106 protein-coding genes and 1 riboswitch (2 of these 107 cut by a window edge) are annotated in these 112,024 nt (G+C 67.3%); of the genes, 54 read left to right on the plus strand and 52 right to left on the minus strand.

Annotated elements, in window-relative coordinates; translation table 11 throughout:
• A protein-coding gene (gene ytfE, locus OP497_RS04840; RefSeq protein ID WP_280546909.1) for an iron-sulfur cluster repair protein YtfE crosses the window boundary here: on the minus strand, nucleotides 1-511 show its 5' portion. It extends 146 nt beyond the left edge of the window; only the first 511 of its 657 coding nucleotides appear in the window; its start codon is at nucleotides 509-511; its stop codon lies beyond the left edge, outside the window.
• A gap of 153 nt (nucleotides 512-664) precedes the next feature.
• Here ytfE and norR point away from each other — a divergent pair, with 153 nt between their 5' ends.
• Complete coding sequence (norR, locus tag OP497_RS04845; RefSeq protein WP_280546910.1) at nucleotides 665-2,191, plus strand: nitric oxide reductase transcriptional regulator NorR; 1,527 nt, start codon at nucleotides 665-667, stop codon at nucleotides 2,189-2,191.
• Between the two features lie 306 nt (nucleotides 2,192-2,497).
• Here norR and OP497_RS04850 read toward each other — a convergent pair whose 3' ends face one another.
• From OP497_RS04850 to OP497_RS04880, 7 genes are all read right to left on the minus strand, one after another.
• Complete coding sequence (locus tag OP497_RS04850) at nucleotides 2,498-2,653, minus strand: hypothetical protein (protein ID WP_280546912.1); 156 nt, start codon at nucleotides 2,651-2,653, stop codon at nucleotides 2,498-2,500.
• A 534-nt stretch (nucleotides 2,654-3,187) separates the two neighbouring features.
• Nucleotides 3,188-3,823, minus strand: coding sequence for a metallophosphoesterase (locus OP497_RS04855; RefSeq protein ID WP_280546914.1), 636 nt, complete (start codon nucleotides 3,821-3,823; stop codon nucleotides 3,188-3,190).
• 238 nt (nucleotides 3,824-4,061) lie between these two features.
• A complete protein-coding gene (locus tag OP497_RS04860) occupies nucleotides 4,062-4,385 on the minus strand; it encodes a carboxymuconolactone decarboxylase family protein (protein WP_280546915.1) in 324 nt (107 codons plus the stop codon).
• 277 nt (nucleotides 4,386-4,662) lie between these two features.
• Entirely contained in the window at nucleotides 4,663-6,888 is a 2,226-nt protein-coding gene (locus OP497_RS04865; protein WP_280546916.1) for a cation-translocating P-type ATPase, read from the minus strand.
• A gap of 8 nt (nucleotides 6,889-6,896) precedes the next feature.
• A complete protein-coding gene (locus tag OP497_RS04870) occupies nucleotides 6,897-7,481 on the minus strand; it encodes a cytochrome c (RefSeq protein ID WP_280546918.1) in 585 nt (194 codons plus the stop codon).
• 2 nt (nucleotides 7,482-7,483) lie between these two features.
• Nucleotides 7,484-8,101 (minus strand): cbb3-type cytochrome c oxidase subunit II, encoded by a 618-nt coding sequence (locus OP497_RS04875; RefSeq protein ID WP_280546920.1) that lies wholly within the window; start codon nucleotides 8,099-8,101, stop codon nucleotides 7,484-7,486.
• Nucleotides 8,098-9,726, minus strand: a complete 1,629-nt coding sequence (locus OP497_RS04880) for a cbb3-type cytochrome c oxidase subunit I (protein WP_280546921.1) — start codon at nucleotides 9,724-9,726, stop codon at nucleotides 8,098-8,100. The genes OP497_RS04875 and OP497_RS04880 overlap by 4 nt, the downstream gene beginning before the upstream one ends.
• 177 nt (nucleotides 9,727-9,903) lie before the next feature.
• On the opposite strand from OP497_RS04880, the gene OP497_RS04885 reads away from it, so the two are divergent.
• A complete protein-coding gene (locus OP497_RS04885; RefSeq protein ID WP_280546923.1) occupies nucleotides 9,904-10,743 on the plus strand; it encodes a LysR family transcriptional regulator in 840 nt (279 codons plus the stop codon).
• A 138-nt stretch (nucleotides 10,744-10,881) separates the two neighbouring features.
• On the opposite strand, the gene cysI is transcribed toward OP497_RS04885, so the two are convergent.
• Nucleotides 10,882-12,588, minus strand: coding sequence for an assimilatory sulfite reductase (NADPH) hemoprotein subunit (cysI, locus tag OP497_RS04890; protein ID WP_280546924.1), 1,707 nt, complete (start codon nucleotides 12,586-12,588; stop codon nucleotides 10,882-10,884).
• On the minus strand, nucleotides 12,588-14,387 hold the full coding sequence (locus tag OP497_RS04895) for an assimilatory sulfite reductase (NADPH) flavoprotein subunit (protein WP_280546925.1): 1,800 nt from the start codon (nucleotides 14,385-14,387) through the stop codon (nucleotides 12,588-12,590). The genes cysI and OP497_RS04895 overlap by 1 nt, the downstream gene beginning before the upstream one ends.
• Before the next feature lie 346 nt (nucleotides 14,388-14,733).
• Here OP497_RS04895 and OP497_RS04900 point away from each other — a divergent pair, with 346 nt between their 5' ends.
• Nucleotides 14,734-15,981, plus strand: a complete 1,248-nt coding sequence (locus tag OP497_RS04900) for an FAD/NAD(P)-binding oxidoreductase (protein WP_280546926.1) — start codon at nucleotides 14,734-14,736, stop codon at nucleotides 15,979-15,981.
• Between the two features lie 82 nt (nucleotides 15,982-16,063).
• Here the strand turns inward: OP497_RS04900 and OP497_RS04905 are convergent, their stop codons facing one another.
• Both OP497_RS04905 and OP497_RS04910 read right to left on the minus strand, forming a co-directional pair.
• A complete protein-coding gene (locus tag OP497_RS04905; RefSeq protein WP_280546927.1) occupies nucleotides 16,064-17,119 on the minus strand; it encodes a tellurite resistance/C4-dicarboxylate transporter family protein in 1,056 nt (351 codons plus the stop codon).
• Nucleotides 17,113-18,315 (minus strand): PLP-dependent aspartate aminotransferase family protein, encoded by a 1,203-nt coding sequence (locus OP497_RS04910; RefSeq protein ID WP_280546928.1) that lies wholly within the window; start codon nucleotides 18,313-18,315, stop codon nucleotides 17,113-17,115. The genes OP497_RS04905 and OP497_RS04910 overlap by 7 nt, the downstream gene beginning before the upstream one ends.
• Before the next feature lie 219 nt (nucleotides 18,316-18,534).
• Here OP497_RS04910 and OP497_RS04915 point away from each other — a divergent pair, with 219 nt between their 5' ends.
• From OP497_RS04915 to OP497_RS04930, 4 genes are all read left to right on the plus strand, one after another.
• Nucleotides 18,535-19,152, plus strand: coding sequence for a TetR family transcriptional regulator (locus OP497_RS04915; protein WP_280546929.1), 618 nt, complete (start codon nucleotides 18,535-18,537; stop codon nucleotides 19,150-19,152).
• Nucleotides 19,149-20,531 carry an efflux RND transporter periplasmic adaptor subunit gene (locus tag OP497_RS04920; protein ID WP_280546930.1) on the plus strand — a complete coding sequence of 461 codons (1,383 nt, stop codon included), beginning with the start codon at nucleotides 19,149-19,151 and terminating at the stop codon, nucleotides 20,529-20,531. The genes OP497_RS04915 and OP497_RS04920 overlap by 4 nt, the downstream gene beginning before the upstream one ends.
• On the plus strand, nucleotides 20,528-23,659 hold the full coding sequence (locus OP497_RS04925) for an efflux RND transporter permease subunit (RefSeq protein ID WP_280546931.1): 3,132 nt from the start codon (nucleotides 20,528-20,530) through the stop codon (nucleotides 23,657-23,659). The genes OP497_RS04920 and OP497_RS04925 overlap by 4 nt, the downstream gene beginning before the upstream one ends.
• Nucleotides 23,660-23,754: 95 nt before the next feature.
• Nucleotides 23,755-24,459: a succinate dehydrogenase iron-sulfur subunit gene (locus OP497_RS04930; RefSeq protein ID WP_280547039.1), complete on the plus strand. Its 705-nt coding sequence runs from the start codon at nucleotides 23,755-23,757 to the stop codon at nucleotides 24,457-24,459.
• An 82-nt stretch (nucleotides 24,460-24,541) separates the two neighbouring features.
• On the opposite strand, the gene OP497_RS04935 is transcribed toward OP497_RS04930, so the two are convergent.
• Together OP497_RS04935 and OP497_RS04940 are read right to left on the minus strand one after the other, a co-directional pair.
• The gene (locus OP497_RS04935; RefSeq protein ID WP_280546932.1) at nucleotides 24,542-24,826 is read right to left on the minus strand and encodes a hypothetical protein; all 285 of its coding nucleotides are present in this window, start codon (nucleotides 24,824-24,826) and stop codon (nucleotides 24,542-24,544) included.
• A gap of 63 nt (nucleotides 24,827-24,889) precedes the next feature.
• The gene (locus OP497_RS04940) at nucleotides 24,890-25,012 is read right to left on the minus strand and encodes a hypothetical protein (protein ID WP_280546933.1); all 123 of its coding nucleotides are present in this window, start codon (nucleotides 25,010-25,012) and stop codon (nucleotides 24,890-24,892) included.
• Nucleotides 25,013-25,150: 138 nt separating this feature from the next.
• Here OP497_RS04940 and OP497_RS04945 point away from each other — a divergent pair, with 138 nt between their 5' ends.
• Complete coding sequence (locus tag OP497_RS04945) at nucleotides 25,151-26,308, plus strand: cytochrome P450 (RefSeq protein ID WP_280546934.1); 1,158 nt, start codon at nucleotides 25,151-25,153, stop codon at nucleotides 26,306-26,308.
• A gap of 16 nt (nucleotides 26,309-26,324) precedes the next feature.
• Here the strand turns inward: OP497_RS04945 and OP497_RS04950 are convergent, their stop codons facing one another.
• A complete protein-coding gene (locus tag OP497_RS04950; protein WP_280546936.1) occupies nucleotides 26,325-27,533 on the minus strand; it encodes a cytochrome D1 domain-containing protein in 1,209 nt (402 codons plus the stop codon).
• A gap of 30 nt (nucleotides 27,534-27,563) precedes the next feature.
• Nucleotides 27,564-27,899: a cytochrome c gene (locus tag OP497_RS04955; protein WP_280546937.1), complete on the minus strand. Its 336-nt coding sequence runs from the start codon at nucleotides 27,897-27,899 to the stop codon at nucleotides 27,564-27,566.
• Between the two features lie 362 nt (nucleotides 27,900-28,261).
• Here OP497_RS04955 and OP497_RS04960 point away from each other — a divergent pair, with 362 nt between their 5' ends.
• The 20 genes from OP497_RS04960 to OP497_RS05055 all read left to right on the plus strand — a co-directional run bounded on the left by OP497_RS04960 (nucleotide 28,262) and on the right by OP497_RS05055 (nucleotide 47,411).
• Nucleotides 28,262-29,992: a nitrite reductase gene (locus OP497_RS04960; RefSeq protein ID WP_280546938.1), complete on the plus strand. Its 1,731-nt coding sequence runs from the start codon at nucleotides 28,262-28,264 to the stop codon at nucleotides 29,990-29,992.
• Between the two features lie 57 nt (nucleotides 29,993-30,049).
• Nucleotides 30,050-30,565 (plus strand): Lrp/AsnC family transcriptional regulator, encoded by a 516-nt coding sequence (locus OP497_RS04965; protein ID WP_280546939.1) that lies wholly within the window; start codon nucleotides 30,050-30,052, stop codon nucleotides 30,563-30,565.
• The gene (locus OP497_RS04970) at nucleotides 30,562-31,095 is read left to right on the plus strand and encodes an AsnC family protein (protein ID WP_280546940.1); all 534 of its coding nucleotides are present in this window, start codon (nucleotides 30,562-30,564) and stop codon (nucleotides 31,093-31,095) included. The genes OP497_RS04965 and OP497_RS04970 overlap by 4 nt, the downstream gene beginning before the upstream one ends.
• On the plus strand, nucleotides 31,092-31,550 hold the full coding sequence (locus OP497_RS04975) for an AsnC family transcriptional regulator (protein WP_280546941.1): 459 nt from the start codon (nucleotides 31,092-31,094) through the stop codon (nucleotides 31,548-31,550). Before OP497_RS04970 ends, OP497_RS04975 begins: the two co-directional genes overlap by 4 nt.
• On the plus strand, nucleotides 31,525-32,097 hold the full coding sequence (locus tag OP497_RS04980) for an Lrp/AsnC family transcriptional regulator (protein WP_280546942.1): 573 nt from the start codon (nucleotides 31,525-31,527) through the stop codon (nucleotides 32,095-32,097). Before OP497_RS04975 ends, OP497_RS04980 begins: the two co-directional genes overlap by 26 nt.
• A gap of 18 nt (nucleotides 32,098-32,115) precedes the next feature.
• Nucleotides 32,116-33,333: a heme d1 biosynthesis radical SAM protein NirJ gene (nirJ, locus tag OP497_RS04985; RefSeq protein ID WP_280546943.1), complete on the plus strand. Its 1,218-nt coding sequence runs from the start codon at nucleotides 32,116-32,118 to the stop codon at nucleotides 33,331-33,333.
• 19 nt (nucleotides 33,334-33,352) lie between these two features.
• Nucleotides 33,353-34,201, plus strand: a complete 849-nt coding sequence (cobA, locus tag OP497_RS04990; RefSeq protein WP_280546944.1) for a uroporphyrinogen-III C-methyltransferase — start codon at nucleotides 33,353-33,355, stop codon at nucleotides 34,199-34,201.
• Complete coding sequence (locus OP497_RS04995) at nucleotides 34,198-35,781, plus strand: nitrite reductase (protein WP_280546945.1); 1,584 nt, start codon at nucleotides 34,198-34,200, stop codon at nucleotides 35,779-35,781. Before cobA ends, OP497_RS04995 begins: the two co-directional genes overlap by 4 nt.
• 96 nt (nucleotides 35,782-35,877) lie before the next feature.
• Nucleotides 35,878-37,092, plus strand: coding sequence for an NnrS family protein (locus OP497_RS05000; RefSeq protein ID WP_280546946.1), 1,215 nt, complete (start codon nucleotides 35,878-35,880; stop codon nucleotides 37,090-37,092).
• A gap of 87 nt (nucleotides 37,093-37,179) precedes the next feature.
• Nucleotides 37,180-37,566 carry a SirB2 family protein gene (locus tag OP497_RS05005; protein ID WP_280547040.1) on the plus strand — a complete coding sequence of 129 codons (387 nt, stop codon included), beginning with the start codon at nucleotides 37,180-37,182 and terminating at the stop codon, nucleotides 37,564-37,566.
• A gap of 73 nt (nucleotides 37,567-37,639) precedes the next feature.
• Nucleotides 37,640-37,957, plus strand: a complete 318-nt coding sequence (locus OP497_RS05010) for a carboxymuconolactone decarboxylase family protein (protein WP_133481633.1) — start codon at nucleotides 37,640-37,642, stop codon at nucleotides 37,955-37,957.
• A gap of 128 nt (nucleotides 37,958-38,085) precedes the next feature.
• Nucleotides 38,086-39,114, plus strand: coding sequence for an amino acid ABC transporter substrate-binding protein (locus OP497_RS05015; protein WP_133481635.1), 1,029 nt, complete (start codon nucleotides 38,086-38,088; stop codon nucleotides 39,112-39,114).
• Between the two features lie 81 nt (nucleotides 39,115-39,195).
• Nucleotides 39,196-40,374 (plus strand): amino acid ABC transporter permease, encoded by a 1,179-nt coding sequence (locus tag OP497_RS05020; protein WP_280546948.1) that lies wholly within the window; start codon nucleotides 39,196-39,198, stop codon nucleotides 40,372-40,374.
• A gap of 28 nt (nucleotides 40,375-40,402) precedes the next feature.
• Complete coding sequence (locus OP497_RS05025) at nucleotides 40,403-41,485, plus strand: amino acid ABC transporter permease (RefSeq protein WP_133481942.1); 1,083 nt, start codon at nucleotides 40,403-40,405, stop codon at nucleotides 41,483-41,485.
• Between the two features lie 22 nt (nucleotides 41,486-41,507).
• On the plus strand, nucleotides 41,508-42,272 hold the full coding sequence (locus OP497_RS05030) for an amino acid ABC transporter ATP-binding protein (protein ID WP_280546949.1): 765 nt from the start codon (nucleotides 41,508-41,510) through the stop codon (nucleotides 42,270-42,272).
• A gap of 188 nt (nucleotides 42,273-42,460) precedes the next feature.
• The gene (locus OP497_RS05035) at nucleotides 42,461-42,913 is read left to right on the plus strand and encodes a cytochrome c (protein ID WP_280546950.1); all 453 of its coding nucleotides are present in this window, start codon (nucleotides 42,461-42,463) and stop codon (nucleotides 42,911-42,913) included.
• A gap of 38 nt (nucleotides 42,914-42,951) precedes the next feature.
• Complete coding sequence (locus OP497_RS05040) at nucleotides 42,952-44,307, plus strand: cbb3-type cytochrome c oxidase subunit I (protein ID WP_280546951.1); 1,356 nt, start codon at nucleotides 42,952-42,954, stop codon at nucleotides 44,305-44,307.
• A gap of 72 nt (nucleotides 44,308-44,379) precedes the next feature.
• Nucleotides 44,380-45,192, plus strand: coding sequence for a CbbQ/NirQ/NorQ/GpvN family protein (locus OP497_RS05045; protein WP_280546952.1), 813 nt, complete (start codon nucleotides 44,380-44,382; stop codon nucleotides 45,190-45,192).
• Nucleotides 45,193-45,201: 9 nt separating this feature from the next.
• Nucleotides 45,202-47,148 (plus strand): VWA domain-containing protein, encoded by a 1,947-nt coding sequence (locus OP497_RS05050; RefSeq protein ID WP_280546953.1) that lies wholly within the window; start codon nucleotides 45,202-45,204, stop codon nucleotides 47,146-47,148.
• Nucleotides 47,149-47,189: 41 nt separating this feature from the next.
• A complete protein-coding gene (locus OP497_RS05055; protein WP_280546954.1) occupies nucleotides 47,190-47,411 on the plus strand; it encodes a hypothetical protein in 222 nt (73 codons plus the stop codon).
• Between the two features lie 13 nt (nucleotides 47,412-47,424).
• Here the strand turns inward: OP497_RS05055 and iadA are convergent, their stop codons facing one another.
• The 10 genes from iadA to OP497_RS05105 form a co-directional block, all read right to left on the minus strand.
• Entirely contained in the window at nucleotides 47,425-48,600 is a 1,176-nt protein-coding gene (gene iadA, locus OP497_RS05060) for a beta-aspartyl-peptidase (RefSeq protein ID WP_280546955.1), read from the minus strand.
• A complete protein-coding gene (gene cphA / locus OP497_RS05065; protein ID WP_280546956.1) occupies nucleotides 48,597-51,233 on the minus strand; it encodes a cyanophycin synthetase in 2,637 nt (878 codons plus the stop codon). The genes iadA and cphA overlap by 4 nt, the downstream gene beginning before the upstream one ends.
• A complete protein-coding gene (locus tag OP497_RS05070; protein ID WP_280546957.1) occupies nucleotides 51,230-52,078 on the minus strand; it encodes a cyanophycinase in 849 nt (282 codons plus the stop codon). Before OP497_RS05070 ends, cphA begins: the two co-directional genes overlap by 4 nt.
• 249 nt (nucleotides 52,079-52,327) lie before the next feature.
• Nucleotides 52,328-52,621: a cytochrome C oxidase subunit IV family protein gene (locus OP497_RS05075; protein ID WP_280546958.1), complete on the minus strand. Its 294-nt coding sequence runs from the start codon at nucleotides 52,619-52,621 to the stop codon at nucleotides 52,328-52,330.
• 116 nt (nucleotides 52,622-52,737) lie between these two features.
• Nucleotides 52,738-53,319, minus strand: coding sequence for a cytochrome c oxidase subunit 3 family protein (locus OP497_RS05080; protein WP_280546959.1), 582 nt, complete (start codon nucleotides 53,317-53,319; stop codon nucleotides 52,738-52,740).
• Entirely contained in the window at nucleotides 53,316-53,756 is a 441-nt protein-coding gene (locus OP497_RS05085; RefSeq protein ID WP_280546960.1) for a hypothetical protein, read from the minus strand. The genes OP497_RS05080 and OP497_RS05085 overlap by 4 nt, the downstream gene beginning before the upstream one ends.
• 178 nt (nucleotides 53,757-53,934) lie before the next feature.
• Nucleotides 53,935-55,287 (minus strand): nitrate/nitrite transporter, encoded by a 1,353-nt coding sequence (locus OP497_RS05090; RefSeq protein WP_280546961.1) that lies wholly within the window; start codon nucleotides 55,285-55,287, stop codon nucleotides 53,935-53,937.
• Nucleotides 55,288-55,467: 180 nt separating this feature from the next.
• Entirely contained in the window at nucleotides 55,468-57,060 is a 1,593-nt protein-coding gene (locus tag OP497_RS05095; protein WP_280546963.1) for an antiporter, read from the minus strand.
• Between the two features lie 268 nt (nucleotides 57,061-57,328).
• Nucleotides 57,329-57,994, minus strand: coding sequence for a two-component system response regulator NarL (gene narL, locus OP497_RS05100; protein ID WP_280546965.1), 666 nt, complete (start codon nucleotides 57,992-57,994; stop codon nucleotides 57,329-57,331).
• A gap of 5 nt (nucleotides 57,995-57,999) precedes the next feature.
• Entirely contained in the window at nucleotides 58,000-59,904 is a 1,905-nt protein-coding gene (locus OP497_RS05105; RefSeq protein WP_280546966.1) for a type IV pili methyl-accepting chemotaxis transducer N-terminal domain-containing protein, read from the minus strand.
• A gap of 162 nt (nucleotides 59,905-60,066) precedes the next feature.
• Here OP497_RS05105 and OP497_RS05110 point away from each other — a divergent pair, with 162 nt between their 5' ends.
• From OP497_RS05110 to OP497_RS05175, 14 genes are all read left to right on the plus strand, one after another.
• Entirely contained in the window at nucleotides 60,067-61,392 is a 1,326-nt protein-coding gene (locus tag OP497_RS05110) for an MFS transporter (RefSeq protein WP_280546967.1), read from the plus strand.
• Nucleotides 61,393-61,590: 198 nt separating this feature from the next.
• Entirely contained in the window at nucleotides 61,591-65,367 is a 3,777-nt protein-coding gene (locus OP497_RS05115; RefSeq protein WP_280546968.1) for a nitrate reductase subunit alpha, read from the plus strand.
• Nucleotides 65,364-66,932 (plus strand): nitrate reductase subunit beta, encoded by a 1,569-nt coding sequence (narH, locus tag OP497_RS05120; RefSeq protein WP_280546969.1) that lies wholly within the window; start codon nucleotides 65,364-65,366, stop codon nucleotides 66,930-66,932. The genes OP497_RS05115 and narH overlap by 4 nt, the downstream gene beginning before the upstream one ends.
• Nucleotides 66,925-67,713 carry a nitrate reductase molybdenum cofactor assembly chaperone gene (narJ, locus tag OP497_RS05125; RefSeq protein ID WP_280546970.1) on the plus strand — a complete coding sequence of 263 codons (789 nt, stop codon included), beginning with the start codon at nucleotides 66,925-66,927 and terminating at the stop codon, nucleotides 67,711-67,713. The genes narH and narJ overlap by 8 nt, the downstream gene beginning before the upstream one ends.
• A complete protein-coding gene (gene narI, locus OP497_RS05130; RefSeq protein ID WP_280546971.1) occupies nucleotides 67,710-68,387 on the plus strand; it encodes a respiratory nitrate reductase subunit gamma in 678 nt (225 codons plus the stop codon). The genes narJ and narI overlap by 4 nt, the downstream gene beginning before the upstream one ends.
• 180 nt (nucleotides 68,388-68,567) lie before the next feature.
• The gene (locus OP497_RS05135) at nucleotides 68,568-69,377 is read left to right on the plus strand and encodes a peptidylprolyl isomerase (protein WP_280546972.1); all 810 of its coding nucleotides are present in this window, start codon (nucleotides 68,568-68,570) and stop codon (nucleotides 69,375-69,377) included.
• Nucleotides 69,378-69,465: 88 nt separating this feature from the next.
• Nucleotides 69,466-70,050 carry a molybdenum cofactor biosynthesis protein B gene (gene moaB / locus OP497_RS05140; protein WP_280546973.1) on the plus strand — a complete coding sequence of 195 codons (585 nt, stop codon included), beginning with the start codon at nucleotides 69,466-69,468 and terminating at the stop codon, nucleotides 70,048-70,050.
• Nucleotides 70,047-71,303, plus strand: a complete 1,257-nt coding sequence (gene glp, locus OP497_RS05145; protein ID WP_280546974.1) for a gephyrin-like molybdotransferase Glp — start codon at nucleotides 70,047-70,049, stop codon at nucleotides 71,301-71,303. The genes moaB and glp overlap by 4 nt, the downstream gene beginning before the upstream one ends.
• A complete protein-coding gene (locus OP497_RS05150) occupies nucleotides 71,263-72,006 on the plus strand; it encodes a Crp/Fnr family transcriptional regulator (RefSeq protein WP_280546976.1) in 744 nt (247 codons plus the stop codon). The genes glp and OP497_RS05150 overlap by 41 nt, the downstream gene beginning before the upstream one ends.
• A gap of 139 nt (nucleotides 72,007-72,145) precedes the next feature.
• Entirely contained in the window at nucleotides 72,146-72,907 is a 762-nt protein-coding gene (locus tag OP497_RS05155) for a sulfite exporter TauE/SafE family protein (RefSeq protein ID WP_280546978.1), read from the plus strand.
• A gap of 118 nt (nucleotides 72,908-73,025) precedes the next feature.
• A complete protein-coding gene (locus OP497_RS05160; RefSeq protein WP_280546979.1) occupies nucleotides 73,026-74,471 on the plus strand; it encodes a D-alanyl-D-alanine carboxypeptidase in 1,446 nt (481 codons plus the stop codon).
• Between the two features lie 108 nt (nucleotides 74,472-74,579).
• Complete coding sequence (locus OP497_RS05165) at nucleotides 74,580-75,455, plus strand: DMT family transporter (protein ID WP_280546980.1); 876 nt, start codon at nucleotides 74,580-74,582, stop codon at nucleotides 75,453-75,455.
• Nucleotides 75,456-75,630: 175 nt separating this feature from the next.
• Nucleotides 75,631-75,906, plus strand: coding sequence for a PepSY domain-containing protein (locus tag OP497_RS05170; protein WP_280546981.1), 276 nt, complete (start codon nucleotides 75,631-75,633; stop codon nucleotides 75,904-75,906).
• A 14-nt stretch (nucleotides 75,907-75,920) separates the two neighbouring features.
• On the plus strand, nucleotides 75,921-76,496 hold the full coding sequence (locus OP497_RS05175; RefSeq protein ID WP_280546982.1) for a cytochrome b/b6 domain-containing protein: 576 nt from the start codon (nucleotides 75,921-75,923) through the stop codon (nucleotides 76,494-76,496).
• 61 nt (nucleotides 76,497-76,557) lie between these two features.
• Here the strand turns inward: OP497_RS05175 and thiE are convergent, their stop codons facing one another.
• Together thiE and thiM are read right to left on the minus strand one after the other, a co-directional pair.
• A complete protein-coding gene (thiE, locus tag OP497_RS05180; RefSeq protein WP_280546984.1) occupies nucleotides 76,558-77,181 on the minus strand; it encodes a thiamine phosphate synthase in 624 nt (207 codons plus the stop codon).
• Complete coding sequence (gene thiM, locus OP497_RS05185; protein ID WP_280546985.1) at nucleotides 77,171-77,977, minus strand: hydroxyethylthiazole kinase; 807 nt, start codon at nucleotides 77,975-77,977, stop codon at nucleotides 77,171-77,173. The genes thiE and thiM overlap by 11 nt, the downstream gene beginning before the upstream one ends.
• Nucleotides 77,978-78,015: 38 nt before the next feature.
• A riboswitch (TPP riboswitch) is annotated at nucleotides 78,016-78,116 on the minus strand.
• Between the two features lie 530 nt (nucleotides 78,117-78,646).
• Here thiM and OP497_RS05190 point away from each other — a divergent pair.
• From OP497_RS05190 to OP497_RS05225, 8 genes are all read left to right on the plus strand, one after another.
• On the plus strand, nucleotides 78,647-80,179 hold the full coding sequence (locus tag OP497_RS05190; RefSeq protein ID WP_280546986.1) for an ATP-binding protein: 1,533 nt from the start codon (nucleotides 78,647-78,649) through the stop codon (nucleotides 80,177-80,179).
• The gene (locus tag OP497_RS05195; protein WP_280546987.1) at nucleotides 80,176-80,853 is read left to right on the plus strand and encodes a response regulator; all 678 of its coding nucleotides are present in this window, start codon (nucleotides 80,176-80,178) and stop codon (nucleotides 80,851-80,853) included. The genes OP497_RS05190 and OP497_RS05195 overlap by 4 nt, the downstream gene beginning before the upstream one ends.
• A gap of 132 nt (nucleotides 80,854-80,985) precedes the next feature.
• A complete protein-coding gene (locus tag OP497_RS05200; protein ID WP_280546988.1) occupies nucleotides 80,986-81,477 on the plus strand; it encodes a hypothetical protein in 492 nt (163 codons plus the stop codon).
• A gap of 45 nt (nucleotides 81,478-81,522) precedes the next feature.
• On the plus strand, nucleotides 81,523-81,993 hold the full coding sequence (locus OP497_RS05205) for a DUF2271 domain-containing protein (protein WP_280546989.1): 471 nt from the start codon (nucleotides 81,523-81,525) through the stop codon (nucleotides 81,991-81,993).
• Between the two features lie 180 nt (nucleotides 81,994-82,173).
• Nucleotides 82,174-82,878, plus strand: coding sequence for an FAD-binding oxidoreductase (locus OP497_RS05210; protein ID WP_280546990.1), 705 nt, complete (start codon nucleotides 82,174-82,176; stop codon nucleotides 82,876-82,878).
• Nucleotides 82,859-83,857 (plus strand): FAD:protein FMN transferase, encoded by a 999-nt coding sequence (locus tag OP497_RS05215; protein ID WP_280546991.1) that lies wholly within the window; start codon nucleotides 82,859-82,861, stop codon nucleotides 83,855-83,857. The genes OP497_RS05210 and OP497_RS05215 overlap by 20 nt, the downstream gene beginning before the upstream one ends.
• Before the next feature lie 129 nt (nucleotides 83,858-83,986).
• A complete protein-coding gene (locus tag OP497_RS05220; RefSeq protein WP_280546992.1) occupies nucleotides 83,987-84,466 on the plus strand; it encodes an EF-hand domain-containing protein in 480 nt (159 codons plus the stop codon).
• 80 nt (nucleotides 84,467-84,546) lie between these two features.
• Nucleotides 84,547-85,209, plus strand: a complete 663-nt coding sequence (locus OP497_RS05225; protein ID WP_280546993.1) for a cytochrome b/b6 domain-containing protein — start codon at nucleotides 84,547-84,549, stop codon at nucleotides 85,207-85,209.
• 76 nt (nucleotides 85,210-85,285) lie between these two features.
• On the opposite strand, the gene OP497_RS05230 is transcribed toward OP497_RS05225, so the two are convergent.
• Nucleotides 85,286-85,486 (minus strand): SMR family transporter, encoded by a 201-nt coding sequence (locus OP497_RS05230; RefSeq protein WP_280546994.1) that lies wholly within the window; start codon nucleotides 85,484-85,486, stop codon nucleotides 85,286-85,288.
• 959 nt (nucleotides 85,487-86,445) lie between these two features.
• Between OP497_RS05230 and OP497_RS05235 the strand changes: the two genes are divergently transcribed.
• Nucleotides 86,446-87,438, plus strand: a complete 993-nt coding sequence (locus tag OP497_RS05235; protein WP_280547042.1) for a proton-conducting transporter membrane subunit — start codon at nucleotides 86,446-86,448, stop codon at nucleotides 87,436-87,438.
• A 124-nt stretch (nucleotides 87,439-87,562) separates the two neighbouring features.
• Nucleotides 87,563-87,793, plus strand: coding sequence for a hydroxyethylthiazole kinase (locus OP497_RS05240; protein WP_280546995.1), 231 nt, complete (start codon nucleotides 87,563-87,565; stop codon nucleotides 87,791-87,793).
• A gap of 33 nt (nucleotides 87,794-87,826) precedes the next feature.
• On the opposite strand, the gene dauA is transcribed toward OP497_RS05240, so the two are convergent.
• Nucleotides 87,827-89,602 carry a C4-dicarboxylic acid transporter DauA gene (gene dauA / locus OP497_RS05245; RefSeq protein ID WP_280546996.1) on the minus strand — a complete coding sequence of 592 codons (1,776 nt, stop codon included), beginning with the start codon at nucleotides 89,600-89,602 and terminating at the stop codon, nucleotides 87,827-87,829.
• Between the two features lie 190 nt (nucleotides 89,603-89,792).
• Between dauA and OP497_RS05250 the strand changes: the two genes are divergently transcribed.
• On the plus strand, nucleotides 89,793-89,990 hold the full coding sequence (locus OP497_RS05250) for a CopG family transcriptional regulator (protein ID WP_280546997.1): 198 nt from the start codon (nucleotides 89,793-89,795) through the stop codon (nucleotides 89,988-89,990).
• A gap of 24 nt (nucleotides 89,991-90,014) precedes the next feature.
• Here the strand turns inward: OP497_RS05250 and OP497_RS05255 are convergent, their stop codons facing one another.
• The 13 genes from OP497_RS05255 to OP497_RS05315 form a co-directional block, all read right to left on the minus strand.
• Complete coding sequence (locus OP497_RS05255) at nucleotides 90,015-91,685, minus strand: phosphoethanolamine--lipid A transferase (protein WP_280546998.1); 1,671 nt, start codon at nucleotides 91,683-91,685, stop codon at nucleotides 90,015-90,017.
• A complete protein-coding gene (locus tag OP497_RS05260) occupies nucleotides 91,678-92,460 on the minus strand; it encodes a phosphatase PAP2 family protein (protein WP_280546999.1) in 783 nt (260 codons plus the stop codon). The genes OP497_RS05255 and OP497_RS05260 overlap by 8 nt, the downstream gene beginning before the upstream one ends.
• A 75-nt stretch (nucleotides 92,461-92,535) precedes the next feature.
• Entirely contained in the window at nucleotides 92,536-93,921 is a 1,386-nt protein-coding gene (locus OP497_RS05265; protein ID WP_348533110.1) for an ATP-binding protein, read from the minus strand.
• Nucleotides 93,921-94,601, minus strand: coding sequence for a response regulator transcription factor (locus OP497_RS05270; protein WP_280547000.1), 681 nt, complete (start codon nucleotides 94,599-94,601; stop codon nucleotides 93,921-93,923). The genes OP497_RS05265 and OP497_RS05270 overlap by 1 nt, the downstream gene beginning before the upstream one ends.
• A 118-nt stretch (nucleotides 94,602-94,719) precedes the next feature.
• Complete coding sequence (locus tag OP497_RS05275; RefSeq protein ID WP_280547001.1) at nucleotides 94,720-95,592, minus strand: SDR family oxidoreductase; 873 nt, start codon at nucleotides 95,590-95,592, stop codon at nucleotides 94,720-94,722.
• On the minus strand, nucleotides 95,579-96,271 hold the full coding sequence (locus OP497_RS05280; RefSeq protein WP_280547003.1) for an iron-containing redox enzyme family protein: 693 nt from the start codon (nucleotides 96,269-96,271) through the stop codon (nucleotides 95,579-95,581). The genes OP497_RS05275 and OP497_RS05280 overlap by 14 nt, the downstream gene beginning before the upstream one ends.
• A gap of 3 nt (nucleotides 96,272-96,274) precedes the next feature.
• Nucleotides 96,275-97,744, minus strand: a complete 1,470-nt coding sequence (locus OP497_RS05285) for an AMP-binding protein (RefSeq protein ID WP_280547004.1) — start codon at nucleotides 97,742-97,744, stop codon at nucleotides 96,275-96,277.
• Nucleotides 97,728-98,417 (minus strand): thermostable hemolysin, encoded by a 690-nt coding sequence (locus OP497_RS05290; protein ID WP_280547005.1) that lies wholly within the window; start codon nucleotides 98,415-98,417, stop codon nucleotides 97,728-97,730. The genes OP497_RS05285 and OP497_RS05290 overlap by 17 nt, the downstream gene beginning before the upstream one ends.
• A gap of 89 nt (nucleotides 98,418-98,506) precedes the next feature.
• Complete coding sequence (locus OP497_RS05295) at nucleotides 98,507-98,677, minus strand: hypothetical protein (protein ID WP_280547007.1); 171 nt, start codon at nucleotides 98,675-98,677, stop codon at nucleotides 98,507-98,509.
• 179 nt (nucleotides 98,678-98,856) lie between these two features.
• On the minus strand, nucleotides 98,857-99,627 hold the full coding sequence (locus OP497_RS05300; RefSeq protein ID WP_280547008.1) for an ABC transporter ATP-binding protein: 771 nt from the start codon (nucleotides 99,625-99,627) through the stop codon (nucleotides 98,857-98,859).
• Nucleotides 99,624-100,388, minus strand: a complete 765-nt coding sequence (locus OP497_RS05305) for an ABC transporter permease subunit (protein ID WP_280547010.1) — start codon at nucleotides 100,386-100,388, stop codon at nucleotides 99,624-99,626. Before OP497_RS05305 ends, OP497_RS05300 begins: the two co-directional genes overlap by 4 nt.
• The gene (locus tag OP497_RS05310; protein ID WP_280547011.1) at nucleotides 100,385-101,416 is read right to left on the minus strand and encodes an ABC transporter substrate-binding protein; all 1,032 of its coding nucleotides are present in this window, start codon (nucleotides 101,414-101,416) and stop codon (nucleotides 100,385-100,387) included. Before OP497_RS05310 ends, OP497_RS05305 begins: the two co-directional genes overlap by 4 nt.
• A gap of 160 nt (nucleotides 101,417-101,576) precedes the next feature.
• A complete protein-coding gene (locus tag OP497_RS05315) occupies nucleotides 101,577-101,921 on the minus strand; it encodes a hypothetical protein (protein WP_280547013.1) in 345 nt (114 codons plus the stop codon).
• Between the two features lie 242 nt (nucleotides 101,922-102,163).
• Between OP497_RS05315 and OP497_RS05320 the strand changes: the two genes are divergently transcribed.
• The gene (locus OP497_RS05320; protein ID WP_280547014.1) at nucleotides 102,164-103,132 is read left to right on the plus strand and encodes an ABC transporter substrate-binding protein; all 969 of its coding nucleotides are present in this window, start codon (nucleotides 102,164-102,166) and stop codon (nucleotides 103,130-103,132) included.
• Between the two features lie 88 nt (nucleotides 103,133-103,220).
• Here the strand turns inward: OP497_RS05320 and OP497_RS05325 are convergent, their stop codons facing one another.
• The 9 genes from OP497_RS05325 to OP497_RS05365 all read right to left on the minus strand — a co-directional run.
• Complete coding sequence (locus OP497_RS05325; RefSeq protein ID WP_280547015.1) at nucleotides 103,221-103,958, minus strand: class III extradiol ring-cleavage dioxygenase; 738 nt, start codon at nucleotides 103,956-103,958, stop codon at nucleotides 103,221-103,223.
• 25 nt (nucleotides 103,959-103,983) lie between these two features.
• The gene (locus tag OP497_RS05330) at nucleotides 103,984-105,147 is read right to left on the minus strand and encodes a lipocalin-like domain-containing protein (RefSeq protein WP_280547017.1); all 1,164 of its coding nucleotides are present in this window, start codon (nucleotides 105,145-105,147) and stop codon (nucleotides 103,984-103,986) included.
• Nucleotides 105,144-107,675: an ABC transporter permease gene (locus tag OP497_RS05335; RefSeq protein ID WP_280547018.1), complete on the minus strand. Its 2,532-nt coding sequence runs from the start codon at nucleotides 107,673-107,675 to the stop codon at nucleotides 105,144-105,146. The genes OP497_RS05330 and OP497_RS05335 overlap by 4 nt, the downstream gene beginning before the upstream one ends.
• Nucleotides 107,676-107,789: 114 nt before the next feature.
• Nucleotides 107,790-108,494: a TVP38/TMEM64 family protein gene (locus tag OP497_RS05340; protein ID WP_280547019.1), complete on the minus strand. Its 705-nt coding sequence runs from the start codon at nucleotides 108,492-108,494 to the stop codon at nucleotides 107,790-107,792.
• The gene (locus tag OP497_RS05345) at nucleotides 108,491-109,174 is read right to left on the minus strand and encodes an ABC transporter ATP-binding protein (protein ID WP_280547020.1); all 684 of its coding nucleotides are present in this window, start codon (nucleotides 109,172-109,174) and stop codon (nucleotides 108,491-108,493) included. Before OP497_RS05345 ends, OP497_RS05340 begins: the two co-directional genes overlap by 4 nt.
• Before the next feature lie 51 nt (nucleotides 109,175-109,225).
• A complete protein-coding gene (locus OP497_RS05350) occupies nucleotides 109,226-109,753 on the minus strand; it encodes a hypothetical protein (RefSeq protein ID WP_280547021.1) in 528 nt (175 codons plus the stop codon).
• Nucleotides 109,750-110,058: a nucleotidyltransferase domain-containing protein gene (locus tag OP497_RS05355; protein ID WP_280547022.1), complete on the minus strand. Its 309-nt coding sequence runs from the start codon at nucleotides 110,056-110,058 to the stop codon at nucleotides 109,750-109,752. Before OP497_RS05355 ends, OP497_RS05350 begins: the two co-directional genes overlap by 4 nt.
• 142 nt (nucleotides 110,059-110,200) lie before the next feature.
• Nucleotides 110,201-111,169, minus strand: coding sequence for a zinc ABC transporter substrate-binding protein (locus tag OP497_RS05360; RefSeq protein ID WP_280547023.1), 969 nt, complete (start codon nucleotides 111,167-111,169; stop codon nucleotides 110,201-110,203).
• A gap of 37 nt (nucleotides 111,170-111,206) precedes the next feature.
• Nucleotides 111,207-112,024, minus strand: partial view of a metal ABC transporter permease gene (locus OP497_RS05365; protein WP_280547024.1) — the 3' portion only. Its footprint extends 73 nt past the window's final position; the window shows 818 of its 891 coding nt (coding positions 74-891); its start codon lies off the right edge, out of view; the stop codon is at nucleotides 111,207-111,209.

Raw genomic sequence — 112,024 nt, forward strand, 5'->3', positions numbered from 1 at the left:
GCTGCTCGAGGTGTTCGCCGTGGTCGTCGTGCTCGTGGCGCATCACCGCGATGGGCCCCTGGGCCTGGGCGCCCATGCCCCGGCGAAGCATCGGGAAGAGGATCTGCTCCTCCTTCTGCATGTGGCTCTCCATCTCCTGATAGAGCGCGGTGAGCAGGTCGGCCAGTCCGTTGGGGCAGGTGTCACGCTCGCCGTGGACCTGCTCGACGCGACGCGCCATGCGCACCAGTTCGGGCAGCTGCTGGCGATGGACGTCGTGGTAGCGGGTCAGGATATGGTCGATCAGCTCGTCGTTGCTGGCCGACGGCCAGTCGCGCTGGTCGCTTTCACCGGCCGGCAGCGCCTCGAGCGCGTTCACCAGCGTCTCTGGCGCCAGGCCGATGCGCTCGGCGGCCTCGCGCAGGCTGATGCGGCCGCCGCAGCAGAAGTCGATATTGTGGTCGCGGAACACCCGGGTGGCGCCGGGCAGGGTCAGGGCGGTGCGGCCGACGGGCTGTTCGATCAGGCTCATGGCAGGAGCTCCTTGGTCAGGTAGGTGACGGCCTACATGAAGCAAGCGGCGTGCCAGTTTTCAACGGCCTGTTTTATAGGGCGCCGAGACCAGAGTGGTGAAAAGTACCCGGCTCGATTAGGGTAGATAGAACCCTTCAAGGTTAATATCACCATGCTTGACGAGACCCTGTTGGCGGACCTGGTCGCCGACCTGCCCAGCGCGGTGCGCCTGCAGCGCCTGGTGCGGACCCTGCGCGAGGGCTTTCGCTGCGGCGCCGTCTGCCTGCTGCGTCTGGAGGAGGGCACCCTGGTGCCGCTGGCCGTGGACGGCCTGGTCCGTGAAGCGCTGGGACGGCGCTTCGAGGTGGCCCAGCATCCACGCCTCGCCACCATTCTCGCCAGTCGGCGCACTACCCTGTTTCCGCCCGATGCCAGCCTGCCCGACCCCTATGATGGCCTGGTGGAGCAGCAGCCCGGTCAGCCGCTGCATGTCCACGACTGCATGGGCATCAGCCTGCATGTGGAGGGCGAGCCCTGGGGGGCGCTCACCCTGGATGCCCTGGAGGCGGGGACCTTCGATGCCGAAGACCGGGCTGCCCTGGAGCGCTATGCGCTGCTGGTCGAGGCGTCAGTTCGGGTCAGCCGCCTTGAGCGCGACCTGCGCGCCCTGCGCATGGCCCAGCAGGAGAGCGGCCTGCCGCTGGCGGCGCCCGAGGTGCGCGATATCCTCGGTCACAGCGCGGAACTGCAGCGGCTGCTGCGCGAGCTCGATGTGGTGGCGGGGGTAGACCTGCCGGTGCTGCTCAGCGGCGAGACCGGGGTGGGCAAGGAGCTCTTCGCCCGCCGCCTCCACCGTCGCTCTGCTCGCCACGCTGCGCCGCTGGTGCAGGTCAACTGCGCTGCCCTGCCCGAGTCGTTGGCCGAGAGCGAGCTGTTCGGCCATGTGAAGGGGGCCTTCTCCGGCGCCACCGCCGAGCGGGCCGGGCGCTTCGAGGCCGCCGACGGCGGCACCCTGCTGCTCGATGAGGTGGGTGAGCTGTCGCTGCCGGTCCAGGCCAAGCTGCTGCGCGCCCTGCAGGAGGGCGAGGTACAGCGCCTGGGCGAGGATCTTCCGCGGCGCGTCGACGTGCGCATCATCGCCGCCACCAACCGACAGCTGGCCGAGGCGGTGCGCGAGGGCAGCTTTCGCGCCGACCTCTACCACCGCCTGTCGGTCTATCCGGTGGCGATACCGCCGCTGCGCGAGCGGGGCAGCGACGTGCTGGTGCTGGCCGGCCACTTCCTGGAGATCAACCGCACCCGACTCGGGGTGCGCAGTCTGCGCCTCTCGCCGGATGCCGAGGAGATGCTGCTGGCCTATGCCTGGCCGGGCAACGTGCGCGAGCTGGAGCATGTGATCAGCCGTGCGGCGATCAAGGCCCTGAGCCGCGGCGCGCGGCGCGACGAGATCATCACCCTGGAACCGGCCTGGCTCGACCTGCCTGTTCCCGAGGGGGGAGCCGCCAGCGTGCTGGAAACATCAGAAAGCGCCAGCCAGATCGGCGTATCCAGCCTGCGCGAGCGTGTGGAGCGGGCCCAGCGGCAGGCGATCCGCGAGGCTCTGGCCGCCTGCGACGGCCGCTGGGCGGCGGCGGCTCGACGCCTGGAGCTGGACCCCAGCAACCTGCACAAGCTGGCCAGGCGGCTGGGACTGAAGTAAGTCTCACTCTGAGTCAGTTTGAAAAGCCCAGAGTAATGACTTTCAGCATGTATTATTAAAACGACTATTAATCAAGTTTGCCAAGGCTACCGATAGGTTGGACTGGACCCATGTACACGATACGGCGGCCGGCATCGTCAAGTTGGAGTTATTCCCTGAATCCGTGATCCCGAAGCCCAAGTCTTCCCTATCTCGCCTCCCGAGCAATTTTTGATCACCGGCATCCCCTTTCTCGGTCCTGGTGATGACTGACCAGGGCGATATCGGCCTCCTTGCCCCCTGTTGACGGCCTGTTTCACCACCCTTTCACCGCCATTTGCGACAGCCAGGCACTCCTTGCGAGGTGGGGAAGCGAGCGTCGAGGCTGTCGATACCGGCCATCTCGACGCACTGGCCGATGATCGAGAGGCCGGCATGGCTGGTGAGGGTACGACCACTGGCGCGGAACTGGATGTTGGGCATGGTACGCTACGGGTGAAGGGCTGATTCGACTATATTATCATGCAGGTCAGCGGGTTAGGAGCGTTTTGGGTGCCGGGTTCACGGATTCAGGGTATTGGCCAAGCGCCACGCCATCAACCGAGCAGCGCGCGAGGCCAACCCCGCCCGTTGGAGCGGCAAGACCCGCAACTGGGCGCCCATCGGCAGCGTCTCCCTGAACCCGGAGCGGGAGCTCCAAGTCACCGTCGCCGAACCGGAAAACGGACGGCCTAAATGACCTTAGAGACGACAGATTCCTTGACAACTACCGTAGCCATGGATCACTTGCGCTTCCGTCACGGGCCCGGTGACAACGGTCTGTTCGAGCAGCCGACGAAAGACGAGGCCACGGCTGGCCGAGGGGTAGCGGTTGAACCGGGAAAGTGAATTCCTCCAGGTATGCCTGTAAGTCCGATCGGCGCGGTGTCATCGAATGAAGAATCGACCACTACATATTGTAGGAGGAGGAGCAAACCGACCACCCCACTTCCTGAATTACTCGAATGATATTGTAAACTATAGTTCTATAAAAAAATTTGGTTGGAAATGAGGTGGGTCAAACTCATCTGGGTATCCAGAAGGGTTTGAGATTACACGAGTGCCATTGCATTCTATGTCCGTTGGCTCATGGACATGGCCATGTATCCACACGTCCATAGTTCCCATTAGGTGCTGAAGGTTTGACGCAAATGCCGGTGACACCGGGTCTCCTCGGTATTGCGGTGGAATGCATTCTGGCAAGGGGGCATGATGGCTGATTACCACAGTGGGGCCAGAAAATTCGTTGTCCAGCTCATTTTTCAACCAATGATACGCCTTTGTATGTAGTTCCTGACTTGAGAATGGAGTCAACTTTACGCCAGGTTCTGTCTCGATGATGTGGAAGTCTGGCATTACCTTCATGCTTCGTTCAATGGTTTCGTTGAAATCATATCCTTCGTCGTCAGAATAGAGAGAGAAGTCTGTCCAAAGCGTTGTTCCCAAGAAGCGTACCCCTCCTAGAACGACTGAATTATTATCCAAAAGGTGGATGTTATTATCGGTTGCCTGTTTTTTTAGATCGGCGCGCATTTCGGGCATGCAGGTTCTGTAATATTCATGGTTCCCTGCAATATAAATGATTTGGTTTTTTTGAAGTTTTTTGATGCCCATTTTATTCCTCGCGTATTTCTGCTGATATCGCCAGCAAGAATTATAGTGTCCCCTTCATTAGCGGGGATGCTGAGTGTATCCAGTTTGTGTTCGAGATGAAGATCTGAGAATATTCTGATTTTCATTTATTACTCCCACTTAATTGAATAGTGGAAAGTTTGGTGTAGCGCTAAGGGACTTCATTCATTTCCGAGTTTCCGGTAACTCGGCACCGCGGTAAAGTCCTGTTAGGCTCTGACTATTCGATTTGCTCTAGCGCCTTAATTGAATGAGCAAAAGCGGCGCCGGCCCGCATCTCGGCAGCCACCCAGATCGCTTCCATGATCTGTTCGCCTGTCGCGCCTGCTCGGCGTGCTGCCTTGACATGGCCTTCTATGCACCAGGGGCACTGAGTGACATGAGCGACCGCAACCGCAATCAGTTGTTTGGTGGTCCCATCGAGTGCGCCATCGGCGAATACGGCCTCGCTGAACTGTTGAAAGGCATCGTCGGGCAAGGGCGCCAGTCTGTGGCGTTTTTCGGCGTGGGAGCGAGTGGCTTTGGGCATGGAGATATTAGTCATGAACAAGACCTCGTGGTTGTCAGTGAGTGTTGTGATGAAACTGATGATCAGCAGTTTTAGCTAAACGGTTTCTGTCAACGTAGATGACTCACCAAACGTTGTCAGCGCTGGCATGAAGTCTCACTCCAGCATGCAGTCCAACTGGTGTGTCGGTTGCCGAGTTCCTGATCCGTAAGTCTTTCCGAGAAAATCTTTTGAAATCAGTAATATATCCTAATTCTTGCTTCACCCAAAATATCATTTGATTGCAGGTAATTCATTGATAATTATGGATTTATTATGAGGGTCTCACGGATTCAGAGAGTTTTCCGCTTCGAATGCGCAGGCTATTGACGAGCACGCATAGGCTGCTGAGGGTCATCGCCAGGGCGGCGACCACGGGGGCCACCCAGCCGGCGATGGCCAACGGGATGGCTATCGTGTTGTAGCCGATGGCCCAACACAGATTGTGTTTCATCAGTCGACGTGCCTGCTTGGCCATCTGCAGGGTCTGCGGAATGCGTGCCAGCCCATCCGGCAGGTAGACGGCACCGGCCTGGCTGGCCGCCGAGGTTGCATGGCCGACGGCGATGCCGAGGCGGGCACGGGCCAGCGCCAGCCCATCATTCAGGCCATCGCCGACGAAGGCGACGACATGATGGCGCTCGAGTGCTTCAACAAATCGCGATTTCTCCTCCGGGGAGCGACTCGCCAGGGCGCGGGCATAGGAAATACCCAGCGTCTCGGCGACCTCCTGGCAGGCGTGTGGCGTATCCCCACTGAGCAGGTAGAGGGAGTAGCCGGATTGCTGCAGCCGACGCACCGTGGAGAGTGCTTCCGGTCGGAGCGTCTCACGGAATAGGAGTCGGCCGGCGTATCGGCCGTTTCTTGCCACATGGAGCTCCATGCCAGTCTCGTCGCAGACGGGTACCGCAATGCCTTGTTCGATGAGCCAGGTCCGGCGTCCGGCGACGATGCGATCAATGCCATGCGTCCAGCACACCCCTTGTCCGGGATGGTTGTCGCGCTGCCCTTGATTCGCCTGGGAGGAGGGTGCGGCGGCAGTCGCGAGGCCTTCGGCGATCGGGTGTGGGACGCCGTGCATAACATCGGCCGCCAGCTGTAGCAGCTCGTTGCGCCTCACGCCCTCGACTGGCGCCGTGGCCGACAGATGAGGGGTGCCGGTGGTCAGCGTGCCGGTCTTGTCGAAGACGATCACGCTGACCGAAGCGGCGCCTTCCAGGGCAGCTGGGTCGCGGAACAGAATGCCCAGCGCCACCATACGTGCATGGCCTAGTACCACCACCAGTGGAATCGCCAGGCTCAGCGCACAGGGACAGGCGATTATCAGCACTGCCAGTCCGTGGAGCAGAATCTCATCGGTCGGCAGACTCTGCGCCATCCCCAACAGCATGGTGAAGCCCGATGCCACCATGATCAGTGGTAGCAGCAGCCGGGCGAGACGGTCGGCGAAGCGTTGCATGGTGGTCTTGTGGCTGAGCAGAGCACGCACCGATCGGGCGATACCATCGATGCGCCTCTCGCCGACGCCGGCGGTGACGCTAAGCTCCAGCTTGCCGACAACGAGGCGACAGCCGGCCTCAAGAGCTTCCCCCCGGGCCACGCGCCGCGAAACGTGCTCCCCGGTGAGGATTGACATGTCCACATCGCCGTTCCCATCAATCACGTATCCGTCCAGAGCCAGCGGCTCGCCGTCCTCGAGGCGAATGTGCTCTCCCGCAGTTACCTCTTTAGCGGCTACCTCCTGCCATTCATCGTCCCGCCAGACCTGCACTTGATCGGGGGTGTACGTCAGGTAGCCGCGAATGATGTCCGAGGCTCGCCGTCTCACGCCGCTGTCGATCAGGCGGGCCACGAGTTGAAAGGTGATTAGCATCACCGCCGCATCAAAGTAGACCTCAGCAGATCCGTTGACCAGGTGCCACACCGAGACCAGGCAGGCCGCCATTACTGCCACGCTGATCAAGGTGTCAAGACTGGCCGCGCCGACGCGCAGGGTTCGCCACCCGACGCAATAGAAGTGCATCCCCGAGTAGAGCAGTACCGGTATGGCCAGCATGCCGCTGGCGATGCCCAGTGGCCAGGTAACGGCGGGCTCGACCACGCCCAACGGCGCCAGGTAGATCAGCAGTGCCGGCATCATGCTCCACATGCCGAAGAAGACCGCGACGGCGAAGCGCCACTGCAGGGGCTTGCGAATCCGGTCGACGTTTTCAGCCGCGTTGTCTGCGTCGTCGGGAGATCGCAAGCGGTAGCCAAGCCTCGACACGGCGTGCTGTAACTCAGCGTAGGGGGTACGAGTATCGTCCCAGCGCACTATGGCAGAGTCGGCGGCGAAGTTGACGGCGGCGCTGACGACGCCAGGCTGGCGGCGTAACTGAGCCTGCACCGCCGCCGCACAGCTGCTGCAGTGCAGGCCGTCCACCACGAACACTCGTTCCTCGACTTCGGGAGTATCACCGACGTCGTCGTGGCCGGCAGAGAGGCTGACAGTGTGCCGCACGGGTAGGGTTACTCCGGAGTAGGGAAGGTGTTGCGCAGTTCATCCACCGTCCATGCGCCGCGTTCCGCGAAGCGCTCCTCATGCTTCTTGACAAGAGCTGAGTCGACGGGTTCGCCCTCATTGCCCCAGGCCTGACGCTCATGGCTGAGCACCGCGGCCAACTCGTCGGGGGAGAGCTTGTCCGCGAACGCTGGCATGCTGCCCTGGTACTCTTCACCTGCCACGGTAATGGGACCCTGCAGGCCATCGTGGACGATGGCGACAACCAGGGCGGGGTCGCCCTGCATCCATTCGCTGCCAGCTAACGGCGGGAAGGTGCCGGGGACGCCTTGACCTGTCGGCTGGTGGCAAGCGGAACATTGGGCGGTGAAGAGTTTCTCGCCATCAACTGCCGCACCGGGTGCGGCCTGCTCGACGGCGGTACGGCTGTCGCCGCCAGTGAGGGGCCAGCCGATGTGCCAGGCATAGTAGCCGATGCCCCAGAGGATCAGCACTCCGATCCAGGCCACCACGAACCACGGTACGGGACGTCCGCCTTCGCTGGGTTCGGGATATTCACGATGTTGGGCGCGCTGCGGTTCATGGGAACTCATGATCAGCCTTCTCCTTCCTCGTCCGCCGCCTTGGCCCGGGGCAGGGTGTCCGCGGGATAGGTGTGATCGAGGGACAGCAGATAGGCCGTCAGCTCCAGCGCTTCCCGGGTCGCCACGACGACGCCGGATTCGGGGCCGTAAGGGTCGGGGATCTTGACCACGTGCTGATTCTCCTGGGGCTCGTCGACGACGCGGAAGAGGAAGCGATAGGCCGGCATGATGCTGTCCTCGACTACGGCACGCGGGTTGTAGAGGTGGAGCAAGTGCCAGTCGACGCTGGGCTGTCGGGCGCCGATGTTGAACAGGTCAGGACCGGTGCGCATGGTCCCCAGCAGATGGGGCTGATCAAAGGCATAGTCACCGGGCACGGAGGGGCGGCCCCAGCCACGTTCGCTGTCCGCCCTCGAGAAGCCGGCGTCGCGCGGTTGCTGGCTGTGGCAGTAGAGGCAGCCGTTGGCGATATAGATGTCCCTGCCACGCTGCTGAGCCGTGGTATAGGGTTCGAGTGCTTCGGGAACCGCTTCGGCGGACATCTGCACATAGGGCATGGCCACCAGAGTCAGCGTGGCCAGCAGCAGGATCAGCGCAGCGCCCACCATGATCGCTAAGGCATGTTTCATCGAGAGCCCTCCAGGGTGTCTCGGGTGCGTTGAGCAGATCGAAACAGCGTCGGCTGGTGGTGTTGCTTGCCGCTACGACGCAGCATCGCCACGAAATGCACGGCGAAGATCACATGACCGAGGGTCATCAGAGCCCCTCCCAGAGTACGAGCCTCGAGATAGGGAAGCGTGAGGCGCACGATATCCATGAACGGTGTCTCGGCATCGAGCAGAGCCAAGCCCTGCAGCCAGCCGCCGACGGAGAGCGACACCACATAGATCAGGATGCCGGACGTGACCAGCCAGAAGTGCAGGCCGATTAGAGGCCGCCAGGGCCATTCCCAGTCCATCAGGCGAGGCATGATGAAATAGATAGCACCGAACAGGATCAGGCTGAGGAAGGCATACATTCCCAGGTGGGCATGACCCACGGTGTAGTGGGTGAAGTGGGTAATCACGTTGACGCTGCGCAATGCTTCCATCGATCCCTGCAGCGACGACACGGTGTACATGAGTGCTCCGATCCACACGAAACGTAGCGTAGGCGAATCCTTGAGCCTGCCGAAATGCCCCCACATGGTGCCATGTTGGTTGATGGCAACGGTTATCACGGGGATGGACATCATCACGCTGTGGACGATGGAGAGCGTTACCAGCCAGGTGGGGACGGGACCACCCACCAGGTGATGAATCCCCACCTGGCTGTAGAACAGTGCCAGCGACCAGAAACCTATCAGGGAGAGCTGATAAGAAATAATTGGGCGGCCGAGAATCTTGGGAATCATGTAGTAGGCGATACCGACCCCGAAGGGGGTCACCCAAAGTCCCAGGACATTATGGGCGAACCACCAGTTGACGGTGGCTCCCGAGGTCCCGGGGAATACCACGGGCAGGTTGGCCAGCAGGAAGAGGAAGGGGAACCACACCAGCGCGGCAAGCAGATACCAGCTGGTAACGTAGAGATGTGATACACGTCGATTGGCGGCCGTCAGCACCAGAGGAATGGCGCAGAGGCCACCGCCGATCACGAACAGAATATCGACCTGCCAGGGAAACTCGAGCCACTCCTTCCCATCGGAAAGTCCCATGTTGATCGCCACCAGGCCGAGAATCATGCCGAGGTTCCAGAGGAAGGCTCCCCACAAGGCGTATCGACCGCCCACCAGCGCTGTCTTGAACAGCCGTGGTATCAGGAAGATCGCCACCCCGACGCAGGCCATTGACGCCCAGCCGTAGGCAACGGCATTGAGATGCATGGGGCGAACCCGGCCAAAGGTCAGCCATTCGCTATCCGCCAACAACTCGGGCCAATGGAACTTGCCGGACGTCAGCAAGCCGTAGGCCGAGCCCACCAGAAGCCAGAAGACCGCCGAGCTCAGCCAAGCAAGCGCCGCTTGGCGGGAGGACTGGTCGGCAATCCCCCGAGTCTGGGGTTCGTCCTCGTTGATGCTGTCGTCAGCTTGATCAGGTTTCGTGGCGCTCGCTGGGTCCTCCCCGTGCCCCTCCTCTCCCTCGAAGAAGATGGTTCTGGCGGCGATTCTGCCGTGACTGAACTGGTTGGTGGCGATGGACCAGATCAGCAGCAGCAAGCCCACTGCTGATACCACGAAAGTAATGATGAGCAGTATGGCAATGGTGGGGGTCATGAAGTGCCTTCGGATAGTCTCTGCCCGTGCCGTCGTTGCGAAAGGACAAGGCAAGGTTAATTTTGTCAGGAGTTGAGGGCGTCTGTGGTCACTTTCTCAATTTAAAGCGACCACGTATTGATGTATAATGAATAATAAGTCGTCTATGTATCAATATTATTGATACAAGAGGGGTTCATGGATATCGAGCTAGCCAAGACATTCCTGGAAATCTTGCGTTACGGCAGTTTCAGTGAGTCGGCCGAGTCACTGCATGTCACCCAGACAACGGTCACCATGCGGATGCGGAAACTGGAAGAGCGACTGGGCTGCCGGCTGCTGAAGCGCAATCGCGGCGGGGTGGCGATGACCGCCGATGGCGAACGCTTCGCTGAGCATGCCTCACGATTGGTGCAAGTATGGGAGATGGCACAGCGCGAGCTGCCGTTACCCCAGGGTATTCGGCGTGTGCTCTCGTTAGGAGGTGAAACCAGCCTGTGGGATCCATTGCTGACAGGCTGGCTGAATGAGCTACACGAATCGCTGCCGCGGTTAGCGGTGCGAATCGAGGTCGGGGCGCGTCGCGAGTTGCAGGAAAAGCTCACCCAGGGCGTGCTCGACGCGGCGTTGGTGCATCAGGCTGACTACTGGCCCAGCATGCAGGTCGAGCTCCTTCAGGAGGAGCGGTTGGTGATGGTGTGCACGCCTGGCGCCGACGCGACCGCTCCCTATCTCTACGTGGACTGGGGAGATCTGTTCCGCCGCGAACACGATGCGGCGCTGCCCCAGTACGCCAGCCCGGTCATCGCGGTTAACCTGGGGCCGCTGGCGCTGCACTACCTGCTTAACCACTCGGGAAGGGGCTATTTTCGACTGGGGGTCGTTCAACCCTATCTCCAGCAGGGGGTGCTGGAGCGGGTCTTCGATATGCCGGAGTTCTCCTATCCTGTCTATCTGGTCCATCCGCGCGAACGCAGGCCGGCGGGTCTCGATGAGGCGATCGAGCTCCTGTACCGGCAAGTGGATAAGCTGATGTGACTGGCTTCGTTAATCGCTGGCCAGCTTCGCTCGGCTGATGCTTTTGTTGTGCCGGGATGCGCTTGGCTCCCCGGCACATGGGAGATCACGCCGACGCGATGAGTGGCCAGTGCCTGTGTGGCCGGGCTCCGGGTGGGTTCAGGCCGAATAGGCCTTATGGAACACCTCCGGCGTGCGCTCGGCGTCGACGATGCCGGCGCGCACCAGGAAGTCGCCGAAGCCTTCATCCGCCTGGCGCTCACTTGCGTAGCGCTCGAGCATCGGGTCGAGGGTCTCGAGAATGGTGGTGGTGTCGATGTTCTCCCGGTAGAGGCGGTTCATCCACTGGCCGCGCGCGTCGCCGCCCAGGTAGAGGTTGTACTTGCCGATCGCCTTGCCGGTCAGGCCGATCTCGGCCAGGAAGGGCCTCGCGCAGCCGTTGGGGCAGCCGGTGACGCGCACATTGATCGGTGTGTCGGTGAGCCCGTGGCGTACCATCAGGGCGTCCAGCTCATCGATCAGGCCGGGCAGGTAGCGCTCGGATTCCGCCATGGCCAGGCCGCAGGTGGGGAAAGCCACGCACGACATGGCATTGCGGCCCAGCGGTGTGCTGCGGCTGCCGTCGTCGAGGCCGTGCTCGCGGACCAGTGCCTGGATGCGATCCTGCTGCTCAGGGGTGACGTTGGCGATCATCAGGTTCTGGTTGCAGGTCACCCGAAACTCGCCATCATGCACCTCGGCGATCTCGCGCAGCGCCGTGCGCAGCGGGTAGCCATCGAAGTCGGCGATGCGTCCGCTCTGGATCATCAGCGTGAGGTGGCGGTTGCCGTTCTCGCCCTCCACCCAGCCGAAGCGGTCGCCGTTGTGGGTGAATCGGTACGCCCGTGCCGCTTCCATGGGCGTACCGTGGTACTCGACGAAGCGTTCCAGGAACCACTCGAGGCCGTGGTCGTCGAGGGTGTACTTGAAGCGCGCGTGGCTGCGATCGGTGCGGCAGCCGTAGTCGCGCTGAACGGCGGCGATGGCCTCGCAGGCGTCGGCGATGCGCTCGGCCGGCACGAAGCCGACTATCTCGGCCAGCCGTGGGTAGGTGGCTTCGTTGCCGTAGGTCATGCCCATGCCGCCGCCCACCGCCACGTTGAAACCGGCCAGTTCACCGTCTTCGACGATGGCGATCAGGCCGATGTCGTTGGCCAGCACGTCGCAGTCGTTCTCCGGCGGAATCGCCAGGGCGATCTTGAACTTGCGCGGCAGATAATAGTGGCGGTAGAAGGGCTCTTCCTCCTCGTCGCCGCCCAGGCCTTGCACGCGCTTCTCGCCCAGCCAGATCTCGGCATAGGCACCGGAGCGCCACATCAGCCGTTCGCTGATCTCGGTAGAGAGCCGGTAGATGCGCTCGTGCAGTGCCGAGAGGTGTGGATTGACGTTGGCGATGACGTTGCGGTTGTTGTCGCCGCAGGCGCCCTTGGTGTCGAGCCCCAGAGCGTTGACGTGCTGCATGAAGGTGCGCATTTGGTGCTTGAACACGCCGTGGAACTGGAAGGTCTGCCGCGTGGTGAGGCGCAGGGTGTGGTTGGCGCACTCATCGGCGATGGCGTCGAGACCCAGCCACTGCTGCGGGGTCAGCACGCCGCCGGGCAGGCGCAGGCGCACCATGAACATGTAGAGCGGCTCGAGTTTCTGGCGGCGGCGCTCGTCGCGCAGGTCGCGGTCGTCCTGCAAGTAGGCGCCGTGGAACTTGGTCAGCTTGGTATCAGCATCCGAGATGGCGCCGGTGGCAGGGTCGTCCAGACTTTCGGCGATGGTGCCGCGCAGATAGTCGCTTTCGCGTTTGATGATCTCGGCATCGGGGAACTCGTCGTTCATCAGTACACGTCCCGTTGGTAGCGTTTCTGGCGGGTCAGCTCCCGCAGGAAGTCGGTAGCGTCTTGGCGGCGCTTGCCGCCGGCCTCGACGATGACGTCGAGCAGCGCCTCATGCACGTCCGGGGCCATGGCCTCGGCGTCGCCGCACACATAGATGCAGGCACCCTTCTCCAGCCAGTGCCACAGCTCGCTGGCGTTCTCGCGGATGCGCTGCTGCACGTAGACCTTGTCTTGCTGGTCGCGTGAGAAGGCCACGTCGATGCGATCGACCAGTCCCTGGCGGCGCCAGGCCAGCCATTCGCTCTGATAGAGGAAGTCGGTGTGGAAGTGCTGGGCGCCGAAGAACAGCCAGTTGGCACCGCCGGCCTCGCGCTCTTCACGCTCCTGCATGAAGGCGCGGAAGGGGGCGATGCCGGTGCCGGGGCCGATCATGATCACTGGTGTATCGTCATCCTCGGGCAGGCGGAAGTGCTTGTTGTGCTCGATGTAGGCCGGTACCCGCTCGTCCTCCGCCAGGCGGTCGGCGAGCCAGGTGGAAGCCACGCCTTCGCGTTGGCGCCCGTGCGCCTCGAAGCGCACGGCCGCCACGGTGAGATGCACTTCCTCGTCCACCGTGGCCTGGCTGGAGGCAATGGAGTAGAGGCGTGCCGGCAGTTTGCGCAGTGCCTGTACCAGGGTGTCGGCGTCGAGCTCGGCGACCGGTGCCTCCTCGATCAGGTCGAGCAGGTCGCGCTCCTCCATCCAGGCGCTGAGCTTGGCGTGGTCCTCGAGCAGCGCTTTCAGTGTCTCGCTGGCGCTGTATTCAGCCCAGTGCTCCACCACCGGGCGGGTCAGCAGGGTGATCTCGCGGTGATGCTGCAGTGCCCTGGCCAGGGTGGTGTCGATGTCGCCGGCCTTGACCGCGGCGTCCGGGTCGAGCCCTAGGCGTTCAATGACTGTCGCCACCAGACGCGGGTCGTTCTGAGGATAGACGCCCAACGCGTCGCCGGGCTGGTAGCTCAGCCCCGAGCCCTCCAGGGAAAGCTCGATATGCCGAGTCTCCTTGTTCGAGCCGCGGCCGTTGAGCATCAGGTTGTCGAGCACCTGGGCCGGGAACGGGTGGCGTCGGTCGTAGCTCACGGCCGCCGTGGCAGAGTAAGCGGTGTTGGGCGAGGAGGTCGGCAGCCCGGCTGCTCCCGCTTCGCTCTGCAGTGTCTCGAGCAAGGAAGCAAACCAGGCATCGGCGGCATCGTCGTAGTCGACGTCACAATCGACGCGCTCGGTCAGGCGCGTGGCCCCCAGCCTGTGCAGGGCGGCATCGAAGTCCTTGCCGGTCTGGCTGAAATACTCATAGCTGGTGTCGCCGAGGCCCAGCACGGCGTACTTGAGATGCGTCAGCGAAGGCGCCTTGCGGCCGTGCAGGAACTCGTGGAGGTCCAGGGCGTTGTCCGGCGGCTCGCCCTCGCCGTGGGTCGAGGTGAGCAGCGCCACGTACGCTTCGTTCTTGAGCTGACGTGGCTTGTAATCGGCCATATCGACGACCTTGGCCGTGATACCACGGGCATTGGCCCTCTGGCCAAGCGCCTCGGCGAGGGCCTCGGCATTGCCGGTCTGGGAGCCATATAGCACGGTCAGCGAGGGGAGCAGATCGCTGCTGCTGCTCTCGGGAGCGGAGGCGAGGTCGCTGCGCAACGACGCCTGCCAGCCGGCGATGAAGCCGGCCAGCCAATCGAACTGCCGTGGCTCCAGCGTCTCGAGCAGGCGGTTCAGCGTGTCCGCCTGCTCGGTCGTCAGGGGAGAGTTGTTGGGATCGATCGTCATCGGGGCAAGCTGAGTGAAGGATTTTCCTGCCTAATCTAACACCCGCCGGAAGGGCTTATGCGATATTATTGATATCATGTTGTGATGCATTGCTATCATTTCAGCATATGAGCGCCTCTACTCAAATCATCCGTTAACCACCGGTGGACAAGAATATTCAAGGTTATTAATGGGTTGCTGGTGAAGGATTGTGGTCTGTTAACCCCGGTTATATGGCACATATGCTATTGATAGTATTGTTTATTCGCATAAGATATTAAAATCTTTTTTGTTATTTCTGTATTTTGTTGCTAAGCCGAGGTAAGGCCAATGCTTGACCATATTGCCTAATGAACAGGAGGATTTTATGATGCAGGACTCCAAAACCCTGGACCATCAGGTCGTCATCGTTGGTGGTGGGACCGCCGGTATCACGGTAGCGGCATCGCTGCTGAAGCGGCAGCCGGGTCTGGACGTGGCGATTGTCGATCCAGCGGATCGCCACTTTTATCAACCCGCCTTCACCCTGGTAGGCGGCGGCACCTACGACCTGGCCCGCACGCACAAGTCCATGCGCGACGTGCTCCCTAAGGGGGCGAGCTGGATCCAGGCCGCCGTTGAGAGCTTCGATCCCGATAACAACGCCCTGCGCCTGCAAGACGAGCGGCTTGTACGCTACGCGAGCCTGGTGGTGGCGCCAGGGATCAAGCTTGACTGGGGGCGGGTCGAGGGGCTTGCCGAGGCGCTGGGCAAGAACGGCGTGTGCAGCAACTACAGCCCCGACACCGTCAACTATACTTGGGAATGCCTGAAGCAATTCCAGGGCGGCAACGCCATCTTCACCCAGCCGCCGCCTCCCTTGAAGTGTGCCGGGGCACCGCAGAAGATCGCCTATCTCGCCGCCGACCATCTGCATCGCAAGGGGCTTGGCGGCAGCAGCACCCTGAAATTCTACAGCGGCGGCGGGGCGCTGTTCAGCGTGCCCGCCTTCGTCCCGCCCCTGGAGCGTGTCGCCCGGCGGCACGGCGTCGCGGTCATCCTGTCCCACGATCTGGTGGCGGTAGATGGCGAGCGCCGGGTGGCGACGTTCGCCACTACCGGTGCCGATGGCGAGACGCGTCATGTCGAGCAACCCTATGACCTGCTGCATGTCACTCCCCACCAGTGTGCGCCTGACGTCGTTCGCAACAGCCCGCTGGCCGATGCTGCCGGCTGGGTCGAAGTGGACAAGGCGACCACCCAGCACGTGCGTTATCCCAACGTGTTCTCGCTGGGCGATGCCAGTTCACTGCCGACCTCCAAGACGGCCGCGGCCGTGCGCAAGCAGGCGCCGGTCACGGTGAAGAATCTGCTGGCTTGGCTGGCAGGGCAGACGCTGACAGCCCGCTACGACGGCTACACGTCGTGCCCGCTGGTGACGGCGTATGGCAAGGTCATGATCGCCGAGTTCATCTATGATGGCGTGGTGACCCCGACCCTGCCGCTCGACCCGTTCAAGGAGTCGCGCTTCTACTGGGTAGTCAAGAAGCACCTGCTTCCTCCCTTCTACTGGAACAGGATGCTCAAGGGCAAGGAGACAGATATTGCCCACAAGCCTTTGAAGAGGGTCTCCTGAGCACTCTGTTGGAAGTATTGTTGCATGACACGGCCCGGCCGTGCAGGAGCTTCAGCTAAATCAGCTATAATTAAAGTAAAAGTCAGGCCTGTGGCGTCCGGACCAGCCGCCAGAAATGGTGGAACATTCCTGCACTAGTGGCGCCCCAAGCCAGCAGCACCAACCAGATCATCAGCTCGGGAATGCGCATCAGAAAGGGCAGCTCAAGTGCCGCCGAGAGGCGGAGGGTGCCGGTGGTGTACATGGCCAATGGGAAGACCATGCTCCATAGCTGGGGCTCATAGGCAAGGCGATGGCGGTGGATCAAGTGGCGCCATAGCATCAGTCCCACCAGCAGGGGGAACCACCAACTGGCGGTGGCCCAGAAGAATACGGTGAAGCCGAGCAGGAAGGGCTGGAAGTCAGCGAGTATCCCGCCTTCCCCGGCACGCAGGATCAAGGTCGACCCGGCCAGGGTAGCGATCGCTACTGCTCCCATATTGATCCAGTAAGGCGGGCTCAGATTCTCTACCGTCACCTTGAGAAAAGTGAGGCGATAAAAGATCAGGGTGATGATCGCCAGGTAAAGCATGCAGCCGATCAGGAACATGCATAGGGCGAAGAACAGGCGCAGGTCGGCCGATCCTTCCCAGGGCAGCAGCGCGGTGAGGATCGATACCGAGTGGGTGCTGACCGATGCCAGCAGCCAGGCGCCATTGATACCAGAGGTCAGGTTGGGCTTCTTGGCGCGCGTTGTCACGGCGATAAAGAACAGGTACATGATGACGCCCCACAGCGTCAGGCCCACCCACCAGAACTCGGCGGCGATGGCATCGTGGCCTGCCACGATATGAAACTGAGTGCCAAGAATGCAGGTCCCGGCCACGATGGTGAAGAAGCCCGGTCCGCGGGCATGGTCGACCATGTCACTGGCCAGACGTTCGGGGTAGCGCACCAGGCGGATCAGGGTCAGCAGCCACAGCGCGACATAGGCCAGCAGGTTGGCCCCCAGCAGTGTCCAGGATACTGGCGTCAGTCCCAGCAGGTGGCAGGCGATGGAGGTGGCGCCGGTGGCCATGATCACCGCGAAGTAGCCCGGGAAGAGCTCGGCTGCGGCACGGTCGATAGTGCCGGCGCCGCGCATGAGACGGCTCAACATCGGTCTGTTATCAGGGGAGCCAGGGCCTGGTGGATGTCATCCAGCAGGTCCTCGACGTCCTCCAGACCGACCGAGAGGCGTAGCATGCTGTCGGCGATGCCACGCCGGGCACGTTCCTCGGCGGTGAGGTCTGCATGGGAGGTGGTGCAGGGCTGGGTGACCAGGCTCTCGGCGCCTCCGAGACTCGGAGCCAGGGCGAAGAGCTCCAGCCGGTCGGCGACGGCTGTGGCAGCATGGTGCCCGCCGGCAATCTCCAGGGTGAGCATGCCCCCGAAGCCAAACATCTGGCGCTTTGCCAGCGCATGATCGGGGTGTGAGTCCAGGCCAGGGTAAAGAACGCGCTCGATGGCGGGGTTATCTTGCAGCGCCTCGGCGATAGTCTGGGCGGAGGCGTTGTGGCGCTGCATGCGCAGCGGCAGGGTGCGCAGGCTGCGTGACAGCAATGACGCCATCTGGGGCGAGAGCGCACTGCCAAGGTTCTGGCGCCATCGCCACAGCGGGTCGAGCAGTTTGGACGATCCCATGGCCGCGCCGGCGGTGAGGTCGCTGTGGCCGCCCAGGTACTTGGTGGCGCTGTGCACCACGATATCGGCGCCCAGCGCCAGCGGCCGCTGGTTGATCGGCGTAGCGAATGTGCCGTCCACCGCCACTAGAGCGCCGTGGCGATGGGCCTGCTCGGCCACCGCCGTGATATCGATCAGGCGCAGCGTCGGGTTGGTGGGCGTCTCCAGATAGACCAGCCTCACGCCCGACTCCAGCAGGCGCTCCAGGGTGTCGGGGGCGTGCCCCTCGGGCAGAAAATGCGTCTCGATTCCCAGCTCGGGAAGCTGCTGATCGAGCAAGCTCAGGGTGCCGCCATACACCTCGCCGAGGCAAGCGATACCTCGCTGACCATGACTCAGGAACAGGGTGCTGATGGCGGCCATGCCGGACGAGAACGCCCAGGCCGCCGCGGCGTCCTCCAGCGCGGCCAGGGTCTCCTCCAGGGCGTAGAGCGTGGGGTTTTGGCCATAGCGGGAGTAGAGGGGGCCGCGCCGGCGTCCTTCGGTCACCTCCAACAGGGCGGCGGTATCCGGGTAAGCGAAGGTGGTGGTGTCGTAGATCGGCATGTGGGGGCTGCCAAAGGCATCGCGCTGTTTCTGGCCATGTATGGCCAGGGTGGCGGGGCCGACGTGTGGCGATTGTGATTGGGACATGGTGGGTCTCCGCGCGGGTCTTCCTTCAAGTTAGCCTGTTTTTCCATTCTATTCATTTATTTTCAATAAGTTAAGATGTCGGTGAGTCCCTGAATATCCCGATAGTCAATCGCTTTCTCGCGTAACTTGACCGTGATCAGATGTGTGACAATTCCTCCTGGCTGGGAGGCTAATTCATGCCTAAGATAGTGACTGGTTACTATCTTTAGAGGCTTGAGCATGTCGCAACGCCAGCATCTCCCCGCCGACGAGCGCCGGGAGCGCACCGTGGAGACGGTCATCGCCCTGTGCGGGGAGGAGGAGCCCGCCACCCTGACCACCGGGCGCATCGCCCAGCGCATGGGCGTCACCCAGGGGGCGTTGTTTCGCCACTTCGCCAGCAAGGACGCCATCTGGGAGGCGGCGGTGACCTGGGTCGCCGAGCGGGTGATGGCGCTTGTCGCTGCCGCCGCGGAGGGCGTCGAGGACCCCCTGGATGCCCTGGAGGCGATGTTCCTGGCTCACGTGGCTTTCATCGCCGAGCACCCGGGGGTGCCGCGGCTGCTGATGGGCCAACTGCAGCATCCACGGCCCACCGCCGCCAGCCGTATGGTGCGCGGCCTGCTGGAACGCTATCGCCGGCGCCTGGAGGGCCTGCTCGAACAGGCACGGCAGCGGGGCCAGCTGCGCCCCGGACTCGACCTGGACGCGGCGGCGACCCAGTTCATCGGCTGCGTCCAGGGGCTGGTGCTGCAGTCGCTGATCGCCGACGACGTGGCTGGCATCGTCGGCCGGGCGCCGACAGCCTTCGAGCTCTATCGGCACGGCATCCGTGCGGATGCGGGAGGTGACGCATGAGGCCCTTGATACGGCGGCTGGGGCGGACGCTGGCGGTACTGATCGGCATCACCGTGGGCGCGGCACTGCTGGTGGTCTTTGTGGCCAACCGCCAGGCCCCTGAGCGTCAGGAAGCGGCGGCCTCCGCCACCCCGGTGCGGGTCATCGAGGCCCAGCCCCTGGACTTCCGCCTGGAGGCACGTGGCCATGGCGTGGCGCGCCCCGCCGAGACCTGGCAGGCGACGGCCAACGTGGCGGGGCGCGTCGTCGAGCGCCACCCGGAACTGGAGAGCGGCACCCTGCTGCCCGAGGGCACCCTGCTGGTGGCGCTGGACCCCAGCCGCTATGAGCTGGCCATCGCCGAGGCCGAAGCGGAGTTGGCGAGCCTGGCCGGCGAGCTGACCCAGCTCGAGGCCGAGAAAGAGAACACCCGCCGCCTGCTGGCGCTGGAGAAGGAGGCGCTCGCCCTGGCCGAGCAGGAGCTGTCACGTATCGAGCGCCTGGCGGCCAGCGGCTCGGTCTCCACCTCGCGGCGCGACGAGCAGCGCCGCAGCACCCTGGGGCAGCGCCAGGCGGTCGCCTCCCTGGAGAACACCCTGGCGCTGATGCCCGCACGGCGCGAGGTGCTCCAGGCGCAGCGTGAACGGGCCGCCGTGCGCCTGGCTCAGGCCCGTCGCGATCTTGAGGACACTCGTTTCGTGGCGCCCTATGATCTGCGCCTGGCCGAAGTGGAGGTGGAGCTGCATCAGTTCGTCGGCAACGGGCAGCGGCTGTTCCAGGCCGAGAGCCTGGCGGCCGCCGAGGTGGAGGCGCACATTCCCATTGCCATGATGCGCCGGCTGCTGGGCGCGATCCTGCCCGATGAACCCTTCGGTCAGGGGCTGGACCTCGACGAGCGGCTGGACTTCTCGGCGGTGGAGGCCGAGCTCTTCCTGGCCGGCGCCGAGGGCGTAGGCTGGACGGGGGAGCTGGTGCGCGTGGCCAGCGGGCTGGACCCGACGACCCGCACGGTACGCGCGGTGGTGCGGGTCGATCATCCTTACCGTGATGCCCACCCGCCGGATCATCCGCCTCTGCAGCGTGACATGTATGTGCGCACGCGGCTTAGCGCGCCCAGCCCCGAGCCTGAGCTGGCGATACCGGCCAGTGCCGTGCATCGGGGAGAGGTGTGGCTGGTGGATGCCGAGGCACGCCTTGAGCGGCGTGCAGTGAGCGTGGCCTTCGAGCAGGGCAACCTGGCGGTGATCGCGGCCGGCCTTGCCCCGGGTGAGAGGGTGGTGGTCGATGATCTGCCCGCGGCGGTTGCCGGGATGGCGCTTGAGCCGCGTCGCGACGAGGCCCTGGAGGCGAGTATCGCCGAACAGGCACTGGGCGAACGACACAGGGAAGCCCGGCCATGATCCGTTGGTTCGCCGCCCACCCCACCGCCGCCAATCTGCTGCTGGTGCTGCTGCTGGCCGCCGGGCTCTTCTCTGCCCCGTCGCTGAAGCGCGAGACCTTTCCCGACTACCGCCCGGTGGAAGTGAGTGTCGAGGTGGTCTATCGCGGAGCCAGCGCCGCCGACGTGGAGGACGCCGTGTGCCGCCGCCTGCACGAGGCGGTGAAGGGGGTGGAGTTCCTCGACGAGTTCGTCTGCGTGGCCCAGGACAACCTGGCCAGTGCCACCGCCACCATGCAGGCCGGCGGCGATCCCCTGCGCTTCCTCAGCGAGATCGACACCGAGGTCGGTGCCATCACCGAGTTTCCGGCCCGGGCCGATCCACCGGTGGTGCGTGAGCTGCACCGCAGCGACCTGGTGGCGGCGGTCGCGGTGTCGGCCGACATGCCCGCCGGCCAGCTCGAGGAGTACGCCCTGCGCCTGGAGGAGCGCATCATGGCGCTGCCCGGCGTGGCGGACGTGGCCATCCACGGCATGTCCCAGCGCCAGTGGCAGGTGGAGGTGCCCGGCGAGGTGCTCGGCCAGCATGGCCTCTCGGCCCGCGAACTGGCGCGGCGGATCTCCGCCCAGAGCCTGGACCTGCCACTGGGCACCCTGGAGACGCCCGAGCGCGATATCCTGCTGCGCTTCACCGACCAGCGCCGTTCGCTGCGCGAGCTGAAGAACCTGGTGGTGGTGTCCGATCCGGCCGGCGGCGAGCTGACCCTGGGCGACATCGCCACCCTGACCGAGACCGGTGAGCGCGAGGAGGAGAAACTTCGCTTCAACGGTGAGCCGGCCCTGGTGCTGGAGGTAAGCAAGAGCCTGCGCGACGATGCCCTGACGGTGAAGGAGCACCTCGAGGGGCTGATCGACACGGAGCGCCGACGCTTCGACAATGGCGTCGCGCTGACCCTGACCCAGGACATGACCAGTATCGTTCGCGACCGTCTGCAGATGCTGGTGGCCAATGGCCTCATGGGCCTGGCGCTGGTGGCACTGATGATGAGCCTGTTCTTCCGGCCGCGCCTGGCGCTGTGGGCGGTGCTGGGACTACCTGCCGCCTTCATGGGTGCCTTCTTCGTCATGGCAGTGTCGGGGCTCTCCTTGAACATGATTACCCTGGTGGCCCTGCTCATGGCCATCGGCATCGTCATGGACGATGCCGTGGTCATCGTCGACAACATCGTTGCCCATGCGGGGGAGAGCGCCACACCCCTGGAGGCGGTGGTGGCGGGCACTCGCCAGGTGCTGCCTGGGGTGATGTCGTCGTTTTTGACCACCGTGGTGGTGTTCGCACCGCTGTCGTTCCTCGCGGGGGAAATGGGAGCGGTGCTGGAGGTGCTGCCGGTAGTACTGATCGCGGCCCTGACGGCGAGTCTTGTCGAGGCGTTCTGGATCCTGCCGCATCATCTCAAGGGCAGCGTGAAGCACCTGAAGCCGGGCCATGATTCGCGTTTTCGCAGCGCTTTCGACCGCGGCTTCGAGCACGTTCGCGAGGGCGTGGGTCGGTTGGCCGACCGGGCGATCCGCTTCCGCCATGCGGTGCTCGGCGCGGTGCTTGCCGTGATGCTGGGGTCTGCCGGTTTCATGGCCGGCGGCCATGTCGGCAGCGAAGCCATGCCCGCCATCGATGGCGACGTGCTGGAGGCGCGCATCCTGATGCCCCAGGGCACGCCGCTCGAGCGCACCGAAACGGTAGCCGCGCGGGTCGAGGCGGCGATACGCGATCTCGACGCCCGCTACTCACCCGAGCAACCCGAGGGTGCGGCGCTGGTCGAGGCAATCCAGGTGCGGTTCAATCACAACCTCAGTGCCGGCGAGGCGGGTCCCCATGTGGCCACGGTCAGCATCGACCTGCTCACCGCCGAGCGGCGCACCCTGACCCTGGATGCGTTGACCGCCGAGTGGCGAGAGGCGATTGGCGATATCGCCGGGGTGCAGCGCCTGATCATCCAGGAGCCGGGTTTCGGCCCCGCCGGGGTGCCGATAGCGGTGCGCCTGACCGGTGAGAACCTCGAGGCCATGAAGGCGGCGGCAGGGGAGCTGTCCGAGCAGCTCGTGGGCTACTCGGCGGTCTACAACGTCATGGATGACCAGCGCCTGGGCAAGCCTCAGCGCGCCTACTCCCTGGCCTCGGGCGCCCATGGCCTTGGATTGACCGCCGAGGAAGTGGCCAGCCAGCTGCGCGCTGCCCTGCTCGGCCAGATCGCCGATACCCAGCGCATCGGCGAGCAGGAGGTCGAGGTACTGGTGCGTCAGATCGAGACCGACCGCGATGGTCTCGATGACCTGGCAGACCAGACGCTCTTGCTTCCAGATGGCAGCCGGGTGCCGCTCTCGGTGGTGACCGAAGTGGTCGAACGTCGCGAATGGGCGCGTATCACCCGCATCGACGGGCGGCGCACGATCACGGTGGAGGCCAACGTGGACGCCCGCCAGGCCAGTGGCCAGGCCATCGTCGACGACCTGATCGACAGCGGCTGGCTGACCGACTTCGAGGCGCGCCATCCCGAGGTGGCGGTTACCTTCGAGGGACAGGTGGCCAGCTCCGCCGAGACAGGAAGTTCCATCGGCCGTGCCCTGCTGATCGGCCTGGTGGGTATCTTCGTGATCCTGTCGTTCCAGTTCCGCAGCTATGTGGAGCCGGTGATCGTCATGCTGGCGATCCCGCTGACCTTCATCGGCGCCATCTGGGGGCATGTGGTCATGGGCTACTACCTGTCGATGCCCTCGCTTATCGGCGCCGCCGGCCTCGCCGGTATTGCGGTCAACGACGCCATCCTGCTGGTTCAGTTCATCAAGGAGAACCGCGTATCGGGAATGGCGGCCGCAAAGGCCGCCGGTCAGGCCAGCCGTGACCGCTTCCGCGCCATCCTGATCACCTCGGCCACCACCATTGCGGGCCTGTTGCCCTTGCTGCTGGAGACCAGCACCCAGGCGGACGCCATCAAGCCGCTCGTGGTATCGGTAGTCTTCGGGCTGCTGACCATTACCGTGCTGGTGCTGTTGATAATTCCGCCGCTCTACGTGCTGTTCGACGACTGGGGGTGGACCCATGGGGCGGAGAGCCCGTCGGAAAATGATCCCGCTAGTGGCGGCCGGGGATGACGGGACCTTGACGGAAGCGGCATCAGGACTAGTCTGAAAGATGCATGCAGTATCAATCTTAGGCTCGAGACGAGGCTAAGCTGGGAGGCGTGATGATCACGGTAAAGCTTTATCGCTACCACCCCGATGAGGATGACCGGCCACGCCTCGAGACGCTGGAGGTCGAGGAGCGCTTCCGTAAGGCGATGGTGCTCGACGTGCTTGAGCACCTGAAGCAGCGCGATGCCACCCTGGCCTATCGGCGTTCCTGCCGCGAGGGGGTGTGTGGCTCCGATGGCATGAACATCAACGGCAAGAACGGCCTGGCCTGCATCACGCCGGTGGTGGAGGTGCTGGGACGCGGCGATACCCTGACCCTGCGTCCGCTTCCCGGCATGCCGGTGATCCGCGACCTGGTCGTCGACCAGACGCTGTTCTTCCGCCAGTTCGAGAAGATCCGCCCCTGGCTGATCAACGACGAGCCACCCACTGCCACGGAGCGACGCCAGAGCCCGGCGGATCGCGAGAAGCTCGATGGCCTCTACGAATGCATCCTGTGCGCCTGCTGCAGCTCGGCCTGCCCCTCCTGGTGGTGGAACCCGGACAAGTACATCGGCCCGGCCGGCCTCATACAGGCCTACCGTTTCCTGATCGACAGCCGCGATACCGCCACCGACGAGCGGCTGGCCGAGCTCGACGACCCCTTCAGCGTGTTCCGCTGCCGGCAGATCGCCAACTGCACCTGGGTGTGTCCCAAGGGGCTCAACCCGATGCGCGCCATCGGCCATATCAAGGCAATGCTGCTGGCGCGCGGCAGCTAAGACCCATTTCCAGCACCCAGACAGCACGACGACGCCCCGGCCATGCCGGGGCGTCGTGGGTGTGGTAGGTGTGGGGCGGGTCTCAGGCCGCGTCGAGGGGGCGCGAGGGGCCGAAGTGCTCGTAGTGGCGACGCTCGCCGGGCACGCCTAGGTCGGCGAGTGCCCGGTCAATGGCGGTCATGAAGCCCTGTGGGCCCACAAAGTAGCAGCGGGCATCCTCGGGCAGCAGGCTGGCGAGCAGCTCGCGGCCGATCCGGCCGCTAAGGTCGGCCTCATCGCCGCGCTCACACAACGCCTGCAGGCCGTGGTAGACCAGGCTGCAGGCTCCTGCTGCACCTGATCGGATTCGATGGGCGCGAATGGGCATCGATAGGTGAGCTGGCCGAGCGGCTCCATACCAAGCACCACGGCACTGTGATGCGGGTCGACCCTAGGCCTCGTGGAACGCCGCGCGAGCCGCGGCGACCGTCGACGTATCGAGGTGCACCTGTTGCCTCGCGGTGCCGAGCTTGCGCGGCGCATCGCCGAGCTGCATCAGCCGGAACTGCGTCACCGGCAGGAGGCGTTCCCCCTGATCGGCTGGCCCGAATTTTCTTGAGCCGCCCGCAGGAGCCACTGACTTGGGTCAATGCGACGTTCGGCGGCTTCTGCTCTCCTAGGCAGCCATGAATCCCCTTATTCAGGAGACGGCATGAGCGATAGACAAGCACAGGACTGGGACCCACGCGCCGAGAACGTGCTTAATGACCAGATAGTCGCCTACGACGAGATGCGCCGCCGCTGCCCGGTGGCCTTCAGCGACTACCTGCAGTGGTCGCTCTTCCGCCACGCGGACGTGAGGCGCGTGCTCGAGGATCATGAGACCTTCAGCAACGCGGCGAGCCGTCACCTGTCGGTACCCAACGCCATGGATCCGCCCGAGCATACCCGCTTTCGCCGCCTCATCGAGCCCTACTTCGGCCCCGACGCCATGGCCGATTTTGCCCCGCAGTGCCAGGCCATCGCCCAGCGCGTGGTGGACCGCCTGCCCGCCGACGGCGAGGTGGAGGCGATCACCGAGATGGGCCAGGGTTTCGCCCTGGAGATCCAGTGCGCCTTCATGGGCTGGCCGACCAGCCTGCACGAGCCGCTGCGTGCCTGGGTGAAGCGCCAGCAGGCCGCCACCCTGGCGGGCGACCGCGAGGCGCTGGGCGAGCTGGCGCTCGAGTTCGACGGGGTGATCCGCGAGCTGCTGGAAAGCCGCCGCGAGGCCGGCGACGGCGCCCCGGACGACGTGACCACGCGGATCATGAACGAGACGGTGGCAGGGCGCGCACTCAGCGACGAGGAGATCGTCAGCATTCTGCGCAACTGGACGGTAGGCGAGCTCGGCACCATCTCGGCGAGCATCGGCATCCTGATGCGCTACCTGGCGGCCAACCCCGAACTGCAGGCTCGCTTGCGCGCCGACCATGACCTGCTGCCGGCGGCCATCGACGAGATCCTGCGCCTCGACGCCCCGCTGATGTCCAACCGGCGCATCACCACCTGCCCGGTAGAGATCGGCGGCCGTCGCCTCGAGGCCGGCGAGCGCCTGACGCTCCTGTGGGGCTCGGCCAACCGCGACGAGGCGGTGTTCGGCAACCCCGACGAAGTGCGCCTGGATCGTGACCCCGGGGATAACCTGCTCTACGGCGCCGGCATCCACATCTGCCCCGGGGCGCCCCTGGCGCGCATGGAACTCAGAGACTTCATGGTGGCGCTGCTCGATGCCACGGTCGATGTCGCCCTGCTGCCCGGCCGCCCCGCGGTGCGCGCCCGCTATCCGGCCGGCGGCTACGCCGAGGTGCCGCTGAGAGTCCGCCGCTGAACTCGCATAGCCCTGCTCACAACCCGATGCGATGGGCCCGGTCGGTAAAGAAGATGCCGCTGGGCGACTCGGCCGGCAGCCGGGCGACCTCCTCCAGGGTGCGGGTGTCGTAGACCACTACCCGGTCGCTGTCGCGGGCCGAGATCCATACCTGCTCGCCCCGCGGGGTGAACTCCATGTGCAGCACCGCCTCGCCCGGTTCCAGGGTGGCGACGATCTCGCGGCGCTCGGTGTCGATCACCTGCACCACGTCGTTGTCGGGATGGGCGAAGTTGACCCACACCTGGCGCTCGTCGGGCCGACTCATCACGAAGACCGGCTGGCCATGGACCGGGATACGGTCGAGTAGCGACCAGTCATCGGCGTCGGCGACCAGCACCTCGTGGCGGCCCACCGCCGGTAGCCAGGCTGCGTCATCGGCCATCGCCCAGCCCTCCAGATGGGGCATCTTGTAGACCGGCAGGCGTTCCTCGCCGCGGCCGTAGTTCGGCAGGATGCGTTTCACGCCCTGCTCCGGGTGCCACAGGTCGAGCAGCGCCAGGCCGTCCTCTCCGAACAGCCCGGCGATGTAGTAGCGCCCTTCGGGGCTGATCAGGGCATCGTAGGGTTGCTCACCGATGGCGGTGAAGCGGGTCACCTCGGGCGCGCCCCCGCTCATGTCGACCAGCTGGATCTCGCCGGCATCGAACAGGCTGTAGACGAAGCGGTTGCCGGGGGCATCGACCAGGCCCACCACCTTGGAGCGTTGCGTCTGGCCGTTCTCGTCCCGGTAGGTCGCCGGAATGTCGGCCACCGGCGCGAGGGTCGCGCTGTCGAAGATGCGCACCCCGCCTGGTTCATAGTTGGCCACCGCCACCAGCGAACCGTCCTGGGAGATAGCGCCGCCGATGCTGTTGCCGGACTGCATCACCCGGTGGGTGATCTCGCCGGTGAGCAGGTCGACGCGGCTCAACCCGCCGTCGCGGCCGAAGACGAAGGCGTAGCGGGCATCGCGGGAGAACTTCACCGAGGCGTGGGAAAGGTCACCCAGCCCCTCCACCCGCTCGAGAATCCGGTGGTGGCTGGTATCCACCACCGCCAGGCTACCGGTGGCGCGCTCCACCACCACGCCGAGGTCGCCGGTACCGCGCAGTTCCGCGCTGGGGGTGACCTGGCAGCCGGCCAGCAGGGCGAGCAGCGCGACGGCGGCGAGGGGCTTGCGAAGGGCTAGGGGACGCACGGCCATTCTCCTTCCTTGTGGGGTCATCGAGATTGCTCACTCATCCAGGGGGTTGTCGTTCTGCAGGTGGTCGGCGAGCCAACGGGCCTCCTCCTCGGTCAACAGGCCGGCCCAGCCGGGCATGGCGGTGCCGGCAACGCCGTTGAGGATCAGCGCGACCAGGCCGTCGCGACTGTAGGCGTTCATGCGTGACTCGGGTAGCGCCGGGCCCAGGCCGCCGCGCAGGGTCATGCCGTGGCAGGAGCCGCAGTCCTGGTAGAGCAGTGTCTCGAGCGCCTGCTCGCGCTCGGCGGAGAGCGAGCCGTCGGCCAGGGCGGCCACCGGCAGCCAGCAGAGCGCCAGCAGCAAATGGCGGGGGGCGGGCAGGGACATGGCATCTCCTCGGGGCGCGGCGGGGTCCGGTGTCGTGGCTGGTGGCAGTGTCACTGCTGGCGGCCGGGTATGCCTTGACGGGGGTCAAAGCGTCGTCCTGCAGGGCCCATGAAACATGATCCCTCCAGACTCGCAATGTCTCTTTGGAGGTAGGCCTGAGCCCCTTTGACACAGGTCAATCTTGTCGGGGAAAGCGGCGCGAGACCCGTTAAAGATGCATGAATTATACGCGTTATTGGGCCACTCTTCGTCGAGGAAGGTCATCGGCCGTGCAACGCAGGGTGGCCATCCGGCGAACGACAACAACGACTCGCCCATGTCCTGGCGACAGCGCACTCAAGGATCATGACAGAGGTGGAACGATGATGAAGAAAGACTGGTATCTCAAGCCCCTGGCAGTGGCGGTGACCACCGTCGCGCTGGGCATCGGCGCGGCTCAGGCACAGGATGGCCACAAGGGTGTCGACGAATCCCAGGGGGCCTATCAGGGCTCGCCTTCGACCGTCGATCCGCAGGCCGCCAAGGTGGTGCGTTCTCCCGGTGCCCCGGATCTCACCGACGCCGAGTTCCAGAAGGCCAAGCAGATCTACTTTCAGCGCTGCGCCGGCTGCCATGGCGTGCTGCGCAAGGGGGCGACAGGCAAGCCGCTGACCCCCGACATCACCCAGGAACGCGGCCTGGAGTACCTCAAGGCGTTTATCACCTACGGCTCCGCCGCCGGCATGCCCAACTGGGGCACCTCGGGCGATCTGACCGAGGATGAGGTCGAGCTGATGGCCAAGTACGTCATGCACGAGCCGCCGGTGCCGCCGGAGTTCGGCATGCCCAAGATGATGGAGACCTGGGAGGTGGCGGTCGCGCCGGAGGACCGCCCCACCGAGCAGATGAACGATCTTAACCTCGAGAACCTGTTCTCGGTTACCCTGCGTGACGCCGGCCAGGTGGCCCTGATCGACGGTGGCACCAAGGAGATCGTCAAGGTCCTCGACACCGGCTATGCGGTACACATCTCGCGCATGTCCGCCTCCGGTCGCTATATCTTCGTCATCGGCCGCGACGCCAAGATCGACATGATCGACCTGTGGATGGAAGAGCCGAGCATCGTGGCGACGCTCAAGATCGGCATGGAGGCGCGCTCCGTCGAGACCTCCAAGTACAAGGGTTATGAAGACCAGTATGCGATCGCCGGTGCCTACTGGCCGCCCCAGTACGTGATCATGGACGGCCAGACCCTGGAGCCGTTGAAGATCGTCAGCACCCGCGGGATGACGGTGGACGAGCAGGTATACCATCCCGAACCCCGGGTGGCGGCCATCGTCGGCTCCCACCAGCACCCCGAGTTCATCGTCAACATCAAGGAGACCGGCAAGGTCCAGCTGGTCAACTACGAGAACCTCAATGCCCTCTCCACCGTCGAGATCGACACCTCCCGCTTCCTGCACGACGGTGGCTGGGATGCCTCGGGCCGCTACTTCCTGACCGCGGCCAACGAGTCCAACCAGATCGTGGTCATCGATGCCAAGGAGCGTGAACTCGAGAAGATCATCGATGTGGGCAAGATCCCGCACCCGGGCCGTGGCGCCAACTTCGTCGATCCCGAGTTCGGTCCGGTGTGGGCGACGAGCCACCTCGGTGACAACACCATCTCGCTGATCGGCACCGACCCGGAAGGGCATGCCGACAATGCTTGGAAAGTAGTGCGCACCCTGGAGGGTCAGGGCGGTGGCTCGCTGTTCATCAAGACCCATCCGGCGTCCGAGAACCTCTACGTCGACACCGCGCTCAACCCCACCGAAGCGATCAGCCAGAGCGTGGCAGTCTTCGACATCAACGACCTGGAGGCCGGCTTCGAAGTGCTGCCGATCGCCGAGTGGGCCGATGTGGGCGAAGGTCCCAAGCGCGTGGTCCAACCCGAGTACAACCAGGCCGGCGACGAGGTGTGGTTCTCGGTGTGGAACACCATGGAAGACACCTCCGCGATCGTGGTCGTCGACGACGAGACCCGAGAGCTGAAGCATGTGATCAAGGATGAGCGCCTGGTCACCCCGACCGGCAAGTTCAACGTGCTCAACACCCAGAAAGACATCTACTGATCGGGAACCGGCGGCGGGCGCAAGCCCGCCGCCACCCGCCGCAAGTGAGCTGTGCCGATGCATTGCCGAGCCCCGTATTTTCAAGCCCAAGACCTCGATGCGCTGGACCGTCGCCTTATCGACAGCTACCAGCGTGGCCTGCCGGTCCGCACCCGCCCTTTCCACACCGTGGCCGAACGCCTGGGCACTTCCGAGGCCGAGGTGATCGCGCGGCTGGAGCGGCTGCAGTCGCTGGGCGTGCTCAGCCGCGTGGGGCCGGTCTTCGACCATTCTCGAGCCGGTGCCAGTCTGCTCGCCGCCGTGGCCGTGCCCGAGGCCGAACGCGATGCCTTCGCAGAGCTCATCAACGCCGCCCCCGGCGTCAACCACAACTATGCTCGTGAAGATCAGGCCCGTGAACACGGCTACAACCTCTGGTTCGTGATGACCGCGCCGGACGCGCCCGAGCTCGAGGCGCGGCTGGGGGCCCTGGAGGCGCGTCTGGGTGTGCCGCTCCTGCGCCTGCCGATGCTGGAGGGCTTCCATATCGACCTCTCCTTCCCCATTCCCTGGGCCGAACTGGAGCGTATATGAGCACCGTGACCCCGCTGTCCCTCGATACCGCCCGCGCGCCCGGCGAGCCGGATGCCCACCGCCGCCTGCGCGCCCTGCTGGAGCAGGGGCTGCCGCTCACCCCGCGGCCCTGGCAGGCCCTGGCCGAGCAGGCAGGCATGGCCGAGGAGGAGGTGATGGCCTGTGTGCGCCGCTGGCAGGCCGAGGGGCTGATCAAGCGTCTGGGCCTGGTGGTGCGTCATCGCCGCCTGGGGATCCAGGCCAATGCCATGGTGGTGTGGGACGTACCGGACGAGGGGGTCGCCCTGGTCGGGCGCCGGCTTGCCCGGGAGACCGCGGTCACACTCTGCTACCGACGGCCACGGCGCCTGCCCGACTGGCCCTACAATCTCTTCTGCATGATCCATGGCACCCGTCGCGAGCGGGTGCTGGCGGAGCTCGCGGCCATCGTCGAGCGTTTGGGCCTGGATGACCTGCAGCACCGGGTGCTGTTCAGTACCCACGCCTATCGTCAGTGCGGTGGCCGCTACGTGCGGGAGGGCGCAGCATGACCCTCGACGACCTGGACGCTACCGACCGTCACCTGATCAACCGCCTGCAGGACGGCCTGCCGCTGGTGGCGCGCCCCTATGCGGCGGTGGCCGAGGCGCTGGGTATCGCCGAGGACGACCTGCTCGGGCGCCTTTCGCGTCTGCGCGATGGCGGCGTGCTGAGCCGCTTTGGCCCCATGTACCACGCCGAGCGGCTGGGCGGTGGCCTGACTCTGGCGGCGCTGGCGGTGCCCGAGCCCGACTTTGATCGCGTCAGCGAGGTGGTGAACGCCTTCCCCGAGGTAGCCCACAACTACCGCCGCGAGCACGAACTCAACATGTGGTTCGTGCTGGCTACCGAGACCCCCGAGCGCATCGCCGAGACCATCGCCGGCATTGAGGCGGCCACCGGCCTGCCCGTCTTCAACATGCCCAAGGAGGAGGAGTTCCATGTCCGTCTCCACCTGCCCGTCTAGGTCGGCCCCGACAGGCGACGAGAAGAATCATGAGGCCCTTGACCGTGGGGTCCAGGGGCGCGACGCCGCCGACCGCGCCATCGTGCTGGCCACCCAGGCCGGCTTGCCGCTGGTGTCCGATCCCTGGGGCGCGGTGGGTCGCGAGGTGGGCATGAGCGGCGAGGCGGTGCTCGAGCGCATGCAGGCGATGCAGGCGAGCGGGGTGATCCGCCGGGTCGCCGCGGTGCCCAACCACTATCGGCTCGGCTACGTGGCCAACGGCATGACGGTGTGGGACGTGGACGACGCCCAGATCGCCCGCCTGGGCCGCGAAGTGGCCGCCATCGAGGGCGTCAGCCACTGCTATCGCCGCCCGCGGCACCTGCCCCACTGGCCCTACAACCTGTTCGCCATGCTCCACGGCCACAGCGTCGATGAGGTCGAGCGCCAGGCCGCGGTGCTGCGCGAGCACCTGGGCGAGGCGTGCCGTGACCATCGCATCCTCTACAGCTCGCGCATCCTCAAGAAGACCGGGCTGCGCCTGTCGCGCCGCACCGGGCAAGCGTAACCAAGGCAGGAGAACGCCATGTTCCGCGTCACCCGCTACATCAAGTCGCTGCTCGAGCCGGGCCCCATCCCTGCCGCTCGCAAGCCGCCCGGTCCGGTGGTGATCTGGAACCTGATCCGCCGCTGCAACCTGACCTGCAAGCACTGCTACACCACCTCGGCCGACATCGACTTCACTGGCGAGCTCTCCACCGCCGAGGCCCACGCCGTGCTCGACGACCTGCACGCCTTCCGGGTGCCGGCGCTGATCCTCTCCGGCGGCGAGCCGCTGATGCGCCCCGACATCTTCGAGCTTTCCCACCGCGCACGTGAGCTGGGTATCTACACCGGGCTCTCCACCAACGGCACCCTGATCACCGAGGAGAATATCGATCGGATCGCCGAGGTCGGCTACGACTACGTGGGCATCAGCATCGACGGCCTGGAGGCCACCCACGACGTCATCCGCCAGCGCCAGGGGGCGTTCCGCGAGTCGATGCACGCGGTGAAGCTTTGCAAGGCGCGCGGCATCAAGGTCGGCCTGCGCTTCACCCTGACCCGCGAGAATTACGAGCAGCTCGGCGACATCCTGGCGCTGATCGACGAACACGACGTCGACAAGTTCTACCTCTCGCACCTCAACTACGGCGGCCGCGGCCGACGCCACAGCAAGCAGGACGCCTGGCACCAGATGACCCGCGACGCCATGACCCGGCTCTTCGACCACTGCCGAGACGAGCTCGAGCGCGGGGTGGAGCGGGAGTATGTCACCGGCAACAACGACGCCGACGGCCCCTTCCTGCTGATGTGGGCCCGCCAGCACTTCCCCGAGCAGGCCGAGGCCCTGGAACGGCGCCTGCTCAACTGGGGCGGCAACGCCTCCGGCGAGCATATCGCCAACATCGACAACCTGGGCCACGTCCACCCCGACACCTTCTGGTGGGACCACGACCTGGGCAATGTACGCGAGCGACCCTTCTCCGCGATCTGGCGCGACACCCGGGACCCCTTGATGCTGGGTTTTCGCCAGAGACCGCGGCCGGTGAAGGGGCGCTGCGGTGAGTGCCACTACCTGCCGATCTGCAACGGCAATACTCGGGTGCGGGCCTGGAAGGTCTCCGGTGACCCCTGGGAAGAGGATCCCGGCTGCTACCTGACCAACGGCGAGATCGGGGTCGCCGACGCGGGCGAGCGCCGTATCTTTGCCCCCTATGTCTCCCCACCCCATGAGGCCATCCAGGCCGTCGAACTTCCGTAGGCTTGCGAGGAATTCCGCCATGCCGACACGTCGCGTTTCCTATGACCTCGCCGAGTCACCTCTGGCACCCGGCGAGGTGGCCATCGTCGGTGCCGGGCCCGGTGACCCGGGGCTGCTGACCCTGCGCGCCCTGTCGTTGCTCGAACAGGCCGACTGCCTGGTCTTCGATCGCCTGGTCTCCCGGGAGGTGCTGGCCCTGGCCAGCCCCCGGGCCCGGCGTTTCTACGTGGGCAAGGCCTCGCGCTGCCATGCCCTGACCCAGGACGAGACCAATGCCCTGCTGGTGCGTTTGGCCGAGGAGGGCAAGCGGGTGGTGCGGCTCAAGGGCGGCGACCCCTACATCTTCGGTCGCGGCGGCGAGGAGGCCGAGGTGCTGATCGGCCATGGCATCGATTTCCGGGTGGTGCCGGGCATCACCTCCGCCCAGGGCTGTGCCGCCTATGGTGGCTTCCCGCTGACCCATCGCGACTACGCCCAGAGCGTTACCTTCGTCACCGGTCACTGCAAGGGCGACGGCGACCTGGCCCTGGACTGGACCTCCCTGTCGGTGCCGCATCACACGGCGGTCTTCTACATGGGGCTGGCCAACGCCGAGCTGATCAGCCAGCAACTGCAGGACCACGGCCTGCCCGCGGACCATCCGGTGGCCCTGGTGGAGCGCGGTACCACCCCCGAGCAGCGCCAGGTGATCACTTGCCTGGGTGAGCTGGTCGAGACCATCGCGCGGGAAGGGCTGAAGCCGCCGACCCTGATCGTGGTCGGCGAGGTGGTGCGCCTGGCTAACATCCTGGCTCAGCCGGCCCCCAAGGAGGCGACCTTTGCCGAGGGCGAGACCCTGGAACTGGTGCGGGAGCGGATTGCCCTGTGAGATGCGTCGCTTCCCTCCAGACCGCCCTGAAGTCTTTCGCCGTGGCGCTGCTGGCCATGGCCATGGTACCCGCCATTGCCGACGACACCCGCGAGCTCTATCAGGCCCAGTGCGCGTCCTGCCATGGCGAGGAGCGCCTGGGCGGCATCGGCCCGGCGCTGCTGCCGGGCAACCTCTCGCGGCTAAAGCCGCAGGCCGCCGAGGCGGTGATCCGCGACGGGCGAGCGGCCAGCCAGATGCCGGCATTCGGCGCGCAGCTCGACGAGGCCGAGATCGCCTCGCTGGCCGAGTGGATCTACCGCGCGCCCGAGGTCGAACCCACCTGGGGACGCGATGAGATCCTCGCCAGCCAGGAGGTTACCCACCCGGATGGCAGCCTGCCCGACGAGCCCCGCTTCGATGCCGACCCGCTCAACCTGTTCATCGTGGTGGAGACCGGCGATCACCATGCCAGCCTGCTCGACGGCGATACCTTCGAGCGCATCCACCGCTTCGAGACCCGCTACGCCCTGCACGGCGGGCCCAAGTTCATCCCCGATGGGCGCCATGTCTTCTTCGGCTCCCGGGACGGCTGGATCACCAAGGTCGACCTCTACAACCTGGAGGTGGTGGCCGAGGTACGCGCCGGCATCAACATGCGCAACATCGCCGTCTCCGCCGATGGCCGCTACGTGATGGCCGCCAACTACCTGCCCCACAGCCTGGTGCTGTTCGACGCCCACAACCTCGACCTGATGAAGGTCTACCCGGCGGTGGGCGAGGATGGCGAGAGCTCGCGGGTCAGTGCCGTCTATGCCGCGCCGCCGCGGGGCAGCTTCATCGCCGCCCTCAAGGACATCGAGGAGGTGTGGGAGATTCCCTGGCCGCTGCCCACCGAGCCGGTGGTCGCCACCGGCCACATGGCGACGCCGCTGGATCAGCACCGCGGGCATGACACGCCCAACTTCCGGGTGCGGCGCATCCCGGTGCCTGACTACCTGGACGACTTCTTCTTCGATCTCGAATATGAACACGTCATCGGCGCCTCCCGAGGTGGGGAGAGTGATGGCCAGGGTGGCATGGTGATCAACCTGGATAGCGGCGCAAAGGTGGCCGACCTGCCGCTGGAGGGCATGCCGCACCTCGGCTCGGGCATCACCTGGGAGTACCAGGGTCGCCGGGTGATGGCCCTTCCCCATCTGGGCAAGGCGGCGGTATCGATCATCGACATGACGAACTGGGAAGTGATCAAAACCCTCGAGACCGACGGTCCCGGCTTCTTCATGCGCAGCCATGCCAATTCGCCCTACGCCTGGGTGGATGTCTTCTTCGGCCCCAACCGCGACCGGGTACACGTGATCGACAAGGCCACCCTGGAGATCGTCGAGACGCTGATCCCCGAACCCGGCCAGACCGCCGCCCACGTGGAGTTCGATCGCTATGGCGAGAAGCTGCTGCTGAGCCTCTGGGAGGACGACGGCGCGGTGATCGTCTATGACGCCGATACCCTGGAGGAAGAGCAGCGCATTCCCATGAGCAAGCCCTCCGGCAAGTACAATGTCTGGAACAAGACGCACTATGAGGAGGGCACCAGCCACTGAGGTATCATAAGAAGTATTCTTGATACTTGTCATGGAAGGCGCGCCGGGAGTGGGGCACAATGGCCATAACCAAGCGTTTTAGTCGGGTATGGCACCATGCAATCGAGCTCTTCCTCTTCCGTCCGCTCCTCCACGCTGTCGCGCCTGCCGGTGTCGCGCCTGGCCTTCCGGCCCTTCTTCCTGCTGGCCGCGCTGTTCAGCGTGCTCTCCATGGGGGTATGGTTCGCCTTCTGGCATGGCGATATCCTGCTGCGTCCCGTCGGTGGCCTGATGTTCTGGCACCAGCACGAGATGCTGTTCGGCTTCGCCGCCGCCGTGGTGGCGGGCTTTTTGCTCACCGCGGTGCAGAACTGGACCGGGCTGCCCAGCCTCAAGGGGGGGCGGCTGCTGGCGCTGGTCGGGCTCTGGCTGGCCGGGCGGGTGTTAATGGCCTTTCCCCTGGGCCTGCCGGCCTGGCTGCCGATGCTGGTCGACCTGGCCTTCCTGCCAGTGGTGGCGGGGGTCATGGCCATGCTGGTGATCGAGGCGAAGCGCTGGCGCAATCTGGTCTTCCTGCCGGCCCTGGCGCTGCTGACCCTGGCCAACCTGGCCATGCACCTGGGGGCGTTGACCGGCGACGCCGAGCTGATTCGCCAGGCCGCCTACCTGGCGGTGCTGCTGTTCACCCTGCTGATGGTGGTGGTGGGCGGCCGGGTGATCGCCATGTTTACCGCCAACCGCCTGGGGCTGACCCGTAAGCCACCGATCCCGGCCCTCGAAACCCTGAGCCTGGGCAGCGTCATGGCGGTGGTGCTGGGCCAGCTGCTGGTGGTGCTCGGCGTGGCGGTCCCCGGCGTCCTGCTGGCCGCGCTGATGGGCCTGGCCGCCCTGGCCAATGCTGTGCGGCTGTCGCGCTGGCGAGGCCTTCACAGCTGGCGCGAGCCGTTGCTCTGGGCACTGCATCTGAGCTACGCCTTCATTCCCGTGGGCCTGGCCATGTGGGCCTTGGCGCTGCTGGGGGCCTTTCGGGCCGAGTTGGCGGTACACGCCCTGACCATCGGCGGCATGGGCACCATGATGCTGGCGATGATGTCGCGGGTCTCGCTGGGCCATACCGCGCGCCCCATCCGCACCCTGCCGGGCATCGGCGTGGCCCTGGGGCTGATGGTGGCCGCGGCGCTGCTGCGCTCGCCGGTGCTGGCGCTCTTCCCGCAGATCACCCACTGGACCTACAACCTGGGCATCATCTTCTGGTGCCTGGCCTACGTCATCTTCCTGTTTCACTTTACGGGGCCGCTGCTCTCGGCGCGTCCCGACGGCAAGGATGGCTAGCCGGACGCCTCATGCCAGCGGCGCGCCGCAGGCGTCGCGCCTCGCACCGATGATTCCGCCGTTACCCGACGCAAGGAGGCAGACTTGCTGGAACACTATGTCCTGATCAAGCAGCTGCATGTCACGGCGGCCAGCCTGAGCATCCTGTTCTTCATGCTCCGGGCCTGGTGGTCGGTGAGGGAGATCCCCCTGCTGCAGCGTCGCTGGGTGAAGGTGCTGCCCCACCTCATCGATAGCACCTTGCTGGCGCTGGGCGTGACACTGATGGTGATGCTCTCGCTATGGCCCCACCAGCATCCCTGGCTGGCCGCCAAGCTGATCGCCCTGCTGGCCTACATCGGCCTGGGCACGGTGGCGATCAAGCGCGGCCGGACACCGCGGGCAAGAGCCATTACCGCCCTGGCGGCGGTACTCACCTTCGCCTACATGCTGGGCGCGGCGATCCGTCATAGCGCGCTTTCCTGGCTGGCCTGACGCAAGGGATGAGCGTGCTGGACCATGGCTGGCCTATACTGTCCCGGCCACTCTTGTTCAGAAGGACGATCTCATGTCGAAACAGGAACTTCCCGCCGGCGCCGGCCAGGTAGCCGAGCAGTATCCCGAGATCTGGGAAGCCTACGCTGAGTTGGGCCGGGCCTGTGCCGAGTCCGGCCCGCTGGACGCGCGCACGCGGCGCCTGGTCAAGCTGGCGCTGGCGGTGGGCGCGCGTTCCGAGGGTGCCGTGCACTCCCATGTACGGCGTGGCCTGGAGGAGGGCGAGTCCGCCGCGGCGCTCAAGCAGGTAGCCATGCTGGCCATTCCCACCCTGGGCCTGCCCAGCGGCGTCGCGGCGTTGACCTGGATCGAGGACATTACCGAGTCCTGACCCCCGGTAGGCCCGGGAGCGGCTGGGACAAGCGTTTAATCGCCGGTTGGCGACGAGGCTCCCGGGTCTGTTAGTTTCGAGGCTGCTGCATCAGCACTACTCGACCTAACAGAATCTGGAGTCTTTTCATGCGGTACAACAACAAGACACTGCTGTCCCTTTCTGCCGCTGCTCTCTGCGTCGGTATGATCTCCTCTGCCTCGGCGGCCACCCTGGACGAGGTGAAGGAGCGGGGCGAGCTGCGCTGTGGCGTCAACGTCGGCCTCTCCGGCTTCTCCTCGCCCGATCAGGATGGGACCTGGCAGGGGCTGGACGTGGAGACCTGCCGCGGCATCGCCGCCGCCATCTTCGATGACCCCGAGGCGGTCTCCTTCACGCCGCTGACCGCCAAGGAACGCTTCACCGCCCTGCAATCCGGCGAGATCGACGTCCTCTCGCGCAATACCACCTGGACGGCGACTCGAGATAACTCGCTGGGTCTGAACTTCACCGCCACCACCTTCTACGACGGTCAGGGCTTCATGGTGGCCAAGGACCTGGGTATCGAGGGGCCTGAGCAGTTCGACGGCGCCTCGATCTGCATCCAGTCCGGCACCACCCACGAGCTCAACCTGGCCGACTACTTTCCCTCCCGCGGCATCGATATCCAGACGGTCACCTTCGACACCCCCGACCAGACCGCCCAGGGCTTCGCCAGCGGCCGCTGTGACATCCTGACCTCCGACACCTCCCAGCTCAGCGCCCTGCGCCTGCAGCTGCCGGAGCCGGGCAGCGTCGAGATCCTCGAGACGCTGATCTCCAAGGAGCCGCTCGGGCCCGTGGTCCGCCAGGGCGATGACCAGTGGCTGGACATCGTCAAGTGGTCGGTCTTTGCCATGGTCAATGCCGAGGAGCTCGGGGTGAACAGCGACAACGTCGACGAGATGAAGGCCGACCCGCCCAATCCTCAGGTGGCGCGCCTGCTGGGCGTGGATGGCGATTATGGCGAGCAGCTAGGGCTCGCGAACGACTGGGCCTATCAGCTGATCGCCCACGTCGGCAACTACGGCGAGGTATTCGCCAGCACCGTGGGCGAGGACTCCCCCATGCAGATCAGCCGCGGCGTGAATGCGCTGTGGAACGAGGGCGGCATCCTCTACGCACCGCCGGTCCGCTGACCCACCCTGATCGTCCAATGACCGGGCACCACGCATGGCAACATGCGTGGTGCCGTTTCGGGTACGTCTGCGAGGCTCGATATGCTGCGTTCTTCCTCACGGGAGCGGGGGCCGCTATGGCGTGATCCCACCTTCCGCGCCCTGCTGGTGCAGGGCATCCTGCTGCTGGCGCTGGGGGCGTTCATCGCCATGGTGGTGTCGAACACCATGGCCAACCTCGAGGCCCGGGGCATCTCCACCGGCTTCGGCTTTCTCCAGGACCGGGCCGGCTTCTCCATCCCCCAGACCCTGATCGACTATTCCGGCGACAGCACCTATGCCCGCACCTTCGTGGTGGGGCTGCTCAATACCTTGCTGGTCTCCGCCATGGGCATCGTGGCGGCGACCCTGATCGGCTTCGCCGTGGGCATCGCCCGACTGTCGCCCAATTGGCTGCTGGCCCGGCTGGCCACCGCCTATGTGGAGATCTTCCGCAACATCCCGCTGCTGGTGCAGATCCTGTTCTGGTACTTCGCCGTGCTGCAGGCCCTGCCCAGCCCACAGAACAGTCATTCGCTGTTCGAGGTGATCTTCCTCAACGTGCGCGGCCTGGTGCTGCCCGACCCCCAGCCGCTGGCCGGATTCGCCGCCACCCCCTGGGCACTGCTGGTCGCGGTGATCGCCACCTGGTGGCTGGCGCGTCACGCCAAGCAACGCCAGGCGAAGACCGGCCGGCCGCTACCGGTGTTCAAGCTGGGCGCCCTGCTGTTGATCGGCCTGCCGTCGGTGGTCTTCGTCGCCACCGGCATGCCGCTGGAGTGGTCCCTCCCGGCGTTCAAGGGCTTCAACTTCCAGGGTGGCGTGACGGTGCTCCCCGAGCTGATCGCCCTGTGGCTGGCGCTCTCCATCTACACCGCCTCCTTCATCGCCGAGATCGTGCGCTCGGGCATCCAGTCGGTGCCCCAGGGGCAGGTGGAAGCGGCCCAGGCGCTGAGCCTGCCCGGCGGCATCATCCTGCGCAAGGTGGTGATTCCCCAGGCGATGCGGGTGATCGTGCCGCAGCTGACCAGCCAGCACCTCAACCTGATCAAGAACTCCTCGCTGGCCACGGCGATCGGCTATCCGGACCTGGTGGCGGTGTTCTCCGGCACGGCGCTGAACGTGACGGGTCAGGCCATCGAGATCGTCGCCATGACCATGGCCGTCTACCTGCTGATCAACCTGATAGTGTCCGCGCTGATGAACCTCTACAACGCGCGCACGCTGCTCAAGGAGCGCTGAGATGGTGGATACCACGACCGTGACCGAGATGGTCGCCGAGCGCCGGCCGCCCGACCTGCGCCGTGGCCTGCTCGGCTGGCTGCAGGCCAACCTCTTCAATACCCTGCTCAACGGAGCGGTGACCCTGGTGACCGTGGCGCTGCTGGCCATGGTGCTCTGGCCCGTCTTGCAGTGGGCGGTGTTCCAGGCCGACTGGCTCGGCAACTCCCGCGAGGCGTGCAGTGGCGAGGGAGCCTGCTGGGTTTTCATCAGCGCGCGCTTCGAGTCGATCGTCTACGGCTTCTACCCGGGTGCCGAGCGCTGGCGGGTGGACCTGGTCTTCGCCGCGCTGGCGATCCTGATCGCCTGGCTGGCCATCCCGCGCCTGCCCGCCAAGCGCTGGGTGGGTCTGTTCGCCATGGTCGCCTTTCCCGTCATCGCCTTCTTCCTGCTGGTAGGGGGTGTGTTTGGCCTGGAACAAGTGCCAACCGGCAACTGGGGCGGCGTGATGCTGACCCTGACCATCGCCACGGTGGGCATCGTCGGTTCGCTGCCCATCGGTATCGTGCTGGCGCTGGGGCGGCGTTCGCAGATGCCGCTGGTGCGCGGCTTCTGTGTGGTGTTCATCGAGTTCTGGCGCGGCGTGCCGCTGATCACCGTGCTGTTCATGGCCTCGGTAATGCTGCCGCTGTTCGTGCCTTCTCAGGTCGAGTTCGACAAGCTGCTGCGTGCCCTGGTGGGCATCATGTTCTTCTGGAGCGCCTACATGGCCGAGGTGGTGCGTGGCGGGTTGCAGGCCATCCCCAGCGGGCAGGAAGAGGCGGCCAAGGCGATGGGCATGGGCTATTGGCAACGCATGGGGCTGATCGTGCTGCCCCAGGCGCTCAAGCTGGTCATCCCCGGCATCGTCAATACCTTCATTGCGCTGTTCAAGGACACCTCGCTGGTGCTGATCATCGGGCTCTTCGACCTGCTGGCGATCATTCGCTCGGGGCTGACCGACAGCGACTGGCTGGGTTTTGCTACCGAGGGTTATGTCTTCGCCGCGCTGGTGTTCTGGGTGTTCTGCTTCAGCATGTCGCGCTACAGCCAGCACATCGAGCGGCGCCTGCACACCGGCCACCGCAACTGACAACCACGAACGGGATCTTCTCATGAACCAGGCAAACGCCGCCCGGGCCGACTCGCCGATGATCGAGATCGCTGGGCTCAACAAGTGGTACGGCGACTTCCACGTGCTGCGCGACATCGACCTGACGGTCGCACGGGGCGAGCGCATCGTCATCTGCGGCCCCTCGGGGTCGGGCAAATCGACGCTGATCCGCTGCATCAACCATCTCGAGGAACACCAGGAAGGGCGCATCGTGGTCAATGGCATGCCCATGACCCGGGACGTCAAGCGCATCGAGCAGATCCGCCGCAACGTCGGCATGGTGTTCCAGCACTTCAACCTCTTTCCCCACCTGAGCGTGCTGGAAAACTGCTGTATCTCCCAGACCTGGGTGCAGAAGAAACCGCGTACCGAGGCCGAGCGCACGGCCATGGAGATTCTCGAACGGGTACAGATCGCCGACCAGGCCCTCAAGTACCCGGGCCAGCTCTCCGGCGGCCAGCAGCAGCGGGTGGCCATCGCCCGGGCGCTGTGCATGCAGCCGGAGGTGATGCTCTTCGACGAGCCGACTTCGGCGCTGGACCCCGAGATGATCAAGGAGGTGCTCGACGTCATGGTCGAGCTGGCCCGCGACGGCATGACCATGCTCTGCGTCACCCACGAGATGGGCTTCGCCAAGACCGTGGCCGATCGGGTCATCTTCATGGATCAGGGGCAGATCATCGAGCAGGCCCCCCCCGAGACCTTCTTCAACCACCCCAAGTCCGAGCGCACCCAGCTGTTCCTCAGCCAGATCCTCGGCCACTGAGCCCCTCCCGGGCGGCATCATGTCGGCTGTCGCCCGCCTTCCTTCCCCGGAAATTGACCGGTGTCAAAGTCTCACCCCGTGCTCTGCTGCTACGCTTAACATGTATCTGCGATACATCTTAAAAGGAACGCAGGGCTGCATGCCGTGAACGGCGGCGGCACTGCCACACGAGCAAGGGGGTATGGTCCATGGCCGACGGTCTCACCAAGTCGGCGGCCCGCAACATCTTCTACGGCGGGTCGCTGTTCTTCTTTCTGCTGTTTGCCGCGCTGACGGCGCACAGCCACTGGTACATGGTCAACACGTCCACCGACAGCGCAGGGCTCACCGAGTCCGTCAAGCTCGGCAAGGAGGTGTGGGAAAAGAACATGTGCATCAACTGCCACACCATCCTGGGTGAGGGGGCCTACTTCGCGCCGGAGCTGGGCAATGTCTGGGAACGCTACGGCGGGCACAAGAACCCGGAGGCGGCCCGCGCGGGGCTTGCCGCGTGGATCCGCGCCCAACCGCTGGGCGCCCAGGGGCGCCGCCAGATGCCGGCCTTCGACCTCAGCGAGGAAGAGATGCAGTCGCTGATCGACTTCCTGGAGTGGACTGACGGTATCAATACTCAGGACTGGCCGCCGACCCCCGCCGGCTGAGCCGCTGGACCGCGGATGAATCAAGGAGAACGACACCGATGAAATACGAAACCCAGAAGGTGGCGCTGCCATTCTTCATGGTGGCCATGGCGCTCTTTGCCCTGCAGATCGTCTTCGGGCTGCTGGCCGCCAGCGTCTATGCCTGGCCCAACTTCATGTCCGAGCTGATGCCCTTCAACATCATGCGCGTCAGCCACACCAACCTGCTGATCGTCTGGTTGCTGATTGGCTTCATGGGTGCCACCTACTACCTGATGCCGGAAGAGGCCGAGCAGGAGATCCATAGCCCCACCATCGCCTACATCCAGCTGGCGATCTTCGCCTTTGCCGGGGCCGCGGCACTGGTCGGCTACCAGTTAGGGATCCACGAGGGGCGCGAGTTCCTGGAGCAGCCGTTCTGGGTCAAGGTGCTGATCACCATCTCCTTCCTGATGTTCTTGTTCAACACCAGCATGACCCTGCTCAAGGGCCGCCGGACCGCCATCAACCTGGTGCTGATGCTGGGCCTGTGGCTGGCCGCGGTGTTCTGGCTGTTCGCCTTCTACAACCCCTCCAACCTCGCCGTGGACAAGCTCTACTGGTGGTGGGTGGTGCACCTCTGGGTCGAGGGCGTGTGGGAGCTGATCATGGCGGCGCTGCTGGGCTACCTGCTGATCAAGATGACCGGCGTCGACCGCGAGGTGATCGAGAAGTGGCTCTATATCATCGTCGGCCTGTCGCTGTTTTCGGGCCTGTTGGGTACCGGCCACCACTATTACTGGATCGGCGCGCCGAGCTACTGGCAGCCCATCGGCAGCATCTTCTCGACCCTGGAGGTGATCCCCTTCTTCGCCATGGTGGTGTTCGCCTTCACCATGTTCTGGAAGGGCAGCCGTAACCATCCCAACAAGGCCGCCATGCTGTGGGCCCTGGGTTGCCCGGCCGTGGCCTTCTTCGGCGCGGGTGTATGGGGCTTCATGCACACCCTGTCGTGGGTCAACTACTACAGCCACGGCACTCAGGTCACCGCCGCCCACGGCCACCTGGCCTTCTACGGGGCCTACGTGATGCTGATGCTCGGCGTGATCACCTTCGCCATGCCGCAGCTGCGCCGCGTCCAGCCCTACAACCAGGTGCTGAACATGTGGGGCTTCTGGGTCATGACCGGTGCCATGTGTTTCATGACCTTCACGCTGACCTTCGCCGGTGTCGTCCAGACCCATCTGCAGCGCGTGCTGGGCATGAACTACATGGAGGTGCAGGACCAGCTCGGCCTCTTCTATATGATGCGTCTGGGCGCCGGTATCGCGGTGGCCGTGGGAGCGGTGATGCTGCTCTACGCCTTCTTCGGCCCGGCCCGCGAGCAGGTGCCGGCTGGTGGCACCCAGCTGACCGCAGGCCCCGAGCGCGCCTGACCACCCGAGGGCCCCGCTCGGGGCCCTCTTTCGTTCGGTTCTTCGTAAATCACCCTGACAGGAGTGATCTTCATGCCCCTTTCTTCCGTGGCCGCCAACGCCAGCGAGCAAGAGATTCCCTATTACCAGAGCGTGGGCAACGAGTGCGCGATGTTCGAGCAGGCGTTCCAGCAGCGCCTGCCGCTGCTGCTCAAGGGGCCGACCGGCTGCGGCAAGACCCGCTTCGTCAGTCATATGGCGGCGAAGCTCGGCAAGCCGCTGTTCACCGTCTCCTGCCACGATGACCTGACCGCCGCCGACCTGACAGGGCGCTACCTGCTGCAGGGCGGCGAGACCCGCTGGGTCGACGGCCCCCTGACCCGTGCGGTGCGCGAGGGCGGCATCTGTTACCTCGACGAGGTGGTGGAGGCGCGCAAGGACGTCACCGTGGTGATGCACCCCCTCACCGACGACCGGCGGCTACTGCCGCTGGAGCGCACCGGCGAGCTGCTCGAGGCGCCGGACGACTTCATGCTGGTGGTCTCCTACAATCCCGGCTACCAGCACATCCTCAAGTCCCTGAAACCGAGCACCCGCCAGCGCTTCGTGGCGATGTCCTTCGACTTCCCGCCGCCGGCGGTAGAGCGCGACATCGTCGCCCGGGAGAGCGGCCTGCCAGCCGACCAGTGCGCCGCCTTGGTCAACCTGGCGGCCAGCCTGCGCGCCATGAAGGGCCAGGACCTGGAGGAGGGCGTTTCTACCCGCTTGCTGGTCTACTGCGCGACCCTGATCGGCGCCGGCATGCCGATCCTCGATGCCGCCCGCGCCACCCTGGTGGAGCCGCTCTCGGACGATGCGGACGTCCAGGAGGGGCTGATGGAAGCCATTCAGGCCACCTTTGGTTGAGATCTGATCATGCTGGACTTTCTTGAGGTCGAGGAGACCGTCGGCCGCTTCTGGCACCGCTGGGCCTCCGGCGCGGCGAGCTATCCGGACCACCCCGAGGCGGCGGTGGCCCTCGAGAGCCTGCGCCCCATGCTCGGCGTCTTCTTTCGTGCCGGCGGCGGCGAGGCCGGCCTCGAGGTGGCCGCCATCGCCCGGCGTGGTTCCGCCCACCGGCTGAGCCTTCGCCAGCGCCTGGGCCTCGACGAGGAGGACCTCGACCAGGCTCGCCGCGACGAGGAGCACCTGCTGCTGCCGCCGCGCCTGGCGCTCTTCCCCGAGGCCGCCCTCAACCGCGACCTCTACCTGTGGCTCACCGCCTTCCTGGCCGAGGCCCGGCCGGTGACGCTTCCCGCGGACCCGCTGCAGGCCGATCTGGCGCGCCTGCGCGAGGCACGCCGCACCGCACGGGCCGCCCTGGCCCGCTTCCCGGGACTGACGGATCGCTACGTGCGCCTGTGCGGCGAGTTGCTCGCCATTCGCCCGCAGCGCAAGCGGCTGCCGCCCATGGAGGCGGCCCTGGAGGCGGTACTCTGCGCTGAGCTGGGTGCCCCCGACCCCGACGAGGCCTGGGCCGCGGCCATGCAACGCGCTATCCGCGAGTCGGACGTTTCGCTCGCGGCATTTCGCGCCCCGCGCGGCTATCGCCCACCGTTGCCGGTGCCGCTATGGGGCCAGGCCGTGACCCTCGGCACCCGCGACGGAGCCCGCGAAGCCACCGTCGACGACGATGAAGACATGGCGCCTGCCGGTGACTCCCCCGAGGATGACCAGGGCAAGCGCAAGGCCGACCGCCGCGAGCAGGACCAGGCCGACCGCGACGACCCGCTGATGCTCAACAACATGGAGAAGATGCTCTCCTGGGCTGAGATGGTGAACCTCAACCGCCTCGTGGACGACGATGAAGAGGAAGAGGCCAAGAAGGCCGCCGACCAGATCGACGAGATCGTGCTGACGCCCAACCGCAAGAAGGCGGCCACCCGACTCAAGCTCGACCTCGACCTGGCCCCGGATGAGGTCGCTGGTGGTCGGCTGACGGGGCGTCATACCTATCCCGAGTGGAATCACCGCAAGCAGGCCTACCTGCCCGATCACTGCGTGGTGCTCAGCGACGTGCAGAGCGAGGAGGGGGAAAACTGGACCCCCGACGAGGCGACGCGTCGGCGCATCCGCCGGGTGCGCCGCGAGTTCGAGGCCCTGCGACCGCGGCGCGAGCTCCTGCGTGGCCAGCTGGACGGCAGCGAGCTCGACATGGACGCGGTGATCCGCGCCCGCTGCGACCTGGCCGCCACCGGCGAGTCCAGCGACCGGCTCTACGTGGACACCCGCACCCAGGCCCGCGACCTGGCGGTATCGATCCTGGTGGACGTCTCGCTCTCCACCGAGGCCTGGCTGCAGGATCGCCGAGTGCTGGACGTGGCCAAGGAGGCGCTGCTGGTGCTGGGTCATGGCCTGGCCGGCTGCGGCGATGATTATTCGATCCACAGCTTCACCTCCCAGCGCCGCCACAAGGTGTGGGTCAAGACCCTCAAGGCCTTCGATGAACCCATGGGCGAGCGGGTCTCGCGGCGTATCGCCGCGCTCAAGCCGGGCAGCTATACCCGCATGGGGCCGGCGATCCGGCACCTGACAGGGCAGCTGGCCGAGCGACCCAATCGCCATCGTCTGCTGCTGCTGCTGACCGACGGCAAGCCCAACGACAACGACTACTACGAAGGGCGCTACGGTATCGAGGACACCCGCAAGGCGGTGCTCGAGGCACGCCGCCAGGAGGTGAAAGTGTTCGGGGTGACCATCGACCGCGAAGCGGGGCAGTATATCCCCCACCTGTTCGGCCGCGGCGGCTATGCCATCGTGCAGCGTCCCGAACACCTCTCCCTGGCGCTGCCGGGCATCTACCGCCAGATCATCGCCAGCTGAACCAGCGCACGTCGAGACCCCGATCCATGAGGAGTTCCGCCATGACCACACAAACCCGACTCATCCTCGCCATGGCGGCCTGGTGCCTGGTCGCCGTGGCGCTGGTGCTGCCGCTGGTATGGCTGATCAACAATCGCGACTGGGGCGTGGCGCTGATGCTCGCCGTGCCCTTCGTGGTCTACGGTCTCATGCGCCTGGGGCGTGCCCTGGAGGCGTGGGCGCGGACCACGCCGCCGCCGAGTCATGAGGGCTCTCGAGACTGAGGCGCCCGCGGCGCTACGTCGAGCCGTCCCTGGCATAGACGCATTTCCCTGACACGAAGGTTTGCTGCGGCTGGAGGTCGCCGTCGAGCAGGGTCACGTCGGCGTCATGGCCGACGGCCAGGCGGCCTTTCTGGCCATCGAGCCCGAGCACTCGTGCCACGTTTCCCGAGATCAGGCCGAGGGCCTGCTCCAGGGGCAGCACCTCCTCGCGTACCAGGCGCTGCCAGTCCGCGATCAGGGTGGTGTTGCCCGCCACCCGCATGCCGATATAGGCGCCCCGGGCGTCGAACTCGGGCAGGCTGCCGTTGCAGTCCGAACTCATGGTGATGCGCTCGACCGGGACGCCGCGCCTGAGCAACCGCGACACCGCACCGAAGCCGCTCAGGTCGTCCTCGTCGGCATCGTCGAAGGCGGTCACATCCACGTTGGCGTCGAAGGTCAGCGCATAGTCGGCGGCCTCCTCGAGCAGCTCGCGATGGCGGTTCACATGCGTCGGGATCACCTGCTCGGCGGGGATCTCGGTCTCGCTGAGCAGGCGGTGCAGCGGCGTCAGGCCCCGCTTGCCATCGCCGACGTGGAAATGACAGATGCCCCGCTTGCCGGCCAGCATGGCACCGACGCGCACCTCGCTGACCAGTCGCTCGATCTCGTCCTGGCGCGGCTGGCTGGAGCGATGATCCGAGATGGCGATCTCGCCCAGGCCGATGACCTCGGGGATCCAGGCCAGATCGCGCTGTACGTCGCCGGTGAGAGTCGGTGGCGGAACGCGATAGGACCCCGTGTACATGTAGGCGGCGATACCCTCGGCCTTGAGCCCGCGCACCTTGGCCAGCAGGTCTGCAGGGGAACGGCTGATGCCGTCGGTGCCCAGCACGCCTACCACGGTGCCAATGCCCATGGACGCAATCTCGTGGGCGGTGATCTCCGGGCAACGGGTGCCGCAGCCCCCCTCGCCGCCGCCGCCGGTCACATGCACGTGCTGGTCGATGAAGGCGGGAACGGCGACGAGATCGCGGGCCTCCACGACCCGCACCGGCCAGCCCGCCGGGATCTCGAGATCTCGCCCCAGGGCCGCGATCCGGCCGTCGGCGATGAGGATCTCGGTGGCCTCGAGCGGTTGTGGCGCGAAGATGCGTCCAACGCGCAGCAGAGTCAGCAGGGGGGCGTCCCGATCCTCGCGGGGCATCATGGCAACGCATCCGTGGGGGGCGTCGCCGCTGGCGGCGAGAAACGACGACCCTTCAGGCGCTCGATGGCGCCTTCGACATCATCGATCAGCAACACCAGCAGGTCGCCTTCACTTGCCTCATCGAAGGCCCTGTCGACGGCCTGGGACTCTTCCATGATGATCTCTACCCGGCAGGCGCCTGGCACGGATTCGGCCCCGTCGCGCAGCAGGCCAGCGGCGTCACCAATGGCACGACCGCGGGCATCGGTTTCGTAGATGAACAGGACGTCGTGCATCCGGGCAAGCAGCCTGCCCAGCGTGAACAGGTCCTCGTCGCGGCGATTCCCCGGGGCGCTGGCCACGCTGATGCGTCGCCGGGCCGGAATAGCGCTCACCAGTTCGCTCAAGGCCTCGAGAGCCGGCACGTTGTGGCCGTAGTCGATCAGCACCTTCATGCCGTCGGCGTCGATGAGGTTGGTGCGGCCGGGATTCTGCCCCGGCGTCGGGTGGAAGGTCTGCAGACCCCGCTGGATATCGGCGATGGAGAGGCCCAGGGCATAGCCGGCGGCGCTGGCGGCCAGGGCATTGGCGACATTGAAGCGCGCGTGCCCCTCGAAGGTGATCGGTACATCCACCACCGGGATCACCTCGGCCTCGACATGGCCCTGGCGCATCACGATGCGCTCGTTGTGGACGGTAAAGGCGACGCCGTGTTCGCGGACATGTTGACGGACGGGGCGCGAGTCGGGGTCCAGGGTGAAGAAGATGATCTCGCCCCGTGCCCACTCCTGGCCCTCCAGCACCCTGGGGTCGTCGGCATTGAGCACGGCCGTCCCGCCCTGGCGGACGGCATCGATCACTACTGTCTTGCAGCGCGCCAGTTCATCGAGCGTATGGATGTCGTGCTCGCCCAGGTGGTCGCTGGCGATATTGAGCAATACCCCGACGTCGCACTCGTCGAACCCCAAGCCGCGGCGCATGATGCCGCCGCGGGCGACCTCGAGCACGGCGCACTCGACCGTGGGCTCGCGCAGCACGATCGCGGCCGCCTGGGGACCGCTGTAGTCACCGCGCAGGATCACATGGTTGTCGACCTCGATGGCCCCGGTGCAGGCCATGCCGACATTGCGTCCCGCCTGGCGCAGCAGGTGCGAGAGCAGGCGCACCGTGGTGGTCTTGCCGTTGGTGCCGGTGACCGCGGCGACGGGAATGCGCCCCGTGTCTTCGCTGTCGGGGAACAGCATGTCGATCACCGGGCGACCGACATCCCGGCCCTCGCCGTGGGTGGGCGAGAGGTGCATGCGAAAGCCGGGTCCGGCGTTGACCTCGACGACCCCGGCGGACTGCTCCTCCAGCGGCCGGGTCAGGGTCTCGGCCAGCAGGTCGATGCCGATGATGTCGAGCCCCACCAGTCGCGCGATGCGCTCCGCCGTGTAGCGTACCTCTGGATGGACATCGTCGGTCACGTCGGTGGCCGTGCCGCCGGTGCTGAGGTTCGCCGTGGGCTTGAGGAAGACCATCTCATCGGCTGGTATGACGCTCTGCAGGGTCAGGTTCTGCTGGCCGATCATCCTTAGCGACTGCTCGTCCAGCGGGATCTGGGTCAGCAGGTTCTCGTGGCCGATGCCGCGGCGCGGGTCCTGGTTCTCCCTGTCGACCAGGGCCTGCAGGGTATCGACTCCGTTGCCGACCACATGCGCCGGGCGGCGCCTCGCGGCGGCCACGAGCCTGCCGTCGATGACCAGCAGGCGATGATCCTCGCCACGGATGTATTGTTCGACGATCACCGAGGGGTTGCGATGGGCGGCGATCTCGAAGGCGTCATGCAGCGCCTGATCGTCCTCGATGTTGGTGCTCACCCCGCGGCCATGGTTGCCGATGACGGGCTTCACCGCGACGGGATAGCCGATGGCGCCCACGGCCTCGAGCGCCTCGTCGAAGGAGTCGCACACCCGTCCCTGGGGCACAGGAATCCCGGCATCGCCGAGTACCTGCTTGGTCCACTCCTTGTCGTCGGCGATGCCGAAGCCGATCAGGTCCGTATGGCCGGTCACCGTCGCCTGGATACGCTGCTGCCGATGGCCATGGCCAAACTGGATATAGCTGTTTTCCTCGCTCAAGCGGGTATGGGGAATGCTCCGCTGGTTGGCAGCGCCGACGATGGCGGCCGTGGAGGGGCCCAGCATGTGGGCGTCGCGCACCTGCTTGAGGCGGTCGATGATCGCCGGCATGTCGACTTCCTCGCCGGCGAACAGTCGTTCGACGAGGTCGACGGCCTCGACGCCGGCGGCCAGGCCACAGGCCTCATCCCGGTAGCGGTACACGACGTTGTAGATGCCTGTCTCATAGCTGTCGATGGTCTTGCCATAGCCTACCGAGAAGCCGATCAGGTTCTGCATCTCGATGGCGACATGTTCGACGACATGGCCGGCCCAGGTGCCACGCTCCAGCCGCTCGAGGAAGCCACCGGGCCGGCCCACCGAGCAGCGGTGCTCGTGCAGGGTCGGCAGCAGGGCGCTAAGCCGTTCGACGATGCCGGGGACGAGGTCGCTTGGCGTCTCCTCGAGGTCCTCGATGTCCAGGCGCAGGAAGATCGCCGGGTAGCGGCTGTAGTAGTTCGGGCCGCGCAGGGCCCGGTGCTCGAGAATGTTCATTGACTCTCCGCGAGAATGGCGCCGAGTTCCTGGGGAACGAGATAGCGCCGCGCCTCGACATCGAAGCCATGGCCGCTGACCAGCGCATGGAGAATCATGTGCTCGATGGCCACCGGTTCGCCCATGGAAAGGTCGGCGATGTTCGAGCTCGCCAATTCCCGGCTATCGATGAGGATGACATGGCCCGGACCGATGGCCTCGAGAATGCCATGGGGGTGGATGATCACACCAGCATCCTCGCCCAGGCCCACCCCGAGGTGTTCCGGGTTGCTCGCTCCGACCTCCATCAGGCGGGTGAAGCGCCCACGCTCGAGAAAGTGGCTGTCGATGATCAGGCCATCGACCAACCCCAGGCCGAAGGTCATGTTGACGGCGCCCTTGCGCAGGGCATCGGCGGCGGCACCATTGTAGATCATGGTGCCCGGCATGGCCGCCGCGCCGGCACTGGTTCCGGCCACCACCGCGCCGTCTTCCAGGCGCTGGCGGATGGCAGACAGCACCGGGGAGCCCCCCAGGACATTGGTCAGGCGCAGCTGATCACCGCCGGTGAAGAAGATGACGCCGCTTTGCTCGATCAGGCGTATCGCATCGCCGTCGGCCGCCTGCTGGCGATCCCGGATCTCCAGCAAATGGACGCGGCTGGCGCCCAGGCGAGAGAAGGCCGCTTCGTAGTCGGGCAGCACCTCGTCGGGAATGCTGCTCGCCGTGGCGATGACCGCAACCTCGTGGTTACCCGCAGGGGCCAGGGTGAAAACCCGTTTGAGGATCTCCAGGTCGGATTTCCTGTCCTCGGCACCGCCGATGGCCACGAGGGTGCCGGATGTCGAGAAGGGTGGCGAGGTCATAATCCTTTCGTCGCCCAGCGACGCTTTTGAGCCAACGCAGAAGCCACGTTCGCGTGAGTCACTTGCCGAATGGCAGGATGCTTACCGCCTACACTTTCACTTATAACAGGCATCCCAACGCGGGGCACGTTCTCGCTGGCTCGGGAGTAACGGTAAGCGGCGATGCGATACCGCGGCTGGCCAGGAGGCGCCAGGTGGAGGCTCGCGCGTTCGATCCGCGGCGGCGATACCCGGGTGCTGGAGTCGGCGTCAGCCGGCCAGCCGCGCCACCAGGTGGCCGCCGGCGATCAGTGCCAGCGTCAGCACCACCAGGCCCACGAAGGTGCCTTTCCAGGCCGGGGTGGCGGCGCGCAGATTGAGATAGACCATCAGCAGCCGGTGGGCCTTGAAGCCGGTGGCGGCGATCACCAGGCCTGCTGACCAGAGCGGCAGCGCCTGCCAGCTGTCCTGGTCGAGGCGCGCCAAGACCATCGAGAGCAGCGTCAGGGCCATCAGCGTGGCCCAGGTCGCGAGCAGGCGGCGGGTGCCGGGCAGGTCGGTCATGATCACCTCGGGAGGGAGCCTTCAGCTTGATAGAGAGCCCTCAGCTGGATAGAGAGCCCTCAGCTGGATAGAGAGCCTTCAGCTTGAGGGAGAGCCCTCAGCTGGATAGAGAGCCTTCAGCGTAATAGATAGAGCAGCGGGTAGAGCAGGATCCAGATCAGGTCGACCATGTGCCAGAAGGCGGCAGCGGTCTCCACGTTTTCGGGGGAGGTACGCCAGGTCACCAGCGCCAGCAGTGCCAGGCCGAATAGCACGTGGGCGAAGTGGAAGGCGGTGAGCCCGTAGTAGAAGCCGAAGAAGGTGTTGGTTTCCGGGGTGATGCCGGCGGCGAACTTGCTCGAGTATTCGACCACCTTGATCACGCCGAACAGCACGCCCAGCGCCATGGCGGCGCCCAACCACTGGCGGGCACGGCGGACCCGTTCGGTGTTCACGGCCTCCACGGCCAGGGCCACGCAGAGCCCGCTGGTCAGCAGCACCAGGGTGTTGAGCCCGCCCATCAACGGGTCGAGCTCGCGCTGGGAGGCGTCGAACATGGCCGTCGCCGCCACCCGCTCCGTGGCATACAGGGCGAAGAAGGCGCTGAAGACCAGCATCTCGCTTAAGATCAGCACCCACATCAGCGGATTGCCGGGCAGCGCCGAGAGTGGCCCCCACCCAGGGTTAGGCAGCTCGCGTGACAGGGCGCGCTCGTTCATCCGTCCGCCAGGGTCACCCGGGCGCCGCCGAAGGCCAGGCTGCACGGGTTGGTCACCGGCTGGTTGGCGGTCAGGCGGCTGATGCCCACGCCACAGCGCGCCACCATCCAGATCAGACAGGCGGTGAAGTAGATGTAGCCCAGCGCCCAGGGCGCCACGGCAGGGGCGCCCACCAGCCCCAGTAGTTGCCAGGTGGCGATGAAGAGACCGCCGCCCAGCACGCCCAGCCAGAAGGTGCGGATCTGGAACTGCAGGTGGCTCTGCACCCAAGGCTCGGCGCCTCGGCGCTTCAGGTGGGCGATCAGCACGCCGACAGGCGCGGTGACGACGGCGAGCACGCTGCCCAGGAAGAGCATATAGACGACGATGGCCGCGCCGCGGCCGCGGTCGGCCTTGTGGGGGTTGGCGGAACCTTCGTGGGCCAGGGTGTGGGACATGGGAGACACCTCGCATCTGGCATATGGCCGGGACCCGCATCGGGGGTCGGCCTATTGATGTATTTCAGATGCCACTATAGCGCGAGGTGCGGCAGATTTTCCTGGCCTGGATCAAGACACCTCGCCGAAAACGAGAATGCCACCCGCAGGTGGCATTCTCGACGCTTGGGATGCGGAGTCACTCCTCGGTCTGCTGGGTCCTTCTGCGCTCGGCATAGTGCTCCGCAGGCCCCTGGATCTCCGGCAGGTAGCGATAGCGCTCCTCGCCGAGTTCGGGAACCCTCTGGCGCTCCATGCGGCGAATGGCGCCATGCATCCAGGCCAGCGAGACCGCCACCAGTACGAACAGCACCATGTAGGAGCTGGTCCAGACGCAGGTGAGGTCGAGCACGATGCCGAACATGATCGGCAGGAAGAAGCCGCCCAGGCCGCCGATCATGCCGACCAGACCGCCCACCGAGCCGACATTCTCGGGATAGTAGACCGGGATGTGCTTGTAGACGGCGGCCTTGCCCAGCGACATGAAGAAGCCCAGCAGCACCGTCAGCACCACCACGCCCCACAGCGGCATGGCCAGGGTGAAGGCGATCTCGCCCTCCTTGCCTTGCACTACGTAGCTGGTCTCGGGGTAGGCCAGCAGGAACAGGCACAACAGCGAGGCGATGAAGGTCATATACATGATCGACCGGGCGCCATAGCGGTCGGACATCCACCCGCCCAGGGCGCGAAACACGCTGGCCGGCAGGGTGTAGAGGGCCGCCAGGCTGCCGGCTACGGCGATGCTGACATCGTAGGCGCCGACGTAGTAGCGCGGCAGGTAAGAGGCCAAGGCGACGAAGGCGCCGAACACGAAGAAGTAGTAGAGGGCGAAGCGCCACACCTGCAGGTGCCTGAGCGGCTCCAGCTGTTCGCGGGCAGAGGAGCCCTTGCCGCCTTGGCCGCGCCGGGCGCGGGTCAGTGGATCCTCTTTGGAGAAGACCCAGAAGCCCACGGCGACCACGGTCAGCACGATGGCGTAGACCACCGCGGTCTGCTCCCAGCCCAGCGCCAGCAGCAAGAAGGGCGCGCCGAAGTTGGTCACCGCCGCACCGGCGTTGCCGGCACCGAAGATGCCCAGTGCGGTGCCCTGCTTCTCCTTCTCGAACCAGTAGGAGGTGTAGGCGATGCCGACGATGAAGGAGCCCCCGGCCAGGCCCACGCCGAGCGCCGCGACCAGGAACATGGCATAGGTTTGGACGTAGGAGAGCATGAAGACGCAGACCGCGGTGATCAGCATCAGCAGGCTGAACACGCGGCGGCCGCCGAACTGCTCGGTCCAGATGCCCAGGAAGATGCGGCTGATGGAGCCGGTCAGTATCGGCGTGGCGACCAGGATGCCGAACTGGGTCTCGTTGAGCCCCAGGTCCTGCTTGATCTGGATCCCGATAATGGAAAAGATCGTCCACACCGCGAAGCAGGTGGTAAAGGCCAGGGTGCTGAGTCCCAGGGCCCGGTATTGCTGGGGTGGGGTCACCCCCTCGAGATGTTTCATGGTATTCCCCTCAGGCAAGCATGAATGGTGCTGTCCAGTGTGGCGGTAGCCTGTCGATTGCCCTTGATATGCATCAAGCGTCTGCCGCCAGTACCCCCGATGTGTCTATCCGCTACCCCTTGGTAGGCAGCGCCTGCGGTGGCAGGTCACTGCCGGGCCCCTCGGACCCGGCAGTGACCATCAGGGGTTCTTTACGTAGGCGTTCTTGCGCAGATAGAACCACCAGTTGACGACCAGGCAGAGTGCGTAGAAGACCGCGAAGCCATACATGGCCATCTCCGGGGTGCCGGCCTTGATCTGCTCGCCCATCACCCGCGGGGCGATGAAGGCGCCGTAGGCGGCCACGGCGGAGGTCCAGCCGAGCACCGGGCCCTTCTGCTGCAGGTCGAAGATGAAGCCGATGCTGCGGAAGGTGGAGCCGTTGCCGATGCCGCTGGCGGCGAACAGCGCGATGAACAGTACCAGGAACATCCAGAAGTACTGGTTGGGGTCGGTGGCGTTGTAGGCCAGCATCATCACGTAGCCCACGGCGGCGGAGGCCAGCACCATCACCACGGAGATCGCCTGGGTGACGATGGCACCGCCCACCTTGTCGGAGATCCAGCCGCCCACCGGGCGGATCAGCGCGCCGACGAAGGGACCCATCCAGGCCCAGGTGAGGGCGCTGGGGGCCTCCGGGTTGGCCACCCGAGTGATGGTGCCGTCGGCGGCCACCTCCATCATGTTGCCGAAGATGACGCTGATCGAGAGCGGCAGCGCCGCGGAGAAGCCGATGAAGGAGCCGAAGGTGGCAATGTAGAGCACCGTCATCGCCCAGGTATGCTTGTTGGAGAAGATCGCGAACTGCTTCTGGATGTTCGGCTTGATGTCACCCGGGATCAGGCGCAGCAGGAACAGGGTCAGCACGATGGTCAGTGGCAGGGCGAGCCACATGTTGAGCCAGCCCAGCGCCACCACGCCGAGGATCGAGGTCAGGAGGCCCACCGCATAGAGGCCCAGGATCTTGCCGAAGGCCTGCAGGGGAGAGCCGGGGTTGGGCGTGATGGCGCGGATATTGTTCATGCCGAACCAGCCGGCAAAGGCCAGTGGGATCAGGAAGATCAGCCAGATGAAAGCGGCGTTCTGGATCCAGGTATCGGTGCCCGCCTCGATACGCCCGATCAGGGTGCCGCTGGCCTTCTGCAGCTCCATTGGCTCGCCGCCCAGGGCGCCGAAGATGCCCACGGTCATCACCAGCGGGATCAGGATCTGCATGGTGGTGACGCCGAAGTTGCCGAGGCCGGCGTTCATGCCCAGGGCGTAGCCCTGCTGCTTCTTGGGAAAGAAGCTGGAGATGTTGCTCATCGAGTTGGCGAAGTTGCCGCCGCCGACGCCCGAGAGCAGCGCCAGGGCCTGGAACACCCAGAAGGGCGTGCCCGGGTTCATCAGCGCGATGCCGGTGCCCAGGGCGGGCACCATCAGCAGGGCGGTGGTCAGGAAGATGGTATTGCGCCCGCCGGCGATGCGGATCATGAACGAGGCCGGGATGCGCAGGGTGGCGCCGGCGAGGCCGGCAATGGCGGTCAGGGTGAACAGCTGGTCCACCGTGAACGGGAAGCCCAGGTTGCGCATCTGGGTGGTGATCATGCCCCACATCAGCCAGACGGCGAAGCCCATCAGCAGGCTGGGAATGGAGATCCAGAGGTTGCGGTTGGCAACCTTCTTGCCCTCCTTCTCCCAGAACTCCTCATTCTCGACATCCCAATTTTCGATGTCGGCATTCTTTCTGGTCATGGCATTTCCCCTCAGAGAGCTTGCGTGGGGCCCCGGCCCACGGTCACGGTTGACCAATATCAAGGCGTGGGGCTTTGCCGCGAAAGATACGCCTCGTGGGGAAACGGCGAAACGGGGGAAAAATGCCGGAAAATCCGCAGGATACCTCCAGAGTGGTAGGAGGTATCCAGCTATAGCTCATTGATCTGCAAGGAATTAGTCGTGTCGGGCGGGGTGGTGGGTGCGGCGGCGGAGGCCGCGGGAGTCTTTGGAGGTATCCACACAGGATCTACTTGTCCACACCCTCCTGGACGGCCCATACCGCGGCCTCCACCCGCGAGCGCAGGTTGAGCTTCTTGAGCAGGTGCTTGACGTGCACCTTCACCGTGCCCTCGGTGATGTCGAGCTTGCGGGCGATCAGCTTGTTGGAGAGACCGGCGGCCAACTCGCGCAGGATCTCGCGCTCGCGCTGGGTCATGCTGTGGATATCCGGGGCCGCCGGCTGGTTGCGCTGGCTGCGCAGCGCCTCGGCCAGCAGGGCGGTGAGGCTCTCGCTGATCACCATGCGCCCCAGGGCCGCCTGGTGCAGCTGGCGCACCATCTCGTCGGGGTCCATATCCTTGAGCAGGTAGCCGTCGGCGCCGCTGCGCAGGGCGGCGACCACGTCCTCCTCGTGGTCCGAGACGGTGAACATCACGATGCGCCCGGCATAGCCCTGCTCGCGCAGCGCCTTCAGGGTGGCGATGCCGTCCATGCCGGGCATGTTGAGATCGAGCAGGATCATGTCGGGGTCGAGTTCGCCGGCGAGCCGGAGTCCGACCTCCGGTTCGCCCGCCTCGCCGGCCAGGTCCAGGTCGTCTTCCAGCTCGAGTAGCTGCGCCACACCGCGCCGCAGCAGCGGATGGTCGTCGATGAGCAGGATCGTGGCAGGGGTGTCGTGATCGGTCCGGGTCATCCTGGCTAGTCCCTGTGTCCGTGTTGAAGGGCGGTGGTCTCGGAGCCGCTTGCCGGCTGCTGGGCGATCAGCCGCGCGGTCTGGGGAGAGAAGGTGAGCTCGACCAGGGTGCCGCCGGCCTGGCGGTTGCGTACCGCGAACTCGCCACCCAGGGTATCGGCCCGGTCGCGCATGATCACCAGGCCGTAGTGCATGGGCGGTGAGCCGTCCGCCGGCAGGCCGATGCCGTCGTCCTCGACCATGACATGCAGCCGGGCCTGCTGGAAGCGCACCGTAACTGCCGCCCAGTGGGCCCGGGCATGCTTGTGGACGTTGGCCAGCGCCTCGCGGACCACCTGCAGCACATGGATCTCCTCGTTGGGATTGAGCAGGTGCGGCGGCACGTCGAAGAACAGCTCGACCTTGAAGCCCAGCCGCGCGGCGAACTCCTCGGTGGTCTGGCGCATGGCGCTCTGCAGGCCGGGGCCCTCGAGCTTGAGGCGGAAAGTGGTGAGCAGCTCGCGCAGCTGACGATAGGCGCTGTCGAGCCCGGTGCGCAGCTCGCCGAAGACCGCCGTCTGGGCCTCGCGTGGCATCTCCTTGGCCTGCATGCGCTCGAGCCTGGCGACCTGCATCTTGAGGTAGGAGAGCGACTGGGCCAGGGAGTCGTGGAGCTCACGGGCGATGATGGTGCGCTCGTTCATCAGCGTTACCTGCTGCTGCTCCTCGATCCGCCGCTGCAGGTAGATCGCCGTGGCCAGCTGGTCGGTCAAGGCGTTGAGCAACCGGCGGGTGCTGTCGGTGAGCTCGCCCCCCTCAGAGTACCGGACCTCCAGGGTGCCGAGCAGGGTCGCGCCGACGCTCACCGGCAGCAGCAGGCACTCCGCCCCCTCGCGCTTGGAGAGCTCCAGGGGCTGGGGATCGATCAGGCAGGCGTGGCACTCGTGGTCGCGACAGTAGGTCGGGCGGCTGCGCGAGTGGGTGGCGAGTATCGGCACCTCGCGGTCGTCGAAGGGGTCATGCAGCGAGAGTCGGATCGGGCCGAGGTCGAGCAGCTGCTCGATGCGGCGCAGCATCGGGGCGGCGCTGGCGCAGAGGTCGTTGCCGCCGCCATAGAGAGCCCGGCTGCTGTCGTGGAGCACCTGCATGACCCGGTTGCTGCGCTCGAGCTCCAGCTTCTTGCGCGAGACGCGCTCCTCCAGCTCGGCGTAGCTGGCGGCGAGCTCGCCGGCCATGGTATCCAGGGTCCGGCCCAGCAGGGCCAGCTCGTCGCTGCCCTTGAGCCGGGTGCGATACTGGAAGTTGTGGCGGCCGGCCTCCCGGGCCAGTACCACCAGCTGGTGTAGCGGGGCCACCAGGTTGTGGCGGATGTCGTAGAGGGCGATCGCCACTACCACGGCGGTCAGCGTCAGGAAGAGGATCTGCAGCACGCTGAGCAGGCGAATCTTGGCCTCGCTGTTCTGCTCCAGCTGGGTGACCAGCTGGTCGATGTCGCCCACCAGGTCGTCCAGGGTCTGGCGCAGGGCGTCGACCTCCAACCCTTCGCCGGCAATGGCGCGGGTCACCTGGGGCGCCAGCGCCTCGTCCCAGCGCGCCTTGAGCATCCGGTACTGCGCCTGCAGGGGATGGTCCTCGGCCCCGGGCAGGGCCGCGGTCAGGCGGGGGCTGACCAGCCGTTCGTGGAAACGCTCGCTCAGCGCCTGGACCCGTTCGCGCTGCGCCGCCTCGGGTTGCTGTTCATAGCGCTGCAGGGCAGCGACGATCTGGTAGGTGTTCATGCGCAGCGAGCCGGCCACGTTGATGGCGGCGGCATCACCGCGGCTGCCGTTGGCCACCACCATGGTCACCACGATGCTGATCAGTGCCATGGCGCTGATCGCCAGCAGCGAGGCGATGATGCGGGCCACCAGGGAGCGTTGCAGCAGTTTCATCGGCAGGATCGCCCTCCGCATGCGGCGCTGGAGTTGGGACTCAGGTTGCTACTATACCCTAGTGGGTAGTCGTTGCTCCCTCAAAGGTGTACCTCCCTTGCCCTTTTGACCCTGTCCCCGGGGCTCCCGAGAATTCAGTCATATCCCTCGAGCCCCGGCGCCATGTCCTGCGACCCCGATCCCCTCCCGAACGAGCCCCGCGATGCGCCGGTCGATGGCGAATCGGCGCCCCCGGGCTACCGTTCGCTGGTGGTGGTCGTGCTCTCGCCACTGGCCTTCGCCCTGGTCTTCGCCTGCTGGACCCTGTTCGCCGTGCTCGGCGTGGAGCTGCGCCGGGACCTGGCCCTGGGCAGCGTCGGCTTCGCGGTGCTGCTGGCCATGCCGATGCTCGCCGGGGCGCTGGCCAGCCTGCCCATGGCACTGCTGGCTCGTCGCCTCGGTGGGCGTCGGGTCATGCTCGGCTGCCTGCTGCTGATCTGTCCCTTCCTGTGGTGGGTCAGCCAGGCGAATCACTACCTGGAGTTCCTGCTGGCCGGACTGGGGTTGGGGCTGGGGGCCGGCTCGCTGGCCGCCGGCCTGGTCTATGTGGCGGAACTGGGGCCGCCGCGCCATACCGGCCTGGCGCTGGGCCTCTACGGAGCCGGCATGGTGGGGGCGGGGCTGAGCTACCTGCTGCTGCCGCTGGTCAGTCAGGCCTATGGCTGGCGCCTGGCGCCGCTGCTCTATCTGCTGCCGGTGCTGCTGGTGGCGGCCCTGCTGTGGCTGTTCGCCGATGATGGCGACGCGCCCGTCGGTGAGACGCTGGATGACGAGGCGCCGCCGGTTCGGTCGTCGCCGAGCACGCGCGCCGTGTGCTTCGCCACCCGCCTCGCCGACTGGCAGCTTTGGCGGCTGGCGATCACCTACAGCTTCTTCTTCGGCGCTTTCGTGGCCCTGGCGCTGTGGCTGCCGGGTCATCTGGTGGCCCGCTACGGCCTCTCGCTGCAGGCCGCGGCGCTCTTTGCGCTGCCCTTTACGCTCGCCGTCGGGGCGGGCCAGGTGATCGGCGGCGCCCTGGCCGATCGTCGCGACTTCCGCAGCCTGCGCTGGTGGGTCAGCGCCTTCGTGCTGATCTGCCTCTTCCTGCTCTCCTACCCCCCCTTCTCGATGCGCATCGAGGGCGTGCATGGCGAACTGACGCTGCACTATGCGGCCCCGCTATGGGGCTTTTTGGGGCTGCTGGTGGCGATGGGTGTCGCCATGGGGATCGGGCAGGGCAGTCTGATGCGGCTGATCCATCGCGATCATGGCGACGACATGGCGCTGGTGGGCGGGCTGGCGCTGACCCTGGGCGGGCTCTTCGCCGCCCTGCTGCCGCCGGTCTTCGTGCTGGGCAGCGAGTGGTTGGGGGTGCGTACCGCGGGCTTCATGTTCCTCTACGCCGCCCTGGTGGTGTGCATGCTGGTGATGCTCGCCGACCATGCGCGAGGCCCGGGTCGCGCACGCTGAATGCGCCGTCTAACCCCTCCCACGGCGCCGTCTATCCCCTTGGAGGTAGGGGGCATGTATATGGAGGTAACCGGGCAGTATTCCGCCGTTCATTCCGCCAGAATTCCCCCCATGGAAGCTGCCTGAGCCCGGCGAGGGAGCGGCAGTCCGAGTGGCCCGGGGTGGCCACGCATCTTTTCAGGAGCCTGGAGAGCGACCATGAGTCACTTCATTGATCGGCTGAACTTCTTCCGCAAGGCCCGCGAGCCCTTCGCCAACGAGCATGGCGAGGTCCGCCAGGAGTCCCGCGAGTGGGAGAACGGCTACCGGCAACGCTGGCAGCACGACAAGGTGGTGCGGTCCACCCACGGGGTGAACTGCACCGGGTCGTGCAGCTGGAAGATCTACGTCAAGAACGGCCTGGTCACCTGGGAGACCCAGCAGACCGACTACCCGCGCACCCGACCCGACCTGCCCAACCACGAGCCACGCGGCTGCCCGCGGGGCGCCAGCTACTCCTGGTACATGTACAGCGCCAACCGCCTCAAGTACCCGCTGATCAGAAAGCCGCTTCTCAAGCTGTGGCGTGAGGCCCTCGAAGCCAAAGGCGACCCGGTGGACGCCTGGGCCTCCATCGTCGAGGACCCGGCCAGGGCCAAGCAGTACAAGCGCGCCCGCGGCATGGGCGGCTTCGTGCGCGCTGACTGGGACGAGCTCAACGAGCTGATCGCCGCCTCCAACGTCTACACCGCCAAGCAGTACGGCCCGGACCGCGTTATCGGTTTCTCGCCGATCCCCGCCATGTCCATGGTCAGCTACGCCTCCGGTGCTCGTTACCTGTCGCTGATCGGCGGCGTCTGCCTGTCGTTCTATGACTGGTACTGTGATCTGCCACCGGCCAGCCCCCAGACCTGGGGCGAGCAGACCGACGTGCCCGAATCCGCCGACTGGTACAACTCCGGCTATATCATCGCCTGGGGCTCCAACGTCCCCCAGACGCGTACCCCGGACGCCCACTTCTTCACCGAGGTGCGCTACAAGGGCACCAAGACGGTGTCCGTCACCCCGGACTACGCCGAGGTCTCCAAGCTCACCGATGAGTGGATGAGTGCCAAGCAAGGTACCGATGCCGCCCTGGCCATGGCCATGGGGCACGTGATCCTCAAGGAGTTCCACCTCGAGAACACCAGCAGTTACTTCACCGACTACGTGCGGCGCTACACCGACATGCCGTTTCTGGTCGAACTGGAGCCGCGCGAGGACGGCAGCTATGCGCCGGGCCGCCAGATGCGCGCCAGCGACTTCGAGGCGAGCCTGGACCAGGGCAACAACCCGGAATGGAAGACCGTGGCGTGGGACGAGACCCGCGACCAGCTGGTGGTGCCGCGCGGCTCCATCGGCTTCCGCTGGGGCGAGACCGGCGATGAGGTCGGCAAGTGGAACCTCGAGCCGCTGGATGCCGAAGGCACCGAGATCAAGCCGCTGCTGACCCTGGCCGACAAGCATGATGACGTCGCCAAGGTCGCCTTCCCCTACTTCGGCGGCATCGCCCATGAACACTTCGATCACGTCAAGAGCGGCGGTGCCAGCGACGAGCTGCTGTTCCACAGCCTGCCCGTCAAGCGCCTGAAGAAGGCCGACGGCAGTGAGGCGCTGGCGGTCACCGTGTTCGACCTGATGTGCGCCAACTACGGCATCGACCGCGGGTTCGGTAAGGAGGGCGAGGATGACGGCGCCACCTCCTTTGATCAGGTCAAGCCCTATACCCCGGCCTGGCAGGAGAAGATCACCGGCGTGCCCGCCGAGCAGGCCACCCGCATCGCCCGCGAGTTCGCCGAGAATGCCGACAAGACCCAGGGTCGCAGCATGATCATCGTCGGTGCCGGTATGAACCACTGGTACCACATGGACATGAACTACCGCGGCCTGATCAACATGCTGGTGATGTGTGGCTGCATCGGCCAGAGCGGTGGTGGCTGGGCCCACTACGTGGGTCAGGAGAAGCTGCGCCCGCAGACCGGTTGGACGCCGTTGGCCTTCGGTCTCGACTGGCAGCGTCCGCCGCGCCACATGAACGGCACCTCCTTCTTCTACAACCACTCCTCCCAGTGGCGCTACGAGAAGCTGGAGATCAAGGAGATCCTCTCGCCGCTGGCCAAGGCCGAGGACTTCTCGGGCAGCCTGATCGACTTCAACGTGCGCGCCGAGCGCATGGGCTGGCTGCCTTCCGCGCCGCAGCTCGGCACCAACCCGCTGCGCCTGGCCAAGGCCGCCGAGGCCGCCGATATGAGCACGGTCGACTACACCGTGCAGCAGCTCAAGGAGGGCAAGCTCGCCTTCGCCGCCGAGGATCCGGACGACCCCCAGAACTTCCCGCGCAACATGTTCGTGTGGCGCTCCAACCTGCTGGGCAGCTCCGGCAAGGGCCACGAGTATATGCTCAAGTACCTGCTGGGTACCCGCCACGGTATCCAGGGCAAGGATCTGGGCGAGGTCGGCGGCCAGAAGCCCGAGGAGGTCAACTGGCACGACGACGCCCCGGAGGGCAAGGTCGACCTGTTCGTGACCCTGGATTTCCGCATGTCCACCACCTGCCTCTACTCGGACATCGTGCTGCCCACGGCGACCTGGTACGAGAAGGACGACCTTAACACCTCGGACATGCACCCCTTCATCCACCCGCTGACCGCGGCCACCGACCCGGCCTGGGAGTCGCGCAGCGACTGGGAGATCTTCAAGGGCATCGCCAAGTCTTTCTCCACGGCCGCTGAGGGGCACTTGGGCGAGGAGACCGACCTGGTCACCCTGCCGCACCAGCACGACTCTCCCGCCGAGCTGGCGCAGGTCGAGGTCAAGGACTGGAAGAAGGGTGAGTGCGAGCCGATCCCCGGCAAGACCATGCCGGCGCTGATCGAGGTCAAGCGCAACTATCCCGAGACCTACGAGCGTTTCACCTCCATCGGTCCGCTGCTCGAGAGCATCGGCAACGGCGGCAAGGGCATTAGCTGGAAGACCGAGAAGGAGGTGGACCTGCTCGGCAAGCTCAACCACCGCAAGACAGAGGGGCCGCACAAGGGCCGCCCTCAACTCGACAGCGCCATCGACGCTGCCGAGATGATCCTGACCCTGGCGCCGGAGACCAACGGCCAGGTGGCCGTGAAGGCCTGGGACGCCCTCTCCAAGATTACCGGGCGTGACCACACCCATCTGGCGCATCCCAAGGAAGAGGAGAAGATCCGCTTTCGTGACATCGTCGCCCAGCCGCGCAAGATCATTTCCAGCCCGACCTGGTCCGGCCTCGAAGATGAGCACGTCTCCTATAATGCCGGCTACACCAACGTCCATGAGCTGATCCCTTGGCGTACGGTGAGCGGTCGCCAGCAGTTCTACCAGGACCACCCCTGGATGCGTGCCTTCGGCGAGAGCCTGCTGGTCTACCGGCCGCCCATCGATACCAAAGCGGCGGTGAGCGTGGCCGAACCCAAGGGCAACGGCAACCCGGAGATTGCCCTGAACTGGATCACCCCGCACCAGAAGTGGGGCATTCACTCCACCTACAGCGACAACCTGCTGATGCAGACCCTGTCGCGGGGCGGGCCCATCGTATGGATGTCCGAGGATGATGCGAAATCCATCGGCGTCGAGGACAACGACTGGATCGAGCTCTACAACGCCAACGGTGCCATCGCCGCCCGGGCCGTGGTCAGTCAGCGGGTCAAGAACGGCATGGCGATGATGTACCACGCCCAGGAGCGGATCCTCAACATGCCGGGTTCCGAGCAGACGGGCACCCGCGGCGGTATCCACAACTCGGTCACCCGCGTGTGTCCCAAGCCGACCCACATGATCGGCGGCTATGCCCAGCTCTCCTACAGCTTCAACTACTACGGCACCGTCGGCTCCAATCGCGATGAGTTCGTCATCGTGCGCAAGATGAAGAAGATCGACTGGCTGGATGGCGAAGGCAACGATTACGAGCAGGAGGCCGTGAAATGAAGATTCGTTCCCAGGTAGGCATGGTCCTCAACCTCGATAAGTGCATCGGCTGCCACACTTGCTCGGTGACCTGCAAGAACGTCTGGACCAGCCGCGAGGGCGTCGAGTACGCCTGGTTCAACAACGTCGAGACCAAGCCCGGCATCGGCTATCCCAAGGAGTGGGAGAACCAGCACAAGTGGAAGGGCGGCTGGCTGCGCCGCAAGGATGGCCGCATTGAGCCGCGCATCGGCGGCAAGTGGCGGGTGCTGGCGAACATCTTCGCCAACCCCGATCTGCCGGAGATCGACGACTACTACGAGCCGTTCACCTTCGACTACCAGCACCTGCACACCGCCAAGCAGGGCGAGCACCAGCCCACCGCGCGGCCGCGTTCGCTGATCTCCGGCCAGCGCATGAACAAGATCGAATGGGGCCCGAACTGGGAAGAGATCCTCGGCACCGAGTTCGCCAAGCGCCGCAAGGACGCGAACTTCGAGAAGATCCAGGCCGACATCTACGGTCAGTTCGAGAACACCTTCATGATGTACCTGCCGCGCCTGTGCGAGCACTGCCTCAATCCGACCTGCGTGGCATCGTGCCCGAGCGGCGCGATCTACAAGCGTGAGGAGGACGGCATCGTCCTGATCGACCAGGACAAGTGCCGCGGCTGGCGGATGTGCATCTCCGGCTGCCCCTACAAGAAGATCTACTACAACTGGAAGACCGGGAAATCCGAGAAGTGCATCTTCTGCTATCCGCGCATCGAGGCCGGCCAGCCGACCGTCTGTTCCGAGACCTGCGTGGGCCGGATCCGCTACCTCGGCGTGCTGCTCTACGACGCCGACCGTATCGAGGAAGTGGCCAGCTCCCCGGACGAGCGTGACCTCTACCATCGCCAGCGCGAGATATTCCTGGATCCCAACGACCCGGAAGTGATCGCCCAGGCGAAGAAGGACGGCATCACCGACAACGTGATCGTCGCCGCCCAGGCCTCGCCGGTCTACAAGTTGGCCATGGACTGGGGCCTGGCGCTGCCGCTGCACCCCGAGTATCGCACCCTACCGATGGTCTGGTACGTGCCGCCGCTGTCGCCGATCCAGTCCGCCGCCGAGGCGGGCAACGTCGAGTTCGACGGCGTGATGCCCAAGATCGAGTCGCTGCGCATCCCGGTCAAGTACCTGGCCAACCTGCTCACCGCCGGCGAGGAGGAGCCCGTGGTGCTGGCGCTCAAGCGGCTGATGGCCATGCGCCTCTATATGCGTGGCAAGCATGTCGAGGGTAAGGCCGAGACCGAAGTGCTGGAGAGCGTGGGGCTCACCGAGGCCCAGGTGGAATCCATGTACCGGTACCTGGCCATCGCCAACTACGAGGACCGCTTCGTGATCCCCACCAGCCACCGTGAGATAGCCACCGAGGCCTTCCCGGAGCGCGGCGGCTGCGGCTTCAGCTTCGGCGACGGCTGCCATGGCGACAGCGGCCAGAGCCTCTTCGGCGGTCGCAAGACGACCACCACCCTGGTCCAGCCGGTCGAGACCTTTGATCCGCAGAGCGATGAGAAAGCCGAGGAGGTGCGTCATGGCTGAGGCAGCACTGCAACACCCCGCCGCGGAGCCGGACATGCTGAGCCTGCGCGTGCTGGCCCGGCTGCTCGACTACCCCTCCGCGGAGCTCCAGGCTGCCGCACCGGAGATGATCGAGCTCCTCGACGCCGAGCGCCGCTGGGAGGCGGCGCTGCGCACCCGCCTGATGGACTGGTGCCAGCGCTTGCTGGAGGCCGACCTGATGGAGCTGCAGGCTGAGTACGTGGCACTGTTCGACAAGGGGCGCAGCACCTCGTTGCTGCTTTTCGAGCACGTCCACGGCGAGTCCCGCGATCGCGGCCAGGCCATGGTCGACCTGATGGCTGAGTACAGCGCCGCGGGCTTCGAGCTCGATGCCCGTGAGCTACCCGACTACTTGCCGCTATTCCTGGAGTACCTCTCGACCCGCCCGGAGGCCGACATCGGCCGCTGGCTGGGCGAGATTCGCCATATCCTGGCACTGATTGCTGCTCGGCTGGAGGAGCGTGACGCCGACCATGCCCTGGTGCCGCTGGCGCTGCTGGCGCTGATCGGCGCCGAGGGGGACGTCGACGCCCACCGCGAGACGGTGAAGGAGGAGGCGTCCGATGACACCCCGGAAGCGCTGGACGAGGTGTGGGAGGAAGAAGCGGTGCGTTTCAGTGCCGCCTCCGACGAGGACTGCGCCCTGCAATCTGCCGAGGGCCGGCGACTCGCCGAGCGCAAGAACGTGACGCACAGCGAGGCGGTGCGGGTCCTCGATCCCGCCTCCGTCGCCGCCAGGCATCAAGGAGACCAGTCATGAGCTACTTTAATACCCTGCTGTTCGGGCTCTACCCCTACCTTGCCGGCACCATCTTCCTGGTCGGTAGCTTGCTGCGTTTCGATCATGGCCAGTACACCTGGAAGACCGGATCGAGCCAGATGCTGACTTCCCGGAACATGCGCATGGCCAGCAACCTCTTCCATGTCGGCATCCTGGTGATCTTCTTCGGCCATCTGGTGGGCCTGCTGACCCCGCACTGGGTCTACGCGCCCTTCATAAGCGCCGGGACCAAGCAGCTAATCGCCATCCTGGTCGGCGGCATCGCCGGCGTGATGTGCCTGGTGGGAGGCGCCATGCTGGCCCATCGCCGCCTGACCAACCCGCGGGTGAGGGCCTCGTCCAGCACAATGGATACCGTCATCATCGTGCTGTTGGTCGTGCAGGTCTCGCTGGGCCTCCTGACCATCATCCCCGCCCTGGGCCACCTGGACGGCAGCGTGATGATCCAGCTTGCCGGCTGGGCACAGTCCATCGTCTTCTTTCAGGGCGGTGCGGCCACCTACCTCGAGGGCCTGAGCTTCATCTACAAGCTGCACATCCTGGTGGGCCTGACCATCATCTTGGTCTTCCCCTTCACCCGTCTGGTCCACGTCTGGAGCGTGCCCTTCGGCTACGTGACGCGTCGTTACCAGCTGGTGCGCAAGCGGGGCTGAGACCAGGCCTTTGCCCATACTGCTGGCAAGGGGCGCCGGGGGCAGGGCGTAGAGGAGGTCCTACGCCAGGGATGGCGTCGGTAGCGCCCAGGGAAGGGTTCACAGCGCCTCCTCGTAGCCCTGCCCCCGGAAAAGCCCTCTTAACCGAGGCCGGTCGAAATGAGTTTCAAGGATTTAGCCATGCAGAAGATCGATATCGAGATGATCCCCGGGGGCGCGAGCCCCCCGCCCATCCGGGTCGGCGAGGCCACCATCGAGGAGGCCGCCATTGCCGAGGAGATGCAGCACCACCCGGCGGACAGCGCCGGCACCGCCCAGCTCAAGGCAGCCCGCGCCCTGGTGGTGCGCGAGCTGCTGCGCCAGCGGGCGGCGGCCCTGGGAGTGGCCGAGGCGGTCGATGAGGCGGATGCCGCCATCGCCGAGCTGCTGGAGCGGGAGCTGGATGTGCCCGAGCCCGCCGAGGCGGACTGCCGCCGCTTCCACGCCGCCCATCCCGAGCGCTTCAGCGAACCCACCCGCCTGCGGGTACGCCACGTGCTGCTGGCCGCTGCCCCGGACGACGCCCCGGCCCGCGACGCCGGCTATCGCCTGGGCGAGACGCTGGTCCGCGAGCTGCAGGCAGTGCCTGAGCGCTTTACCGAGTTCGCCCAGCGCCACTCCGCCTGCCCCTCGAAGGAGGAGGGCGGTGACCTGGGCTGGTTGGCGCCCGGACAGACTGTGGCCGAGCTGGACCGTGCCCTGCAGCATCTGCCCGAGGGGCTCCATGACCGTCCGCTAGCCTCGCGCTATGGCTGGCATATCGTCACCATCGATCAGCGCATCGAGGGACGCGAGCTGCCCTATGAGCAGGTAGCCGAGCACGTCCGCCACAGCCTTCGCGAACAGGCCACCCGTCGTGCCCTGCGCCACTACCTGCTGGCGCTGGAGGCCGAGATCGGGGTCGAGGGGATATCGCTCGACGACGAGGGCGGCAGCGCCCTGATGCAGTAGCCACATGAAGGGGGCCGGCCTGGCCCCCGACGCTTCCGACTCTCCTTTCCATGACGCCGCTCGCGCCGCGGGCGGCGAGGAGGACCCCATGGCCCACGTTCATGCCAATACGCCCTTCGCGCCCCTGGGCATCGCCGTGCTTACCGTCTCCGACACCCGCGGTTTCGACGAGGACGGCAGCGGCGACCTGCTTGCCGAGCGCCTCACCGAGGCGGGCCACGCCCTGGTGGAGCGGCGCATCGTGCCCGACGATGTCTACCGCATCCGCGCGGTGGTCTCGGCCTGGGTGGTCCGCGAGGACATCCAGGTGATCCTGGTTAACGGCGGCACCGGCTTCACGCCCCGTGATACCACCCCCGAGGCGCTCGCGCCGCTGTTCGACAAGGCGGTCGACGGCTACGGCGAGCTGTTTCGTCAGCTCTCGCTTGCCAGCATCGGCACCTCCACCCTCCAGTCCCGGGCGGTGGCCGGGCTGATCGACCGCACCCTGGTGTTCGCCATGCCGGGCTCGCCGAAGGCCTGCGCCACTGCCTGGGACGGCATCCTGGCCGCCCAGCTCGACGCCCGTACCCGGCCCTGCAACTTCGTCGCCATGGTGCTGCCCGAGGCGAGGCACTGCGCGTCCCGGCAGGTGAGCGCCGACGAGGACATGGCGGAAGGGGCCGGGGCATGAACTGCGGCTGCGCGGAGGTCGTCACTCCCGGCCTGCTGGATCTCTTCGACGCCCGCGCCCTGATGGTGGCGGGCGGCGTGGCGGTGGCCGGCTGCGAGCGGGTCGCCCTGGTCGATGCCGTCGGCCGGGTACTGGCCGAGGATGCCCGGGCCGGCCTCGACCTGCCCGGCGTCGATAACAGCGCCATGGATGGCTATGCCCTGCGTCGTCGCGAGCTCGCCGCGAGCCCGGATGGCCTGCCAGTGGCACTGCGCGTGCCGGCCGGCGCCGGCGTGCTCAGGCTGCCCGACGGGGGTTGTGCGCGCATCTTTACCGGTGCGCCCGTGCCGCTGGGGGCGGACGCCGTGGTGCCCCAGGAGAGGGTGAGCCTGGACGACGCGGGGAGAGTTCACGTCGAGGGGGAGTTGGCCGAGGGCGCCAATATCCGTTGCCGAGGCGAGGAGAGCCGCGCCGGTGACGTGGTGTTGGTCGCGGGTACCCGACTGAATGCCGCGGCCATCGCCCTGCTGGCCAGCCAGGGCATCGATGCCGTGACGGTGCGCCGACGGGTCCGCGTGGCCCTGGTCAGCACCGGCGACGAGCTGATTGAACCCGGCCAGGCCTGGGTGCCCGGCCAGGTCTACAACAGCAATGGCGCCATGCTGCGTGCCCTGCTCGCCCAGCAAGGCTGCGAGGTCCTCGACCTGGGCGTCGTCGCCGACACCGCAGCTGACCTGGGTCAATGTCTTGCCCGGGCGGGCGAGCAGGCCGATCTGGTAGTCTGTACAGGCGGGGTCTCGGTGGGGGAGGAGGACCACGTTCGCCCGGTGCTGGAGCGCCTGGGGGGCATCTCCTTCCACGGCGTGGCGATAAAGCCCGGCAAGCCCTTCGTCCTTGGCTGGCTCGGCCCCTCCCTTCGCGACGGTACCCCGCTGATCGGCCTGCCCGGCAACCCGGTGGCCTCGCTGGTGGGCTGGCAGTGGCTGGCGCTGCCCTTCGTGCAGGGGCGCCAGGGGCGCACCCCGCCCGCGCTGCAGCGCTTCCCGGTCACCGCCGGCTTTTCCCGGCGGGCGCCGAGGGGCCGGCGCGAGCTGCTGAGGGTGGTGCTGGACTGGACCGGCGGTGCCCTCGTGGCACGCCTGGCCGGCGGGCAGGGCTCCCATATGCTCGGGGCCGCCAGCCAGGCCCATGGCTACCTGATCATCGATGCCGACACCCCTGTGGAGGAAGGCCATGTCTACGGATACTGCCCCGGTACCCAGTTCCTCGACTGAGCTGCTGTTCCGGCCCCGGCAGCTGCGCGAGCTGGTGCGTGGGGTGCCCTGGCTGGGCGACCTCGACGAGGACCAGCTCGAGGCCCTGCTGCAGGACACCGAGGTGCGCACCCTCAAGACCCGTGAGTGGCTGTTCCGCCAGGATGCCCCGGCCGAGTGGCTCTACGTGGTGATCAGCGGGGCGGTGCGCCTGGTGCGCAGCGCCGGCGACGGTCACCTGGCGACCATCCGCTGCGTGGAGCGCGGCGGCACACTGGGCGAGCTGAGCATGGTGTCCAGCGCCGGGGTCTACCTCTATTCCGCCGAGGCCCTGCGCCGCACCCATGTGCTGACCATCCCCGCGGCACGCTGCCGCGAGATCATGGACCGCCAGCCGGCCTGCCGGGCGGAGTTCATGAGCCGCCTGGCCCTGGAGCTCACCGAGCGCCTCGAGGACATGGCGCTGTTGACCCAGGCCGACGCCATGGCGCGCCTGGTCAGCTACATCCTGCGCCAGCTCCCGGCGGGCCGTGCCAGGGGGCCCCGGGTGGTGCGGCTGACGATTCCCAAGCGCTGGCTGGCCGCCCAGCTGGCCATGACCCCGGAAACCCTGTCGCGCCTGCTGGCCAGGCTGCGCGAGGAGGGGGTCATCAACATCGACCGCCAGCGCCTGGTGGTGCTCGACGAGCAGAAGCTGCGTGACCACATGCTGAGCGACGATTGACCATGTCGTGCCGGAATCGCTGGGAGGCCTCATGCCTCTGTGCGATGCCGATGGCCTGATGCTGGGGATGGGATTGCATTCGACGAGGCGAGCCCAAGCTCGGGTATAGTGGCGTCCTCTCGTGACCCTGGAGGCGTCGATGCTGCTGGAAAGCCTGTCACCGTTGTCGGGCGGGATCAACCTGGTGCTGGTGCTGCTGTCGGTGTTCACCTCGGCCTTCACCGCCGCGGTGGGCGTTGGGGGCGGGGTGCTGATGATCATGGCGCTGGCCCAGGTGATGCCGGCGGCGGCGCTGATTCCGGTCCACGGCATGGTGCAGCTCGGCTCCAACGTCGGCCGCACGGCGCTGACCTGGCGCCATGTCGATCTCGCCATGCTCGCCGCCTTCCTGCCGGGGGTGGTGCTGGGTGCGCTGGCCGCCGCCTGGCTGCTGGTGCGTCTGCCGGCCGGGGTACTGGAGCTCTGCATCGCTACCTTCGTGCTCTTCACCTGTTGGGGGCCGGGCCTGCCGCAGCGGGCCCTGGGACGGGGCGGCGTGCTGGTCGCCGGTGCCGTCACCACCCTGCTCTCCAGCCTGGTGGGCGCCAGCGGCCCCATGGTGGCCGCCTTCATCAAGCAGAGCCAGTTCGGCCGGCTGGCCAAGGTGGCCACCTTCTCCGCCTGCATGCTGCTGCAGCACCTGACCAAGGCCTTCGTGTTCGGCGTGGCCGGCTTCGTCTTCCGGGACTGGCTGCCGCTGATGCTGGTAATGGTGTCGGCGGGCTTCCTCGGCACCTGGCTGGGCCTGCGCCTGCTGCATCGGCTCTCGGATCACCGCTTCGACACCCTCTTCAAGTGGGCCTTGACGCTGCTGGCGCTGCGCCTGCTGTGGCTCGGCGGGCAGCGACTACTCGGGCCTTGACGAAAGGCTGCGCCAAATCGGCGAAAACGGCAAAAAGTCCGGCCCCTGCCCTGTACAGCGCGTCACAGACGGCCATAATGGCTAGCAGCAACGGTAAAAAACCTCGAGGGAACGCGACATGGTGCCAATCACAACAAACAACCGGCGCCGCAGAGGGGGCATCTTCGTGCTGCTGGCCTGCCTGCTGCTGGCCACCACGGCTGTCCAGGCCAATCCTCGCTATGCCGGTATCGTCATCGATGCCGACAGCCAGGAGATTCTCTACGCCGAGAATGCCGACAAGCTGCGCTATCCGGCCTCGCTCACCAAGATGATGACGCTCTATCTGATGTTCGAGGCCATGGAAGAGGGCAGGCTGAGCCTGAGCCAGCCGCTGCCGGTCTCTGCCTATGCGGCTTCCAAGCCGGCCTCCAAGCTCTATGTGAAGGCCGGCTCGACGATTCCGATTGAAACCGCCATCCAGGCGTTGGTGATCAAGTCGGCCAACGATGTGGCCGTGGTGGTGGCCGAGGCCCTGGGCGGCAGCGAGACGCACTTTGCCCGTATGATGACCGACAAGGCTCGCGACCTGGGCATGCAGGACACCGTCTTCCGTAACCCCAACGGCCTGCCCGATGCCAGCCAGGTCACCACGGCACGCGACATGGCGGTGCTCTCCCGGCACCTGATGCGCGACTTCCCCCAGTATTACCCCTACTTCTCGCGGACGAGCTTCAGCTGGAAGGGCAAGACCATCACCGGCCACAACCGCCTGCTCAAGAACTATCCCGGTGCCGACGGCCTCAAGACCGGCTTCATCCGCGCCTCGGGCTTCAACGTGGCCACCTCGGCGGTGCGTGACGGCCGTCGCCTGCTGACCGTGGTGATGGGTGGCTTTACCGCCGCCTCGCGAGATGCGCACACCGCCGACCTGCTGGATCGCGGCTTCGTGCGCGCCTCGCTGGCCGATGGCCGCGGCTGGCTGGCCAGTACGGACATCTCCGGTGGCCGGCTGATGCCGGGCGAGCCCCAGGCGCCGGGCCAGCCAGTGGGCGATCGGGTCCGCCTGGCCAGCCTCGGCGCACCGTCCCCGGGCGCCGCCTCGCCCTCCGCCGCCTCGCCCTCCGTGGCCTCGGCCTTCCCGCCGGCCCCGGTGGAGGCACCGACGGCGACAGGGAGCGCCACGAGGCAGGTGACGGCATCGCGGGTGGCTCGTATCGAGACGCCGGTTGCCGGTGCGAGCGCGGGCCTGGCGCAGGGTTCGGCCGACGATCCCATCCGCGAGTTGATGGCCAGCACCCGTGCATCGGCGGATCCTGTCCGCGGGGGCGCCGTCCAGCGAGGGAGCTGGGGCGTGCAGGTCGGCGCCTTCAGCGATGCCGGCCATGCCCGTACCTTGGCGTCCCGCGCCGCCAGTCAGCTGGCCAGCGAGCTGACCGACGCCCGGGTCGCCGTGGCCAATGCCGGGAAGGCCGGCGTCTACCGTGCCCGCCTGGTGGACATGGACGAGGGCCAGGCCCATACCGCCTGTCGTCGCCTGGTGGCCCAGGGCATGGAGTGCATGGTGGTCCAGGCCAGCCTCTGAGGGCTTGCTCTACGGCACGTCACCGACTAGCGTAGTGATTTCCCACCCCGCCGGCCCTCAGGCCGGCGGGGTGGCTTTTTGGGGTTCGGCCAGGGGAGGGCAGGCGGCATGTCACCGTCATTCAAGGGCATCGGCTTCATGTGCCTGGGCGTGCTCTGCCTGGCCATCGGCGACGCCATCGCCAAGTGGCTGGGCGAGGTCCACTCGCCGCTGCAGATCATCTTCTTCCGTACCCTGGTCTCGCTGCCGCTGATCGCCGCGCTGGCCCACTTCGGCGGCGGCCTGCGCAAGCTGCGTACCCGACGCCCCGGGATCCACCTGCTGCGCGGGCTGATCTACACCGGCACCATGTTCTGCTTCGTGCTGGGCCTGACCCTGCTGCCGCTGGCCGAGGCCACCGCCATCGCCTTCGTGGCGCCGCTGTTTGTCACCCTGCTCTCGGTGCCGCTGCTCGGCGAGCGCATCGCGGGGCCGGTGCTGGCGGCCTCGCTGGTGGGCTTCGCCGGGGTGCTGATCGTGGTGCGTCCCGGCGGCGAGGCCTTCGACCCCGGCGCCCTGGCGCTGATCGGGGCGGCGGTCTTCTATGCGCTGATGATGATCACCGCACGGCGCTGGGGCGGTACCGAGCACCTCTGGGCCATGGTCTTCTACATGACCCTGGTGCCCTTCGTGATGACCGCCCTGACGCTGCCCTGGGTGTGGCAGACACCCCATCCCTGGCACTGGCTGGCCTTCGCGGGGTCGGGGCTCTTCGGCGTCGGGGCCACCGCCTTCATCACCCTGGCCTTCCGCCATGCTCCGGCGGCCATCGCTGCCCCCTTCGACTACACTGCGATGCTCTGGGCGGTGCTGCTGGGCTGGTGGTTCTGGGGCGAGATGCCGGATTTCTGGGTGTTCGTCGGCAGCGCACTGATCATCGTCAGTGGCCTGTCGATCGCCTACCACGAGCGGCGCACCACCCTGAAGCGCCGGCCGACCTCCTGAGACGCCGCCGTCTGCCCCCCGTCGACCCCACCGGTGAAGTTTTTCCACGGCGTTAAGTCTTTCGTAAGTCTGGCTGACCATGATGACCCTGTTCCCTTCCGGCGGCTGCCGTCGGGAACTGCCACCGGCCGACGGTCAGGTGGTCGTCTGTCACTGACTTTCTGGAGGTTTTCCAATGAAGCGCACTGTACTCAAGGGCATCGTGGCATCCAGCCTGCTGGCGGCAAGCGTCTCTGCCCTGGCCGGGCCGAACTGTACCGACGCGCCCGAGAGCGAGTGGATGAGCCAAGACCAGATGAAGCAGCAGGTGGCCGACGCGGGCTACAAGGTCAAGACGTTCAAGACCACCGGCAGCTGCTACGAGATCTACGGCTGGGATGACCAGGAGCGTCGGGTCGAGATCTACTTCAACCCCGTCAACGGCGATATCGTCAAGAAGGAAGTCGACTGAGCGGAGGCCAGGCCATGACCGGCAATGCGAGCAGCCCACGGGTCCGCGTCTGGGACCCGTTGGTCAGAGTCATCCATTGGTCACTGGTGGCCGGCTTCCTGGCCAACTACTTCCTGACCGAAACCGGTGAGACCTGGCACCAGTGGATCGGCTATGGCGTGGTGGCGTTGATCGGCGTGCGCATCCTGTGGGGGTTCGTTGGCCCCTGGTCGGCGCGTTGGGCGAGTTTCTGGCCGACGCGTCGCCGCCTGCGGGCCTCGCTGCGCCAGCCGCCCAAAGGGAATGTCGACACGGCCTCGTCGTCGCCCGGTATCACCCATACCCCGCTGGGGGCGGTGATGATGCTGACGCTGCTGGCCCTGTTGCTGGGGCTGGGCGCTACCGGCTACATGATGGAGGAGACCGATCTCTTCTGGGGCGTCGAGTGGGTCGAGGAGGCCCACGAGCTGATGGCCAACGCCATCCTCGTCCTCATCCCGCTGCATGTCCTCGGAGCGCTCCTCGAGAGCCGCAAGCGAGGCGACAATCTCATCGCCGGCATGCTGCACGGCTACCACCGACACCCGGGGCATCCGCGCTCGGACGCCTGATCTCGACCTGCCCCGATCCACGCCGTCACCGCGCTTGCCGCGGTGACGGCGTCTTGGGTGGTCAGTGGCGAGGCGGCCGTGCAAAGGCCCGCGCGGCGGCTTCGGGGTCGGGGCTGCCGCAGATCGCCGAGATCACCGCCAGGCCGTGGGCGCCGGCCCGGTGCGTCGCGGCCAGGTGCTCGGCCTTGAGCCCGCCGATGGCCACGCTCGGCAGGGGGCTTTCGGCCACCAGGACGGCCAGGCCGTCGAAGCCCAGCGGTGTGGCGTGGTCGTGCTTGCTGGGGGTGGCGAACACCGGGCCCAGCCCCAGGTAGTCCAGCGCCGCCGGGTCGAGGCGGGCGAGCTGGTCATGGGTCTGTACCGAGAGCCCGAGAATCGCCTCCGGGCCCAGGGCGGCGCGGGCCTCGGCCACGTCGCCGTCGTCCTGGCCGAGGTGCAGGCCGTCGGCACCGGCTGCCAGGGCCACCTCCAGCCGGTCATTGATGATCAGTGGCACGCCGCTGCCGGAAAGCGCCGCCTTGAGGCGGTGCGCCTGGTCGACCAGCTCGGCGTCGCTGGCATGCTTGTCGCGTAGCTGCACTAGTGTCACGCCGCCACGCACTGCCGCCACCACGGTCTCCTCCAGTCCCGAGCCCGCGCAGAGCTCGCGGTCGGTGACCAGGTAGAGCGAGAGATCAAGGCGCATCGTGAACCTCCAGTCGAGTCCGTTCGGCCAGGGCCTCTGCATCCAGGTGATAGAGGGCATCGAGGAAGGCCACGGCGAAGCTTCCCGGGCCTCGCGCCACCTCGCCGGCCAGTTCGCCGGCCACGGCGTAGCAGGCCAGCGCCGCCACCGTCGCCTCGAAGGTATCATCGGCGCCAGCCAGGAAGGCCGCCACCACGCCGGTCAGCGCACAGCCCAGGGTGGTGACCCTGGGCATCAGCGGGTGGCCGCCCCGCAGGCGGGCGATCCGCCGGCCGTCGGTGACCAGATCCACCTCGCCGGTCACCGCGACCACGCCATCCGTCTGGCGGGCCAGCCGGTGGGCGGCGTCGAGGGCCGCTTCGGCCGGGTCGGTGCTGTCCACGCCCCGCCCGCCGCCGGCCTGCCCCGCCAGGGCGATGATTTCCGAGGCGTTGCCGCGGATCACGTCCGGTGCGAGCGCCAGCAGTCGCGCGCCGGTCTCGCGGCGATAGCGCGTGGCGCCCACTGCCACCGGGTCCAGCACCCAGGGCCGCCCCGTCTCCCCGGCGGCCAGGGCGGAGGCCTCCATGGCCTCGACCCAGTGGGGCGAGAGGGTGCCGATGTTGATCGTCAGGGCGCCGGCCAGCGCGGTGAACTCGGCGGCCTCCTCGCGAGCATGGACCATGGCCGGCGAGGCGCCGATGGCCAGCAGCACGTTGGCCATGCTGTTCATGGCGACATGATTGGTGATGTTGTGGACCAGCGGGCTGGTCTCGCGCACCCGGGCCAGGTGCGCGGCGGGATCGATGGCAAGCATGGGGCCTCCCCGGCGCGGGAGGTGCGGCGCGGCGGCAGGGCCGGGGCCGCACGACTCCCTCCGCCGGCATTATCCGGGTCAGGTTCCGAGGGTGCGTCTCAGCCGTGGCGATGTCGCCGCGGCGCCCCTGTCGTCAGTCCCCACTATCCCTGCCCGCTCCCTGGCTGTAAAGGCCCGGGGTTAGGCCAGCAGGTGGAAGCCGGAAGGAAAGCGGGTTCATCGCAGACTGGCGTGATCGTTGACCGCACGATACCGGCTATCCATCTGACCCCGTAGGCTCGATAAGCACCCGCGCACCGGGCATGGCGAGGGCACCATCGTCACGCCGGATGCGCCTCCGCGGTGAGCCGGCTCTCGTGGTGTCGTCCCCGACTAGCGGTGGCAGAGAAAAGAGCCCGGAGAAATCGGCGGTGTGGCCACCGCTGTGAGCCAGTGGAGCCAGAGGTTGATGGTGCCGTAATCGATCGGTGTATCGCGCAGTTGCATGGGGACGCCTCCTTGGTCGTGTCGGTTCACTCGCAATGGTGCGAGGCGATAGTGGGTGGAATATGAAGATACCGGGGAGTCGGCGCCATCGCGCTTGCGTCGCGCACTCCGCGCGGGATACTTGGCGCTCGTGAGTCGGCCTGCCATGACAATGGGCAAGGCACAGGTGACTGGAAGGGGTTCATGAGGCGACCGGGTATCACTGCGAAGCTGTTTCTCGCCATTCTGGGCGTCACGCTGTGCGTGGTCGTGCTCATGACCTTCGCGGTACAGGTGACCTTTCGCAGCGATTTCCTCGACTACGTCCGCGAGCGCGAGGGCGAGCGCATCGACACGCTGGCGTCGGTGCTTGCCGATTACTATCGCGAGGCCGGGGACTGGGAAAATCTATCCGAGGGCGGGCGCTGGCAGCGCCTGCTCCGGGAGGCGCTGTGGCGCCAGCGAGAGGCGGAGGCCGATCACCGCGAGCGCGACGAGGGCGAACACCGGGAACGGGATGGCGGGGACGACGACGATGACGACGACCACGAAAGCGACGGCTCCCGGCACCTGTTTACCGGCCCTGCCGGGGACGTGCCGTCCATGCAGGGCCCGGTCCGTTTCGGCCCCGCCCTGCTGGACGCCGACCGGCGGCACGTGGCCGGGCCGAAGGTGGTGTCGGGCCAGACGGAGTCGCGTTCGGTCGTGGTGGACGGCGCAACCGTGGGCTGGCTGGTCTACCGCCCGCCGGGGCGTATCACCGACGACCTCGCCCTGCGTTTCCAGGAGAAACAGTTCGACGCCGCCTGGATGACCGCGCTGGTCGTCGTGGTGCTCGCCACGGTGGTCAGCCTCCTGCTCGCCCGGGGATTCCTCGCGCCGGTACGCCGCCTCGCCGGTGCCACCCTGGCACTCACCGCCGGGCGATTCGACACCCGGGTGGACGAGTCACGCCGTGACGAGCTCGGCCAGCTGGCAAACGACTTTAACCGCCTCGCCGAGACCCTGGAACGCAACGAGCGCCTGCGCCGCGCATTCATGGCGGACATCTCCCACGAGCTGCGCACGCCGCTGTCGGTGCTGCGCGCCGAGCTGGAGGCCATGGAGGACGGGGTGCGTCCGCTCACCCGGGAGTCGCTGACCGGCCTGCAGGGCAGCGTCGCGACCCTGAGCAAGCTCGTCGACGACCTCTACGAGCTCTCCCTCTCCGATGCCGGTGCCTTGAACTACCGCATGGAGGGACTGGATCTCGCCGCGCTGGTGCGGGCGGGCGCCGAGCAGTGGCGCTCGAGGATGGCGGACGCCGGCCTGGCTCTGGCCCTGGAGGTGCCTGGCGTGCCGGTGACGGTCACCGCCGATCGCGGCCGCGTCAACCAGCTCCTGGGCAACCTGCTGCACAACAGCCTGTGTTATACCGACCGCGATGGCGAGGTGCGGCTGTCGCTCACCACCCGGGACGGGGAGGCCGTGCTGCGGCTGGAGGACTCCGCACCGGGTGTGCCCGCCGAGGCCCTGGAGCGGTTGTTCGAGCGGCTCTACCGGGTGGAGGGCTCGCGCAGCCGTTCCAGCGGCGGCGCGGGCCTCGGCCTTGCGATATGCCGCAACATCGCCGAGGCCCATGGTGGCTGGATCGAGGCGTACCCCTCGCCCATCGGCGGCGTTGGCATACGCCTGACGCTGCCGATGGCGGACCGGGTCAACGGGGCACGACAAACGGGGAGGGTATCCGGGGCATGAGTGCACGCATCCTCATCGTGGAAGACGAGCCCCGGCTGGCGGGGCTGCTGGCCGACTACCTGCGCAGGGCGGACTATGAGCCGCACCTACTCGATGACGGCCGCGACGTCGTGCCCTGGGTTCGCCGGAATCGGCCCGACCTGGTGCTCCTCGACCTCATGCTCCCCGGCGAGGATGGCATGAGCGTGTGCCGTGAGATCCGCGGCTTCAGCGAGGTACCCGTGGTCATGGTCACCGCCCGGGTGGAAGAGATCGACCGCCTCCTCGGCCTGGAGCTCGGTGCCGACGACTACATCTGCAAGCCGTTCAGCCCGCGGGAGGTGGTGGCGCGGGTGAAGGCCATCCTGCGCCGGAGCCGCACGGACCCGGGCGCCGATACGGGCCGTGGGCTCGTGGTGGACGAGGCCGGCTACCGCGCCAGCCTCGACGGCGAGCCCCTGTCGCTGACGCCGGTGGAGTTCCGGCTGCTCGCCAGCCTGGCAGCGCACCACGGCCGGGTGTTCTCGAGGGACCAGCTCCTCGATCACCTCTACGACGACCACCGCGTGGTCACCGACCGGACGGTGGACACCCACGTCAAGAACCTCCGGCGAAAAATGGCGGCGATCCGCGGCGACCAGGAGCTGATCCGCTCGGTGTACGGCGTCGGTTACCGTCTCGAGGCCGTGGACTAAGGCCCTCCGCCGCGACGTTCATACTCTCTCCCCGATTCGCCCATATTCCCTCCACCACCCGTGATCACAATCGTCTGCGAGGTCGCGGTCCGCCGCGGCCGCAATCCTCGCAGCAATTACGGGAGAAAACCCATGTATCAAGGCAAGCTCTTGATTGGTGCCACTGTTCTCACCGCCGCCGTTGCGGGCTTGGCCAATGCCGGTCCGGATCGGGGTTCGGGGGATGGTGCCGCCCCGCCCATGCAGGCTTCGGCGTCCGGGGAACGGGTCACGGCCCGCTTCTCCGAGGCGGACGCCAACGGCGACGGCCAGCTCGACGTCGACGAGATCCAGGCGCTGCTGATGCGCATACGTGCCGAGCGCAGCGTCCAGTGGCTCGACCGGGACGGAGACGGTGCGGTCAGCCAGGCGGAGTTTACTGGGCCGGCGGGAGGCCCCGGCGTGGGCATGGAGCGCGATACCGATAACCGCAGACGCTACGACGACGAGGGCTACGAGGACGAGGACGAGGACGAGGAGGACGACGACGGCGCCACCGCCGGACCCGCCCCCGCCGGCACTACCGCGCCCCCGGACAACGGCCTGTTCACGCCGGGCTCGACCCCGAAGGTGAACACCAAGTAAGGCCGAGGCAATGACTGTGGTCGCGAACCGCAAGGAGAAGACACGATGAAATCGATCCTCGTCCCCCTCACGCTGGCCGCTGCGCTGACCTTTCCGGCAATCGCCTCGGCGGCACCAGTGACGTTCACCACTCAGCTGAATCGTTACGGCGGCAATGGCGCCTACCTGGCCTATTACGTTACCGACGCCAGCGGCGCTTATGTCGGCAGTCTCTGGATGGCCGGTGAGAAGTCCAAATATTACAAGGACCTGACGGGCTGGTATCGCGCCACGAACGGTGACACGGCGCAGGTCGATGGCATCACCGGTGCCAGTGTTGGCGAGGGGCAGACCCTGGAATTCACGCTGGATCTCAACGAGGCGCTGTTCGAGCAAGGGTACACGTTGCATGTCGATGCGGCGGTTGAAGATAGGCGTGAGTCCCCGCGGGAAATCAATATCCCCTTGAACCGTGCCAATGCCGGCGAGGTGGTACGCGGTCGCCGCTACATCGCCAGCTTCAAGTACGAGATGTGAGGGTCCGGCCCGTGATTCGTGTGCTGCATCGGTGGCCGGGGCTGGTGGCCCTGGCCCTGCTCATCGTGTTGTCCGTCAGCGGTGCCGCCCTGGGCCTCGAGCTAGCGCTCACGCATCGGCCCCCGGGGTCACGCTACCCGCCATCTCACACTCGTTTCGCGTCGCGACTACGGCGCCGAGGTGCAGGCGCCCACGTCCATCCTGCGTTTTGCCCTGCCAAGGGAGTCGCTCTGGCAGCGCCTGACCGGGCACGGGTTCGGCCGGTTCAGCGCAGGCGATCTCCTGGGTATTGTGCCGGACGGCTCGGAGCTGCCGCGCCTGTACTCGCTGGCCTCGGGGCGCCGTGACGGCTTCATCGAGATCGTGGTCCGAAAGCACCCCGGCGGGCTGTGTTCCGGTCAGCTCGTGGGGCTCGAACCGGGTCAGACGGTGCGTGCGTTTCTGCGCCGTCACCCCGACTTCAAACCGGGTTCGGGCCATGCACCGCTGATCCTGATCGGCGCGGGCACGGGCGTGGGGCCGCTTGCGGGGTTCATCCGCGACAACACCGGGCGCCGCCCGGTGCATCTGTTCTTCGGCATGCGTCACCCGGACAGCGATTTCCTCTACGACAGGGAGTTGATCGAGTGGCGGGCGCAGGGACGGCTTGAGCGTCTCACCACCGCAACCTCGCGTGCGGCAGGCCCCCCTTACGCGCAGGACGCGCTGCGCGCGGAGGCTACGCCGGTTGCGGAGGCCATCCGCAGCGGCGCGCGTGTCGTGGTCTGCGGCGGACAGGGTATGGCGAGGGGGGTGTCCGAGGCCCTGGAGGAGATCCTCGCCCCAACAGGCTTGACACCGGCCGTACTGAAAGAGGAAGGGCGCTATGTCGAAGACATCTACTGAACCCGTGCGCCACGCGCTCAACGGCCCGACCATGGGCACGCGCTGGCAGGCGACCTTCCTGGCGGCGCCGGGGTTCGATCCGTCCCGCTTGCGGGTCGCACTGCAGGCGGCCGTGGACGAGGTGGACGGGCAGATGTCGACCTGGAACCCCGACAGTGACCTCATGCGGCTTAACGACGCGCCTGTGAATCAGCGCATTGCGCTACCCGCGCGCCTGCGGCAGGTACTGGCACTCGGCCTTGAAGTCGGGCGCGCTTCGGGCGGGGCCTTCGATATCGGCATGGGCGACGCGGTAACCGCCTGGGGGTTTGGGCCGGGTGGGGGGTCCGGTGAGCGAATCCGTACCGCACTCGCGGCACCCCGGCGGCCGGCCCACGAGGTGCTCACCCTGGAGGAAGGCAGCGTGATCAAGCGCGCCCCGATCACCCTCGACCTCAATGGCATCGCCAAGGGCTATGGTGTCGACCGGCTCGCCGAGGTGCTCGCCGGCTTTGGCATCCGTGACGCGCTGGTCGGTATCGACGGGGAAATGCGCGCCATGGGCCTGCGCGGCGACGGTGAGGCATGGCGCATCGCCGTCGAGGCGCCGGACTCGGCGGCCCGTGCACCGCACTCCATCCTGACGCTCCAGGACGCGGCCGTTGCCACATCCGGCGATTATCGGCACTGGGTCGAAGCCCAGGGGCGACGGCTGTCCCACACAATGGACCCGGGGTGTGGTGCCCCGCTCGCGGCCTCCCCCGCGTCGGTGACCGTCCTCGCCCGGCGCTGTGTCGAGGCGGATGCGTGGGCAACCGCGCTCATGGTCCTGGGGGCCGAGCGTGGCCGCGTTCTCGCCGAGGCAATAGGACTGAATGCCCTGTTCCTGATCCGTGACCGCGGCTCCGACGGGGTTACTACGCTCGGGGTCGGCGAGCTGTTCTCCCCCGCGGGCCCGGAACGGCCACACCGGCGCAACGTCGCCGTAAGACCGTGGTGATGTTCACACTTTCTCCCCGATTGGCGCATATTCCCGCCATTGCCCATGGCTACAATCGGGTGAGATGTGGCGGTCCGCCGCGGCCGCAATCTTCGCGGTAATCACAACAGCCATTATGGGAGAAGACCTATGCACAAAGGCAAGCTCTTGATCGGTGCCACCGTTCTCACGGTCGTTGTGGCCGGCGTCGCCAACGCCAGCCCGGAGCGGCGTGGGGGCTACGGCGGGCCCATGATGTCGGGGGTCACCCCGGACGACCTGCCCATGAGTGTCCAGGACCTCAAGGATCGCCAGGCGGGCCGCTTCTCCGAGGCGGACGTCAACGGCGACGGCCAGCTCGAGGTCCGGGAGATGCAGGCGCTGATGATGCGCATGCGTGCCGAGCGCCGCATGCAGAGGCTCGACAGCAACGGCGACGGTAGCGTCAGCCAGGACGAGTTCGCCTACCCGATGGAGCGCCGGCTGATGTGGATGGACCGTAACGGCGACGGCCGCATCGAGCGCAACGAAATTGGTCGTGGCTGGTACGATGATGATCGCCGGGGTACCTACGGCGAGCATGGGGAACGCCGTGGGCATGGAGAGCGCCGGGATGGCGACGACAGGTGAGAGGCGCCGGGGTACCGCGCGCGGTGCCCTCATACTTATGAGCGGACAGGGCGTCGGCCCGTTCCGATAAAGGAGGGTGTATGAGTACGGAAGAAGAGAAAGGTGACGCCCGCGCCGGAAAGATGGTGCAGGTGTGGGATCCGGTGGTGCGGCTTTTTCACTGGTCGCTGGTGGTGGCCTTCACTGTCGCGTATTTCTCCGCCGAGGAGGAGAGCATGGTTCACATCTACGCCGGGTACATCGTGCTGGCGCTGATCGTCGTGCGCGTGATCTGGGGGGTGGTGGGCTCAAGGTATGCGCGTTTCGCGGACTTCGTGCGGCCGCCGGGGGAGGTCTTCGCCTACCTGCGTGGGCTGGTGTCCGGGAAGCCGCGCCACTACCTCGGCCACAATCCGGCCGGTGGCTGGATGATCATCGCCCTGCTCGTGGGCCTGTTCGTCGTGACGTTGAGCGGCGTGATGCTCGACACGGCCGAGGGCGGTGTGTTTACCGCGGCGGCCGGTAGCAACGGTGGGGCGGTCATCGCCACAGCCCGCGCGGAGGAAGGCGAGTACGGTGAGGCCGGCGAGCGCGGCGAAGGCGGCGAAGGCGGCGAGGAGTTCTGGGAGGAGGTCCACGAGGTGTCGACCAATGCGACGCTCTTTCTCGTATTCCTGCATATCGCGGGCGTGATCGTCTCAAGCCGGCTCCATCGCGAGAACCTGGTGCGCGCGATGGTGACCGGCCGCAAACACAGGGCCTGACCGCGGGCCCGGGTCGGCCGCCCGCTTTGCGGGTAGTGGGCGGCCGGGCTGTCGCGGCGGGGGGCTGTATTGCGGGTCAGCCCCTCGCCGCCGGCAGGTTCAGCATCACCACGCCCGCAACGATCAGCGCGATCCCGCCGGCCTTGGCGAGCGGGAACGTCTCGCCGAAGACGATTACCGACGGGCCCGGGCGGGAGAAGCCCTCGGAGGCCTTGAGTGCGGTGGTCGCGATCACCTCGCTGGTGATCGCGACGGCGAGCCAGATCAGTGCGTTCATGTCCTGCCTCCGTCATGCCGTCGGGCCGTCCTCGCAGCCCGGCGCCGCCAGCCCAGGGGGTTGTTGATCCCGGGGCCGTGCCTGGCCCGGGACACCGCCATGGTGCCCACGGGGTCAATGCCCGCGCCGGCGCGCCCGGTTCGCCCTACCACATGAGGTCGTCCGGGACGGGGTGCTCCGCATAAGCGGGATCGTCCTCGCCCTCGGCGGCGCCGCCGCGGAAGGCGATCAGAAACGGCGCCATGGGCTCGACCCGGTCGGCGACCTCCGCGGGGATCAGCCGGTAGCGCCCGCGGGTGCGCGCGATCTCCAGCTCGCCACGCGCGAGCCGGGCCTGTTGGGCGCCGGTGACATAGAGCCGCTTGATGCGCGCGCTCTGGCGCCTATCTTCGCTCGCGCCATGGCCCTGGCGCCGTGCGCGCGGCCACAGCTGTCGACGAACCCGAACTCCCGCAGAGCCGATCCCGCGAGCGCCGTGCGATGCGCCTCGGGCGCTTCGCGCATCAGCGCCTGCGCCCGGGCGACGCCTGCGGGCTCGCTCAACGAGCGTTTGATCTGGCTCTGTGCCCGCATGCCGAGCACAGTAGCCAGCCACTACGCGTTTGTTCAGCCCGAGATGTGGGAACAGGGCAGGACTAGCGCGGTGCCGCCGCCCTACCTTTGAGCCTGCGCAAACCCTCGGCGGCCGCGCGGTGCTACGGTAACGCACCGTCTCGCCGCCGCGAATGGGAGTCCTCTATGCGGTTGCACGCCCTTCTGCCCGGCGGCCGCGCGGGTACTCAGCCGGAGCGTACCGATTGGCCAGCAGCGTGCCGTCATCGAGGATGTGCTCAATCATGTGCTCGCTGAGGCAATCACGGAGGGGCGCTTCGACTTCCTGGAGGCACGGGTGCTCGCCGTCGCCGCCGACGACGCCTTCGGGTTCATGGTGGCCTGGGAGGTGATGTCGCTGTCCTCCTATCTCCTGGTCGCCTTCCACCACGAGCACGGCGCCAACCGCCGCGCCGCCTTCCTCTACCTGCTCATGGCTCCCCGAGGCCCATCCGGTGGCCCCATCGCATATCTCGGCGCTGATGTCGGGCGTGATGCTCAAGGTGGCGGTCTACGGCTTCATCCGCTTCTTTTTCGACCTCATCGGGACCGTCCACTGGCAGTGGGGCGTGGCCGTGCTCGCCGTGGGCAGCATCTCGGCCCTGATGGGGGTCCTCTATGCCCTCATGCAGCACGACCTCAAGCGCCTGCTGGCCTATCATTCGGTGGAGAACATCGGCATCATCTTCATCGGGCTCGGGCTGGCCCTGCTTTTCCTGGCCACGACGGGCCATCCGGTCCCGGGGGTCCTCGCCCTCGTGGCCGCCCTGTACCACACCGTCAACCATGCCCTGTTCAAGGGCCTGCTGTTCCTCGGCGCCGGCGCGGTGCTGCACAGCGCCCACGAGCGCGACCTGGAGCAGATGGGCGGGCTGCTGCGGCGCATGCCGTGGACCGGCCTGATCTTCCTGGTCGGCTGCATCTCCATCTCGGCGCTGCCGCCGTTCAACGGCTTCGTCTCCGAGTGGCTGACCTTCCAGTCCGCCCTGCAGGCCTGGCAGCTGGACAGCGGCGTGCTGCGCAGCCTGGTGCCCATGGCGGCGGCGGTACTGGCGCTCACCGGGGCGCTGGCCGCGGCCTGCTTCGTGAAGGTATACGGTGTGGCCTTCCTGGGCCGTGCCCGTAGCCGCCATGTGCGCCGCGCCTGTCGGGTGCCCTTGGGCATGCGCGCCGGCCAGGCCGTGCTGGCCGCGCTGTGCCTGCTCTTCGGTGTGCTTCCCACCGTCGTAGTGGCCATGTTGCAGGCCGTCCCCGAGCAGCTCCTCGGACAGGGGCTGCCGCAGGCGACCGGTGGCGGCTGGCTGTGGCTCTCACCCCAATGGCACCGGAGACGGCCAGCTACAGCGCGCCGTTGGTGGTAGTTCTGCTGGCGGTTCTGGCCCTCGTGGCCGGCTGGGCATGGCGCCGCGGCGCGGTGCGCCGCGGTGCGCCGCGGTGCGGCCCTGCGACGCGTGGGACTGCGGGTTCGCGCCACCCAATCCGCGCATGCAATATACGGCCACGGCCTTCGCCCAACCCATCCGCCGCGTGTTCGGTTTGCTTTTTCGTATCGAGGAAGCCGCCGAGTTCACCGCGCTGGCCGGCGCCCTGACGATCAATATCGGCACCCTCTCACCCCACTGGGTCGAGGCCATGGAGGCCGCCGCCCTGGCCGCCGGGGAGACGGGGCGCCCCTGTCGTCAGTCCCCACTATCCCTGCCCGCTCCCTGGCTGTAAAGGCCGGGCCAGGGTCGCCAAGACGAGTCGGCGTTAGTTGTGTGCCCGCCGGCGCGCCTCTTCTCCGGCGAGCCAGCGCAGGGCTACCCTTCGGGCCTGTGCCAGCTCTCGGCACCAGGTCAGCCGGCCGGCCGTGCGGCGGATGCCGGCGCGGCGCAGCTTGACGAGGATCCGCGTCGGCAGGCCGACCAGCACCAGGGCGACTCCCTGGCGGCGCATCTCGTCGATCAGGGTCTTGAGGGCCACGATGGCGGTGCCATCCATGCTCGGTACGTCATGCATGTCGAGGATGACGACCCGCACCTTCGGGTCCACCAGGTGCAGCGAGGTGAGTGCCTTCTCGGCGGCGCCGAAGAACAGCGGGCCATCGATGTCGTAGAGGGCGACCTCGCCAGGCAGCTCGCCGATGCTGGCATGGGATCCGGCGTCGACCCGTTGCGTCTGGGTCAGCAGCGACATGCGCCGGATGAACAGGGCGGCGGCCAGCCCGATGCCCACGGCCACCGCCAGCACCATGTCGAAGAACACGGTCAGGGTGAAGCAGGTCACCAGGATGGCCACGTCGCCCGGCGGGGCCGAGCGCAGGGTGTGCAGGAAGTGGCGGGCCTCACCCATGTTCCAGGCGATGATGAACAGCAGCGCCGCCAGCGCGGCCATCGGCACCAGCCCCAGCAGGCCCGCCAGGGCGACCACCGCCAGCAGCACCACCAGCGCATGCACCACCGCTGCGATCGGCGAACGGGCGCCGCTGCGGATGTTGGTGGCGGTCCGGGCGATGGCGGCCGTGGCGGTGATGCCGCCGAACAGCGGTGCGACGATATTGCCCAGCCCCTGGCCGATCAGCTCGGCGTTGGGGTCATGGCGGGTCCGGGTCAAACCATCCGATACCACCGCGCACAGCAGTGACTCGATCGCCCCCAGTATGGCGATGGCGAAGGCGGGACCCAGCAGGGCGCGAATCAGTTCGAAGTTCAGTGCCAGGGGTTCGCCATCCGCGCCGGGCAGCCGCCAGGGGGCCACGAAACTCGGCGCGATCGGGGGGATGCCGCTGCCCGTCTCGCCATGGGCCTCCCAGGTGAAGCGCGAGGCGATGGTCTCCACCAGGTTCCCCGTGCTCGGGTCGCCGATGCCATGATTGATCGTATAGGCGGACAGCGCACCCACTATCAGTCCGATCAGGGGTGCCGGAATCGGCACATGCAGGCGCGGCCAGAGCAGCATGACGCCCAGGGAAAAGGCCCCCACCCCCAGCTCGAGCGGATCCAGGCTCGGTAGCGAGGCGGCGATCCGTCCTAGATTCTCGACGAAGTGCTCGCCCAGCTGTCCGACCTCGAGCCCCAGGAAGTCGGGCACCTGCAGCACCGCGATCACCACTGCGATCCCCGCCGTGAAGCCCAACACCACCGGATAGGGCACGTACTGGATGAGGCGCCCCATGCCGGCGATGCCCAGCGCCACCAGGATCACGCCGGCCATCATCGAGGCGATCAGCAGGCCGCCCAGGCCGTACTGCTGGACGATGGGGAAGAGGATGACGACGAAGGCCGCCGTCGGCCCCGAGACATTGAAGCGTGAACCGCCGGTCAGCGCGATGATGGCGCCGGCGACGATCGCCGTGTAGAGCCCGTGCTGGGGAGGCACGCCGGTGGCGATGGCCAGTGCCATGGAGAGCGGCACCGCCACGGTGCCGATGGTCAGCCCGGCGAGGATGTCGCGGCGCAGGTCGTCCAGGCCGTAGCCGTCTCGCCAGGCCGCGCGCAGGCCGGTGGCAATGCTGGGAAGGGGTGGGGACGGTCGGTGGCGTGCCATTCGCGGGGTCCTCCCTGGGCTAACTGGTCGCGTGGATGGGCCGGTAGCCACACGCCCGGTGGGGTTCGTGCCGGTTGACTATGTGAATAATATTAACATGTCGTTAGTATTTTCGACAAATGTATCACCGGCATTGCCCAGGCTGGCCGCGGACATTAACATTTGATGATAATACTGACGGAGAATCGCGATGGAGAAGAAGACGGCACGCCTGACTCTGCTGATCGACCCGCACAAGAAGCGGGCCTTCGAGCAGCTGTGTGCGGCCCAGGACCTGACTCCTTCCCAGGTGGTGCGACAGCTGATCCGCGACTACCTGCGTGACCATGGCGTGGAGTACGAGTCGCGCCCCGACCTGGCCACCAAGGACGCACCGGGGCGGGAGTGAGGGCTCGCCCCGGCCGGGAGGACGTCAGGTGGCAGCGGCCATGGGGGAGCGACACGCCTGGCTGATGTCCATGTTCGGGTCACGGATGCTGCTCTCGACGCCCAGCACGCCGAGCAGGCTATGAAAGAGATGGCCGTGACTCAGTGGCTGGTCGGCCCGGCTGGCCAGGCAGTCGCGCTCGAGCCCGGCGGCCTGGTCGAATGCCCGGGATGACCACCAGGTCATCGGCACCCGAGTCTGCTCATCCGGGGCGATGGCGTAGGGCAGGCCGTGCAGGTAGATGCCGTTCTCGCCCAGGGATTCGCCATGGTCGGAGACATACAGCATCGCCGTGGCCAGAGACGGCTGCTGCTCCAGCACGCCGATGAGGTCATCCAGCACGCTGTCGGTATAGAGGATCGCATTGTCGTAGCTGTTGACGATCGACTCCCGGGAGCACTGGGCCAGGTCCGAGGTATCACAGGTGGGGGTGAAGGCCCGGAAGGCTTCGGGATAGCGCTGGAAGTAGCTGGGGCCATGATTGCCGAGGGTGTGCAGCACGATCACCGTATCTTCGCGTATCGAGCCGATGCGCCGGGAGAGCTCCTCGGTCAGCACGCCGTCCCGGCAGTCATGCCCGTCGCACAGCGCCGGATAGGCCTGCGGGTCCGGCGAAAAGTGCTCCACCCCGTCGCAGACCCCCTTGCAGCCCGACTGGTTGTCGATCCACTCCACCCGGTAGCCTGCCCGCTGCAGCACGTCCAGCAGCGACTCGTGGCTCCTGATGTAGCGTTCGTCGTAGTCGGCCTTGCCGATGGGCGCGAACATGCAAGGTAGCGAGACGGCGGTGTTGGTGCCGCAGCTTGCCACGTCGGTGAAGTTGATGAGGTCACGGCCCGCCAGGCGTGGCGTCGTCTGGCGCGAGTAGCCGGATAGCCCCCAGTCGGCGGCACGCACGGTCTCGCCGACCACCAGCACCAGCAAGCGCGGGGTGCCGGTGGCACTGGCCTGGCGAACGGCATCCTCGCCGATGGGCAGGCGCTCGTCCGGCAGCGGGTCCTCGGCCGCCATGACCTGACTGGTCGAGACGATGGCGTTGCCCGGCGTGATCAGATAACGCAACTCGTGATGATTGCGCATCAGCGAGGACAGGCTCTGGAAGGAGAACAGCAGCGACACCACCAGCACGGCTATGCCACCGGCCAGCCACAGCAGCGATATGCCCAGCCCCCGCGGCCAGCTGCGCCGTCGCAGCGGCCAGCGCCATATCACCAGCATCGGCAGCCCGGCGAAGAGCAGCAGGTAGAGCGCCAGCCCCGGGGTCAGCAGCTCGCCCGCCTCGCGGGTATCGGTCTGCAGCACGTTGTCGATCATGTGGGTATCGAAGTAGGCCCCGTAGTGGCCGGTGAAGTAGCTGATTGATGCCGCCAACACCACCAGCAAGGACAACAGCGGCTTGACGCTGATGCGGTTGACCAGTGGCAGAAAGACCACGAAGTGCAGCGCGGTCATGGCCACGCCATAGCCGGCCAGTCGTCCCCAGTCGGCGAGGCCGCCGGGGGGCGCAGCGTCGATCACCGCGGACCAGAACCGCTGGTTGTAGAGCAGCGTGAAGGCCAGGCTGGCCAGCAGGGTGAGCGCCTGGGGTGACAGGGCCGGCAGTCGCGAGGGGGGGATGGCCCGCCCCAGGCGCGTGAGGGAAATCGCATCAGGCATCGGGGGATGTCTCGTCAGTGTTGGGCGGCAGGGTCAGGCGACGTTGCGGGAGATGCCATGCCGGCAGCAACCAGCTGGCCAGCAGCGTGCTGATCGTCCAGCAGAGCATCAGCGTCCAGAGATCATGGGACAGGAAGTGGGCGCCCCGCAGCTGCTGGGCGATGCCGAAGGCGAGCCCCAGCCCCAGGCCGGTGGCCAGCCCCAGCCAGCGCCAGCGAGGCCAGGTGGCGGCCAGGAAGAAGTAGAGCGCCAGCCAGGCATAGCCGGCACTGGCGTGGCCGGCGGGAAAGCAGGCGGTGTCCGGCATCCCGCTTGGTCGCCATTCCAGCAGCCCGACGAAGGGCCAGTCGCCGCCATAGCGGGCCAGGTCCCAGGGGCACTCCATGCTCACCAGCTGCTTGAGGATCGAGATACTGAGTGTCGAGGCCGCCACGGCCAGGAACAGGAACAGCAGCGCTCGCCGCCAGCGGCGCAGCGGGGTCGGCAGCAGGCTGGCGAGCAGGGCAACAATGACCCCGGCTCCCATCCACTGGCTGAGCGTCCGGCCGCCTTGGTGCAGCCAGTCCTGCAGCAACACATGATCCTGCAGGGCCCACTCGCCGCCCTGCCAGCGGTAGAGGGCATCGGCGAGCGTGAAGTCCAGCCCCAGCCCGTATATCACCAGCATCAGGGCGAGAAAGCCGCACCAGGCCAGGGCCAGGCGGTAGGGGAGGGAAACGGGAAACCTCGGCACTGCGCCGGAGCGCATCGTCGCCAGGGGTGTCAGGTCGGGCATGGCATCGCCGTATCGAGAAGCGGAGATGCCATACTGGCCCGGCCAGCTTAACGCCGCCTTATGGCGGGATGGTGGTCACGCTGCCCGGTGCGTGCGCGGCAGCACGACCTCCACCCTGAGTCCGCCGTCCGGGGCGTCGTCGAGCCGCAGGCGGCCGGCGTGGCGCTGCAGCAGCCGGTCGACGATGGAGAGTCCCAGGCCCGCGCCGGCGCCCGGCCCGGCCCGGTGGAAGCGCTCGAGGACCTCGAGGCGCTGGTCAGGCGGGATGCCGGCCCCCTGATCGTCGATCGTCAGCGACAGGGCGTGGTCGCCGGCCGCCAGCCCCACCGTGACGGTGCCCCCCTGGGGGGAGTGCTGCAGAGCATTGCCGGCCAGGTTCTGGATCAGCGTATCGATGGCCCCGGGCTCGACCGACAGCCTCCAGTCGGTGGCCTCGTCGGCCTCCAGCTGTAACTCGATGCCGCGCTCGGCGGCCAGTGGCGAGAGCTTGGCCAGCGCCTCGCGCACCTCGACCAGCAGGTCGGCGGGCTTGTCGGCCAGCGGCGACTCCTCCTCCGGGTCCAGGCGGGCCAGGGCGAGCAGCTGGGTGACCAGGCGAGTGCTCCGGGCCACGCCATCGCGCAGCTTGCCCAGCGCCTCGCGGCGATCCGCCGGGTCCTCGGCGGCCAGGGCGTTCTGGGCGTGCAGGTCGAGCACCGCCAGCGGCGTGCGCAGCTCGTGGGCGGCGTCGGCGATGAAGCGCTTCTCGCGCACCCGCAGCGCGCGGATGCGCTCGAGCAGGCGGTTCAGGGCGCCGGCGATGGTCTCCAGCTCCCGCGGCAGCGGGTGGAGGATCAAGGGCTGCAGGGTGTGGGGATCGCGACGGCGGATCTGTTCGGCCATTCGCGACAGCGGTCGCAGGCCCCAGCCGGTCGCCCACCACAGCAGGAAGGCCAGCACCGGCAGCCCCAGCAGGTCGGGCATCAGGGTGCGCAGGGCGATCAGTGTCACCAGCTCGCCGCGCACATCGCCGCGCTCCCCCACCACCACGCGCAGCGGGGATCGAGGCGTGCTCAGCGCATAGACCCGCCAGGTGCGGCCGGCCAGCCGAGTGTCCTCGTAACCCTCGCTCAGTGCTGTGAGTGGTGCCGGCGGGGCGCTGTCCGAGCGCAGCAGCAACTGGTCGCCTTCCCACAGCTGGAAGGCCAGCTTGCTCTCGTAGCGGTGGCCGGCGATCTGCTGGTCGGCCTGTTCCACGCGCTGCAGGGAGGCTTTCAGGCTTTCCAGCAGGGCCTCGCGCTGCTCGCTCGCCAGCGGAGCGCGCATCAGGCCCTCGAGCAGGCGGGCATTCTGGGCCAGCTTGGCATCGAACAGCTCCTCCACCTCGTGGGCGGCATCGCGGTAGCTGGTCAGGCCGATGACCAGCATGCTCAGGCCGAAGACCAGCAGCACCACGCCGAGGGTGCGGCGACGGATCGACATCAGCCCGTCCTGTCCGGCGCGGGGCTGTCGAGCACATAGCCGATGCCGCGCAGGGTACGGATCAACTCAGGGAAGAACTTGCGCCGCAGGTGGTGCACGTGCACCTCGATGGCGTTGCTCTCCACCTCTTCTTCCCAGCCATAGACCAGCCGGGTCAGGGTGTCGCGAGTGAATACCCGGCCGGGGTGGGCGAGGAACTCCTGGAGCAGGGTGAACTCGCGCCGCGACAGCGACACCGGCTCGCCGTGGTAGCTGACGCTGTGGGTGGCGGGATCGAGGCGGATGCCGCGGGCCTCCAGCACGCTGCTGGCCTGCCGCTGGCTGCGGCGCAGCAGGGCCCGCAGGCGGGCCTTCAGCTCCGCGACCTGGAAGGGCTTGACCAGGTAGTCGTCAGCACCGGCATCCAGGCCGGCGATGCGGTCGTCGATGCCGTCCCGGGCGGTCAGCACCAGCACCGGCACGCGGTTGCCCCGGCGGCGTGTCGCCTCCAGCACCTGCATGCCGTCGAGCCCGGGAAGGCCCAGATCGAGGATCACCGCATCGAAGGGCTCGTTGCTCTCGAGGGCAGCCAAGGCCTGCCGGCCATCGGTCAACAGGTCCACGGTGTAGTGTTCCGGCTTGAGCGCCAGGCGGATGCCCGCCGCCAGGCTGGGGTCGTCCTCTACCAGCAGGATGCGCATGGGGTGGGGGTCACTCCTCCAAGGGGCCGATAGTGGCCCCGTTCATGCCGATGGTCGCCTCACCCGCAGAGCCTGTCGAGCCCCACGAGGCGAGCGCGCCTGCTGCGGCCGTGGTCGATCATGGCAGATGTCGCGTCTCGCTTGCGTCGGGGCCAGTCTCGCCTGCCGGGGCAAGGAAGCGGCGGATCACCGGCAGCTGGCGCAGCAGGGCCTGGTCGACCAGGCGCGGCAGCAGGCTGTTGAGGCGGGTGAAGAGCTGCTCGGGGCCGCCCAGCTGGGTTTCCTCGCGGCCATGCTCGATGGCGCGGCGTACCGCCGAGGCGACCCGCGCCGGGGTGTCCATGGCGTTGCCGAGCGCCTGGTTCATCGCCTCCACCTCGGGTGCGTTCATGGCGGTACGGGTGGCCCGGGGGGAGACATGCAGCACCCGCACGCGGGTATCGGCGAGCTCCCGGCGCAGGGCCTGGCTGAAGCCGCGCAGGGCGAACTTGGTAGCGCAGTAGCCGACCTGCCCGGGGTAGCCGATGGTGCCGAAGGTCGAGCCCAGGTTGACCACCCAGCCGTGCTCGGCGGCGAGCAGCTGCGGCAGCAGCGCCCGGGTCAGCTGCAGGGTGGCAGTGAGGTTGAGGGTGACCAGCGCCTCGATCTCCTCGTCGCTGCAGGACTCGAACAGCCCCACGCGGTTCACCCCGGCGGCGTTGACCAGCATGTTGCAACCGGCATCGCGGCTTGCCATCACCAGCCGGTTACGGTCCTCGGCGCGGGTCAGGTCGGCGGTCATGGCCGTCACCTGGCCCGGATGGCGCGCGACCAGGGCCTCGAGGGCCTCGTCGCGGCGCCCGGTGATCAGCAGCCGTGCCCCGGCGGCGGTGAGCTCGTCGACCAGCGCCTGGCCGATGCCGCCGCTGGCGCCGGTGATCAGGATCCGCTGGGCGGGCCAGCCCCCCTCGGGCAGGCTGACGCGGCGAAACACCCTGTCAGACCAGCGCATCGGAGAGCTCCCGAGTGGCGCTGCCACCGTCGCAGCGGGCCACGATGCTGCGGAACATGGCGCCATAGAGCCGATAGACCATCCGTGCGGTGTCGATCACCGCCGCCAGGTCGTCGCCCTCCAGGCGGTTCACCAGCCCCTCGAAGAAGGCCAGGTGGCCGATGTCCAGGCTGCCGTGGGAAGTCAGGTAGCGTACCGCGTCGTCCGGCAGCCCGAGGCTCGCCTGGAGTCCCTCGGCGGCCTGGGTGGCCAGCGCCGTGCTGGTGCCCTCGAGCACCTGCACCATGCCGAAGAAACCCACCGGGTTGCCGTGTTCGATCACGTCGCGGACATGCGAGACCATCAGCCGTGTGGCGGGGTCGGGCTCGGCGGCGGCCGCCGCTTCGGGATCGCCACCGGTGGCGCGGATGTCATCGAGGATCCATTGCTCGTGGCCATGCTCCTCCTCGATGTACTCCACCAGGGCGCTGCGCAGCCAGCCGAGGCGGTCGGGCAGGCGCGCCCCGCAGGCCATCATCAGTGGCACCGTGAAGCGCACATGGTGGTAGGCCTGGCCGAGGAAGGCCAGGTACTCGTCGCGGCTCACCTCGCCGCTCAGGGCGCGGGTCAGCATCGGCGCGGCCAGCAGCCAATCGCGCTCGGCGTGGGTGGCGGCCTGGAGTTGCTGATAGGGGGTCATGGGTCACTCCTCCGTGGGAAGGGGGTTGTCGGTGGCGGCAGTGGGCGGCGCCAGCAACCAGTCGCGGTAGCGTTCATGGATGGCGTCGCGGCGCAGGCGGCCGTTGCCCGTCAGCTGCTGGTTCTGCAAGGTGAAGGGCGTGGCGCGGCGCCACGCCTGCACCCGGGCATAGTCGGGAAGGCCGGCATTGGCGGCGGCGATCGCCGTGGCCAACCGGGCATCGTCGAGCCCAGGTGCGGCGGGCACGACCAGCGCCCGATTAGCGGGCAGGGCCTCGCCGAAGACCAGCGCCTGGGCGATGGCGTCCTGGGCGCAGAGTTCGCCCTCGACCCACTGGGGGTCGACGTTGCGGCCGTAGGCGGTGATGAAGACCTCCCGGCGGCGGCCGTCGAGCGCCAGGGCCTCGCCCTGCCAGTGGCCCAGGTCGCCGCTTTGGTGCCAGTCGCCGGCGGCCGGCTCGCCCAGGTAGCCGAGCATGGTGGCCCCTCGGACCTGCACCTCGCCGCTATCGTCGAGGCGTACCTCGGCATGGGGCAGCGGTCGGCCCACGCCACGGGTGGCCTCGCCGGGACGGTTGAGGCAGACCACCGAGCCGCATTCCGAGAGCCCATAGCCCTCGAAGACCGGCCAGCCGCCGGCCTGCGCCTTGGCGAGCAGCGCCGCCGCCACCCGGGCGCCGCCCAAGGCGACGAAGCGCAGGCTGTCCGGGGCCTCGGGGCTGGCCGCCACCAGGGCCTGGAGCAGCTGGGGCACCAGGATCAGGCTGTGGGGGCGGAAGGCCTCGATGGCCGCCAGGGCCCGGCGGGGATCGAAGCCACTGGCGCCCTGCCAGCCCAGTTCGGCGACCGGGGGCAGGCAGGCGGTGGCGCCCAGCCACAGCGGGACGTAGAGGCCGCCGATGTTCTCGAGCAGGGTCGCCAGCGGCAGCATCGCCAGGTGGCGTTCGATACCGAGCGGTTCGACCACGGCGGCGAGGCTCTCGGCCACCGTCAGCGGGGCGCGGCCGTCGAGGCAGACGCCCTTGGGGGTGCCGCTGGTCCCGGAGGTGAAGGTGATGCGCGTGGTCCCGGCATGCAGGGCCGGGGGCGAGGCCACCCGCCGGGTGGCGATGGCCGGGTCCGGCGTGGCACAGAAGCCGAGCGCCTCGCCGCCGGGGCCGAGCCAGGCGTCCAGGCCGGCGCTCGCCACCAGGTGACGACGCTGGGCGTCGCTGAAGAAGGCGGGCACCGGCACCGCGACCCGCGCGTCCCGCAGCAGGGCCAGGTCCCACAGCGCCCACTCCAGGCCGTTGTCCAGCGCCAGCGCCACCCGGCGGGCGCCGCTTTGGGCGAGGCGTCGACAGCGGTCATCCAGGGCGGCGGCCAGCTCGCCGTAGCTCAGCCGGCGGTGGCCGTCGTCCAGGGCCGGTCGCTCGGGGCGCTCGGCGGCGTGGCGGGCCAGCCGCGCGAGGAAAGCCTCAGCGCAGCGGGACATGGCCGGCCTCCTGTGTGCGCCTCGGGTCAAGCAGGCGGCGCTCGGTGAGTACGCCGTGGGCCAGGCGCAGGTCGCCGGCCATGACCCGGGGATGGTGCTCGTAGTAGCGGCCCCAGCATGCCTGCTCCTCGCCCAGCCGCGCCGGGTCGGCGAGCTGGAGGGGATGCAGCTCGATGCCCAGCCGCTGGATGCCGTTGGCCACCGTCGGGGTCGCGGTGAACATCACCCAGTCGAGCCCCTCGGCGACCAGTTGGTCGATCAGCTGCACGAAGAGGCGACGCTGCAGGCCGCGGCGCAGGCTCGCCAGGTTGCCGATCTCGGCGATCGCCTCGCGGGCTACCGGACGGCCGAGGCGCCGCGAGAGGAAATGCTCGGCGGAACTGTCCAGGTAATGCTCCTGGAAAAGCGACCCCTCGCTGGCCAGGCCCACGCCGATCGCCGCCAACGGGATCCGCCCCTGCCAGAGCCCAAAGAGGCGCGGCAGGAAGTGGGTGATGCGGGCGCCATGTTCGATGGCGAAGCAGCGGCGCACCAGGCGTTCCAGGCGGCGGCGTTCATGCCACCCGCCGCCCTCCCGCCACTCGAGCGGGGGCGCGCCGGCCATGACGGCCGGCAGGGCCGCCGGGGGCGGTCGACAGGGGGCGGGGGAGTGAACGGGATCGGGGGGTGGCATCGGGGCGTCTCCATGACGTTTCCCCGATACTCTGGCCCCGGCAACTTAACGCCTGCTTAAGGGAACGGCAGACTCCTCGGCCCCGCCGCTCAGGCGCGGATATAGGCCCAGCCCTCGGCTTGCCGCTCGGCCAGGGTGACAACCGCCGCTTCGACCTCCGCGAGGCCTGCGCTGTTGTCGAGCCCCTGAGCGGCCAGGGAGTTGCGGCACAGCCGCAGCAGGGGGTCGGTCTCGTCGGGGGTCGCCAGGGCCGCGGCCACCGCCCCAGGATCAGCACCTCGGCATCGGGACGGGCCTTGCCCAGGTTGCGGGCGTTGCGCCGAGCCCGGGCGAGGGCCTCGGCGGTGGGGGCATGCAGCAGGACGCGCAGCGCGGCCATGGGGCCTCCTGGTTTTCGGGGGGTGAGGGCGGCGGATGTCGGGAGTGAGGGGGCGGGACGTCAGTGGGCGCCCCCGATATGGCGCTCGACGGCTTGCAGGCAGTCGGCGAAGCCCGGGTGATCGCGGCGGTCGTCCAGCGGCAACGGGATATCGAGGGTTTCTACCACGCCTGCCGGCTGGGCCGCTGCCTGGCCACCCAGCACCATCACCCGGTCGGCGAGCAGCACGGCCTCCTCGATGTCGTGGGTGACGAAGACGATGGCGGCCTCGGTTCGGCGGCGCAGGTCGACCAGCTCCTGCTGGAGGCGGCGCCGGGTGATGGCGTCCAGCGCCGAGAAGGGTTCGTCCATGAATAGCACCCGCGGGCGCACGGCCAGGGCCCGGGCGATGCCCACCCGCTGCTGCTGGCCGCCCGACAGGGTATGCGGCCAGCGCTCGGCGAGCTCCTCCAGCCCCACCAGCGCCAGGGGCTCCAGCGCCCGCCGGCGTCGCTCGGCCCGGGAGAGGGCCAGCCCCTCCAGGCCCAGTTCCACGTTGGCGCGCACACGACGCCAGGGGAAGAGCCGCGGTGACTGGAAGACCATCGACCAGGCCCGGGTGTCGCGGGCCCGGCCCTCGGGAATCTCGACCGTGCCTCCTTGGGGGGCGAGCAGGCCGGCCAGGGCGCGCAGCAGGGTCGACTTGCCGACCCCCGAGGCGCCCACCACGGCGACGAACTCCCGGGGATGCAGGTCCAGGTCGACGCCGGCGAGCACCGAGGTGGCGTCGAAGCCCAGCCGGAGGCCTCGCGCGCGAAGCACCGGGGGCAGGGTCGTCTGGGAAGCGGTCATGGCTGCCACCTGAGCAACCGGCGCAGCAGCGTCATGAACAGGAAGTCGAAGGCCGCATAGAGCCCGGCGATGGTCAGCATGTAGACCACCACGATGTCGGTGGCGAGCAGGCTGGAGGCCTCCATCATGCGCTGGCCGATGCCCGGAATGCCGAACAGCTCGGCGGCCACCACCGTCATCCAGCCCTGGCCCAGGCCGGCACGCAGCCCGCCCAGGATACCCGGGGCCGCTGCCGGCAGGCTGACCTTGGTCAGCCGCGCCAGGAAGCCGCCCTGGCCGAAGGCCCGGGCGACCTCGTCATAGCCCGGGTCCACCGAGCGCACCGCGCTGACGCTGGCGAAGTAGTTGATCCAGAACACGCCGATGCTGATGATGAAGGCCGCCGCCGAGGGGTTGATGCCGAACCAGATGATGGCGAAGGGGATCCAGGCCAGCGGCGGAATGGGGCGCAGCAGCCGGGCCAGCCAGGCGTGCAGGGCATCGAACACGGGCAGCATCGCCGCCGACACGCCCACGGTGATGCCCAGCAGCGAGCCCAGCAGCAGGCCCACGCTGTAGTGGGCGAGGCTCGCCGTCACCACCTCGAGCCAGATGCCGTCGGCGATCTCGGCGGCCAGGACGCCGGGAATCGTCGACGGCAGCGGCACCAGGCTGCCGGGCAGCAGGCCGCTGCGCAGGGCCAGTTCCCAGAGCAGCAGGAAGGCGGCCAGGCCCAGGGCGCCGAGCAGGCTGCGGCGATAGCGCGACAGGACCGGTGTCATGATCCCGCGAGCTCCTCGGCCACCGCATCGTAGAGGTCGGTGTCGAACAGCGCATCCAGGTCGACGCGTTTCCTGAGCGTGCCCTGGGCGACCTGGAAGTCATGCATGGTGCGGGTGGCCTCGCGGATGGCATGGGGGTCGGCGAGGTAGTTCGAGGAGGGCGAGCGCAGGGCGGCCTCCACGGTATCGAGCCCGATCAGTCGCTTGCCGACGAACTCCCGCACGTGGGGTGCAGCGCGCTCGGGCTCCTCGCGCAGTACCTCGGTGGCGCGCAGATGCAGGGCCATCAGCTTACGCATGGCCTCGGGGTGCGCCTCCAGCACTTTCTCACGGGCCGCCAGCACGGCGCCGGGCTGGCCGGGCAGCATCTCGTCGGCGCGGGCCACGACCCGGGCGCTGTCGTCGCGCTCCTGCACGGTGGTGAGGATCGGCTCGAGGATCGAGGCGCCATCCACCGCCCCGGCCAGCAGCGCCTGCTGGACCCGGTCGGCACCCATGGCGACGATCTCCACGGCCTCCTCGCCCACGCCCAGTTGCTCGACCAGCCAGTAGCGCAGCACGGTGTCGGGCACCGAGCCGCGGGGGAAGGTGGCGATCTTCGGCTTGCGGCCCTGCGCCTCGGTGAAGCGGGCGATGGCCTCGGCGGGATCTTCGACGCGGGCGAAGGTGTCCGCCAGCTCGCCGCGGGCGACCAGGCCGATCTGCTCGCGGATGCTGGCCGCCAGCACCTTGATCGGCACGCCATTGGCGCGAGCCACCATGGCCGGGCCGATGCCGAAGTACATGACGTCGAGCTCGCCGGAGGCCAGGGCCTGGACCATGGCCGGGCCGCTGGAGAAGCGGGTCAGCTCGAGCTCGAGGCCGGCCTCGGTGGTCCAGCCCTCACCTTGCATGACGAAAAGCTGGGCGACCGGCAGGATCGGCATGTAGCCCACCTCGAGGCGGGTGGTGGTGTCGGCGGCCTGGGCCGGGCCGGTGGCGATCAGCAGGGCCAACAGTGGGGCCAGCAGGCGGGGGACGCGGGACATGGGCACTCTCCAGGCGTGAATCATGACCCTTCATCCTAGCGCTTGGGGCTCTTATGTCTGAAATATTTATATAAAAGGATTTTTTATACACATATGTTATTTGATGCGGTGCCCCCTGCCCCTCTCTGGCGTGGCGTCAGGGGGCGGGCGCGGCAGCACCTCAGCGAAAGGCGATCCGCGTGCCGCTGGCGAGCAGCTCGTCCGGCGAGAGGGCGTGGCCCGGCACCCCGATCATCTCGTCACCGCACTGGTCGCCCCAGGTCAGTACGCCATGGGTCAGGCCGATGCCGCCGAGCAGGTCGCGGATCTCGCCGGTGCCGAGGAAGGTGCGGGTCCTGCCCTGGTTGTCGGAGAGCTCCGAGACGTCGTTGGCGTGGTGGAAGCGCACCGTGTAGATGCCATCCATCGATTCGACCTCGACGATCGGCGTGAGGCCATGGGCGACGGCATTGGCGATCTGCTTCAGGGAAACATGGTCACCCAATTGATAGGCCGGGATGGACATGGGGCTACCTCGTGTGGGTTCATGGGTGTACAACGAGTGTAGAAGGCGTTTCGGCCATATCAAGCGCGTCGCACGCTGGTGGCGGCCGATGGCGTGGCGGCGAACGCAATGTATGTATATGCCTTATAAAGGAAGTGGCGGCCTGAGGCAGGCGCACGCCGTCCCGGTCTTTGCCTTTCACGGCTCCCGGGGATAAGGTCACGGCCATGTTTGTTCATGGCATGACCTGCCAAGGAGACCCGATGAAAGCACTCGATCGCCCCGTGACCCTTGCCCTGGCCGGTGCCCTGCTGGCCGTGCCGCTGGCCTGGAGCTCCGCTGCCCTGGCCGAGGAGCCCGCACAGGTGCGCTTCTCCGTGCCCGCCTGGCCCGGTGTGACCGTCAAGACCGCCCTCGCCGCCCAGCTGCTGGATGCCCTGGGCTACCAGACCCGCCAGCAGGAGCTGGGCTCCACCATTACCTACGAGGCCCTCACTCAGCGTGAACTGGATGCCTTCCTGGCCGCCTGGCTGCCCGGCCAGCAGGGCATGTACGACACCACCATGGAGAAGGGCCTCATCGTCGACCTCGGCAACAACGTCGAGGGCGCGCGGCTGGGCTTCGCGGTACCGAGCTATGTCTATGAGGCGGGCCTGACCTCCGCCGAGGATCTGGACAAGGAGGCGTTCGCCGACCGGCTCGAGCGCACCATCTACTCCATCGAGGTCGGCTCCGGCATGAGCGAGATCCTCAACGGCGCGGTGGAGGAAGACACCTATGGCCTCGGCGACTGGCACCTCTCCGAGACCTCTACGCCCGGCATGCTCAGCGCGGTGGACGCGGCGATCAACCGCGAGGAGTGGATCGTCTTCGCTGGCTGGACCCCCCACTGGATGAACATCGAATACGATGTGAAGTACCTGGAGGATCCCCAAGACATGTGGGGGCCGGAACAGGGCAGCAGCGACGTCAAGACCCTGGTGACCAGCGACTTCGCCGAGGCCGCCCCCAACGCTACCCGGCTGCTCGACCAGATCCGCTTCAGCGCCGATGACCAGAGCGCAATGATCCTCGGCTTCAGCTACGAGGAACGCGAGCCCGAGGCGGTGGCGCTGGACTGGATCCGCTCCAACCCCGGCAAGGTGCAGGCCTTCCTGGAAGGGGTCACCACGCGCGACGGCGAGCCGGGCTGGCCGGTGGTGCAGCAGGCGCTGGAGATCCCCGACGCCTGATCCTGCCGCGATGAGTGACACGACGAGGCCGCCCCATGGGGCGGCCTCGTTCATGTGCGGCGTGGCGATTCACCTGGCGCCGCGGTTCTCAAGCGAAGGCATAGAGGTCCATGGCCAGCACACCGTGCGCCACGCTGTGGTGCAGCCGCTTGCCCGGCCCGCCGGCCCCCATGGCCACCAGCAGCGGCTGAAAGTGCTCCGCGGTGGGGTGGTTGCGCCGCGCCTGGGGGGCGCGCTGCCAGTCGAGCAGGGCCGCCCGGTCATCGGCCTCCAGGCGGGCATGGACCCAGTCGGCGAACTCGCCGACCCAGGCCGGCATCGGCGCCTCCAGGGCCTGCATTTCCGCCAGGTTGTGGGTCAGGCTGCCCGAGCCGACCACCAGGATGCCCTCTTCGCGCAGCGCGGCCAGCTTCTCGCCCAGGGCCACCAGCTCGGCGTTCGTCCACCCCACCGGCAGCGACAGCGAGACTACCGGGATCTTGGCCTCGGGGTACATCAGCGACAGCGGTACCCAGGCGCCGTGGTCCAGGCCGCGCTCGGTGGGCACGGCGTTGAGCTCACGGGCCAGGCGCATCGCCAGCCCGGGTTCGCCCGGGGCGGGGTACTGGCAGTCGAAGAGCGCCCGGGGGAAGCCGCCGAAGTCGTGGATGGTCTCGGGACGCTCGCTGGTGCTGACCAGCAGCTGGCGGCTGGCCCAGTGGGCCGAGACCACCAGGATGGCCTTCGGTTGCCACTCATGGCCCAGCCGGCGCAGGAAGTCGTGGGCCGGCCCCGGGGTCAGGGCCAGCATCGGTGAACCATGGGAAATGAACAGGCTGGGAAGCATTGGGGTTCTCCGTCGTTGAGTCGTCTCAGTAGCCGGTCATCTCGAGATAGCCCCGCCCTCGCGGCGCGCCGCTGGCGTGGTCGAAGACATTCACCTCGCCCTCCCAGTAGCTCACCGTGGTGGCCATCCAGCGATCGGCGTGGGGTGCTTCGACCGTCAGGTCGAGGTCATGGTCCGGAAGCTGCAGCCGCCAGCGGGTGGGCAGCGTCCGGCCGGCCACGGTCGAGGTGGCCAGGGGGGTGAGGGCAAGGGCATCGTCTTCCAGGGGCGTTGTCTCGCCTTCGGGGGTGATCCAGCTGCCCGAGAGGTAGTCATCGCCGCCCTCGCCGCCCTCGCCGCCGCCGCGCAGGCGGAAGGCCATCAGCCGGTGGCCATCGGCCAGGTGCAGCGAGAACCAGTCCCAGCCCGCCTGGTCGGGGCCGAGCAGCTGGCTGCTCCACTCGCGGTCGAGCCAGGCGCGGCCCGTCACCCGGCGCGGCTCGCCGTCCAGGGTGACCTCGCCGCTGACGCGATAGAAGGGCTGGCTTAAGTAGATCGAGCCCTGGCCGTCGGCGGACTTCTGGCTGAAGCCGTTCTCGCCGTGGCGTACCAGGGGCCCCTCGGCGTCCAGCGACAGCCGGTAGCCGAAGTGAGCGCCGTCATGCTCGGCCGTGGCGGCCAGTTCAAGCTGTGACAGCGCATCCCGGTCGCTGTCCCCGACGCGGCTGGCCATCGACCAGTCGTCGAGCCAGGCGCGGAAGGGGGCCGCGGTGACACCCGCCTGGTCGCGCACGGGGTCGCTTTCCCGGGAGCCGCCCCGGGCGAAGCGTTCGGCCACCCGGTGGGTCTCTCCCTGGGAGACGGCCATGTGGGCCATCCACAGCTGGTCGGCGGCCCAGGGGCCAGATGTCTCGGGGCGCGCGGCGGGCGGCAGCTGGGCCTGGCGGAACAGGGTCCACTGCACGCCCAGCGGCTCGCCGCTCTCGTCTTCCAGGTTGGCGGTCAGGTACCACCACTCCAGGCGGTAGTCGGGGTGGGGGCCGTGGTCCTCGGGAAAGCGCAGCGGGGTGCCGGGTGTGGCCTGCCGGAAGCCGCCGGCCTCGGCGCCCAGCCCGGCGAAGCCAGCGCCCGGGTCGCGGGGCGTGTGGTCCTCGCAGCCGGCCAGCAGGGCCATCAGTAGTACCAGCAGCCACGACAGGGCTCGTCTCATGTCGCCTCCTCCTCGGCCAGCAGGGTGCGGGGTGGCGTGCGCCATAGCGTCAGCGCCGGCAGGCCGGCCGCCAGCAGCGCGACCCCGATCGCCGTGGCCAGGGTCAGCCCGATCTCGGCGGGGAAGACATGCAGCGGCAGGCGCCAGCCGAAGGCGGCCACGTTGATCACCGCCACGAGACAAACGGTGATGGCGATGCCCAGCGGCACGGCGGCCAGCCCCGTGAGCAGCGAGACGCCACCCAGCTGAGCCAGCTGGATGCCCGCCAGACGAGCGCGGGTCACCCCCAGTGCCCACAGCGGGGCGAGCCGGCGACGGCGCTCCCGGGCCTGGGCCAGCAGGCTGGTAAGCAGGGCCAGGGCCGCCACGGCCAGCGTCAGGGCATTGAGGGCGCGGGTGATGGCGAAGGTACGCTCGAAGATCTGGGTGGAGAGCGCCTTGATCTGGCGCTGGTCGCGCAGTGCGTCGCGGCCCAGCGTGAAGCGCTCGGCGAGCGCCCGGGAGAGCGTCTCGGCCTGGCGCTCCCCCGGCGTGCCGGTATCGGCGAGCACGATGCCCAGCGACCCTGGCGCGGCGGCGAAGCGCTCCCGCAGTGCGGCGGTAGCCATCAGCACCTCGCCGCGGGGATTGCCGTAGTCGGGATAGATGGCGGCCACCGTCACCTGCTCCTGGCCACCCGGCGAGCGCAGCAGCAGCCGGTCGCCGGGGGCGATGCCCTGGCCCAGCGCCAGCTGCTCGTTGATGAAGGCCTCGCCCGCCTCGAGGGCGGTCCAGGCCGCTTCCCGCCCGGCACGGGTCGCGAGCAGCGGCCAGGTGGGGGTGAGCCGGGCGGCCGGGGTGATGCCGAACAGCGTCACCGGCACCGCGAGGCGCCGGCGCTCGCCTCCGGCCTGCACCGCGAGCAGGGAGGACTCGGCGTCGGCGGTGGGCAGCAGTTCGGCGACCTCGTCGCGCGCGTCCAGCCAGGTCTGTACCGCGTCGAACTGCCCGGCCGGCGGGCGCAGGTAGAGGTCGGCGGTCAGCCGCTGGTCGAGCCAGTCGAGGAAGGTGAGGCGAAAGCCGCCGACCATGCTGCCCACCCCCAGGTTGGCGGAGAGCGCGATCAGCAGTGCCATCAGGGCAAGCGACAGGCGCGGCAGCTGGAGCTGCAGGTCGGCCAGCGCCCACTGGGTCAAGGGGTGTGACCGGGCGAGCCGGCCCAGGCCGGAAAGCCCGGCCGCCAGCAGCGGCGACAGCCAGAGGGCGCAGGCCAGCATCATCGCCCCCACCAGCACGAAGCCGGCAACCAGCCCTTCGCCGGCGGGCTGTGCGGCCAGCCAGGCCCACACCGCCAGCGCCAGCAGGGCGGCCAGGGTGCCGGCGATGGCCTGGCCACGCAGCTGGCGCTGGAAGCCCGCCCGCCAGGCCTGGGCCTGGCCGAGCCCCAGCACGCCGAGCCGCGCGGCCCGCCACAGGATGCCGCTGCCGGCAACGAAGAGCCCGCTCAGGGTCACCCCGAGCCCGCCCAGCCAGTAGTGCCAGGGCAGGCGCAGCTGTACGCCTACCGCGGCGCCGTAGAGGCTCTGCAGGGTGGCCGCCACGTCCGGCAGCAGGGTGCGCGCCAGCCACACGCCGCTGGCGATGCCGGCCAGGGCGCCGATCACGCCGAGCAGCACGAGCTCCAGCGCCAGCAGGGCGACCAGCGTGCGCCCCGGCACGCCCAGGGCGCGCAGGGTGCGCAGCAGCCCCAGGCGCTGCTCCAGCGCCAGACCCAGCGCCGCCTGGACGATGAACAGCCCGACGATCAACGCCAACAGCGCCATGGCGGTAAGGTTGAGATGGAAGCTCGCGGTGAGCTCGCCGGGGTCGACCCGGGTGGCGGCGCGGCCGAGCCGGTAGCCCTCCGGGGCCGAGTCCAGCGCGCCGGCCGCGGTCACCAGCCGGCTGAGCGCGGTGCCCCGTTCCAGCAGCCGGGCCGCGACGGCGATGTCCACCACCAGGGTGTCCGGCGGCAGGGCCGGGGCGAGGACCAGCGGCGGCAGCCGTTTGCCATCGGCCAGCGATGGCTCGGCGCCCGGGGCCGCCTGTCGCTCGAGCCCCAGTCGCGGGGCGGTATCCGGGGCCAGCCGGGTCTGCCAGGGCGGCGTGAAGAAGGCCGTCAGCTCGCCCGGGTTTGAGGTGGATGGGCTGCCCGCCGTGGCGAAGGCGCTGTCGCCGGGCAGGGTCAGCGGGTCGATGCCGATCACCGTCAGCCGCTCGCCCCGCGCGGTGATCACCGTGCCCTCCAGCAGCGGCGAGACGGCCAGGCCCTGGCGGCGCAGGGTCACGAAGTCTTCTCGGTCGAGGGGCTCGCCGTCGCGGCGCTCCAGACGGTCCAGGCCAGTGGTGAAGAGCGCCTCGGCCCGGGCGTAGCTGTCGCGGGCCGAGGCGTTGATCGCCTGCACGCCGCTCCACAGCGCGCCGGCCACCCACAGGCCCAGCAGCAGCATGGCGAGCTGGCCGGGGTGGCGGCGATAGTGGGAGAGCAGGGTCAGCAGGGCGGTGAGCATGGGGGCACGTGGCTGGCGAGCGAGCGGGGCGGTATGCCCCCTGGTGTCGGTATCGTCTCATAGAAGCGACAGGGCAGGGGAGTGGCCGGTGCCCGCCGAGGCACCGAGCCCCGGCTACTCTCCAGGCGGCTCGTCGTCGAGATGCAGCCAGCGGGCCAGGCGAGAGTGGCGGCGTCGATGCAGGTACCAGGGCAGCAGGGTCATCACGCTGAGGATAACCACGGCGGCCGTGATCGAGAGCAGCGGGTTCAGCTCGAAGGCGCGCCCGAGGCTGGCGAACACCAGGGTCATGGGCAGCATGCCGATCACCGTACCCAGCGCGAAGCGTACCGTGGTGATGGCGGTGACCCCGGCGGCGTAGCTGACCAGCGCAAACGAGAAGATGGGTACCAGGCGCGTGACCAGCACGGTCAGGAACAGCAGGCGCTGCGAGCCCTGGGTACCGAACAGCGGATTGGCCGGCAGCCGGGTACGCAGAGCATCCCGCCCCAGCAGACGGGCCAGGGTGAAGGCGATCATGGCCCCGGTCATGGCACCGATGATCGACAGCAGCACCCCCGGGAGCAGGCCGAAGGCCAGCCCGGCGGCCGCGGTGACCGGCAGGGTGGGAATCGGGCCCACCACCACCGCCAGCATCATCAACAGCAAGAGCAGCAGGGGCCCCATGTTGCCCTGGCTGTTGAACCATTCGGCGATGCCGGAGGGGGAGAAGCTCATGGGCAGGCCCAGCGCCTGGAGCAGCCACCAGATGCCGGCCATGATGGCCGTCACGGTGACGAGGAGCCCGGCCCTGAAGGCCCATACGGCGTGGGTGGTCACGATGTCGGTATCCTGGCCGCGCTGAATTGGCCGAGATGGCCATGGGTGAGGTGCAGGCGGCGGTCCAGGGGGGCGGCTACCCGGGGGCTGTGGGTGACCATCAGCAGGGCGCAACCGGTGTCGTGGACCAGGGCCAGCAGCAGGTCCAGCACCTCGTCGGCGGTGCCCTCGTCCAGGTTGCCGGTGGGCTCGTCGGCGAGCAGCAGGGCCGGGCGCGGTGCCAGGGCGCGGCCGATGGCCAGGCGCTGCTGCTGGCCGCCGGAGAGCTGTTCCGGGTAGCGCTTCGTCAGCCCGGCCAGGCCCAGCCGCTCGACCAGCTCGGCCGTCCAGTCGGCCTGCTCGCGGCCGGCGAGGCGCGCCTGCAGGCGCAGGTTGTCGAGCACGGTCAGGCTCGGCACCAGGTGGAACTGCTGGAACACCAGGCCCAGGGTCTCGCGACGCAGCCGTGCCCGGCCCACCTCGCCGAGCGTCGAGATGGCGCGGCCGGAAACCCTGACCTCGCCGCGGTCGGGCAGGTCGAGGCCCGCGGCCAGGTGGAGCAGGGTCGACTTGCCGCTGCCCGACTCGCCCATCAGCGCCAGACTCTCGCCGACGGCCAGGCTCAGGTCGACCCCGGCCAGCACCTCGAGGGGCCCCTGGGGGGTGGCATAGGCCTTGTGGACCTGGCGGAACTCGAGCATGGCGGCTTCCCTGGCGTTCGATGGCCCGGTGATGGTGGCACAGCCGATGGTTCAGGCGAAGGTGCGGTTGAACTCTTCCTCGAAGTCCCGGCTGGCGGGCGGGATGCCGAGCTGCTCGGTGCACCAGATGATAAGGCGTCGAGCGGCATGAAAGAGCACTGCGGAGAGTTCATGCAGCAGGTTGAAGTGCTCCGCTATGTCCGCGTAGTTGGTCGCATATTCATGGGCGGCCATGTTGCGAACTGCACGGCAGCGCTGCCAGTCGCTGGTGGCATCTATGACGCCTTGTTTCTCGAAAAAGACCAGAACCTTGAGGAAGTTGTCGGAGGACTCTCCCGCGAGCAGGGCACTGTGACGCATGGCGGATGCCAGTGAGTCCTGCAGCTTGGCGAACCGCTCATTGATGGCAGCGAGTGTCTCGAAGAGGTCAACATCCTTCTTGTGTTCTACCAGCCACTCGGGAAGGATGGGCCAATCGATCTTGGCTTCGGACTGGTGGAGAAACCAGGCACAGCGCTGGATGGCTTCCATGAGTTGAGCCAGATGGCGCTGTTGCGCTTCGAGAATATCGTGGGTCATGCAGCATCCTCTACGTGGACTGGCCGAGAATGCTTTATTGCGATGGCCTGGAAAGGCGTCGGTTCATGGCCTTGTGTATAAGTCACGATATCCACAGGCAGTTGCAGGCGTGCCTCGAGTGCCTGCTTCAACTCGGCGCGGGTGAGGAGCGAGATGGGACTGAGGGACACCAGCAGCAGATCGAGATCCCCGCCGCGGCGGGCGTCATCGAGACGCGAGCCGAAGACACGTACGTCGATATTCTCTCCGGCGAACTGACGAATGCAGGAGACGATGGTTTCTCGTTGGGGACGCGTGAGTCGCATGCTGCATGGCTCCTTGCAGTGCCGGGTATTCTGCGCCCGGGATAGCCAGAGTCTAGCATTTCTTGCCGTTCAGGCAGCTCAGGTATCGGCCTTGCAGAGCGGCGCCACAAGGCGTCCTGATCGCTGATTCTTGAACGTTCACTCAGTGTTCATGGCCGTGCACGTCGCCGCCTTCGCTCTTGCCCGGCTCGGCCAGGGCATCGTGCAGGATGCGGGCGTTGTGGCGCATCATGCCCAGCCAGCTGCTGGCCTCGCCGTCGCTGGCCAGGGCATCGGCATAGAGGGTGCCGGCCACCGGCAGGCCGGTCTCCTCGGCCAGCTGGTCGATCATCGCCGGGCTGGTCATGTTCTCGTGGAACAGCGCCTGGACATGCTTCTCGCGGATCACGTCGATCAGCCGGGCCATGTTGGCCGCGCTGGGGTCGGCCTCGGTGGTGAGTCCCTGGGGCGAGAGGAACGCCAGGCCGTAGGCGCGGGCGAAGTGACGGAAGGAGTCATGGCCGGTGATCACGCTGGTGCCGGCGGGAATCTCGCCGAGCCGCTCGCGTAGTTCGCTGTCGGTGGCGGCGATCTCTGCCAGGTAGCGCTCGGCACCGGCCCGGTAGGCCACGCTGTTGGCCGGGTCGGCTTCGATCAGGCCCGCGAGGATGTTGTCCACGTAGAGTGGCCCCATGCTCAGGTCTTGCCAGGCGTGGGGATCGATGGGGCCATGGCCGTGATCCTCCCCATCGTCGTGGTCATCATGGCCGTCGTCCTCCGCGGCGGCGATCCGTGCCGCGATGCCGTCGGTGGCCACTACCAGGGGACCGGTGAAGTCGCTGGCGTCGATCAACCGCTCGATCCAGCCCTCGAACTGCAGTCCGTTGAACACCACCAGGTCGGCCTCGGCCAGGGCGCGGGCGTCGGTGGGGCGCGGCGAATAGACATGGGCATCACTGTCGGGGCCGACCAGGGCCGTCACCTCGACATGCTCGCCGCCGACGTTCTCGATCATGTCGGCGAGGATGCTGAAGCTGGTGACCACCTGAATGCGCTCGGCGGCCAGGGCGGCGGGCAGGGCTAGCAGGGTGGAGACCCCGGCAAGCAGGGCGCAGAGGCGTGAAAGGCGCATGGCAGGATTCCTCGGTGGTTGTGTCAGGGGTGCCGTGTCAGTCGTGTTCGGGGGCGCCCAGTGGCGCGGCATGGCGGCGCCACTGGGCAGTCAGGCTATGGTGGCGGCCGAACAGCGCGGAGAACACATAGCCGCTGCCGGCCAGCAGGATGATGGCCGGCCCCGAGGGCAAGCTGAGGTGGTAGGAGAGCAGCAGGCCGCCGGTGCTGGAGACCAGGGCGATGGCGATGGCGATGGCGATCAGCCCCTCCAGGCGCTGGCTCCAGAAGCGTGCCGTGGTGGCGGGCAGCATCATCAGGCCCACGGCCATCAGGGTGCCCAGCGTCTGGAAGCCGGCTGTGAGGTTGAGCACCACCAGCCCCAGGAAGATGCCGTGGATCAGGCCGCCACGCACCCCTTGGCCGCGCAGGAACAACGGGTCCAGGCACTCCACCACCAGGGCGCGGAAGACCACCGCCAGGATCACCACGATCAGGCTGCTGATAGCGGCGATCAGCACCAGGGCGGTGGAGTCCACGGCGAGAATCGAGCCGAACAGCACATGGGTGAGATCCACGCTGCTGCCGCCCAGCGATACCAGCATTACCCCGGCGGCCAGCGAGATCAAAAAGAAGCTGGCCATGGCTGAGTCCTCCTTGTGGCCGGTCATCTGCGACACGCTGCCGGCGAGCACCGCGATCAGCAAGCCCGAGAGGATACCGCCCAGGCTCATCATCGGCAGCGAGAAGCCGGCGGCCAAAAAGCCCAGCGCCACCCCGGGCAGGATGGCGTGGGCCATGGCGTCGCCGATCAGGCTCATGCCGCGCAGCATCAGGAAGACCCCCAGCGGGGGGGCGGCCAGCGACAGCGCCAGGC

Source organism: Halomonas sp. 11-S5 (genome assembly GCF_029889825.1).
Classification (GTDB): domain Bacteria; phylum Pseudomonadota; class Gammaproteobacteria; order Pseudomonadales; family Halomonadaceae; genus Halomonas.

What these genes read in the sequence shown, in the direction of transcription:
- OP497_RS05350 (WP_280547021.1), bottom strand. Translation starts at nt 109,753, where the DNA reads ATGACCCACGATATTCTCGAAGCGCAACAGCGCCATCTGGCTCAACTC.
- OP497_RS04975 (WP_280546941.1), top strand. Translation starts at nt 31,092, where the DNA reads ATGACCCTCGACGACCTGGACGCTACCGACCGTCACCTGATCAACCGC.
- OP497_RS05215 (WP_280546991.1), top strand. Translation starts at nt 82,859, where the DNA reads ATGTCGAAGACATCTACTGAACCCGTGCGCCACGCGCTCAACGGCCCG.
- cphA (WP_280546956.1), bottom strand. Translation starts at nt 51,233, where the DNA reads ATGAACATTCTCGAGCACCGGGCCCTGCGCGGCCCGAACTACTACAGC.
- OP497_RS05000 (WP_280546946.1), top strand. Translation starts at nt 35,878, where the DNA reads ATGCAATCGAGCTCTTCCTCTTCCGTCCGCTCCTCCACGCTGTCGCGC.
- OP497_RS04915 (WP_280546929.1), top strand. Translation starts at nt 18,535, where the DNA reads ATGTCGCAACGCCAGCATCTCCCCGCCGACGAGCGCCGGGAGCGCACC.
- OP497_RS05290 (WP_280547005.1), bottom strand. Translation starts at nt 98,417, where the DNA reads ATGCCACCCCCCGATCCCGTTCACTCCCCCGCCCCCTGTCGACCGCCC.
- nirJ (WP_280546943.1), top strand. Translation starts at nt 32,116, where the DNA reads ATGTTCCGCGTCACCCGCTACATCAAGTCGCTGCTCGAGCCGGGCCCC.
- OP497_RS05285 (WP_280547004.1), bottom strand. Translation starts at nt 97,744, where the DNA reads ATGTCCCGCTGCGCTGAGGCTTTCCTCGCGCGGCTGGCCCGCCACGCC.
- OP497_RS04920 (WP_280546930.1), top strand. Translation starts at nt 19,149, where the DNA reads ATGAGGCCCTTGATACGGCGGCTGGGGCGGACGCTGGCGGTACTGATC.
- OP497_RS05115 (WP_280546968.1), top strand. Translation starts at nt 61,591, where the DNA reads ATGAGTCACTTCATTGATCGGCTGAACTTCTTCCGCAAGGCCCGCGAG.
- OP497_RS05270 (WP_280547000.1), bottom strand. Translation starts at nt 94,601, where the DNA reads ATGCGCATCCTGCTGGTAGAGGACGACCCCAGCCTGGCGGCGGGCATC.
- OP497_RS04965 (WP_280546939.1), top strand. Translation starts at nt 30,050, where the DNA reads ATGCATTGCCGAGCCCCGTATTTTCAAGCCCAAGACCTCGATGCGCTG.
- OP497_RS05195 (WP_280546987.1), top strand. Translation starts at nt 80,176, where the DNA reads ATGAGTGCACGCATCCTCATCGTGGAAGACGAGCCCCGGCTGGCGGGG.
- OP497_RS04860 (WP_280546915.1), bottom strand. Translation starts at nt 4,385, where the DNA reads ATGACTAATATCTCCATGCCCAAAGCCACTCGCTCCCACGCCGAAAAA.
- OP497_RS05160 (WP_280546979.1), top strand. Translation starts at nt 73,026, where the DNA reads ATGGTGCCAATCACAACAAACAACCGGCGCCGCAGAGGGGGCATCTTC.
- OP497_RS05075 (WP_280546958.1), bottom strand. Translation starts at nt 52,621, where the DNA reads ATGACCGACCTGCCCGGCACCCGCCGCCTGCTCGCGACCTGGGCCACG.
- OP497_RS04925 (WP_280546931.1), top strand. Translation starts at nt 20,528, where the DNA reads ATGATCCGTTGGTTCGCCGCCCACCCCACCGCCGCCAATCTGCTGCTG.
- OP497_RS04895 (WP_280546925.1), bottom strand. Translation starts at nt 14,387, where the DNA reads ATGACGATCGATCCCAACAACTCTCCCCTGACGACCGAGCAGGCGGAC.
- OP497_RS05030 (WP_280546949.1), top strand. Translation starts at nt 41,508, where the DNA reads ATGAACCAGGCAAACGCCGCCCGGGCCGACTCGCCGATGATCGAGATC.
- iadA (WP_280546955.1), bottom strand. Translation starts at nt 48,600, where the DNA reads ATGATGCCCCGCGAGGATCGGGACGCCCCCCTGCTGACTCTGCTGCGC.
- OP497_RS04935 (WP_280546932.1), bottom strand. Translation starts at nt 24,826, where the DNA reads ATGCCCATTCGCGCCCATCGAATCCGATCAGGTGCAGCAGGAGCCTGC.
- cobA (WP_280546944.1), top strand. Translation starts at nt 33,353, where the DNA reads ATGCCGACACGTCGCGTTTCCTATGACCTCGCCGAGTCACCTCTGGCA.
- OP497_RS05250 (WP_280546997.1), top strand. Translation starts at nt 89,793, where the DNA reads ATGGAGAAGAAGACGGCACGCCTGACTCTGCTGATCGACCCGCACAAG.
- OP497_RS05355 (WP_280547022.1), bottom strand. Translation starts at nt 110,058, where the DNA reads ATGCGACTCACGCGTCCCCAACGAGAAACCATCGTCTCCTGCATTCGT.
- thiM (WP_280546985.1), bottom strand. Translation starts at nt 77,977, where the DNA reads ATGCTTGCCATCGATCCCGCCGCGCACCTGGCCCGGGTGCGCGAGACC.
- OP497_RS05085 (WP_280546960.1), bottom strand. Translation starts at nt 53,756, where the DNA reads ATGTCCCACACCCTGGCCCACGAAGGTTCCGCCAACCCCCACAAGGCC.
- OP497_RS05055 (WP_280546954.1), top strand. Translation starts at nt 47,190, where the DNA reads ATGACCACACAAACCCGACTCATCCTCGCCATGGCGGCCTGGTGCCTG.
- OP497_RS05155 (WP_280546978.1), top strand. Translation starts at nt 72,146, where the DNA reads ATGCTGCTGGAAAGCCTGTCACCGTTGTCGGGCGGGATCAACCTGGTG.
- OP497_RS05015 (WP_133481635.1), top strand. Translation starts at nt 38,086, where the DNA reads ATGCGGTACAACAACAAGACACTGCTGTCCCTTTCTGCCGCTGCTCTC.
- OP497_RS05190 (WP_280546986.1), top strand. Translation starts at nt 78,647, where the DNA reads ATGAGGCGACCGGGTATCACTGCGAAGCTGTTTCTCGCCATTCTGGGC.
- thiE (WP_280546984.1), bottom strand. Translation starts at nt 77,181, where the DNA reads ATGCGCCTTGATCTCTCGCTCTACCTGGTCACCGACCGCGAGCTCTGC.
- moaB (WP_280546973.1), top strand. Translation starts at nt 69,466, where the DNA reads ATGGCCCACGTTCATGCCAATACGCCCTTCGCGCCCCTGGGCATCGCC.
- OP497_RS05330 (WP_280547017.1), bottom strand. Translation starts at nt 105,147, where the DNA reads ATGAGACGAGCCCTGTCGTGGCTGCTGGTACTACTGATGGCCCTGCTG.
- norR (WP_280546910.1), top strand. Translation starts at nt 665, where the DNA reads ATGCTTGACGAGACCCTGTTGGCGGACCTGGTCGCCGACCTGCCCAGC.
- OP497_RS05325 (WP_280547015.1), bottom strand. Translation starts at nt 103,958, where the DNA reads ATGCTTCCCAGCCTGTTCATTTCCCATGGTTCACCGATGCTGGCCCTG.
- OP497_RS05035 (WP_280546950.1), top strand. Translation starts at nt 42,461, where the DNA reads ATGGCCGACGGTCTCACCAAGTCGGCGGCCCGCAACATCTTCTACGGC.
- OP497_RS05280 (WP_280547003.1), bottom strand. Translation starts at nt 96,271, where the DNA reads ATGACCCCCTATCAGCAACTCCAGGCCGCCACCCACGCCGAGCGCGAT.
- OP497_RS04970 (WP_280546940.1), top strand. Translation starts at nt 30,562, where the DNA reads ATGAGCACCGTGACCCCGCTGTCCCTCGATACCGCCCGCGCGCCCGGC.
- OP497_RS05310 (WP_280547011.1), bottom strand. Translation starts at nt 101,416, where the DNA reads ATGTCCCGCGTCCCCCGCCTGCTGGCCCCACTGTTGGCCCTGCTGATC.
- OP497_RS04880 (WP_280546921.1), bottom strand. Translation starts at nt 9,726, where the DNA reads ATGACCCCCACCATTGCCATACTGCTCATCATTACTTTCGTGGTATCA.
- narH (WP_280546969.1), top strand. Translation starts at nt 65,364, where the DNA reads ATGAAGATTCGTTCCCAGGTAGGCATGGTCCTCAACCTCGATAAGTGC.
- OP497_RS05025 (WP_133481942.1), top strand. Translation starts at nt 40,403, where the DNA reads ATGGTCGCCGAGCGCCGGCCGCCCGACCTGCGCCGTGGCCTGCTCGGC.
- narL (WP_280546965.1), bottom strand. Translation starts at nt 57,994, where the DNA reads ATGACCCGGACCGATCACGACACCCCTGCCACGATCCTGCTCATCGAC.
- OP497_RS05335 (WP_280547018.1), bottom strand. Translation starts at nt 107,675, where the DNA reads ATGCTCACCGCCCTGCTGACCCTGCTCTCCCACTATCGCCGCCACCCC.
- OP497_RS05240 (WP_280546995.1), top strand. Translation starts at nt 87,563, where the DNA reads ATGCAATATACGGCCACGGCCTTCGCCCAACCCATCCGCCGCGTGTTC.
- OP497_RS05275 (WP_280547001.1), bottom strand. Translation starts at nt 95,592, where the DNA reads ATGCGCTGGTCTGACAGGGTGTTTCGCCGCGTCAGCCTGCCCGAGGGG.
- OP497_RS05345 (WP_280547020.1), bottom strand. Translation starts at nt 109,174, where the DNA reads ATGCTCGAGTTCCGCCAGGTCCACAAGGCCTATGCCACCCCCCAGGGG.
- OP497_RS05080 (WP_280546959.1), bottom strand. Translation starts at nt 53,319, where the DNA reads ATGAACGAGCGCGCCCTGTCACGCGAGCTGCCTAACCCTGGGTGGGGG.
- OP497_RS05150 (WP_280546976.1), top strand. Translation starts at nt 71,263, where the DNA reads ATGTCTACGGATACTGCCCCGGTACCCAGTTCCTCGACTGAGCTGCTG.
- OP497_RS05020 (WP_280546948.1), top strand. Translation starts at nt 39,196, where the DNA reads ATGCTGCGTTCTTCCTCACGGGAGCGGGGGCCGCTATGGCGTGATCCC.
- OP497_RS05135 (WP_280546972.1), top strand. Translation starts at nt 68,568, where the DNA reads ATGCAGAAGATCGATATCGAGATGATCCCCGGGGGCGCGAGCCCCCCG.
- OP497_RS05220 (WP_280546992.1), top strand. Translation starts at nt 83,987, where the DNA reads ATGCACAAAGGCAAGCTCTTGATCGGTGCCACCGTTCTCACGGTCGTT.
- OP497_RS05090 (WP_280546961.1), bottom strand. Translation starts at nt 55,287, where the DNA reads ATGAAACATCTCGAGGGGGTGACCCCACCCCAGCAATACCGGGCCCTG.
- OP497_RS05010 (WP_133481633.1), top strand. Translation starts at nt 37,640, where the DNA reads ATGTCGAAACAGGAACTTCCCGCCGGCGCCGGCCAGGTAGCCGAGCAG.
- OP497_RS04980 (WP_280546942.1), top strand. Translation starts at nt 31,525, where the DNA reads ATGTCCGTCTCCACCTGCCCGTCTAGGTCGGCCCCGACAGGCGACGAG.
- OP497_RS04950 (WP_280546936.1), bottom strand. Translation starts at nt 27,533, where the DNA reads ATGGCCGTGCGTCCCCTAGCCCTTCGCAAGCCCCTCGCCGCCGTCGCG.
- OP497_RS05170 (WP_280546981.1), top strand. Translation starts at nt 75,631, where the DNA reads ATGAAGCGCACTGTACTCAAGGGCATCGTGGCATCCAGCCTGCTGGCG.
- OP497_RS05205 (WP_280546989.1), top strand. Translation starts at nt 81,523, where the DNA reads ATGAAATCGATCCTCGTCCCCCTCACGCTGGCCGCTGCGCTGACCTTT.
- OP497_RS04875 (WP_280546920.1), bottom strand. Translation starts at nt 8,101, where the DNA reads ATGAAACATGCCTTAGCGATCATGGTGGGCGCTGCGCTGATCCTGCTG.
- OP497_RS04960 (WP_280546938.1), top strand. Translation starts at nt 28,262, where the DNA reads ATGATGAAGAAAGACTGGTATCTCAAGCCCCTGGCAGTGGCGGTGACC.
- OP497_RS05105 (WP_280546966.1), bottom strand. Translation starts at nt 59,904, where the DNA reads ATGAAACTGCTGCAACGCTCCCTGGTGGCCCGCATCATCGCCTCGCTG.
- OP497_RS04870 (WP_280546918.1), bottom strand. Translation starts at nt 7,481, where the DNA reads ATGAGTTCCCATGAACCGCAGCGCGCCCAACATCGTGAATATCCCGAA.
- OP497_RS05165 (WP_280546980.1), top strand. Translation starts at nt 74,580, where the DNA reads ATGTCACCGTCATTCAAGGGCATCGGCTTCATGTGCCTGGGCGTGCTC.
- OP497_RS05230 (WP_280546994.1), bottom strand. Translation starts at nt 85,486, where the DNA reads ATGAACGCACTGATCTGGCTCGCCGTCGCGATCACCAGCGAGGTGATC.
- narJ (WP_280546970.1), top strand. Translation starts at nt 66,925, where the DNA reads ATGGCTGAGGCAGCACTGCAACACCCCGCCGCGGAGCCGGACATGCTG.
- OP497_RS04850 (WP_280546912.1), bottom strand. Translation starts at nt 2,653, where the DNA reads ATGCCCAACATCCAGTTCCGCGCCAGTGGTCGTACCCTCACCAGCCAT.
- OP497_RS05300 (WP_280547008.1), bottom strand. Translation starts at nt 99,627, where the DNA reads ATGACCGCTTCCCAGACGACCCTGCCCCCGGTGCTTCGCGCGCGAGGC.
- OP497_RS04855 (WP_280546914.1), bottom strand. Translation starts at nt 3,823, where the DNA reads ATGGGCATCAAAAAACTTCAAAAAAACCAAATCATTTATATTGCAGGG.
- OP497_RS04910 (WP_280546928.1), bottom strand. Translation starts at nt 18,315, where the DNA reads ATGTCCCAATCACAATCGCCACACGTCGGCCCCGCCACCCTGGCCATA.
- OP497_RS05225 (WP_280546993.1), top strand. Translation starts at nt 84,547, where the DNA reads ATGAGTACGGAAGAAGAGAAAGGTGACGCCCGCGCCGGAAAGATGGTG.
- dauA (WP_280546996.1), bottom strand. Translation starts at nt 89,602, where the DNA reads ATGGCACGCCACCGACCGTCCCCACCCCTTCCCAGCATTGCCACCGGC.
- OP497_RS05200 (WP_280546988.1), top strand. Translation starts at nt 80,986, where the DNA reads ATGTATCAAGGCAAGCTCTTGATTGGTGCCACTGTTCTCACCGCCGCC.
- OP497_RS04955 (WP_280546937.1), bottom strand. Translation starts at nt 27,899, where the DNA reads ATGTCCCTGCCCGCCCCCCGCCATTTGCTGCTGGCGCTCTGCTGGCTG.
- cysI (WP_280546924.1), bottom strand. Translation starts at nt 12,588, where the DNA reads ATGAACGACGAGTTCCCCGATGCCGAGATCATCAAACGCGAAAGCGAC.
- OP497_RS05095 (WP_280546963.1), bottom strand. Translation starts at nt 57,060, where the DNA reads ATGACCAGAAAGAATGCCGACATCGAAAATTGGGATGTCGAGAATGAG.
- glp (WP_280546974.1), top strand. Translation starts at nt 70,047, where the DNA reads ATGAACTGCGGCTGCGCGGAGGTCGTCACTCCCGGCCTGCTGGATCTC.
- OP497_RS05070 (WP_280546957.1), bottom strand. Translation starts at nt 52,078, where the DNA reads ATGACCTCGCCACCCTTCTCGACATCCGGCACCCTCGTGGCCATCGGC.
- OP497_RS04905 (WP_280546927.1), bottom strand. Translation starts at nt 17,119, where the DNA reads ATGTTGAGCCGTCTCATGCGCGGCGCCGGCACTATCGACCGTGCCGCA.
- narI (WP_280546971.1), top strand. Translation starts at nt 67,710, where the DNA reads ATGAGCTACTTTAATACCCTGCTGTTCGGGCTCTACCCCTACCTTGCC.
- OP497_RS04900 (WP_280546926.1), top strand. Translation starts at nt 14,734, where the DNA reads ATGATGCAGGACTCCAAAACCCTGGACCATCAGGTCGTCATCGTTGGT.
- OP497_RS05305 (WP_280547010.1), bottom strand. Translation starts at nt 100,388, where the DNA reads ATGACACCGGTCCTGTCGCGCTATCGCCGCAGCCTGCTCGGCGCCCTG.
- OP497_RS05175 (WP_280546982.1), top strand. Translation starts at nt 75,921, where the DNA reads ATGACCGGCAATGCGAGCAGCCCACGGGTCCGCGTCTGGGACCCGTTG.
- OP497_RS05110 (WP_280546967.1), top strand. Translation starts at nt 60,067, where the DNA reads ATGTCCTGCGACCCCGATCCCCTCCCGAACGAGCCCCGCGATGCGCCG.
- OP497_RS05360 (WP_280547023.1), bottom strand. Translation starts at nt 111,169, where the DNA reads ATGCGCCTTTCACGCCTCTGCGCCCTGCTTGCCGGGGTCTCCACCCTG.
- OP497_RS05260 (WP_280546999.1), bottom strand. Translation starts at nt 92,460, where the DNA reads ATGCCCGACCTGACACCCCTGGCGACGATGCGCTCCGGCGCAGTGCCG.
- OP497_RS05255 (WP_280546998.1), bottom strand. Translation starts at nt 91,685, where the DNA reads ATGCCTGATGCGATTTCCCTCACGCGCCTGGGGCGGGCCATCCCCCCC.
- OP497_RS04945 (WP_280546934.1), top strand. Translation starts at nt 25,151, where the DNA reads ATGAGCGATAGACAAGCACAGGACTGGGACCCACGCGCCGAGAACGTG.
- OP497_RS05320 (WP_280547014.1), top strand. Translation starts at nt 102,164, where the DNA reads ATGAAAGCACTCGATCGCCCCGTGACCCTTGCCCTGGCCGGTGCCCTG.
- OP497_RS05040 (WP_280546951.1), top strand. Translation starts at nt 42,952, where the DNA reads ATGAAATACGAAACCCAGAAGGTGGCGCTGCCATTCTTCATGGTGGCC.
- OP497_RS05265 (WP_348533110.1), bottom strand. Translation starts at nt 93,921, where the DNA reads ATGTCGATCCGTCGCCGCACCCTCGGCGTGGTGCTGCTGGTCTTCGGC.
- OP497_RS05315 (WP_280547013.1), bottom strand. Translation starts at nt 101,921, where the DNA reads ATGTCCATCCCGGCCTATCAATTGGGTGACCATGTTTCCCTGAAGCAG.
- OP497_RS04885 (WP_280546923.1), top strand. Translation starts at nt 9,904, where the DNA reads ATGGATATCGAGCTAGCCAAGACATTCCTGGAAATCTTGCGTTACGGC.
- OP497_RS05045 (WP_280546952.1), top strand. Translation starts at nt 44,380, where the DNA reads ATGCCCCTTTCTTCCGTGGCCGCCAACGCCAGCGAGCAAGAGATTCCC.
- OP497_RS05050 (WP_280546953.1), top strand. Translation starts at nt 45,202, where the DNA reads ATGCTGGACTTTCTTGAGGTCGAGGAGACCGTCGGCCGCTTCTGGCAC.